The sequence below is a fragment of the Variovorax gossypii genome (assembly GCF_003965815.1).
Taxonomy (GTDB): domain Bacteria; phylum Pseudomonadota; class Gammaproteobacteria; order Burkholderiales; family Burkholderiaceae_C; genus Variovorax; species Variovorax gossypii.
On sequence record NZ_RXOE01000002.1, the window covers coordinates 1,352,126 to 1,465,009 of the forward strand.

109 protein-coding genes, 1 other RNA gene and 2 pseudogenes (2 of these 112 only partly in view) are annotated in these 112,884 nt (G+C 64.5%); 59 read left to right on the plus strand and 53 right to left on the minus strand.

Translation table 11 applies throughout. The annotated features are described in order from the left end of the window. The 4 genes from EJP69_RS13845 to EJP69_RS13860 all read left to right on the plus strand — a co-directional run. On the plus strand, positions 1-871 hold the 3' portion of the coding sequence (locus EJP69_RS13845) for a polyprenyl synthetase family protein (protein ID WP_126470672.1). The gene continues 50 nt to the left of window position 1, outside the view; the window shows 871 of its 921 coding nt (coding positions 51-921); the start codon falls outside the window, past its left edge; it ends in the stop codon at positions 869-871. Between the two features lie 21 nt (positions 872-892). Further along, complete coding sequence (gene dxs / locus EJP69_RS13850; protein WP_126470674.1) at positions 893-2,764, plus strand: 1-deoxy-D-xylulose-5-phosphate synthase; 1,872 nt, start codon at positions 893-895, stop codon at positions 2,762-2,764. A 113-nt stretch (positions 2,765-2,877) separates the two neighbouring features. After that, a complete protein-coding gene (locus EJP69_RS13855) occupies positions 2,878-3,957 on the plus strand; it encodes a TRAP transporter substrate-binding protein (RefSeq protein ID WP_093198950.1) in 1,080 nt (359 codons plus the stop codon). Between the two features lie 121 nt (positions 3,958-4,078). Further along, entirely contained in the window at positions 4,079-4,417 is a 339-nt protein-coding gene (locus tag EJP69_RS13860; RefSeq protein WP_240652139.1) for a hypothetical protein, read from the plus strand. 10 nt (positions 4,418-4,427) lie between these two features. Here EJP69_RS13860 and EJP69_RS13865 read toward each other — a convergent pair whose 3' ends face one another. The 3 genes from EJP69_RS13865 to EJP69_RS13875 form a co-directional block, all read right to left on the minus strand. Next, complete coding sequence (locus tag EJP69_RS13865; protein WP_093301147.1) at positions 4,428-4,949, minus strand: hypothetical protein; 522 nt, start codon at positions 4,947-4,949, stop codon at positions 4,428-4,430. Next, positions 4,946-6,496, minus strand: coding sequence for a TRAP transporter large permease (locus tag EJP69_RS13870; protein ID WP_093198960.1), 1,551 nt, complete (start codon positions 6,494-6,496; stop codon positions 4,946-4,948). The genes EJP69_RS13865 and EJP69_RS13870 overlap by 4 nt, the downstream gene beginning before the upstream one ends. Positions 6,497-6,558: 62 nt before the next feature. Then, positions 6,559-7,098: a TRAP transporter small permease subunit gene (locus tag EJP69_RS13875; RefSeq protein ID WP_093198965.1), complete on the minus strand. Its 540-nt coding sequence runs from the start codon at positions 7,096-7,098 to the stop codon at positions 6,559-6,561. 174 nt (positions 7,099-7,272) lie between these two features. Between EJP69_RS13875 and EJP69_RS13880 the strand changes: the two genes are divergently transcribed. Then, positions 7,273-8,574 carry an SUMF1/EgtB/PvdO family nonheme iron enzyme gene (locus EJP69_RS13880; protein WP_093198968.1) on the plus strand — a complete coding sequence of 434 codons (1,302 nt, stop codon included), beginning with the start codon at positions 7,273-7,275 and terminating at the stop codon, positions 8,572-8,574. Between the two features lie 15 nt (positions 8,575-8,589). Here the strand turns inward: EJP69_RS13880 and EJP69_RS13885 are convergent, their stop codons facing one another. Both EJP69_RS13885 and aptA read right to left on the minus strand, forming a co-directional pair. Continuing rightward, on the minus strand, positions 8,590-10,032 hold the full coding sequence (locus EJP69_RS13885; RefSeq protein WP_126470678.1) for an MFS transporter: 1,443 nt from the start codon (positions 10,030-10,032) through the stop codon (positions 8,590-8,592). A gap of 109 nt (positions 10,033-10,141) precedes the next feature. After that, on the minus strand, positions 10,142-11,497 hold the full coding sequence (gene aptA, locus EJP69_RS13890) for an omega-aminotransferase AptA (RefSeq protein WP_093301141.1): 1,356 nt from the start codon (positions 11,495-11,497) through the stop codon (positions 10,142-10,144). Positions 11,498-11,602: 105 nt separating this feature from the next. Here aptA and EJP69_RS13895 point away from each other — a divergent pair, with 105 nt between their 5' ends. Next, the gene (locus tag EJP69_RS13895) at positions 11,603-12,577 is read left to right on the plus strand and encodes a LysR family transcriptional regulator (protein WP_126470680.1); all 975 of its coding nucleotides are present in this window, start codon (positions 11,603-11,605) and stop codon (positions 12,575-12,577) included. 11 nt (positions 12,578-12,588) lie between these two features. Here the strand turns inward: EJP69_RS13895 and EJP69_RS13900 are convergent, their stop codons facing one another. Next, on the minus strand, positions 12,589-13,353 hold the full coding sequence (locus EJP69_RS13900; protein ID WP_093198978.1) for a FadR/GntR family transcriptional regulator: 765 nt from the start codon (positions 13,351-13,353) through the stop codon (positions 12,589-12,591). A 311-nt stretch (positions 13,354-13,664) separates the two neighbouring features. Here EJP69_RS13900 and EJP69_RS13910 point away from each other — a divergent pair, with 311 nt between their 5' ends. The 10 genes from EJP69_RS13910 (at position 13,665) to EJP69_RS13955 (ending at position 23,063) form a co-directional block, all read left to right on the plus strand. After that, the gene (locus EJP69_RS13910; RefSeq protein WP_126470684.1) at positions 13,665-14,870 is read left to right on the plus strand and encodes an ABC transporter substrate-binding protein; all 1,206 of its coding nucleotides are present in this window, start codon (positions 13,665-13,667) and stop codon (positions 14,868-14,870) included. Positions 14,871-14,963: 93 nt separating this feature from the next. Further along, a complete protein-coding gene (locus EJP69_RS13915) occupies positions 14,964-15,824 on the plus strand; it encodes a branched-chain amino acid ABC transporter permease (RefSeq protein WP_093198984.1) in 861 nt (286 codons plus the stop codon). 11 nt (positions 15,825-15,835) lie between these two features. Further along, on the plus strand, positions 15,836-16,813 hold the full coding sequence (locus EJP69_RS13920) for a branched-chain amino acid ABC transporter permease (RefSeq protein WP_126470686.1): 978 nt from the start codon (positions 15,836-15,838) through the stop codon (positions 16,811-16,813). Beyond that, positions 16,810-17,577 carry an ABC transporter ATP-binding protein gene (locus EJP69_RS13925; protein WP_093198990.1) on the plus strand — a complete coding sequence of 256 codons (768 nt, stop codon included), beginning with the start codon at positions 16,810-16,812 and terminating at the stop codon, positions 17,575-17,577. The genes EJP69_RS13920 and EJP69_RS13925 overlap by 4 nt, the downstream gene beginning before the upstream one ends. After that, positions 17,574-18,281, plus strand: coding sequence for an ABC transporter ATP-binding protein (locus tag EJP69_RS13930; RefSeq protein ID WP_093301133.1), 708 nt, complete (start codon positions 17,574-17,576; stop codon positions 18,279-18,281). Before EJP69_RS13925 ends, EJP69_RS13930 begins: the two co-directional genes overlap by 4 nt. A gap of 37 nt (positions 18,282-18,318) precedes the next feature. Further along, positions 18,319-19,575, plus strand: a complete 1,257-nt coding sequence (locus EJP69_RS13935) for a Zn-dependent hydrolase (protein ID WP_126470688.1) — start codon at positions 18,319-18,321, stop codon at positions 19,573-19,575. Continuing rightward, positions 19,572-20,687, plus strand: coding sequence for an ABC transporter substrate-binding protein (locus EJP69_RS13940; RefSeq protein ID WP_170217103.1), 1,116 nt, complete (start codon positions 19,572-19,574; stop codon positions 20,685-20,687). Before EJP69_RS13935 ends, EJP69_RS13940 begins: the two co-directional genes overlap by 4 nt. Continuing rightward, complete coding sequence (locus EJP69_RS13945; protein ID WP_126470692.1) at positions 20,684-22,156, plus strand: M81 family metallopeptidase; 1,473 nt, start codon at positions 20,684-20,686, stop codon at positions 22,154-22,156. Before EJP69_RS13940 ends, EJP69_RS13945 begins: the two co-directional genes overlap by 4 nt. 69 nt (positions 22,157-22,225) lie before the next feature. After that, a complete protein-coding gene (locus EJP69_RS13950) occupies positions 22,226-22,594 on the plus strand; it encodes a DUF2845 domain-containing protein (protein ID WP_170217104.1) in 369 nt (122 codons plus the stop codon). A 91-nt stretch (positions 22,595-22,685) separates the two neighbouring features. Then, positions 22,686-23,063, plus strand: a complete 378-nt coding sequence (locus tag EJP69_RS13955; protein ID WP_126470697.1) for a nuclear transport factor 2 family protein — start codon at positions 22,686-22,688, stop codon at positions 23,061-23,063. Between the two features lie 49 nt (positions 23,064-23,112). On the opposite strand, the gene EJP69_RS13960 is transcribed toward EJP69_RS13955, so the two are convergent. Continuing rightward, the gene (locus EJP69_RS13960) at positions 23,113-24,258 is read right to left on the minus strand and encodes a helix-turn-helix domain-containing protein (RefSeq protein ID WP_093199013.1); all 1,146 of its coding nucleotides are present in this window, start codon (positions 24,256-24,258) and stop codon (positions 23,113-23,115) included. A 178-nt stretch (positions 24,259-24,436) separates the two neighbouring features. Between EJP69_RS13960 and EJP69_RS13965 the strand changes: the two genes are divergently transcribed. The 7 genes from EJP69_RS13965 to EJP69_RS13995 all read left to right on the plus strand — a co-directional run bounded on the left by EJP69_RS13965 (position 24,437) and on the right by EJP69_RS13995 (position 32,088). Then, complete coding sequence (locus tag EJP69_RS13965; RefSeq protein ID WP_093199016.1) at positions 24,437-24,934, plus strand: (2Fe-2S)-binding protein; 498 nt, start codon at positions 24,437-24,439, stop codon at positions 24,932-24,934. A 13-nt stretch (positions 24,935-24,947) separates the two neighbouring features. Then, on the plus strand, positions 24,948-27,335 hold the full coding sequence (locus tag EJP69_RS13970; RefSeq protein WP_126470699.1) for a xanthine dehydrogenase family protein molybdopterin-binding subunit: 2,388 nt from the start codon (positions 24,948-24,950) through the stop codon (positions 27,333-27,335). 24 nt (positions 27,336-27,359) lie between these two features. Beyond that, a complete protein-coding gene (locus EJP69_RS13975) occupies positions 27,360-28,151 on the plus strand; it encodes an FAD binding domain-containing protein (RefSeq protein WP_126470701.1) in 792 nt (263 codons plus the stop codon). A 70-nt stretch (positions 28,152-28,221) separates the two neighbouring features. Next, positions 28,222-29,112, plus strand: a complete 891-nt coding sequence (locus EJP69_RS13980) for an AAA family ATPase (RefSeq protein ID WP_126470703.1) — start codon at positions 28,222-28,224, stop codon at positions 29,110-29,112. A 7-nt stretch (positions 29,113-29,119) separates the two neighbouring features. After that, positions 29,120-30,340, plus strand: a complete 1,221-nt coding sequence (locus EJP69_RS13985) for a vWA domain-containing protein (RefSeq protein WP_126470705.1) — start codon at positions 29,120-29,122, stop codon at positions 30,338-30,340. 34 nt (positions 30,341-30,374) lie between these two features. Next, positions 30,375-31,052: an SRPBCC family protein gene (locus tag EJP69_RS13990; protein WP_126470707.1), complete on the plus strand. Its 678-nt coding sequence runs from the start codon at positions 30,375-30,377 to the stop codon at positions 31,050-31,052. A gap of 19 nt (positions 31,053-31,071) precedes the next feature. Continuing rightward, positions 31,072-32,088: an XdhC family protein gene (locus tag EJP69_RS13995; protein ID WP_093301117.1), complete on the plus strand. Its 1,017-nt coding sequence runs from the start codon at positions 31,072-31,074 to the stop codon at positions 32,086-32,088. Between the two features lie 22 nt (positions 32,089-32,110). On the opposite strand, the gene mnhG is transcribed toward EJP69_RS13995, so the two are convergent. The 21 genes from mnhG to gyrA all read right to left on the minus strand — a co-directional run bounded on the left by mnhG (position 32,111) and on the right by gyrA (position 54,737). Continuing rightward, on the minus strand, positions 32,111-32,494 hold the full coding sequence (gene mnhG / locus EJP69_RS14000; RefSeq protein WP_093199037.1) for a monovalent cation/H(+) antiporter subunit G: 384 nt from the start codon (positions 32,492-32,494) through the stop codon (positions 32,111-32,113). After that, positions 32,491-32,769, minus strand: coding sequence for a K+/H+ antiporter subunit F (locus EJP69_RS14005; protein WP_019654754.1), 279 nt, complete (start codon positions 32,767-32,769; stop codon positions 32,491-32,493). Before EJP69_RS14005 ends, mnhG begins: the two co-directional genes overlap by 4 nt. Then, positions 32,766-33,257, minus strand: a complete 492-nt coding sequence (locus EJP69_RS14010) for a Na+/H+ antiporter subunit E (protein WP_126470709.1) — start codon at positions 33,255-33,257, stop codon at positions 32,766-32,768. The genes EJP69_RS14005 and EJP69_RS14010 overlap by 4 nt, the downstream gene beginning before the upstream one ends. Continuing rightward, complete coding sequence (locus EJP69_RS14015; protein WP_126471103.1) at positions 33,254-34,927, minus strand: monovalent cation/H+ antiporter subunit D; 1,674 nt, start codon at positions 34,925-34,927, stop codon at positions 33,254-33,256. Before EJP69_RS14015 ends, EJP69_RS14010 begins: the two co-directional genes overlap by 4 nt. A 41-nt stretch (positions 34,928-34,968) precedes the next feature. Further along, the gene (locus tag EJP69_RS14020) at positions 34,969-35,319 is read right to left on the minus strand and encodes a Na+/H+ antiporter subunit C (RefSeq protein ID WP_093199043.1); all 351 of its coding nucleotides are present in this window, start codon (positions 35,317-35,319) and stop codon (positions 34,969-34,971) included. Then, positions 35,319-38,264, minus strand: a complete 2,946-nt coding sequence (locus tag EJP69_RS14025; RefSeq protein WP_126470711.1) for a monovalent cation/H+ antiporter subunit A — start codon at positions 38,262-38,264, stop codon at positions 35,319-35,321. The genes EJP69_RS14020 and EJP69_RS14025 overlap by 1 nt, the downstream gene beginning before the upstream one ends. An 88-nt stretch (positions 38,265-38,352) precedes the next feature. Then, entirely contained in the window at positions 38,353-38,730 is a 378-nt protein-coding gene (gene crcB, locus EJP69_RS14030; protein ID WP_093301113.1) for a fluoride efflux transporter CrcB, read from the minus strand. A 40-nt stretch (positions 38,731-38,770) separates the two neighbouring features. Then, a complete protein-coding gene (locus EJP69_RS14035; protein WP_176947441.1) occupies positions 38,771-40,084 on the minus strand; it encodes a TRAP transporter large permease in 1,314 nt (437 codons plus the stop codon). Positions 40,085-40,123: 39 nt separating this feature from the next. Beyond that, the gene (locus EJP69_RS14040) at positions 40,124-40,657 is read right to left on the minus strand and encodes a TRAP transporter small permease (RefSeq protein ID WP_093199050.1); all 534 of its coding nucleotides are present in this window, start codon (positions 40,655-40,657) and stop codon (positions 40,124-40,126) included. Between the two features lie 89 nt (positions 40,658-40,746). Continuing rightward, positions 40,747-41,715, minus strand: a complete 969-nt coding sequence (locus EJP69_RS14045; RefSeq protein WP_093199053.1) for a TRAP transporter substrate-binding protein — start codon at positions 41,713-41,715, stop codon at positions 40,747-40,749. A 155-nt stretch (positions 41,716-41,870) separates the two neighbouring features. Then, positions 41,871-42,200 (minus strand): ComEA family DNA-binding protein, encoded by a 330-nt coding sequence (locus EJP69_RS14050; RefSeq protein WP_093301110.1) that lies wholly within the window; start codon positions 42,198-42,200, stop codon positions 41,871-41,873. A 139-nt stretch (positions 42,201-42,339) separates the two neighbouring features. Continuing rightward, positions 42,340-43,509, minus strand: coding sequence for a lipopolysaccharide assembly protein LapB (gene lapB, locus EJP69_RS14055; RefSeq protein WP_093301108.1), 1,170 nt, complete (start codon positions 43,507-43,509; stop codon positions 42,340-42,342). Next, positions 43,499-43,837 carry a LapA family protein gene (locus EJP69_RS14060; protein ID WP_093199060.1) on the minus strand — a complete coding sequence of 113 codons (339 nt, stop codon included), beginning with the start codon at positions 43,835-43,837 and terminating at the stop codon, positions 43,499-43,501. The genes lapB and EJP69_RS14060 overlap by 11 nt, the downstream gene beginning before the upstream one ends. A 141-nt stretch (positions 43,838-43,978) precedes the next feature. Beyond that, positions 43,979-44,302, minus strand: a complete 324-nt coding sequence (locus EJP69_RS14065; protein ID WP_093301107.1) for an integration host factor subunit beta — start codon at positions 44,300-44,302, stop codon at positions 43,979-43,981. Between the two features lie 78 nt (positions 44,303-44,380). Next, positions 44,381-46,069 (minus strand): 30S ribosomal protein S1, encoded by a 1,689-nt coding sequence (rpsA, locus tag EJP69_RS14070; RefSeq protein WP_019654767.1) that lies wholly within the window; start codon positions 46,067-46,069, stop codon positions 44,381-44,383. A gap of 229 nt (positions 46,070-46,298) precedes the next feature. Continuing rightward, the gene (locus EJP69_RS14075) at positions 46,299-48,311 is read right to left on the minus strand and encodes a bifunctional 3-phosphoshikimate 1-carboxyvinyltransferase/cytidylate kinase (protein WP_126470714.1); all 2,013 of its coding nucleotides are present in this window, start codon (positions 48,309-48,311) and stop codon (positions 46,299-46,301) included. A gap of 1 nt (position 48,312) precedes the next feature. After that, positions 48,313-49,203, minus strand: coding sequence for a prephenate dehydrogenase (locus EJP69_RS14080; protein WP_093199067.1), 891 nt, complete (start codon positions 49,201-49,203; stop codon positions 48,313-48,315). A 26-nt stretch (positions 49,204-49,229) separates the two neighbouring features. Beyond that, positions 49,230-50,354, minus strand: a complete 1,125-nt coding sequence (gene pheA / locus EJP69_RS14085) for a prephenate dehydratase (RefSeq protein WP_093199070.1) — start codon at positions 50,352-50,354, stop codon at positions 49,230-49,232. Positions 50,355-50,378: 24 nt separating this feature from the next. Then, positions 50,379-51,509, minus strand: a complete 1,131-nt coding sequence (gene serC, locus EJP69_RS14090; protein ID WP_126470716.1) for a 3-phosphoserine/phosphohydroxythreonine transaminase — start codon at positions 51,507-51,509, stop codon at positions 50,379-50,381. Positions 51,510-51,516: 7 nt separating this feature from the next. Next, complete coding sequence (locus tag EJP69_RS14095; protein WP_093199075.1) at positions 51,517-52,095, minus strand: DUF2059 domain-containing protein; 579 nt, start codon at positions 52,093-52,095, stop codon at positions 51,517-51,519. Further along, positions 52,092-54,737: a DNA gyrase subunit A gene (gyrA, locus tag EJP69_RS14100; RefSeq protein WP_093199077.1), complete on the minus strand. Its 2,646-nt coding sequence runs from the start codon at positions 54,735-54,737 to the stop codon at positions 52,092-52,094. Before gyrA ends, EJP69_RS14095 begins: the two co-directional genes overlap by 4 nt. Positions 54,738-54,961: 224 nt before the next feature. On the opposite strand from gyrA, the gene ompA reads away from it, so the two are divergent. The 5 genes from ompA (at position 54,962) to EJP69_RS14125 (ending at position 58,944) form a co-directional block, all read left to right on the plus strand. Then, complete coding sequence (ompA, locus tag EJP69_RS14105) at positions 54,962-55,612, plus strand: outer membrane protein OmpA (protein ID WP_093199080.1); 651 nt, start codon at positions 54,962-54,964, stop codon at positions 55,610-55,612. A 127-nt stretch (positions 55,613-55,739) separates the two neighbouring features. Continuing rightward, positions 55,740-56,459: a bifunctional 2-polyprenyl-6-hydroxyphenol methylase/3-demethylubiquinol 3-O-methyltransferase UbiG gene (gene ubiG, locus EJP69_RS14110; protein WP_126471105.1), complete on the plus strand. Its 720-nt coding sequence runs from the start codon at positions 55,740-55,742 to the stop codon at positions 56,457-56,459. Further along, positions 56,456-57,124 (plus strand): HAD family hydrolase, encoded by a 669-nt coding sequence (locus tag EJP69_RS14115; RefSeq protein ID WP_177213629.1) that lies wholly within the window; start codon positions 56,456-56,458, stop codon positions 57,122-57,124. Before ubiG ends, EJP69_RS14115 begins: the two co-directional genes overlap by 4 nt. A gap of 14 nt (positions 57,125-57,138) precedes the next feature. Continuing rightward, positions 57,139-57,523, plus strand: a transfer-messenger RNA (tmRNA) gene (gene ssrA / locus EJP69_RS14120). A gap of 203 nt (positions 57,524-57,726) precedes the next feature. Continuing rightward, complete coding sequence (locus EJP69_RS14125) at positions 57,727-58,944, plus strand: tyrosine-type recombinase/integrase (protein WP_126470718.1); 1,218 nt, start codon at positions 57,727-57,729, stop codon at positions 58,942-58,944. Between the two features lie 214 nt (positions 58,945-59,158). Here the strand turns inward: EJP69_RS14125 and EJP69_RS29840 are convergent, their stop codons facing one another. From EJP69_RS29840 to EJP69_RS14140, 5 genes and pseudogenes are all read right to left on the minus strand, one after another. Further along, positions 59,159-59,431, minus strand: a complete 273-nt coding sequence (locus EJP69_RS29840; protein WP_240652140.1) for a hypothetical protein — start codon at positions 59,429-59,431, stop codon at positions 59,159-59,161. Between the two features lie 31 nt (positions 59,432-59,462). Then, positions 59,463-59,555, minus strand: a pseudogene (locus EJP69_RS30050) (hypothetical protein); the annotation flags it as partial. Positions 59,556-59,590: 35 nt separating this feature from the next. Next, complete coding sequence (locus tag EJP69_RS29985; protein WP_276318381.1) at positions 59,591-59,725, minus strand: hypothetical protein; 135 nt, start codon at positions 59,723-59,725, stop codon at positions 59,591-59,593. Positions 59,726-59,735: 10 nt separating this feature from the next. Then, positions 59,736-59,960, minus strand: a complete 225-nt coding sequence (locus EJP69_RS14135; RefSeq protein ID WP_126470720.1) for a transposase — start codon at positions 59,958-59,960, stop codon at positions 59,736-59,738. 300 nt (positions 59,961-60,260) lie between these two features. Further along, a complete protein-coding gene (locus EJP69_RS14140; protein WP_126470722.1) occupies positions 60,261-61,217 on the minus strand; it encodes an AraC family transcriptional regulator in 957 nt (318 codons plus the stop codon). Positions 61,218-61,283: 66 nt separating this feature from the next. On the opposite strand from EJP69_RS14140, the gene EJP69_RS14145 reads away from it, so the two are divergent. Beyond that, the gene (locus EJP69_RS14145) at positions 61,284-62,015 is read left to right on the plus strand and encodes an SDR family oxidoreductase (RefSeq protein WP_126470724.1); all 732 of its coding nucleotides are present in this window, start codon (positions 61,284-61,286) and stop codon (positions 62,013-62,015) included. A gap of 54 nt (positions 62,016-62,069) precedes the next feature. Further along, on the plus strand, positions 62,070-62,816 hold the full coding sequence (locus EJP69_RS14150) for an SDR family NAD(P)-dependent oxidoreductase (RefSeq protein ID WP_126470726.1): 747 nt from the start codon (positions 62,070-62,072) through the stop codon (positions 62,814-62,816). Between the two features lie 134 nt (positions 62,817-62,950). Here the strand turns inward: EJP69_RS14150 and tnpC are convergent, their stop codons facing one another. From tnpC to EJP69_RS14190, 8 genes are all read right to left on the minus strand, one after another. Next, complete coding sequence (tnpC, locus tag EJP69_RS14155; protein ID WP_240652165.1) at positions 62,951-64,456, minus strand: IS66 family transposase; 1,506 nt, start codon at positions 64,454-64,456, stop codon at positions 62,951-62,953. A gap of 126 nt (positions 64,457-64,582) precedes the next feature. Continuing rightward, positions 64,583-64,915 (minus strand): IS66 family insertion sequence element accessory protein TnpB, encoded by a 333-nt coding sequence (gene tnpB, locus EJP69_RS14160; protein WP_148112189.1) that lies wholly within the window; start codon positions 64,913-64,915, stop codon positions 64,583-64,585. After that, positions 64,912-65,322 (minus strand): transposase, encoded by a 411-nt coding sequence (locus EJP69_RS14165; protein ID WP_240652141.1) that lies wholly within the window; start codon positions 65,320-65,322, stop codon positions 64,912-64,914. The genes tnpB and EJP69_RS14165 overlap by 4 nt, the downstream gene beginning before the upstream one ends. Before the next feature lie 271 nt (positions 65,323-65,593). Next, complete coding sequence (locus EJP69_RS14170) at positions 65,594-66,253, minus strand: DUF4145 domain-containing protein (protein WP_170217105.1); 660 nt, start codon at positions 66,251-66,253, stop codon at positions 65,594-65,596. Positions 66,254-66,397: 144 nt separating this feature from the next. Further along, the gene (locus EJP69_RS14175) at positions 66,398-66,637 is read right to left on the minus strand and encodes a hypothetical protein (protein ID WP_126470732.1); all 240 of its coding nucleotides are present in this window, start codon (positions 66,635-66,637) and stop codon (positions 66,398-66,400) included. A gap of 189 nt (positions 66,638-66,826) precedes the next feature. Further along, a complete protein-coding gene (locus tag EJP69_RS14180) occupies positions 66,827-68,881 on the minus strand; it encodes an ATP-binding protein (protein ID WP_170217106.1) in 2,055 nt (684 codons plus the stop codon). Further along, positions 68,878-69,348 carry a hypothetical protein gene (locus EJP69_RS14185; protein ID WP_126470736.1) on the minus strand — a complete coding sequence of 157 codons (471 nt, stop codon included), beginning with the start codon at positions 69,346-69,348 and terminating at the stop codon, positions 68,878-68,880. The genes EJP69_RS14180 and EJP69_RS14185 overlap by 4 nt, the downstream gene beginning before the upstream one ends. Then, a complete protein-coding gene (locus EJP69_RS14190; RefSeq protein ID WP_126470738.1) occupies positions 69,341-70,267 on the minus strand; it encodes a hypothetical protein in 927 nt (308 codons plus the stop codon). The genes EJP69_RS14185 and EJP69_RS14190 overlap by 8 nt, the downstream gene beginning before the upstream one ends. 688 nt (positions 70,268-70,955) lie before the next feature. Here EJP69_RS14190 and EJP69_RS14195 point away from each other — a divergent pair. From EJP69_RS14195 to EJP69_RS14210, 4 genes are all read left to right on the plus strand, one after another. Further along, positions 70,956-72,569 (plus strand): hypothetical protein, encoded by a 1,614-nt coding sequence (locus EJP69_RS14195; RefSeq protein WP_126470740.1) that lies wholly within the window; start codon positions 70,956-70,958, stop codon positions 72,567-72,569. Positions 72,570-72,581: 12 nt separating this feature from the next. Then, on the plus strand, positions 72,582-72,728 hold the full coding sequence (locus tag EJP69_RS30055; protein ID WP_206169320.1) for an ATP-binding protein: 147 nt from the start codon (positions 72,582-72,584) through the stop codon (positions 72,726-72,728). Between the two features lie 48 nt (positions 72,729-72,776). Beyond that, positions 72,777-73,898 (plus strand): ATP-binding protein, encoded by a 1,122-nt coding sequence (locus tag EJP69_RS14205; protein ID WP_170217107.1) that lies wholly within the window; start codon positions 72,777-72,779, stop codon positions 73,896-73,898. Between the two features lie 148 nt (positions 73,899-74,046). Continuing rightward, the gene (locus EJP69_RS14210) at positions 74,047-74,568 is read left to right on the plus strand and encodes a hypothetical protein (RefSeq protein WP_126470746.1); all 522 of its coding nucleotides are present in this window, start codon (positions 74,047-74,049) and stop codon (positions 74,566-74,568) included. Here the strand turns inward: EJP69_RS14210 and EJP69_RS14215 are convergent. Beyond that, positions 74,559-75,215, minus strand: coding sequence for a hypothetical protein (locus tag EJP69_RS14215; RefSeq protein ID WP_126470748.1), 657 nt, complete (start codon positions 75,213-75,215; stop codon positions 74,559-74,561). The two genes, EJP69_RS14210 and EJP69_RS14215, sit on opposite strands and share 10 nt — an antisense overlap. Positions 75,216-75,327: 112 nt before the next feature. Then, a complete protein-coding gene (locus EJP69_RS14220) occupies positions 75,328-75,588 on the minus strand; it encodes a hypothetical protein (protein ID WP_126470750.1) in 261 nt (86 codons plus the stop codon). Between the two features lie 332 nt (positions 75,589-75,920). On the opposite strand from EJP69_RS14220, the gene EJP69_RS14225 reads away from it, so the two are divergent. The 6 genes from EJP69_RS14225 to EJP69_RS14250 all read left to right on the plus strand — a co-directional run bounded on the left by EJP69_RS14225 (position 75,921) and on the right by EJP69_RS14250 (position 89,999). Further along, positions 75,921-85,904 carry a two-partner secretion domain-containing protein gene (locus EJP69_RS14225; protein ID WP_126470752.1) on the plus strand — a complete coding sequence of 3,328 codons (9,984 nt, stop codon included), beginning with the start codon at positions 75,921-75,923 and terminating at the stop codon, positions 85,902-85,904. Positions 85,905-85,909: 5 nt separating this feature from the next. Beyond that, positions 85,910-86,458: a hypothetical protein gene (locus tag EJP69_RS14230; RefSeq protein ID WP_126470754.1), complete on the plus strand. Its 549-nt coding sequence runs from the start codon at positions 85,910-85,912 to the stop codon at positions 86,456-86,458. 72 nt (positions 86,459-86,530) lie between these two features. Continuing rightward, positions 86,531-87,151 carry a hypothetical protein gene (locus EJP69_RS14235; RefSeq protein ID WP_126470756.1) on the plus strand — a complete coding sequence of 207 codons (621 nt, stop codon included), beginning with the start codon at positions 86,531-86,533 and terminating at the stop codon, positions 87,149-87,151. A gap of 11 nt (positions 87,152-87,162) precedes the next feature. Beyond that, on the plus strand, positions 87,163-88,893 hold the full coding sequence (locus tag EJP69_RS14240) for a ShlB/FhaC/HecB family hemolysin secretion/activation protein (protein WP_126470758.1): 1,731 nt from the start codon (positions 87,163-87,165) through the stop codon (positions 88,891-88,893). Between the two features lie 245 nt (positions 88,894-89,138). After that, the gene (locus EJP69_RS14245; RefSeq protein WP_126470760.1) at positions 89,139-89,438 is read left to right on the plus strand and encodes a hypothetical protein; all 300 of its coding nucleotides are present in this window, start codon (positions 89,139-89,141) and stop codon (positions 89,436-89,438) included. A gap of 120 nt (positions 89,439-89,558) precedes the next feature. Further along, complete coding sequence (locus EJP69_RS14250; protein WP_126470762.1) at positions 89,559-89,999, plus strand: hypothetical protein; 441 nt, start codon at positions 89,559-89,561, stop codon at positions 89,997-89,999. 48 nt (positions 90,000-90,047) lie between these two features. Here EJP69_RS14250 and EJP69_RS14255 read toward each other — a convergent pair whose 3' ends face one another. Next, positions 90,048-90,533, minus strand: coding sequence for a hypothetical protein (locus EJP69_RS14255; RefSeq protein ID WP_126470764.1), 486 nt, complete (start codon positions 90,531-90,533; stop codon positions 90,048-90,050). Between the two features lie 238 nt (positions 90,534-90,771). Between EJP69_RS14255 and EJP69_RS14260 the strand changes: the two genes are divergently transcribed. Next, positions 90,772-91,038 (plus strand): hypothetical protein, encoded by a 267-nt coding sequence (locus EJP69_RS14260; protein ID WP_126470766.1) that lies wholly within the window; start codon positions 90,772-90,774, stop codon positions 91,036-91,038. A 128-nt stretch (positions 91,039-91,166) separates the two neighbouring features. Here EJP69_RS14260 and EJP69_RS14265 read toward each other — a convergent pair whose 3' ends face one another. Then, the gene (locus EJP69_RS14265; RefSeq protein ID WP_126470768.1) at positions 91,167-93,143 is read right to left on the minus strand and encodes an SMI1/KNR4 family protein; all 1,977 of its coding nucleotides are present in this window, start codon (positions 93,141-93,143) and stop codon (positions 91,167-91,169) included. Between the two features lie 112 nt (positions 93,144-93,255). On the opposite strand from EJP69_RS14265, the gene EJP69_RS14270 reads away from it, so the two are divergent. Next, positions 93,256-93,861 (plus strand): hypothetical protein, encoded by a 606-nt coding sequence (locus EJP69_RS14270; RefSeq protein WP_126470771.1) that lies wholly within the window; start codon positions 93,256-93,258, stop codon positions 93,859-93,861. 137 nt (positions 93,862-93,998) lie between these two features. Here the strand turns inward: EJP69_RS14270 and EJP69_RS14275 are convergent, their stop codons facing one another. From EJP69_RS14275 to EJP69_RS14295, 4 genes and pseudogenes are all read right to left on the minus strand, one after another. Then, entirely contained in the window at positions 93,999-94,958 is a 960-nt protein-coding gene (locus EJP69_RS14275) for a WD40/YVTN/BNR-like repeat-containing protein (RefSeq protein WP_126470773.1), read from the minus strand. Positions 94,959-95,073: 115 nt separating this feature from the next. Next, positions 95,074-95,526, minus strand: coding sequence for a hypothetical protein (locus EJP69_RS14280; protein WP_126470775.1), 453 nt, complete (start codon positions 95,524-95,526; stop codon positions 95,074-95,076). Between the two features lie 173 nt (positions 95,527-95,699). Beyond that, positions 95,700-95,959: pseudogene (locus EJP69_RS14290) on the minus strand (Mu transposase domain-containing protein); the annotation flags it as partial. Positions 95,960-96,116: 157 nt separating this feature from the next. Next, complete coding sequence (locus tag EJP69_RS14295; RefSeq protein ID WP_126470778.1) at positions 96,117-96,410, minus strand: helix-turn-helix domain-containing protein; 294 nt, start codon at positions 96,408-96,410, stop codon at positions 96,117-96,119. A 373-nt stretch (positions 96,411-96,783) separates the two neighbouring features. Here EJP69_RS14295 and EJP69_RS29630 point away from each other — a divergent pair, with 373 nt between their 5' ends. The 6 genes from EJP69_RS29630 to EJP69_RS14330 all read left to right on the plus strand — a co-directional run bounded on the left by EJP69_RS29630 (position 96,784) and on the right by EJP69_RS14330 (position 101,509). Then, positions 96,784-97,197: a zinc ribbon domain-containing protein gene (locus EJP69_RS29630; protein WP_186475849.1), complete on the plus strand. Its 414-nt coding sequence runs from the start codon at positions 96,784-96,786 to the stop codon at positions 97,195-97,197. 36 nt (positions 97,198-97,233) lie between these two features. Continuing rightward, entirely contained in the window at positions 97,234-98,463 is a 1,230-nt protein-coding gene (locus EJP69_RS29845; RefSeq protein WP_240652142.1) for a toxin-antitoxin system YwqK family antitoxin, read from the plus strand. 185 nt (positions 98,464-98,648) lie between these two features. Beyond that, the gene (locus EJP69_RS14310; protein WP_186475848.1) at positions 98,649-98,996 is read left to right on the plus strand and encodes a DUF2958 domain-containing protein; all 348 of its coding nucleotides are present in this window, start codon (positions 98,649-98,651) and stop codon (positions 98,994-98,996) included. Between the two features lie 145 nt (positions 98,997-99,141). Then, positions 99,142-99,597: a hypothetical protein gene (locus tag EJP69_RS29480; protein ID WP_170217064.1), complete on the plus strand. Its 456-nt coding sequence runs from the start codon at positions 99,142-99,144 to the stop codon at positions 99,595-99,597. 62 nt (positions 99,598-99,659) lie between these two features. Beyond that, the gene (locus EJP69_RS14325) at positions 99,660-100,700 is read left to right on the plus strand and encodes a DUF932 domain-containing protein (protein ID WP_126470787.1); all 1,041 of its coding nucleotides are present in this window, start codon (positions 99,660-99,662) and stop codon (positions 100,698-100,700) included. Between the two features lie 140 nt (positions 100,701-100,840). Then, a complete protein-coding gene (locus EJP69_RS14330) occupies positions 100,841-101,509 on the plus strand; it encodes a YqaJ viral recombinase family nuclease (RefSeq protein ID WP_126470789.1) in 669 nt (222 codons plus the stop codon). 13 nt (positions 101,510-101,522) lie between these two features. On the opposite strand, the gene EJP69_RS14335 is transcribed toward EJP69_RS14330, so the two are convergent. Continuing rightward, positions 101,523-101,747 (minus strand): hypothetical protein, encoded by a 225-nt coding sequence (locus EJP69_RS14335; RefSeq protein ID WP_126470791.1) that lies wholly within the window; start codon positions 101,745-101,747, stop codon positions 101,523-101,525. Positions 101,748-101,854: 107 nt separating this feature from the next. On the opposite strand from EJP69_RS14335, the gene EJP69_RS14340 reads away from it, so the two are divergent. The 5 genes from EJP69_RS14340 (at position 101,855) to EJP69_RS14360 (ending at position 104,233) form a co-directional block, all read left to right on the plus strand. Continuing rightward, on the plus strand, positions 101,855-102,277 hold the full coding sequence (locus EJP69_RS14340) for a hypothetical protein (RefSeq protein WP_126470793.1): 423 nt from the start codon (positions 101,855-101,857) through the stop codon (positions 102,275-102,277). 33 nt (positions 102,278-102,310) lie between these two features. After that, on the plus strand, positions 102,311-102,868 hold the full coding sequence (locus EJP69_RS14345; RefSeq protein WP_126470795.1) for a hypothetical protein: 558 nt from the start codon (positions 102,311-102,313) through the stop codon (positions 102,866-102,868). Continuing rightward, on the plus strand, positions 102,865-103,095 hold the full coding sequence (locus EJP69_RS14350; protein WP_126470797.1) for a hypothetical protein: 231 nt from the start codon (positions 102,865-102,867) through the stop codon (positions 103,093-103,095). The genes EJP69_RS14345 and EJP69_RS14350 overlap by 4 nt, the downstream gene beginning before the upstream one ends. A 158-nt stretch (positions 103,096-103,253) precedes the next feature. Further along, positions 103,254-104,000, plus strand: a complete 747-nt coding sequence (locus EJP69_RS14355; protein ID WP_126470799.1) for a DUF7227 family protein — start codon at positions 103,254-103,256, stop codon at positions 103,998-104,000. Beyond that, the gene (locus tag EJP69_RS14360) at positions 103,997-104,233 is read left to right on the plus strand and encodes a hypothetical protein (RefSeq protein WP_126470802.1); all 237 of its coding nucleotides are present in this window, start codon (positions 103,997-103,999) and stop codon (positions 104,231-104,233) included. The genes EJP69_RS14355 and EJP69_RS14360 overlap by 4 nt, the downstream gene beginning before the upstream one ends. Before the next feature lie 480 nt (positions 104,234-104,713). On the opposite strand, the gene EJP69_RS14365 is transcribed toward EJP69_RS14360, so the two are convergent. From EJP69_RS14365 to EJP69_RS14375, 3 genes are all read right to left on the minus strand, one after another. Then, positions 104,714-105,160 (minus strand): helix-turn-helix domain-containing protein, encoded by a 447-nt coding sequence (locus tag EJP69_RS14365; protein WP_126470804.1) that lies wholly within the window; start codon positions 105,158-105,160, stop codon positions 104,714-104,716. A 201-nt stretch (positions 105,161-105,361) separates the two neighbouring features. After that, positions 105,362-105,637 carry a hypothetical protein gene (locus EJP69_RS14370; protein ID WP_126470806.1) on the minus strand — a complete coding sequence of 92 codons (276 nt, stop codon included), beginning with the start codon at positions 105,635-105,637 and terminating at the stop codon, positions 105,362-105,364. 315 nt (positions 105,638-105,952) lie between these two features. Next, positions 105,953-106,642, minus strand: coding sequence for a GntR family transcriptional regulator (locus EJP69_RS14375; RefSeq protein WP_126470808.1), 690 nt, complete (start codon positions 106,640-106,642; stop codon positions 105,953-105,955). 135 nt (positions 106,643-106,777) lie between these two features. Here EJP69_RS14375 and EJP69_RS14380 point away from each other — a divergent pair, with 135 nt between their 5' ends. The 6 genes in view from EJP69_RS14380 to EJP69_RS14405 are tightly spaced (at most 42 nt apart) and all read left to right on the plus strand, a layout consistent with a single transcriptional unit that may run on beyond the window. Beyond that, positions 106,778-107,755, plus strand: coding sequence for a VOC family protein (locus EJP69_RS14380; protein ID WP_126470810.1), 978 nt, complete (start codon positions 106,778-106,780; stop codon positions 107,753-107,755). Between the two features lie 35 nt (positions 107,756-107,790). Then, positions 107,791-108,645 carry a fumarylacetoacetate hydrolase family protein gene (locus EJP69_RS14385; protein WP_126470812.1) on the plus strand — a complete coding sequence of 285 codons (855 nt, stop codon included), beginning with the start codon at positions 107,791-107,793 and terminating at the stop codon, positions 108,643-108,645. 42 nt (positions 108,646-108,687) lie between these two features. After that, positions 108,688-109,920, plus strand: a complete 1,233-nt coding sequence (locus EJP69_RS14390) for an amino acid ABC transporter substrate-binding protein (RefSeq protein ID WP_126470814.1) — start codon at positions 108,688-108,690, stop codon at positions 109,918-109,920. Continuing rightward, positions 109,920-110,780, plus strand: a complete 861-nt coding sequence (locus tag EJP69_RS14395) for a branched-chain amino acid ABC transporter permease (RefSeq protein ID WP_170217109.1) — start codon at positions 109,920-109,922, stop codon at positions 110,778-110,780. Before EJP69_RS14390 ends, EJP69_RS14395 begins: the two co-directional genes overlap by 1 nt. 14 nt (positions 110,781-110,794) lie before the next feature. Further along, positions 110,795-112,588 (plus strand): branched-chain amino acid ABC transporter ATP-binding protein/permease, encoded by a 1,794-nt coding sequence (locus EJP69_RS14400; protein ID WP_240652143.1) that lies wholly within the window; start codon positions 110,795-110,797, stop codon positions 112,586-112,588. Further along, positions 112,581-112,884 carry the start of an ABC transporter ATP-binding protein gene (locus EJP69_RS14405; RefSeq protein WP_126470817.1) on the plus strand. 437 nt of this gene lie beyond the right edge of the window, so 304 of the gene's 741 nt are visible here — the first part of the coding sequence; its start codon is at positions 112,581-112,583; its stop codon lies off the right edge, out of view. Before EJP69_RS14400 ends, EJP69_RS14405 begins: the two co-directional genes overlap by 8 nt.

Consider the following 112,884-nt stretch of genomic DNA (forward strand, 5'->3'; position numbering starts at 1 on the left):
CGGCTGGAGCGAGCCCCACCTGGCGAACGTCGAATCGGCGCTGTCGCGCTGGGTCGGCGTCGATGCCCCGGTGCTCCTGGGCGACGCCATGCGCTATGCCGTGCTCGACGGCGGCAAGCGACTGCGGCCCCTGCTGGTGCTGGCTGCCAGCGAGGCCGTCGGCGGCAACCAGGCTGCCGCCCTGCGCGCGGCCTGCGCCACCGAGCTGATCCACGCCTATTCGCTGGTGCACGACGACCTGCCGTGCATGGACAACGACGTGCTGCGCCGCGGCAAGCCCACGGTGCACGTGAAGTTCGGCGAGGCCGACGCCCTGCTGGCCGGCGACGCGCTGCAGGCCCTGGCCTTCGAGCTGCTGACACCCGAGGGCGACGAGATTCCCACCGCCACCCAGGCCCAGCTGTGCCGCCTGCTCGCGCGCGCCGCCGGCAGCCAGGGCATGGCCGGCGGCCAGGCCATCGATCTGGCCAGCGTCGGCGTCGCGTTGAACGAAGCGCAGTTGCGCGAAATGCACCGCCTGAAGACCGGCGCGCTGCTGCAGGGCAGCGTCGAGATGGGCGCCGCCTGCGGCACGGTGAGTGCTACGGCGCTGGCCGCGCTGCGCGACTACGGCGCGGCCATCGGCCTCGCGTTCCAGGTGGTCGACGACATCCTCGACGTCACGGCCGATTCGCAGACCCTGGGCAAGACCGCCGGCAAGGACGCCGCGGCCGACAAGCCCACCTACGTGTCGCTGCTCGGCCTCGACGGCGCCCGCGCCCAGGCCCGCCAGCTGCTGGCCGACGCGCTCGCCGCGCTCGAACGTAGCGGCCTGGCTGACACCGCCGCGTTGCGCGCGTTGGCCCACATGGTGGTCGACCGCGACCGCTGAGCAAAGAACAAACCTTCCCCCATGGCTGCACCGCTGCTTCCCACACTCCACGACCCTTCGCCCATCCGCAAATACGACCGGGCCCAGCTGCGCCAGCTGTCCGACGAGGTGCGCGCCTGCGTGCTCGACAACGTCTCCCGCACCGGCGGCCACCTGAGTTCCAACCTGGGCACCGTCGAGCTGACGGTCGCGCTGCACCACGTCTTCAACACGCCGCACGACCGGCTGGTGTGGGACGTGGGCCACCAGACCTATCCGCACAAGATCCTCACGGGCCGGCGCGAGCGCATGCCCACGCTGCGCCAGATCGGCGGCATCTCGGGCTTTCCGCAGCGCACCGAGAGCGAGTACGACACCTTCGGCACCGCCCACTCGTCGACCAGCATCTCGGCGGCGCTGGGCATGGCCATGGCCGCCAAGCAGAAGGGCGAGGACCGCTACACCGTGGCCATCATCGGCGACGGCGCGCTCACGGCCGGCATGGCCTTCGAGGCGCTGAACAACGCGGGCGTGTGCGACTGCAAGCTGCTCGTGATCCTGAACGACAACGACATGTCGATCAGCCCGCCGGTGGGCGCGCTCAACCGCTATCTCGCGCAGCTGATGAGCGGCAACTTCTACGCCGCCGCCAAGAACGTCGGCAAGAGCGTGCTGCGCAACGCGCCGCCACTGTTCGAGCTGGCCAAGCGGCTGGAGCAGCATGCCAAGGGCATGGTCGTGCCGGCCACGCTGTTCGAGCAGTTCGGCTTCAACTACGTCGGCCCGATCGACGGCCACGACCTCGACTCGCTGGTGCCCACGCTCGAGAACCTCAAGCACCTCGACGGCCCGCAGTTCCTGCATGTGGTCACGAAGAAGGGGCAGGGCTACAAGCTGGCCGAGGCCGATCCGGTGGCCTACCACGGCCCGGGCAAGTTCGATCCGCAGGTGGGGCTGGTCAAGCCGGCCTCGGCGCCCAAGCAGACCTTCACGCAGGTGTTCGGCCAGTGGCTGTGCGACACCGCCGCCGCAGACGGCCGTCTCGTCGGCATCACGCCCGCGATGCGCGAGGGCTCGGGCCTCGTCGAGTTCGAGAAGCGCTTCCCCGATCGCTACTACGACGTCGGCATCGCCGAGCAGCATGCCGTGACCTTCGCCGCCGGCCTGGCCTGCGAGGGGCTGAAACCGGTGGTCGCGATCTATTCGACCTTCCTGCAGCGCGCCTACGACCAGCTGATCCACGACGTCGCCATCCAGAACCTGCCGGTGGTGTTCGCGCTCGATCGCGCGGGCCTCGTGGGTGCCGATGGCGCGACGCACGCGGGCGCTTACGACATCCCGTTCCTGCGCTGCATCCCGAACATGAGCATCGCGTGTCCCGCCGACGAGCGCGAAACCCGCCAGTTGCTGACCAGCGCCTACGAGCAGAACCATCCCGTGGCCGTGCGCTATCCGCGCGGCTCGGGCGCCGGCGTCGCGCCGCACCTCACGCTCGACGCGCTGCCGTTCGGCAAGGGCGAGATCCGCCGCGAGGGCCAGCGCATCGCCATCCTGGCCTTCGGCACGCTGCTGTACCCGGCTCTCACGGCAGCGGAGTCGCTAGACGCCACGGTGGTGAACATGCGCTGGGCCAAGCCGCTCGACGTCGAGCTGCTGCTGAAGGTGGCGGGCACGCACGATGCCATCGTCACGCTGGAAGAGGGCGCGCTCATGGGCGGCGCGGGCAGCGCGGTGCTCGAGGCGCTGCAGGCGGCCGGCGTGCAGAAGCCGGTGCTGCAGCTGGGCCTGCCCGACCGCTTCATCGAGCATGGCGATCCGGCGAAGCTGCTCTCATCGATCGGGCTGGACGCGATCGGCATCGAGGCGTCGATCCGTGAGCGCTTCGTTCGCGGCAGCAGCAACAGCGCAGGGTAAACCCGCCCCGGGGCGTGTAAGCGCGTTTTTACAATCCCCGGGACTTACACAAAAGTCCCCAACGCGGTCACAAGCCGCGTTTCGTTTTTTCAAAGAACTCGGAGAGCTATCTAATGGATCGTCGTTCCCTCATCAAAAACGCCGGCATCGCGGGCGTTCTGGCTGCCGGCATCGCCCCCGCGGTTCACGCGCAAGCCACCGTTCGCTGGCGCCTGGCGTCGAGTTTTCCCAAGTCGCTGGACACCATCTTCGGCACCGCGGAGGTGTTCTCGAAGAGCGTCAGCGACATGACGGGCGGCAAGTTCCAGATTTCCGTGCATGCCGGTGGCGAGCTGATGCCCGCGTTCGGCGTGGTCGACGGCGTGCAGAACGCCTCGGTCGAAATGGCCCACACGGCTCCGTACTACTTCTACGGCAAGGACCCGACCTTCTGCCTGGGCTGCGCGGTGCCCTTCGGCATGAACACCCGCCAGCAGAACGCCTGGATGTACGAAGGCAACGGCCTGAAGCTGATGCGCGCCTTCTACGCCAAGTACAACATCATCAACCTGCCGGGCGGCAACACCGGCGCCCAGATGGGCGGCTGGTTCCGCAAGGAAATCAAGTCGGTCGCCGACCTGAAGGGCCTGAAGTTCCGCACCAACCCGTTCGCCGGCAAGGTGCTCGAGCCCTTCGGCGTGATCCCGCAATCCATTCCCGGCGCCGACCTGTACCCCGCGCTCGAGAAGGGCACGCTGGACGGCCTGGAATGGGTCGGCCCGTACGACGACCAGAAGCTGGGCTTCAACAAGATCGCCCCGTTCTACTACTACCCCGGCTGGTGGGAAGGCGGCCCCGAGCTGGACTTCTACATCAACACCAAGGCATGGGAAGGCCTGTCGGCCGAGTACAAGGCCATCGTCGAGGCGGCTGCCTCGCACGCCAACATCACGATGACGGCCAAGTACGACTCCAAGAACCCGATCGCGCTGAAGCAGCTCGTCGGCTCGGGCACCAAGCTGCGCCCGTTCTCGCAGGACGTGATGAACGCCGCCTTCAAGTCGGCCCAGCAGATCTACTCGGACCTGAACAACACCAACCCCGAGTGGAAGAAGATCTACGGCGACTGGTCGAAATTCCTGGCCGACCAGAACGCCTGGTTCCGCTACACCGAAGGTACCTTCGACCGCTTCATGCAGCAGCAGAAGCTGTAGGAGGCAGCGGCGCCTTCACGGAGCCTCGTCTTGAACAGGATGGAAGCCCTGCCGGTATCGGCGGGGCTTTTTTTCGTCGATGCTTCGCTCTCCAATCTCCAGAACTCTCCCGATGCCCCGAATGCCGTCTTTCGCCGCGATGCTGTTCATGGCCATGCTCGCTTCGGGCGCCCAGGCCGCCGGCGGCACGGGTAGCTACACGCTGCCGTGGAACACGCCGGGCGAGGTGCTCGAATACCGCTCGTGCGGCTGCGGCGATTCGTGCTGGGTGGCCGAGCTGCGCAATGCGCGCACCAAGGCTTTGAAGGGGCGGCTGCGCTGCGACTGCGAGCGGCTCCACGCCACGGTGGGGCCGAAGGGCAAGGAGAGGGCGCAGGCGGCCAGTTGCCCGGCTGTCGGCGACGGTGTCGAAAAGCCGCGGGCCATCCGCGAAGCGATGGAGCGGCTGCTCCACCGATAAGGCGCTGCTGCTACGTCTGCGGCGGCGATGGCGGTATCGAGCGCTTCGCCACCTGCTCGCCGAAGGCGACGAGCACGCTTGCGTCGGCCGAGTGGAACCACGTCATGCCGCCGAAGCGCCGGCGCACCAGCAGGCGCGGCGCGATCACGCGCTCCAGCATTCGGATGTGCACCAGCTTGAGCTGCGCCACTTCCTGCGCGCTCACGCGCTTGTCCCAGAGCCACGTCTGCACCAGCACGTCGCCTTCGAGCCGGGTGCGGCTGTAGACGATCCAGTAGCCGACCCACACCACGCACAGCGCCGCGATGCCCATCACCACCAGCGCACTGGCTGACCAGTCGGCCGTGCGCAGCGAGGGCAGGCTCCAGGCGGCGAAGACGAAGAGATCGATCACCAGCACCACCGCCAGCGTGCGCAGCAGCGGCGGGAAGGCGGGGCTTTCGATGATGGCCCCGGCTGCTTCGTCGCCGGGGCTGTTGTCGTTGTCTTGTTGTTTTGGTTTTTCAGCGGGGCCGCGGGCTTGGTCGCTCACGGCTTGGTGGCTTCACCGGAAGCCGGCGGCGCATCGGTGGACGGCGGCGGAGTGGAGGACTCGTCCTTCTTCTCGTTGCCGAACGGGTCTTCCATGTTCACGCCGTTGTTGTCGGGCGAGCTGGGCTGCTCTTCCACCGGCATGTCGAGGTTGACCTTGTCGATGTCGACGACCTTTTCCTTCTCGAGGAACACGGTGACCGTCTGCGGGAAGAAGATCACGATGGCCACCAGCAGCAGCTGCATCGCCACCCACGGCACGGCGCCCAGGTAGATGTCGCGCGACTCCACCTTCTTGGGTAGCGCCCCGTTCTTGAAGAGCGTGTCCGCTATGCCTCGCAAATAGAACAGCGCGAAGCCGAAGGGCGGGTGCATGAACGAGGTCTGCATGTTCACGCACAGCAGCACGCCGAACCACACCATGTCGATGCCCAGCTTGTGGGCCACGGGGCCCAGCAGCGGCAGGATGATGAAGGCGATCTCGAAGAAGTCGAGGAAGAACGCGAGGAAGAACACGAAGATGTTCACCGCGATCAGGAAGCCGACCTGGCCGCCGGGCAGGCCCGACAGCATGTGCTCGATCCACTTGGCGCCGTCCACGCCCTGGAACACCAGCGAGAACACGCGCGAGCCGATCAGGATGAACACCACCATGGCCGTCAGGCGCATGGTGCCTTCCATGGCATCCTTCAGCAGCTGCCAGTTCAGGCGGCGGTGGATCAGCGCGAGGACCAGCGAGCCCACCGCGCCCATGGCGCCGGCTTCGGTCGGGGTGGCGATGGCCTTGTCCATGAAGGGCAGGCCGCCCATCGAGCCGAGCACCGCGAAGATCAGGATGGCCGAGGGGATGATGCCGCGCAGGCACTTGCCCCACAGCGCCCAGCCGTTGAGCGTGCGCGCGCTGGCCGGCAGGCCCGGCACGAAGTGCGGGCGGATGCGCCCGACCATGAAGGTGTAGATCGCGAAGATCAGCACCTGCAGGATCGACGGACCCCAGGCGCCCTTGTACATCTGGCCGACGTCGGTGCCGAGCTGGTCGGCCATGACGATCAGCACCAGCGAGGGCGGCACCAGCTGCGTGATGGTGCCCGACGCGGCGAGCACGCCGGTCGAGTAGCGCATGTCGTAGCCGTAGCGCATCATGATCGGCAGCGAGATCATCGCCATCGCGATCACCTGGCCGGCCACCGTACCGGTGATGGCGCCGAGGATGAAGCCCACGATGATCACCGAGTAGCCGAGGCCGCCGCGCACCGGGCCGAAGAGCTGGCCCATGGAGTCGAGCATGTCCTCGGCCAGCCCGCATTTCTCCAGTACGGCTCCCATCAATGTGAAGAACGGAATCGCGAGCAGCGTCTCGTTCGACAGGATGCCGAAGACGTTCAGCGGCAGGTTGGCCATGAAGCCGGCCGGGAACCAGCCCATCTCGATGGCGAAGAAACCGCAGATCAGGCCGAGGGCCGAGAGCGAAAACGCGACCGGGAAGCCGATCAGCATGATCACCACGAGCCCCGCGAACATGATCGGGGCGAAATTTTCCATGTGCATTTCTACTTATCCTGCGGTGCGGGAGAGGGCGATGGCGGAAGGCGCGCGAAGAACTGCGCCCGTCACTGCACCGGCTTCTCGTAGTGCGTGTCCATCTCGATCAGGCCGCGCAGGTAGGCGATGCGCTTGATGATTTCCGAGACGCCCTGCAGGAACATCGCCGCGAAGCCCACGGGCATCAGCAGCGCAGCGGGCCAGCGGATGAGGCCGCCGATGTTGCCCGACATCTCTCCTGTGACCCACATGTTCCAGAAGAAGGGCCAGGTGAGGTAGGTGAAGAGGCCCATCACCGGCAGCAGGAAGAAGATGAGGCCGAAGAGGTCGACGTAGACCGGCCCGTAGCCCTTGAGCTTGCCGTAGATGATGTCCACGCGCACGTGCTCGTTGAAGCGCAGCACCACGGGGGCGCCCAGCATCACGGTGGCGGCGAACAGGTACCACTGGATCTCCAGCCAGGAGTTGCTGCTGAAGTCGAGCCCGTAGCGGATGAGTGCGTTGCCGGCCGAGATGAGCGATGCCGCGAGGACGGCGTAGCCGGCGATCTTGCCGAGTTTTTCGCTGATCCAGTCCATGCCGGTCGCGAACTTGAGGAATGCAGACAAGGGGGTGTCTCCCACGAATCCCGATGATGGAGCGCCGGCCCCTGGTGGGGGCTGCGCAAAGCCCGCGATGTTACCCCGGTGAACCTTTGTATTGCCTTGCAACCTGGGGAGGGGTTTACCCGGAATGCGGGCCGGGCGGCCGGCGGGGCGGGTGGCCGGTCGCCATAATCTTCCATGTCTTCGCGTCTTCCGCCTTCCACGCCTTCGGGCGCAGCTGGCCAGCCCCATTCGATCGATTCGCCCGACATGTGCCGGGCCGGCAAGGAGCTGCTGTCGCTGGCGCTGATCGACGCGCGCAACCATACGCTGCACCTGCTGTCGCTCTACGAACAGGCGCTGGGCTCCGAGGCGCTCTCCCGGCCGCCGGAGCCCGAGGAAGACGGCGTGGTGCCCGCGGCCTGGCTGGCCGGCCACATCGGCTGGTTCGCCGAATGGTGGATCGGGCGCAACACCCAGCGGGCGTTCGGCGCCGACTGCCCGATGCGGCCCACGCGGCTGGCCGCCATCGACCCGGGGGCCGACGACTGGTGGAATCCGGCCCACTCAGGCCCGGGGCGCCGCTGGCCGCCCGACCTGCCGGACCTCTCGCAGACCAAGGCCTACCTGCTCGAAACCCTGGAGAGCACGCTCGAGCTGCTCGACAACGCCGCAGAAACCGACGCCGGCCTGTATTTCTACCGCCTCGCCCTGTTCCACGAGGACATGCGCGGCGAGCAGTTCGTGGTGATGGCGCAGACCATGGGGCTGCCGCTGGGCGTCGAGCAGGCGCCCATCGCCGTCACGCGCGAGCCGCTGCTGCTGCCGGCCACGCGCTGGGAGCTGGGCATGCCCGAAAGCGGCTTCGCCTTCGCGCAGGAACGCGCGGCGCACCGGGTGGACGTGCCCGAGTTCGAGATCGACGCCCAGCCCGTCACCTGGAACCAGTACATCGAGTTCGTCGAGGACGGCGGCTACGACCGCGAGGAACTCTGGCACGGCGAAGGCTGGCGCTGGCTCTCGGCGCAGATCGAGGGGCGGCGCGGGCCGCGCCATGTCGAGCAGATCGGCGCGGCGCGCAACGGCACCGGCGGCTCGGTGCTGCAGCAGCGCTTCGGCGCAACCGTGCGCGCAGCCGGCCACCACAGCGCGGTGCACCTGAGCTGGTGGGAGGCCGACGCCTGGGCGCGCTGGGCCGGGCGGCGCGTGGCGACCGAGGTCGAATGGGAGATCGCCGCGCACACGGCGGCGCGCCGCGGCTTCCGCTGGGCCGACGTGCACGAGTGGACCGCGGGCACCCTGCAGCCCTGGCCCGGCTACCGGGCCGACCCGTGGAGCGCCGGCACCGAGTTCGATCCGGCCGCCGCCTTCGGACGGGCACGCGTGCTGCGCGGGGCTTCGTTCGCGACGCGTGCGCGCCTGCGGTCGCCGCGCCGCCGCGACTTCGCCTTGCCCGGGCGCGACGACGGCTTCATCGGCTTCAGGACCTGCGCGCTCTAGAGGCAGCGGAGCAGCTCAGCGCTCGCCGCCGGCCTCCGAGGACAGCGGCGGCGCCACTTCCTCCAGCGGCTTGCGTTCCGCGTCCGCCGCATGGCGCAACGCCAGCAGCCCTGCCACGATGACCAGCCCGGCGCCGATGCAGTAGCCCACCATCACCGCGCCGCGGCTGCCTGTCTCTATCAGCAGGCCGAACAGCAGCGGCGCCGCGAAGCCGCCCGCGCCCATGCCCACCGCGTAGAAGATCGCGATGGCGATCGCCCGCATCTCCAGCGGAAACACCTCGCTCACCGTGAGATAGGCCGAGCTCGCCGCGGCCGATGCCAGGAAGAACACCGCCGACCAGCACAGCGCCTGCCCGCGCGCATCGAGCCAGCCCTGCATGAAGGCCCAGCCCGTGAGCGCGAGGCCGACGCCCGCGAGCACATAGGTCAGCGCGATCATCCGGCGCCGGCCCACGCTGTCGAACAGCGGGCCCAGCAGCAGCGGCCCCAGCACGTTGCCCAGCGCGAAGGGAAAGATGTAGAGCGCCACGCTGCCTTCGGGCACGCCGTAGAAGCGCGTGAGCACCAGCGCGTAGGTGAAGAAGATCGCGTTGTAGAAGAAGGCCTGCGAAATCATCAGCGCCAGCGCGACCACGCTGCGCTGCGGGTAGCGCTTGAACAGCACGCGCGCCACCTGGCGCATCGGCGGGCTCTCGGGCCGCGCGGCGGTGTAGTTGACGACGAAGCCCTGCGGCGCCGGCAGCGGCCCGTGCTGCGCCTCGACCTCCGCCTCGATGCGCTCGACGATGCGCTTCGCCTCCTCGGCCCGCCCATGCGCGACGAGCCATCGCGGGCTCTCGGGCACGTGGCGCCGCACCAGCAGGATGGCCACCGCCAATACCGCGCCCAGCGCGAAGCCGGCGCGCCAGCCCCACACGGGCCCGATCACGCGCGCGTCGAGCAGCACCAGGCTGAGCGCCGCGCCCAGCGCCGCGCCGATCCAGAAGCTGCCATTGATCGCGAGGTTGACGCGCCCGCGCACGCGCGCCGGAATCAGCTCGTCGATGGCCGAGTTGATGGCCGCGTACTCGCCGCCGATGCCAAGCCCGGTGACGAAGCGGCACAGCGCGAAGAATGCGAAGTCGGGAGAAAAGGCCGTGGCCAGCGTGCCGACCGTGTAGACCGTCAGCGTGATCAGGAAGAGCTTCTTGCGCCCGAGCCGGTCGGTCATCCGGCCGAAGAGTAGGGCGCCGAGCACCGCCCCCGCGACGTACACCGAGCCCGACAGCCCGATCTCGCCGGCCGTGAGCCCCAGCGTGTCGGGCCGCTCCAGCACCGCGCCGATGGAGCCCACCAGCGTGACCTCGAGCCCGTCGAGCACCCAGGCCACGCCCAGCGCGATCACCACGCGCCAGTGCCAGCGCGACCAGGGCAGGCGGTCGAGGCGGGCGGGGATGTCTGTTTGCAGCGTTGTCATCGGCAGCCCGGCAGATTCTGGGAACCTGCGGGCCGCGGGGGTGTAGGACCGCGCCGCTCACGGGCCGTCGCCTGGTCGGCGGTGCGGCGGCCCCTGTAGCGCTAAAGGATCAGGCCGTTTCGGCCAGCGCGTCGGCCAGTGCGTTCACCAGCCGGTCGATCTCGGCCTTCTCTGCGATGAAGGGCGGGGCGAGCTGGATGGTGTCGCCGCCGTAGCGCACGTAGAAGCCCTTCTTCCAGCAGTTCATCGCGATCTCGTAGGGGCGGCGCGCGGGCTCGCCCGGCAGTGCTGCGATCGTGAGGCCGGCGGCGAGGCCGTAGTTGCGGATGTCGGTCACGTGCTTGCTGCCCTTGAGGCTGTGCACCGCGTTCTCGAAGTGCGGTGCCAGTGCCTGCACGCGGCCGATCATGTCTTCCTTCTGCAGCACGTCGAGCGCCGCGATGCCGGCGGCGCAGGCCACCGGGTGCGCGCTGTAGGTGTAGCCGTGCGGGAACTCGAGCATGTAGTCGGGGCCGCCCGCCGCCATGAAGGTGTCGTAGATGTCCTTGCTCGCGACCACGGCGCCCATGGGCTGCGCGCCGTTGGTGATCTGCTTGGCGATGTTCATGATGTCGGGCGTCACGCCGAAGGCCTCGGCGCCGGTGAGCGCGCCGCAGCGGCCGAAGCCGGTGATGACCTCGTCGAAGATCAGCAGGATGTTGTTGGCGGTGCAGATGTCGCGCAGGCGTTTCAGGTAGCCCTTGGGCGGGATCACCACGCCGGCCGAGCCCGCGAAGGGCTCGACGATCACGGCCGCGATGTTCGATGCGTCGTGCAGCGCGATGATGTCGAGCAGGCGGTCGGCCAGCTCGGCGCCGTTGTCGGCCATGCCGCGCGTGAAGGCATTCGAGGCGAGCTGCGTGTGCGGCAGGTGGTCGGCCTCCACGCCCTGGCCGAAGAGCTTGCGGTTGGCCGCGATGCCGCCGACCGAGATGCCGCCGTAGTTGACGCCGTGGTAGCCCTTCTCGCGACCGATCAGGCGGGTCTTGCTCGCCTGGCCCTTGGTGCGCCAGTAGGCGCGCGCCAGCTTCAGCGAGGTGTCGGCGGCCTCCGAACCCGAGCCGGTGAAGAACACGTAGTCGAGGCCGGCGGGCGTCATGTCCTTGATCCTGTTGGCCAGCTCGAAGGAGAGCGGGTGGCCGAACTGGAAGGCGGGCGAGTAGTCGAGCTTGGCGATCTGGCGGCTCACCGCCTCGGTGATCTCGGGGCGACCATGGCCCAGGCCCGAGCACCACAGGCCCGAGAGGCCGTCGAAGATCTTGCGGCCGTCGGAGTCGGTGAAGTAGGCGCCCTTGGCCTCCACGACGATCCGCGGATCGGCCTTGAAGTTGCGGTTGCCGGTGTAGGGCATCCAGTGCGCGTCGAGCCAGGCGGCGTCGGTGCGCACGGCGGGCGTCGATTCGGTGACGGGCGTTGCGATGGTCATGGCGTTTCCCGCGCTGGCGGGCTCCGGGGGTGATGGGATGCGCCGATTGTTCGCAGAGCCTTCAGTGTGGAGAATGGCGCAATATCAATGTTCACTTGACGTTTCATGCAAGTAAAGGCCAAAGCCCGAACCGCCACCGAAGCCGGTACCCAAAGCGGTGCCCGCAACCGCGCCGTCCTGGGGCAGCTCAGCGACATGGACCTGCGCCTGCTCAAGGTGTTCAAGAGCGTGGTCGACTGCGGCGGCATGGCTGCCGCCGAGCTGGAGCTGAACATCGGCACCTCCACCGTGAGCCGCCACGTGAAGGACCTGGAAACGCGCCTCGGACTGGTGCTGTGCCGCCGGGGCAGGGCGGGTTTCGCGCTCACGGCCGAGGGGCAGCGCGTGTACGACGAGACGCTGCGCCTGCTGGCCTCGGTCGACGCCTTCCGCGGCAGCATCGACGACATCCACAACCGCATGGGCGGGCAGCTCGACGTGGCGCTGTTCGACAAGACCGCGACCAACCCGCAGGCCCGCATCGGCGAGGCGATCGCGCGCTTCACCGAGATCGCGCCCGAGGTGCGGCTTGCCGTGCACGTGGGCTCGATCAACGCCATCGAGCAGGGGGTGCTGGAGGGCAATTTCCAGATCGGCATCATTCCGGCGCACCGCGCCTCCAAGAGCCTCGTCTATGCCGACCTGTTCGACGAGACCATGCTGCTGTACTGCGGCGCGGGGCATCCGCTCTTCGGCGTGAGCCACGACAAGCTCACCTGGGCCCGGCTGCGCGAACATCATTTCGCGGGGCTGGGCTACCACTCGCCCAACATGGAGCTGAGCCACCGCGCGAAGCTCTCGCGCATGGCCACTGGCTTCGACCAGGAGGCGATCGCGACGCTGATTCTCTCGGGGCGCTTCCTGGGCTTCCTGCCCGACCACTACGCGCAGGTGTTCGAAGAGCGCGGGCTCATGAAGGCGGTGCTGCCGGCGCGCTTCAACTATGCGTGCCGCTTCGTCAGCCTGCTGCGGCGCTCGCCGAAGCCGTCACGGGCGGTGCTGGCGTTCCAGGAGTGCCTGGAGCAGGCGCACCGGAAGTAGCGGTCAGCGGGTCAGCGCTGCCCGCTCGGCAGCAGCAGGTGCTTGGCGCCGATGTGCGCCTCCATCTCGTGCATGTGCTGCTCCGCGTCGACCATGTGCTCGGTCATCAGCCGGCGCACCTCGTCGGCGTCTTCCCTGCGGTAGGCGGCCAGCAGCTGCGTGTGGTAGTCGACGTTCGCTTCGCCGAAGTGATGATGGTCGAGCGCCTTCTTGTAGACGACGAGGTCGCGCAGCAGGTCGTTGAGAAAGCGGCACATGAATGAGAGCACCGGATTGGGGCAGCTCTCCGCCAGCATGGTGTGGAAGGCCAGCTCGGCTTCGCGCTGGGCGCGCAGTTCGTCCTCGCCGGTCGGCTCGACCGTGCACAGCCGCACGTTCTCTTCCAGCTTCTCGAACTGCTCCGGCGTGAGCTTGCCCACCACGCTCACGGCGAGCTCGGGCTCCAGCGCCTTGCGCAGCTGGTAGATGTGATGGCCGTCGAGATGGTGGAAGTGCAGGAAGTTGCGCAGCGGCTCCGAGGCGTGCTCGACCGACACCTGCTGCAGGTAGGCCCCGCCGCCGGGGCCGGTGCGGATGGAGATCAGGCCGCGCACCTCCAGCGCCTTCAGCGCCTCGCGCACGGTGCTCTTCGAATAGCCGAAAAGCTCGATCAGTTCCTTCTCGTTCGGTAGCCGGTCGCCGGGCTGCTTGCGCTCCGCCACGATCCAGCGCTTGACGTCTTCGACGATGACGTCCGAGAGCTTTTGCCGCTTGGGACGGTTCTGCCCCACTTTCATTCGCTCACCCCCAGGCTCCGCGCACTTCGTGTCGTTTCGCCCATCCCCTCGCCGGGGGCAATGCCAGCGGCCCGGCAAAGCCGGTTCCGCGGCATTTCACGATCAGATGGAGACGAATTCATGCGTTCGGAGCGATGGAAAAACAGAAGGTGACCTGTAAGCAGGTATTGGGCCCCAAGGGGAGCGCCGCAGATTTTGGCACGGCTGTTGCTAGCGGGTTTTTACCAACATATTAATCCAATTTATCCGCTTAAATTCGCCGCGATCGCTGGCGTCCCTTTTCCTTACTTCCCACCACGACCGGAGAACTCATGCAACGCAGACAACTTCTTCAGCTGGCCGCCCTGTCGGCTGCCCCCGCCTCGCTGCTCGCGGGCCGCGCCGCCTTCGCACAATCGGCCGAGGCGATCCGCTTCGGCTGCCCGGTCCCGATGTCGGGAGCCTTCGCCGCCAACGGCAAGTTCGCCGACCTGGGCATGAAGCTGGCCATCGAGCAGTACGGCAGCGTGCTGAAGCGTCCGCTGGCCTACACGGTGCTCGACACCGAGGGCAAGCCGGCCACGGCGGTGCGCAAGGTGCAGGAAGCCTCGCAGCAGCAGGGCGCGAAGTTCTTCGCCGGCGGCATCCTGTCGTCGGAAGCGCTGGCCATGGGCAAGGAGGCCGAGAAGGCCGGCGGCCTCTTCATCACCACCGCCGGCGCCGACGAGATCACCGGCAAGGACTGCAACCCCGCCACCTTCCGCTGGTCGGTGCCCACCTTCGGCGCGATCGAACAGACGGTGCGCCCGCTGATCGCCTCCATGCCGAAGGCCAAGCGCTGGTACACGATCACGCCGCAGTACGTGTTCGGCGACGGCCTGCTGAGCGCCGCCAAGAACATCTTCCAGGAGAAGGGCATCGAGCACGTGGGCAACAGCTACCACTCGCTCACCGAGAAGGAGTTCAGCGGCTACCTCACCAACGCCATGGCCGCCAAGCCCGACGTGCTGCTGCTGCTGAACTTCGGCGCGCAGTCGTCGGCCGCGCTGCGCCAGGCGGTGAGCTTCGGCATGCACAAGAACATGACGATCCTGATGGCGTGGGCTTCGGGGCTCGAGCAGTTCGACGAGCTGGGCGCCGACCTGTGCGACGGCGTCTACTTCGGCGCGCAGTACTGGCACACCGCCGACACGCCGCTCAACAAGGACCTTGTGAAGCGCACCGCCGACAAGCTCAAGATCGTGCCCAACTACAGCCTCGCCGGCTCGTACATCTGCACCAAGATCCTGATCGACGGCATCGTGAAGGCCGGCTCGGTCGACCAGAAGGCGGTCATCGCCGCGCTCGAAGGCATGAAGTTCGACGGGCTCACGGGCAGCGAGGAAATCCGCAGGGCCGACCATCAGGTGGTGAAGGACTACTACCTGCTCAAGGGCAAGGCCAAGTCGAAGATGAAGGACGCGGCGGACTACGTCGACGTGGTCAGCTCGGGCAAGTCCTTCCTCCCGGTAGACAAGACGGGCTGCAAGCTGGCCTGACGCCGCCCGGACCGATGCCTTCGCCCGCACCCGCTCGGTGTGCGGCGGGGCCCCGGTCCGCCCGCACGTACCTGCGCGTACCCCTCGACTCCCATGTCCGTCTACCTGCTACAGACCATCAACGGAATCGGCATCGGCATGCTGTATTTCCTGCTGGCGGTCGGCCTGTCCATCGTGTTCGGCCTGCTGCGCTTCGTGAACTTCGCGCACGGGGCCTTCTACCTGCTGGGCGCCTATCTCTGCTTCCAGGCCCTTCAATGGGGCATGAACTTCTGGCTCGCGCTGGTGCTGGTGCCGCTCTTCGTGGGCGCGCTGGGCTGGCTGGCCGAGAAACTGCTGCTGCGCCGCGTGTACGCCAAGGCGCATGAGTTCCACATCCTCGTCACGGTGGGCCTGGCGCTCGCGGTGCAGGAGATCGTGATCGTGTTCTGGGGCCCGCTGGGCAACAGCGTCGCCACGCCCGACCTGCTGCAGGGCGTGGTCATGTGGGGCTCGTTCGTCTATCCCAAGTACCGGCTCTTCGTGATCGGCTTCACCGCCGTGCTCGCGGTGCTGCTGTGGTGGGTGCTCGAAGGCACGCGCCTGGGCAGCGCGGTGCGCGCGGGCAGCGAGTCGACCGAGATGGTGTCGCTGCTCGGCATCAACGTGTTCCGCGTGTTCAGCCTGGTGTTCGCGCTCGGCGCGGCCACGGCGGCGCTGGCCGGCGTGCTGGCCGCGCCCATCCGCGGCGCCGAGCCCTTCATGGGCGTGGAAGCGCTGGCCGTGGCCTTCGTGGTCGTGGTGATCGGCGGGCTCGGCAGCTTCGGCGGCGCGCTCGTGGGCGGGCTGCTGATCGGCATCGTGCAAAGCCTCATGAGCACCATCTGGCCGCCGGGTGCGAGCCTGATGGTCTACATCGCGATGGCGGCCGTGCTGCTCTTGCGCCCCCATGGCCTCCTCGGCCGGAAAGCATGAACGGACACGCCATGCCGAGAAAAATCACTTTCCTCCTGGCACTCATCGCCGTGCTGGGCCTGCCGCTGGTGCTGAGCTCGGGTTCGCTCGCGAGCGAGGTGCTCATCTACGCGCTGGCCGCGCTGGGCTGCAACCTGCTGCTGGGCTACACCGGGCTGCTCTCTTTCGGGCAGGGCATCTTCTTCGGGCTGGGCAGCTACACCATCGCCATATTGCTCACGCGGCTGCAGCTGCCGATGCCGCTCGCGCTGGCCGCTGCCGTGGCCATGGGCGCGTTCGGCGCGGCTGTGGTGGGCTGGGTTGCCATCCGCCAGCGTGGCACCTACTTCGTGATGCTCACGCTGGCCTTCGCGCAGATGTTCTATTTCATTGCCTACACCGCCACCGGCCTGACCGGCGGCGACAACGGCCTGCTCGACGTGCCGCGCCCCGGCTTCATGGACACGCCCTGGAAGTACTACGCCTTCGTCGCCGTGGTGTTCCTCGTCGCCTTCGGCCTGCTGCTGCGCGTGACCGATTCGGTCTTCGGCCGCACGCTGCTGGCCATCCGCGACAACGAGGACCGCGCCGCCGCGGTGGGCTACGACCTCAAGCGCTTCAAGCTGCTGGCCTTCGTGATCTCGGGGGCCGTCACCGGCCTCGCGGGCGGGCTGCACGCGATGATGACCGGCATCGCGCCGCTGTCGAACGCCGAGTACCACACGAGCGAGATGATCCTGGTCATCACCGTGATCGGCGGCACCGGTAACCTGTTCGCCTCCGTGCTGGGCTCGGCGTTCTACGTGCTGCTGGCCGACTGGCTCTCCACGCTGTGGCCGCGCTGGCTGCTGCTGCTGGGGCTGCTGCTGATCGGCGTGAGCATCGGCATGCAGCGCGGGCTCTGGGGGCTGGGCGAGGGCGCCTGGAAACGCATCTTCCGCAAGACGCCGGCGGCTCCGGCCGCGCCTGTTGCTCCTGTCTCGCCTGCCGCGCAAGGAGAAAAAGCATGAGCGACGTTCTCATCGAAGCCGTCGGCGTCACCAAGCACTACGGCAAGTTCGCCGCGCTCGGCGGGGTCGACCTGAAGATCCGGCGCAACACCGTGCACTCGGTGATCGGCCCCAACGGCGCGGGCAAGACCACGCTGTTCCACATGCTCACCGGCACCGGCATGACCACCGGCGGGCGCATTTTGTTCGACGGCCACGACGTCACGCGCGAGCCCGATCACAAGCGCGTGCAGCGTGGCATGGCGCGCTCGTTCCAGGTCACGGCGCTGTTCGCGAGCCTGCCGGTGCGCGAGAACCTGCGCGTGGCGGCGCAGGGCATTTCGCCGCGCCAGGCCATGAACTGCTGGCGCGCGCCGGTCGGCGAACTGGCCCGCACGCAGGTCGTGGACGAGGTGCTGCAGCGCATCGGCCTGGAGCGCCTGGCGAACACGCCGGCCGGCGAGCTCTCGCACGGCCAGCAGCGCCGCCTCGAAGTCGGCATGGCGCTGGCCGCAAGGCCGAAGGCGATCTTCCTCGACGAGCCGACCTCGGGCATGGGCATCGACGACCTCGACGACATGAAGCAGCTGATCCGCGGCCTGCGCGACGCGCACACCGTGGTTCTCATCGAGCACAACATGAACATCGTGATGGACATCTCCGACACCGTGACCGTGATGCAGCTGGGCCGCGTGCTCGCCGAGGGGCTTCCGGGCGACATCCGTGCCGATGCGCGCGTGCGCACCGCCTACCTGGGCAACATGATCACCGGAGGCAAGGCATGAGCAACATCCTTGAAGTCGAGGGCCTGCACGCGCACTACGGCAAGAGCCACGTGCTGCAGGGCGTGTCGATGACCGTGGGCGAGGCCGAGCTGGTCACGCTGCTGGGGCGCAACGGCGCGGGCAAGTCGACCACGCTCAAGAGCATCGCGGGCGCGGTCGCGCCCACCGGCGGGCGCGTGCGCTTCCAGGGCGCCGACATAGCCGGCATGCCGGCCCACCGCATCGCCACGCGCGGCGTGTGCCTGGTGCCGGAGCATCGGGGCATCTTCAAGCTGCTGACGGTGGAAGAGAACCTGCTGCTCGGCCTGCGGCGCCAGTCGCCCTGGCAGCTGGCCGACATCTACCGCATCTTTCCGCGCCTGAAGGAGCGGCGGCGCAACGGCGGCGGGCAGCTCTCGGGCGGCGAGCAGCAGATGCTGGCCATCGGCCGCGCGCTCATGAACCACCCGCGCCTGCTGATCCTCGACGAGCCGGTCGAAGGCCTGGCGCCGGTGATCGTCGAGGAGATCGTGGCGCAGCTCAAGACCATCAAGGCCGCGGGCGTGGCGATCCTGCTGGTCGAGCAGAACCTCGAAGTCTGCGTGCAGCTGGCCGACCGCCACTACATCGTGGAGCAGGGCGTGATCGTGCACGAGGCCGGCAACGAAGCCTTCATGGCCGACCATGAAGTGAAAGACCGCTACCTGGGCGTGGGCCTTGCTTGAGGCTTCCCGCAGTCCCTTCCTTCTTCCTGGAAAAGCCATGAAAAACTCACACGACGAACTCCGCATCGACGGCCAGCGGCTCTGGAACTCGCTGATGGAACTGGCGCAGCTCGGCGCCACCGAGAAAGGCGGCGTCTGCCGCATCGCACTGACCGACCTCGACCGCCAGGGCCGCGACCTGTTCTCGCGCTGGGCCCGCGAGGCAGGCTGCGAGGTGCGCGTGGACGCCATCGGCAACATCTTCGCGCGCCGCGCCGGCCGCAACAACGCGCTGCCGTCCGTCACCACCGGCAGCCACATCGACACGCAGCCCACGGGAGGCAAGTTCGACGGCAACTACGGCGTGCTCGCCGGGCTCGAAGTGATCCGCACCTTGAACGACGCCAAGGTCGAGACCGAGGCGCCGCTCGAAGTGGCAGTGTGGACCAACGAGGAAGGCTCGCGCTTCGTGCCCGTGATGATGGGCTCGGGCGTGTTCGCCGGCGCCTTCACGCTCGAGCATGCGCTGTCGCAGCGCGACAACGACGGCGTGAGCGTGTCCGAGGCACTGGCCTCCATCGGCTACGCGGGCAGCACGCCGGCCTCGGCAACGGCATCGCCCGTGGGCGCGTACTTCGAGGCGCACATCGAGCAGGGCCCGGTGCTCGAAGCCAACGAGCGCGTGATCGGCGTGGTCGAGGGCGCGCTGGGCCAGCGCTGGTACGACGTGGTGGTGCAAGGCATGGAAGCCCATGCCGGCCCCACGCCGATGGAGCTGCGCAAGGATGCGCTGCTCGCAGCCTCCGAGCTCGTGATCGAGGTCAACCGCATCGCGCTTGCCCATGCGCCGCATGGGCGCGGCACGGTCGGCTGGATCGACGCGTATCCGAACTCGCGCAACGTGATCCCGGGCCGCGTGAAGCTCAGCGTCGACCTGCGCGCGGCCGACGACGTGGTGCTGTCGGCCCTCGACGCCGCCCTGAAGGAAACCGTGCAGCGCATCGCGGCGAAGGCCAAGGTCGAGATCTCGGTGGAGCAGGTCGTGTACTTCCCGCCGCAGCCCTTCACGCCGAAGCTGGTGTCGGCCGTGCGCGATGCGGCGCAGGCGCAGGGCATGACATGGATGAACGTGATCAGCGGTGCGGGCCACGACGCTGTGTACCTCGCGCGCGTGTGCCCTGCGGCCATGATCTTCGTGCCCTGCCTCGACGGCATCAGCCACAACGAGATCGAGGACGCGCAGCCCGACCATCTCGAAGCCGGCTGCAACGTGCTGCTGCAGGCGATGCTGCAGAGCGCGGGAGTCGCCTCGTGAAGACCTGGCGTATTGCCCTTGCTGCGCTGACCCTGGCGTGGGCTGCGGCGGCGCCGGCCGCCGAGCCCATCCTCGTCGGCCAGTCCGCCGTGCTGACCGGACCGCTGGCGCCCAACAGCCTGGCGTTCATGGAAGGCCAGAAGCTGCTGTTCGACCAGCTGAACAAGGCCGGCGGCGTCGGCGGGCGGCCCGTCAAGCTGATCACCTACGACGACGTCTACGCGCCGGACAAGGCGGCGGCCAACGCCGAGAAGCTGCTCGGCACCGACCGCGTGGTCTGCCTCTTCGGCACCATGGGCACGGGCATCGGCGCGGCCATGGTGCCGGTCGCGGCGAAGTACGACAGCTTCATCTTCGGCGGGCTGACCGGCGCGGCCGTGCTGCGCGGGCCGAAGGTGCCGATCTACCACGTGCGCGAGTCGTACGCCGACGAGGTGCATCGCGTGATGAACCACCTGAAGACGGTGGGCGTGGTGCGCATCGCCGTCGTGTCGAGCGACGACGCCTACGGCAAGGGCATCGAGAAGGACGCGCTGGAGGCGCTGCAGAAGAACGGGCTGTCCCCGGTGCTGTCGCTGCGCTTCGATCCGCAGGAGAAAGAACCGGCGCGCACCGCGCAGCAGGTCATCGCCAGCGGCGCGCAGGCTGTGTACGTCATCGCGGCGGGCATGCCGGCCATCAACGTCATCCGCGCGCTGGTCGCGGCGCCGGTGCATCCGCAGATCTACACGAACTCGGTGGCCAGCTCCTTCCTGCTCTACAAGGAGCTGGGGGACAAGAGCCGCGGCATCGTGCTGTCGCAGGTGATGCCGCCTTTCTGGAAGACCCGCTTCCCCATCGTCGACGAATACCAGCGCGCGCGCAGGAGCGCGGGCAGCGAGGGTGAGGGCTCCTACCTGGGCCTGGAGGGCTACATCACGGCCAAGGCATTCGCGGAAGCGCTGCAGCGCGTGAAGGGGCCGGTGACCACCGAGTCGCTGCGGCGCAGCATCGAGACTTCGCCTCCCATGGACCTGGGCGGATACACGCTCGCCTTCAGGCCTGACAACCGCAACGGCTCCAGCTTCGGCGACATCACCATGCTGGCCAGCGGTGGAAAGTTTGCGCAATGAAAGTACTGATCGCACGTCTCAACCACGAAACCAACACCTTCTCGCCAGTGCCCACGCCGCTCGCGGCCTTCGGGCCTGACGGCCCGACCTTCGGCGAGCAGGCCTACAAGGACAACAAGGGCATGCGCACCGCGATGTCGGCCTTCATCGACCTGGCCGAGGCGGCGGGCGCTGAAGTGGTCACGCCGGTATCGGCCTCCGCCAACCCGAGCGGGCCGGTCGATGCACGGGCCTACGATCTGCTGACGCAACGCATCGTCGACGCGGCCCCGGGCTGCGACGCCATCCTGCTCGACCTGCACGGCGCGATGGTGGCGCAGAACAGCGCCGACGGCGAAGGCGACCTGCTGCTGCGCCTGCGTGCGGCGGCGCCGGGCGTGCCCATCGGCGTGGCGCTCGACCTGCATGCCAACGTCACGCCGGCGATGGTGGAGAACGCCGATGTCATCGTCGGCTTCAAGACCTATCCGCACGTCGACATGTACGAGACCGGCGAGCACGCCGGCCGCCTGCTGCTCGACCTGCTGGCCGGCCGCAGCAGGCCGGCGATGCGCTGGCACCGGCTGCCGCTGATGGCCCACACGCTGCGCAGCGCCTCCTTCACCGGCGCGATGAAGCGCGCGATCGAAGCGGCTTGCGAGGCCGAGAAATCGGAATCGTTGGCGGTGTCGATCCTGGCCGGCTTCTCGCTGTCGGACATCGAGGCGCCGTGCATGAGCGTGATCGTCGTCGACGCGCATTCGCCCGAGCGCGCGCAGGCCACGGCCGACCGCATCGCCTCGCAGATGTGGGCGGAGCGCGAAGCCTTCGTCTACCGCAGCGAGCCGCTGGCGGAGTCGGTCGCACGCGCCAAGCTGATCGCCGAAGGCGCGACGCGCCCGGTGCTGCTGCTCGACCACGGCGACAACTGCATGTCGGGCGGCAGCTGCGACACCATGGACGTGCTGCAGGAAGCGCTCGCGCAGGGCCTGCACGGCATCGGCGTGGGGCCGCTGTGCGACCCCGAGGCCGTGGCGCAACTCATCGCGGCGGGCGAGGGTGCGCAGGCGACGGTGGCACTCGGCAACAAGGTCTCGCTCGCGGGCATCGGCCTCGAGAAGACGCCGGTGCGCCTGACGGGCACGGTGCGCGCCATCTCCGACGGCGAGTACGTGATCACCGGCCCCACCTACACCGGCCAGCGCAGCAGCATGGGGCGCACGGTGCTCTTCGACACGGGCGCGGCGCGAATCGTGGTGACCGAGCGCACGCAGGAGCCGTGGGACATCGGCGTTTTCGAGTGCGCGGGGCTCGATCCGCGGAATGAACGCTTTCTGCTGCTCAAGTCGCGCATGTACTGCCGGCCCGTGTTCGAGCCGCTGTCGGCCGCGCTGGTGGAGTGCGACAGCCCCGGTGTCACCAGTTCGGATTACAGCCTGTTCCCGTTCAGCAAGGTAAGGAGGCCGGTGTTCCCGCTCGACGCGGTCTGACGGGGTCTTGGCTTCAGGTTCGGCGCCGGAATGTCACTACCATCGCTCGCACAAGACACAGGAAACACCGTGAAGCGATCTCCGTTCATTCCCGCCGCCTTGCTGGCCGCACTGTCGTTCGTCGCGCCGACACAGGCGCAGACGCTCAACTGCAATCGCGACTTCGCGCAGAAGGGTGATTCCAAGTTCACCATCCTGCAGAAGTGCGGCGAGCCGGTGTTCAAGGACAACTTCTGCGCCAAGCCCGACCCGAACCCGCAGGTGATCGTGCCGCCGGCTTCCTCGACCGGCAGCAAGACCGTCATCGTCAACAACAACAGCAATTGCGACCAGAGCGAGGAGTGGACCTACCGGCCTGGCTCGGGGCAGTTCGAGACGATGCTGCTGTTCCAGAACGGCGTGCTCAAGAGCATCCGCTACGGTAGCCGGATCCCATGACCTGAGAGGTCATCGACGCGAATCGCGTGCGACGCGACCATTCCTTCACCCCGCGATGTTGCGGGTCTGGACACCGAAAGGAATGGTCATCATGAACACCGCCGCACACGACGCCACCGCCATTGCCCAACGCTACATCGCCGTCTGGAACGAAACCGACGCGGCGCGCCGCGCGGCGCTCATCGAAGCCGGATGGACCACCGACGCGCACTACGTCGACCCGATCGCGCAGGCCAGCGGGCACGAGCAGATCAGCGCGCTGGTCGGCGCGGTGCACCAGCGCTATCCGGGCTTCCGCTTCAACCTGCTCGGCAAGGCCGACGCGCACGGCGACCACCTGCGCTTCTCGTGGACGCTGGGGCCGAGCGGTGCGGAAGACCTGATCCAGGGCACCGACTTCGCGCAGGTCGACTCGGGCAAGCTGCGTTCGGTGACGGGCTTCCTGGACAAGGTGCCGGTCGGCGCCTGAGCGAAGAAAACTGAACGAGAAATGAACGGCCTGGCCTTCAGCCGCGAGCTCAGTCCGGCGCGCCGGCAGGCCGTCCGCGCCACAGCTTGCGGTAGACCGTCGCCCGGCTGATGCCCAGGGCCCGCGCGGCCTCGGCCACGTTGCCGCGCGCATCGGCCACCGCCTTGCGGATCAGCGCGGTTTCCACGTCGCGCAGCCGCGGCCGGTTGTCGGAAACGTTTGCGGGCGCCGTGCTGCCGTTGCCGCCGCGCTGGGGCCGTACCTGCACCCGCAGGCCCGACCAGAGCGGCACCTCGAGCACGGCGTCGCCGCGGCGGGCCGCGTCGAACATCATGTGAAGCGGCAGCGCGAAGAGATCGTTGAAGTTCAGCGCATGCTCGCTGCGCGGCAACGGCTGGTGCAGCATCTGCCGCGCCGCCGCGTTGGCGCCCGTCACGTTGCCCACGGCGTCGATGCACAGCAGGCCCTCGGTGGCCTCGCTGCCGGAGTTGCCCGGCCAGGCCAGGCGCAGCAGCAGCTCGCAGGGCTCGCGCATCACCAGCATGTTCTCGATGCTGCGCGCGGAAAGGGTCGCCAGGTGGCGCAGCTCGGGCCGCTCGACCACCTGCACGCCGGTCAGGTCGAGCATGCCGATGCAGTCGCCTCGAGGACCGAAGAGCGGAGCGCCGGCACAGCTGTAGACGCTGGTGTCGTCGAAGAAATGCTCGCCGCGGTGCAGCCAGACCGATTCCTGCTCGGCCAGCGCGGTACCGATGGCGCTGGTGCCGATGGCGCGCTCCGACAGGTCGACGCCGATGCGCGCGAGGTCGCGCGCATAGCGGGTGGCGGCGTCGGTACCGTCGGGTAGCCTGCCCACGTCGACCACGATGCCGTCGGCATCGGTCAGCACGGCGAAGTAGCGGGTGTCGGCGATGGCTCGGGAGAGCTGGTCGATCACCGGTCGGGCCGCCGAGACCAGCGCCCGGTTGCGCTCGGCGATGTCGATGCTCGCCGACCGGCTCACCGGATCGAAGCTGACGCGCTGCCGCGGGCTGTGCCCGGCCTCGATGCAGCGCTGCCAGGAGCGGGTGATCCACGAATCGATGCAGTCGGCCCCGCGAGCCCGTACGGGCGACTCGCCTTCGATCAGTTCGCGGCGGGCTTGGGCGATGGCCAGGGAACGCTCAGGAGGCGGCGAAACGATTGATACAGACATCGTGGTTTTTCGCGCATGTATGCAGGCTTTTCCTGGCCCGCCGGATGGCAAGCTGTTTCATTTTGAGAATTTCGCGCGGTCTGTGCAAGTGTCAAGGGTTTTGCCTAGGATAGTGCGAAAGGTCGGCATCCAAGATGCTTTCGCTGAAACAGCCATCACCTTTTACGGAGACAGCCAAATGCAGGTCGCTTTCAAGGTCAACGGCCGTCAGGTCACGGTCGACGCTCCTCCCAACACCTTCCTGGTCCACGCTCTCCGAGAGCACCTCCACCTCACCGGAACCCACGTCGGCTGCGACACCGCCCAGTGCGGCGCCTGCACCGTCCACGTGAACGGCCGTGCAGTCAAGTCGTGCAACGTGCTGGTGGCCCAGGCGGCCGGCGCAGAAATCACCACCATCGAGGGCATCGCCGAGGCCGACGGCACCATGCACCCCATGCAGGCGGCCTTCAAGGAATGCCACGGCCTGCAGTGCGGTTTCTGCACGCCCGGCATGGTCATGAGCGCCATCGACCTGTGCACCCACCACCCCAAGTCGAGCGAGTCGGAAATCCGCGAGCTGCTCGACGGCAACCTGTGCCGCTGCACGGGCTACCAGAACATCGTGAAGGCAGTGAAGATGGGCGGCGAGGCGATGGCCTCGGGCACCCCCGTCAAGACAACCGCAATGGCTTGAAGGGAGTGACATCATGGGCGCTTCCGACTTCTCGAACCTGCCGCACATCGGCGAGGCTCTGCGGCGCAAGGAGGACTACCGCTTCCTGACCGGTGCCGGCAACTACACCGACGACATCACGCTGGCCAACCAGAGCCATGCGGTCTTCGTGCGCTCGCCGCACGCCCACGCCGCCATCAAGTCGGTCGACACGGCCGAGGCGCTGAAGATGCCCGGCGTGATCGGCATCTTCAGCGGCAAGGACATCGAGGGAAAGATGGGCGGGCTGCCCTGCGGCTGGCTCATCAACAACCCCGACGGCACCCCCATGAAGGAGCCGATGCACCCGATCCTGGCGATCAACAAGGTGCGCTACGTGGGCGACCACGTGGCCATGGTGGTGGCGGAGACCGTCGAGCAGGCGAAGAACGCGGCCGAGGCGGTGGTGGTCGACTACGAGGTGCTGCCCGCGCTCGTGAGCGTGGCCGACGCGGCGAAGAAGGCCGGCGGCGTCACCCTGCACGACGAGGCACCCGACAACCAGTGCTACAAGTGGGCGCTGGGCGACAAGGCCGCGGTCGACGCGGTGTTTGCCGGCGCGGCGCATGTGACCAAGCTCGACCTGGTCAACAACCGGCTGGTGCCCAACCCCATCGAGCCGCGCGTGGCCATCGGCAGCTACAGCCGGGCGAGCGACGACTACACGCTGTACGTGTCCAACCAGAACCCGCACGTCGAGCGCCTGCTCATGACGGCCTTCGTGCTGGGCCTGCCCGAGCACAAGGTGCGCGTGATCGCCCCCGACGTGGGCGGCGGCTTCGGCTCCAAGATCTTCTTGTATGCAGAGGACGTGTGCCTGACCTGGGCCGCCAGGCAGCTCAACCGCAACATCAAGTGGACGGCCGAGCGCTCGGAATGCTTCCTGTCCGACGCGCACGGCCGCGACCACGTGAGCCACGCCGAGATGGCGATGGACAAGGACGGCAAGTTCCTCGCGCTGCGCGTGCATACCGACGCCAACCTGGGCGCCTACCTGTCGACCTTCTCGACCGCGGTGCCCACCATCCTCTACGCCACGCTGCTGGCGGGCCAGTACACCACGCCGCAGATCTACGTCGAGGTGGATGCCTGGTTCACCAACACCGCCCCGGTCGATGCCTATCGCGGGGCAGGGCGGCCCGAGGCCACCTACCTGCTGGAGCGCCTGGTGTCGCGCTGCGCCTGGGAAATGAACCTGGGGCAGGACGAGATCCGCAAGCGCAACTTCATCAGCAGCTTCCCGTACCAGACGCCGGTGGCGCTGCAGTACGACACCGGCGACTTCCACGCCTGCATGGACAAGGCCCGGGTGCTGGCCGAGGTCGACGGCTACGCCGCGCGCAAGACGGCGAGCGAGGGCAAGGGCAAGCTGCGCGGCATCGGGTATTCGAGCTACATCGAGGCCTGCGGCATCGCGCCGTCGAACATCGCGGGTGCGCTCGGCGCACGCGCGGGCCTGTTCGAATGCGGCGAGATCCGCGTACACCCGACCGGCAGCGTGACGGTGTTCACCGGCTCGCACAGCCATGGCCAGGGCCATGAAACAACCTTCGCGCAGGTGGTGGCGGCGCGGCTGGGCATTCCGGTCGAGAACGTCGACGTGGTGCACGGCGACACCGGCCGCGTGCCCTTCGGCATGGGCACCTACGGCTCGCGCTCCATCTCGGTGGGCGGCGCGGCCATCATGAAGGCGCTCGACAAGATCGAGACCAAGGCCAAGAAGATCGCCGCGCACCTGATGGAGGCGAGCGACGCCGACATCGAGTTCGCCAACGGCGAGTTCACGGTCAAGGGCACCGACAAGAAGATCCCGTTCGGCCAGGTGGCGCTCACGGCCTACGTGCCGCACAACTACCCGCTCGACAAGCTCGAGCCGGGCCTGAACGAAACCGCCTTCTACGACCCGACCAACTTCACCTTCCCGGGCGGCACCTACATCTGCGAGGTCGAGGTCGACAAGCAGACCGGCGAGGTCAGGGTCGACCGCTTCACCGCGGTGGACGACTTCGGCACCATCATCAATCCGATGATCGTCGAGGGCCAGGTGCACGGCGGGCTGGTGCAGGGCATCGGGCAGGCGCTGCTCGAGAACTGCGTCTACGACAAGGAGACCGGCCAGCTGCTCACCGGCAGCTTCATGGACTACGCCATGCCGCGCGCGGGAGACTTCCCGCAGTTCAAGCTCGACACCGTGTGCACCCCGTGCACGCACAACCCGCTGGGCACCAAGGGCTGCGGCGAGGCGGGGGCCATCGGCTCGCCGCCGGCCGTGATCAATGCCGTGCTCGACGCGCTGGCGCCGCTGGGCGTCAAGGATTTCGACATGCCTGCCTCACCCAGCCGCGTCTGGGAAGCGATGCAGGCCGCAGCCGCCAACCCTTAAGTACAACAAAGAAGGAATCACGCCATGTACGCCTTCACACTCGAACGGCCCGCTTCCGTGGCCGACGCGGCCAAGCTCATCGGCGCCGGCGGAAAGCCGCTGGCCGGCGGACAGACCCTGCTGGCTTCCATGAAGCTGCGCCTCTCGGCCCCCGAACAGCTCGTGGACCTGAGCGGCATCAAGGAACTCACCGGCATCGCGAAGAACGGCAATGCCATCACCATCGGAGCCATGTCGCGCCACCTTGACGTGGCGAACAACGCCGACGTGAAAGCCTCCTATCCGGCGCTGGCCGACCTGGCCTCGCGCATCGGCGACCGGCAGGTGCGCGCGATGGGCACCATCGGCGGCTCGGTGGCCAACAACGACCCGGCCGCGTGCTACCCCAGCGCGGTGCTGGCCTCGGGCGCGACCATCGTCACCTCGAAGCGCGAGATCGCCGCCGACGACTTCTTCCTCGGCCTCTTCACCACGGCACTGGAAGACGACGAGCTGATCACCGCGATCCGCTTCCCTGTTCCGAAGCGCGCCGTCTACGAGAAGCTGCGCCAGAAGGCGTCGAATTTCCCGCTGGTCGGCGTGTTCCTCGCACAGTACGACAGCGGCGTGCGCGTGGCGATCACCGGCGCGGGCAACGGCGTGTTCCGCCATGCCGGGCTGGAAGACGCACTGAACAAGAGCTTCACCGCCGCGGCCGCCGCCGCCGTGAAGATCGACGCGAGCGACCTGAACAGCGACCTGCATGCGTCGGCCGCGTATCGGGCCAACCTGATCAGCGTGCTGACCCAACGCGCAGTCACCAAGGCCCTGGGCTGAAGAACCCCGGGGGCGCTCTGTTCGCTTGCTGGAAGACGCGACAGCCTCGCGTCTTCCGCTACGCTTCGCCATGATCTTCCCGAGCATCGATTCCCTCTCCGCCGGACTCGTGCAGGCCGGCTACTTCGCCGACCGGCGGCTGGCCACGGCCGTGTTCCTCGCGCTGAAGCTGCAGCGCCCGCTGCTGCTCGAAGGCGAGCCCGGCGTCGGCAAGACCGAGCTGGCGAAGGCGCTGTCGACGGCGCTGGGCCGCGAGTTGCTGCGCCTGCAGTGCTACGACGGCCTGGAGCAGCGCGAGGCGCTCTACGAATGGAACTACGCAGCGCAGCTACTGCACATGCGCGCCGCCGAGGCCACGGGCGCAGCGCGCGACGTGGAGGCCGAGGTCTACCAGCCGCACTACCTGATCCGCCGGCCGCTGCTGCAGGCGCTGCAGACGCCGCTGCCCGGTGCCGTGCTGCTGATCGACGAGGTGGACCGCGCCGACGAGCCCTTCGAGGCCTTCCTGCTCGAGTACCTGGGCGAATACCAGGTGAGCATTCCCGAACTGGGCACGGTGCGCGCGGTGGCGCCGCCCGTCACCATCCTCACGAGCAACCGCACGCGCGAGCTCAACGATGCGGTCAAGCGCCGCTGCCTCTATCACTGGCTCGACTACCCGGAGCGTGAACGCGAATTGGCCATCGTGCGCGCGCAGGTGCCCGAGGCCGGCGAGAAGCTGTCGGCCCAGGTGGCGGCCTTCGTCGCGCGGCTGCGCGAGGCGCCGTTCGCCAACGCCTTCCAGCGCGCGCCCGGCATTGCCGAGAGCGTCGAATGGGCGAGGGCGCTGATCGCGCTCGACACCGTCGAGCTCGACCCCGAAGTGGTGGTCGACACCGCAGGCATCCTGTTCAAGCAGCGCGACGACGTGGCCGCGCTGACGCAGGAGCTGGCGTCGGATCTGCTCAAGCCCGAGGCGTGAGCTGTCGATGGCCACCACCGGCGTGCAGCAACTCGGCGACGTCCGCAGCGGCAAGCTCGCGGGCAACATCGCCGCCTTCGGCCGGGCGCTGCGCCGCGCGGGCGTTCGCACCGACGCCATGCGCATCGCGCTGGCCGCCGAGGCCGCCACGCTGGTGGGCGTGGAAGACAGGCTCGACCTGAGCGCAGCCATGGAGGCGGTGATGGTCAGCCGCGAGCAGGACCGCATGGTGTTCCGCGAACTCTTCGATGCCTGGTTCCGCGACCCGGAGCTGGCCAACAAGCTGCTCGCCCAGATGCTGCCGAGCGCAGAAGGCAAGGCCGAGCCCTCGAAGCGCCGCCCGCGCGTGCGCGAGGCGCTCAGTGCGCCACGCACCCTCGCCAAGCCGGTGGAGCCGGCAAAGCCCGACCGCGAGATCGAGTTCGATGCCGCCATGACCTCGAGCGACAGGCAGCGCCTGCAGCATGCCGATTTCAATGCGCTCGGCGCCGCCGAATACCGGCTGGTGGAGCGGCTCGCGCGCGACATCCGCCTGCCCATTCCCGAGCTGCCGTCGCGCCGCCTGCGTGTGGCCGGCGACGCGGGCCGGCAGCATGCGCGCATGCACTGGCCGGGCGTGCTGCACGAGGCGGCGCGCACCGGCGGCGAGATCATGCGGCTGCCCCGGCTCGCCCGGCGCGATCAGCCGTTGCCGCTGCTGGTGCTGGTCGACGTCTCCGGCTCGATGGAGCGCTACGCGCGCCTGCTGCTGGCCTTTCTTCATGCCTCGACCCGGCGGGCCGGCCGGCGCGACGTGTTCGCCTTCGGCACCCGGCTGACCGACCTGACGCCTGCTTTCCGGCTGGCCGACACCGACGCGATGCTGGGCGCCGCCAGCCTCGCCATCGACGACTTCGCGGGCGGCACCCGGCTCGGCGCCTCGCTGGCCGAGTTGCGCCGCGCGCATGCCCGCCGCCTGACCGGCCGCCGCACGCTGGTGCTGGTGATCAGCGACGGCCTCGACACCGGCGAGCCCTCGCTGCTGGAGCAGGAGCTGCTGTGGCTCAAGCGCCATTCGCGCCGCCTGCTGTGGCTCAACCCGCTGCTGCGTTTCGAGGGCTACGCCCCTCTGGCGCGTGGGGCTGCCGTATTGCACCGGCAAGCGGACGCGATGCTGGCGGTTCACAATCTCAGCGCACTCGAACAGCTCGCAGCGAGCCTGGCCGCCCTGATGCGGTCCGGCCGCTAGCGGCGCACGGGAAGGAAGACAAAGGAAACCCACCATGGAAATGCTCGGAAACCGCCGCCTCGGCGTCACCCAACAACAGGCCTGGGAAGCGCTCAACGACCCGGAAACACTGAAGAAGTGCATTCCCGGTTGCGACAAGTTCGAGCTCACGGGCGACAACCAGTACAGCGTCGCGCTGGCGGTGAAGATCGGCCCGGTCTCGGCCAAGTTCAACGGCAAGGTGCTGCTGTCGGACATAGTGGCGCCCGATGGCTACAAGCTCACCTTCGAGGGGCAGGGCGGCGTGGCCGGGTTCGCCAAGGGCTCCTCGAGCGTCACGCTCAAGCCCGTGGCGGCTGAAGCGCCTGTTGCTGTTGCTGTTGCTGCATCGGCGGACGCTGGCATCGCGCACGAGGCGGATGCCGCCACACCGCCTGCCCCCACCGCTGGCTGCGAGCTCGACTACACCGTGCAGGCCCAGGTCGGCGGCAAGATCGCCCAGCTCGGCCAGCGCCTGATCGATGGCGCCGCCAAGTCCACCGCCGACGATTTCTTCAAGCGCTTCGAGGCCGAGATGCAGAGCCGCTACGGCCCGCCGCCCGCGCCCGCGGCGGAAGCCGCCGAGGCGCCTGCCGAGAAGGCCGGGATGATGTCGGGCCTCATGAAGAAGATCGGCCTCGGCAAGAAGGACGACAAGGACGCGCCCGCCGCACCGGGCGGCGACGCTGCCTGAAACTGCGGGGCTTGCCGTCATGGAAAACCTCGACGTCATGGTGCTTCGCACGCTGCGCGACTGGCGGCGTGCCGGCAAGCGCGCGCTGCTGGCGACGGTGGTGCGAACCTGGGGCTCGTCGCCCCGGCCGGTGGGCTCGATCATGGCCCTGGCCGAAGAAGGCGCGGTGGTCGGTTCGGTCTCGGGCGGCTGCATCGAGGACGACCTGATCGCGCGCTACAGCCACGCCCACGGAAAGGCCGAGAACGTGCCGCTGGGCGCGCCGCCCTCGCTCGTGAAGTACGGCATCACCGCCGACGAGGCGCACCGCTTCGGGCTGCCCTGCGGCGGCACGCTGGAGCTGCTGCTCGAGTACGCGCCCGATGCCGGCTCGCTCGAGCTGCTGGTGGCGCAGCTGGAGCAGGGCAGGCTCATGCAGCGCACGGTGACGCTCGCCACCGGCGCGGTGAGGCTTGCCGAGGCGACGGCGCCCGACGAGCTCACGGTGAACGACACCGAGCTGACCAACACCTTCGGCCCCGAGTACCGCATGCTGCTGATCGGCGCCGGCCAGCTCGCCGAGTACCTGGCCACCATGGCCAAGTTCAGCGGCTTCGCGGTCACGCTGTGCGACCCGCGCGCCGAGTACCGCACCGCGTGGTCGCTGCCCGGCGTGCAGATCACGACCGAGATGCCCGACGACGCGGTGACCGCCTTCAGGCCCGACCGCCGCAGCTGCGTGGTCGCTCTCACGCACGACCCCAAGCTCGACGACCTCGCGCTGCTCGAAGCGCTGCAGAGCGATGCCTTCTACGTCGGCGCCATCGGCTCGCGCCGCAATGCCGATGCGCGGCGCGACCGCATGATCGAGCACTTCGACCAGACCGAGGAATCGCTCGCGCGGCTGCGCGGGCCCATCGGCATCTACATCGGCAGCAAGACGCCGCCGGAGATCGCGGTGAGCGTGATGGCGGAGATTCTCGCGGTGAAGAACGCGGTGACGCTGCCGCGCGAGATGGAAGTGGCGCAGGCCAAGGAGCGGCTGCTGGCCGCGTGACCTCGCCGCAACCTTCTTTCGATCAGCCCTCGTAGGGCGGGATCGGCCCCTGGTCCGAAGGCGAGGGCGGCGGCACGTCGCCGTTCTTCTGGCGTTCGCGGAACAAGGCGGCGCGCATCAGGAAGATGGTGGTGACCGGCGTGGTGAGCGCCACGAAGAGCACGATCAGCACGCCGTGCAGCGAGAGGCTGTGGCCCTGCACCGAGAAATACACGATGGTGGCGACCGTCATCGACCACACGCCTCCGGTGGCGCCCAGCGTGGGTGCATGGATGCGGCGGAAGAAGGTCGGCAGCCGAACCAGGCCGAAGGAGCCGATGGCGGCGAAGGCCGCGCCCAGCACCGCGAAGACGGCGGTGACGATCTCGGCCCACAGCGGCAGCGGGCCCAAGATGAAATCGTTCATTCGATCACCTCCCCGCGCAGCAAGAACTTGGCCATCGCCGTCGAGCTCACGAAGCCGAACAGCGCGATCAGCATCGCGGCGGCGAAGTACACGTCGCTCGCGTAGACGATGCCCAGCACCAGCATCATCAGCATGCCGTTGATGTAGAGGCAGTCCAGCGCCATCACGCGGTCTTGCGCGGAAGGGCCGATCAGCAGGCGCGCCACGGCGCAGAGCATCGCCACAGCCAGCAGGAACAGCGCGAACTTGAGCGACCAGAAAAGGATGGGCGTCATGATTCGAAGATCTCCATCAGCGGACGTTCGTAGCGGCTCTTGATCTGTTCGATGAAGGCAGCCTCGTCCTCGAGGTCGAACACGTGGATCAGCAGGGTGCTGCGGTCGAAGGCCACCTCGCCCCAGGCGGTGCCGGGCGTGAGGCACATGATCATCGAGAGCACCGCGAGCCCGTTGGGATCGCGCATGTCGAGCGGGATGCGCAGGAAGCTCGCCTGGATGTGCTCGCTGCGGCGCGTGAGCAGCGCGCGCGACACCGCGAACACCGACACCGACATGTCGTAGAGCACGATGCAGCACAGCCGCAGCGCCACGCCGGGCCGGCGCATGCGCACCGTGGCGGGCCGCAGGCCCTTGGTCAGCAGCGGCACGGCAATGGCGAGCAGCGCTCCCGACAGCAGCGTGCTCGCCTCGAGCGACTGGTTGAGCAGCAGCCAGATGACGAGCAGCGCCAGCGAAAGCGGCGGGGAGGGAATCAGGCGTTTCATGGCGTGGCGCCCTTTCCTTCGGCCTTGGCAGACGGCGCCGGATTCGGAACCTGCCGCGCCTCCATCACTGCCGCGCGGTAGGCCGTTGGCGTGCGCAGGCCCTCGGCGGTAGCCATCGCGTGGCGCAGCACCGGCTCGGCCCAGACCGTGAGCGCGATGCAGGCGACGATGAGCCCGGCCACCGGCAGCACCTCGAGCGCCGGCAGCGAGGGCAGGTTGCCGTGCGGCTGGGTCCAGAAATGGCGGATGCCGGTGCGGCTCAGCGCGATCAATGCGAGGAAGCCGGAGGCGATCAGCAGCACCAGGAAAGTCCAGCCGGTCGCGCCGATCGCGCCGCTGCCGCCCATGAGCCCCGAAAGCATCGCGAACTTGCCGACGAAGCCCGACAGCGGCGGCAGGCCGGTCAGAAGCAGCGTGCAGATCATGAAGCTCAGGCCGAGGAAGGCGACGCCGGCCGGAATCGCCCGGCCGTAGAGCGCCTGCGCGTCGTCGTCGAGGTTCACGTCGCTCAGCGCGCTCAGGTCCTCGGCCAGGAAGGGCGCGGTGCCCGCGGCCTCGTGCGGCGCCACGCTCATGCCGGCATTGCGCCAGCGTTCGATCATGTCGATCAGCAGGAAGAAGGCACTCACCGCGAGGGTGGAGCTCAGCATGTAGAAGAGCGCGCCGGCCCACACGGCCGGCTGCCCCAGCCCCACCGCGGCGAGCAGCGTGCCGGCCGACATCAGCACGCTGAAGCCCGCAAGGTTCGACAGCCGCTGCGTGCCGAGGATGCCGAAGGCCGCCACGAACAGCGTGGCGATGCCCGCGCCCACCAGCACCGGCTGGCCGAAGGCGGCCGACGCGCCGGTGTCGGGCGCGAAGAGCACAGTCCACAGCCGCAGCACGGTGTAGATGCCCAATTTGGTGAGCAGCGCGAACACCGCGCCCACTGGCGAGACCGCGGAGCTGTAGGCCGGCACCAGCCAGAAATTGAGTGGCCACGCGCCGGCCTTGGCGAAGAATGCGGTGAAGAGGATCGCCGTGGCCGCGTGCACCAGGCCGCGGTCGCCCGGCGCGAGCTCGGCGATGCGCATGCCCAGGTCGGCCATGTTGAGCGTGCCGGTCACGCCGTAGAGGATGGCCGCGCCGATCAGGAACAGCGAGGACGCAGCAAGATTGATCGCGATGTAGTGCAGCCCAGCCTGCACGCGCAGCCGGCCCGAGCCGTGCAGCAGCAGGCCGTAGGAGGCCGCGAGCATCACCTCGAAGAACACGAACAGGTTGAACAGGTCGCCCGTGAGGAAGGCGCCGTTCAGGCCCATGAGCTGCAGTTGCAGCAGCGGGTGGAAGTGCACGCCCGCGCGGTCCCAGCGCGAGGTGGAATAGATGGACGCGGCGAAGGCGATCACGCCGGTGAGCGCCACCATCATGGTCGAGAGCCGGTCCGCCACCAGCACGATGCCGAAGGGTGCGCGCCAGTTGCCCGGCAGGTAGACACCGATGGAGCCCGGCCCGCCGCCGGTATCGGGTGCGTTCACCCAGCGCAGCAGCGCGAGCGCGGCCAGCAGGCCGACAAGGCCCGAGACCACGCTCAGGGCCGACTTGGTGCGCCGGCGGTTCTCGCCCAGCAGCAGCATGAGCGCGGCCGTGAGCATGGGCACGAGGATCGGCACCGCCACCAGGTGCGGCATGCTGAACTCGAGCAGCCGGTCGAGCAGATGGAAGAGTTCCGTCACTCCGCCTCCTGCCGTTCTTCACCGTCCACGTGGTCGGTGCCGGTGATGCCGCGCGAGGCGAGCATCACGACGAGGAAGAGTGCCGTCATCGCGAAGCCGATCACGATGGCGGTGAGCACCAGCGCCTGCGGCATCGGGTCGGCCGTGTTGGCCAGCGTGGCGGTGAGGCCCTTGATGAGCACCGGCTCGCTGTCGACCTTGAGCCGCCCCATGCTGAAGATGAAGAGATTGACCGCGTACGAGATCAGCGTCAGGCCCATGATGACCTGGAAGGTGCGCGGGCGCAGCAGCATGTAGACGCCCGAGCCGGTGAGCACGCCGATGGCGAGTGCGAGCACGATTTCCATCAGCTGGCTCCTCCCTCGGCGGTAGCGGCGGCAGCCTCGGCTTCTTTTTCGGTTTGCTCGTCGGCCCAGCGGTGGCTTCGTATCGACTGGTGGGCCAGCGCGGTCAGGATCAGCATGGTGGCGCCGAGCACCAGCGCGAACACGCCGATGTCGAAGAAGAGGGCGCTGGGCACGTGCACTTCGCCCAGCAGCGGCAGGTGCAGGTGCGCGGTGTGCGTGGTGAGGAACGGGTAGCCGAAGAACACGGCACCGCCGCCGGTGGCCAGCGCCAGCAGCAGGCCGATGGCGATCCAGCGGCGCGGGTAGATGCGCAGGTGCTCTTCCACCCATTCGGTGCCCGACACGATGAACTGCAGCACCAGCGCGACCGACATCACCAGGCCCGCGACGAAGCCGCCGCCCGGCGCGTTGTGGCCGCGCATGAAGAAGTAGACCGACACCAGCACCGAGACGGGCAGCAGCAGCCGCACCAGCACGGCCGGCACCATCAGGTAGCCCACGGCGGTGTCCTTGGCGCGGCGCGGGTTCAGCAGGTCGCTGCTGCCGTCGTCGGCCTGCAGCCGCTGCTGGATCGGCAGCGCCATCGATTCGATGGCGGGGCGGAAGCGCCGCAGCAGCGCATACACGGTGAGCGCCACGATGCCCAGCACGGTGATCTCGCCGAAGGTGTCGAAGCCGCGGAAGTCGACCAGCATCACGTTGACCACGTTGGTGCCGCCGCCCTCGGTGAGCGCGCGCTCGAGGAAGAAGGGCGAGATGCTCTGCGGGAAGGTGCGCGTCATCATGGCCCAGGCCAGCGCGGCCATGCCGCTGCCCGCGATGGCGGCGATCAGCAGGTCGCGGCCGCGGCGGCCCCAGGGCTTGAGCCGTGCGCGCGCGGGCTGCACCACGTCCTTGCTGCGCATCGGCAGCCAGCGCAGGCCCAGCAGGATCAGCACGGTGGTGACGGCCTCGACCACCAGTTGCGTCAGCGCGAGGTCGGGGGCCGAGAACCAGATGTAGGTGACGCACGAGACCAGGCCCGCGCCCGCAGCCAGCATCAGCGCCGCCAGCCGGTGGAACTTGGCCTGCCACGCGGCAGCCACCGCGCAGGTGCCGCCGATGAGCCAGGTCATGGCGAACATCGGCGAGAAGGGCAGCAGCTCGCGCGTGCCGGGCGCGGCGGGCGTGAGCCACAGCGAAGCGCTTGCGCCCGCGACGGCCACCACCACCAGCAGCAGCAACTGCCACTGCATGCGCTTCGTGCCGAAGAGGCGGCGGCTGCGGCGGCCGGCTTCGCTCAGCAGCGCGATGAGGTGCTCGAAGATGACCTGGCCGTCGAAGCGGTGCAGCAGCGGCGTGTTCTCGAGGCCGCCGCGCGCGCGCTGGCGGCGCTGCAGCAGGTACAGCGCGGCGCCGCCCGCCAGCGCCACGAAGCTCATCAGCAGCGGCAGGTTGAAGCCGTGCCACACGGCCAGGCTGTATTCGGGCAGCGTGCCGCCGACGACAGGCGTGGCGGCCGCCGCGAGCATCGGCCCGACGGACCACGCCGGCGCCACCCCCACTACCAGGCACACCAGCACCAGAAGCTCGACCGGCACGCGCATCCAGTGCGGAGGCTCGTGCGGATGCTTGGGCACCTCGTCGCCGCAGGGCGGGCCGAAGAACACGTCGAACACGAAGCGCGCCGAGTAGGCCACGCTGAAGATGCCGGCGAGCGTGGCGATCAGCGGCAGGCTGGAGTCGACCCACGGCGTGGCCTGGATGAACACCGTCTCGGCGAAGAACATTTCCTTCGAGAGAAAGCCGTTGAGCAGCGGCACGCCGGCCATAGAGGCGCTGGCGATGATGGCCAGCGTGCCGGTGATGGGCATGAGCCGCATCAGGCCGCTGAGCTTGCGGATGTCGCGCGTGCCGGTCTCGTGGTCGATGATGCCGGCCGCCATGAAGAGCGACGCCTTGAAGGTGGCGTGATTCATCACGTGGAAGACCGCCGCCACCGCCGCGAGCGGGCTGTTCAGGCCCAGCAGCAGCGTGATGAGTCCGAGGTGCGAGATGGTGGAGTAGGCCAGCAGCGCCTTCAGGTCGCGCTGGAACATCGCGATGAAGCCGCCGAGCAGCAGCGTGATGGCACCGGCGCCGCCCACCATCCAGAACCACTGCTCGGTGCCCGAGAGCACGGGCCACAGCCGCGCCATCAGGAACACGCCCAGCTTCACCATGGTGGCCGAGTGCAGGTAGGCCGACACCGGCGTGGGCGCGGCCATGGCGCGCGGCAGCCAGAAATGGAACGGGAACTGCGCGCTCTTGGTGAAGGCGCCGAGCAATATCAGCGTGAGCGCGGCCGGGTAGAGCTCGTGTGCGCGGATGAGATCGCCCGAGGCCAGCACCTTGTCGAGCTCGTAGCTGCCGGTGATGCGGCCCAGCACCAGCACGCCGGCCAGCAGGCACAGCCCGCCCGCGCCGGTGACGGTGAGCGCCATGCGCGCGCCGCGCCGTGCGTCGCGGCGATGGTGCCAGTAGCCGATCAGCAGGAACGAGAACAGGCTGGTGAGCTCCCAGAACAGCACCATCTGGATGAGGTTGCCCGAGAGCACCACGCCCATCATCGCGCCCATGAACGCGAGGAAGAAGGAGAAGAAGCGCGGCACCGGGTCGGAGGCCGACATGTAGTAGCGCGCATACAGCACCACCAGCGCGCCGATGCCCAGTACCAGCATGCAGAACAGCCATGCGAAGCCGTCCATGCGGAACACGAGATTGAGGCCCAGGGCCGGCAGCCATTCGATCTGCTGCCGCAGCACTCCGCCGTTGGCGATCTGCGGGAAGAACCATGCGGCCTGGATGGCGCAGCCCAGCGCGACCAGCCCTGCGAGGGTTGACTCCCTGTTGCGCGCGTTGGACGGCATCAACGCGGCCAGCACGCTGGCGATGAAGGGGAGTGCGACGAGAAAGACCAGGGGCATTGGGGTCGATTCTATCGGCCGACCCTATGGAAAGCCTTATCTATAACCGCAAGACATAAGGCAGTTTTTCACCTGGTTTTCATGCGATTCAGGAGGAGAACGCCTGAACCGTGCGCAGCCCGAGCCACGTCATGCACAGCGAGCCGCCCAGGTGCAGCGCGATGGTGCCCATTGCGAGTCCGACGCGGCCGCCGGTCAGCATGCCCACGACTTCCGCCGAGAAGCTCGAGAAGGTGGTGAGCGTGCCGAGGAAGCCGGTGATCACCATCAGCCGCCATGCGGGGTTGATGTCGGGCAGGCCGCTGAACACGCCGATGGCCACGCCGATGAGATAGCCGCCGATCAGGTTCACGGCCAGCGTGCCCCAGGGCAGGATGCCGCCGGGGTTGAGCCAGAGGGCGAAGCCCCAGCGCATGAGGGCGCCGACGCATGCGGCGAGACAGATGACGATGACGTTCAGCAGCATGGCCGCGATTATCCGCAAGCCGCGCGGCGGCCCGGCCGGGCTACTTCTCGCGGCCCATCACGACGTCCGGCAGGATCGTCACGATGCTCGGGAACAGCGTGATCAGCACGATGCACAGCACCAGGCAGAAGAAGAACGGGATCGCCGCCTTCGCGATCACGTTGCTGTCCTTGCCCGTCATGTTCTGCAGCACGAAGAGGTTGAAGCCCACCGGCGGCGTGACCTCGGCGATCTCGACCAGCAGCACGATGAAGATGCCGAACCAGATCAGGTCGAAGCCCGCCTTCTGGATCATGGGCAGCACCACCGCGCTGGTGAGCACGATCATCGAGATGCCGTCGAGCGCGGTGCCCAGCACCAGGTACACCAGCACCAGCGCGCCGATCAGCGCGTAGGGCGACAGGTGCATGCTGTCGACCCATTCCGCCAGCTCGCGCGGGATGCCGGTGAAGGCCATGGTCTTGGTGAGGAAGGCGGCGCCGGCCAGGATGAACATGATCATGCAGCTGGTGCGCGTGGCGCCCATGATGCCGTCCTTGAAGTTCTTCCAGGTGAGGCTGCGGCCCCAGGCCGCGATGGCCAGCGAGCCCAGCACGCCGAAAGCCGCGCACTCGGTGGCGGTGGCCCAGCCGGCCACCAGCACCCAGACGATGAAGACGATCAGCAGCGCGCAGGGAATGAGGTTGCCCGACAGCCGGATCTTCTCCATGAAGGTCGTCGGCGGATCCGCAGGCGGCACCTGGCCCGGGTTGCGCAGGCTCCACCAGCCGATGTAGCCCGAGAACAGCACCATCAGCAGCAGTCCCGGCAGGAAGCCGGCCAGGAAGATGCGGATGATCGAGGCATCGGCCGCCACCGCGTACACCACCATGGTGATCGACGGCGGGATCAGGATGCCCAGCGTGCCGGCGGTGGCCAGCGAGCCGATGGCCAGCTTCTCGTTGTAGCCGCGGCGCTTGAGCTCGGGCAGCGCCACCTTGGCGATGGTCGCGCAGGTGGCGGCCGACGAGCCCGAGACCGAGCCGAACACGCCGCAGCCGAGGATGGTGGTGTGCATCAGCCGGCCGGGCACGCGGTTGAGCCAGGGGCGCAGGCCCTCGAACATCTCCTCGCTGAGCTTGGTACGGAACAGGATCTCGCCCATCCATATGAAGAGCGGCAGCGCCGCCAGCTCCCAGCTTGCATTGCTCTCCCAGAAGGCCGAGAACAGGTTCTTGCCCGGCAGCGTGTTGGTGAAGAAGGCCTGGCCGACCCAGCCGACGATGGCCAGTGTCATCGCGATCCATACGCCGCCCGCCAGGAGCAGCAGCATGATCGCGAGCAGCAGCGCGCCCATCCAGAGGTTTTCGAACATCGGGTGTCTTTGCTGTTGTTGTCGTTGTGTCGTGTGCGCTCAGACGTCGGAGGAGAAGTCGCCCGCCGCGTGGCGCTCCTCGATGGCGCGCTGGTAGCTGGGCTTCTCGCCGCGCACCACGCCGACCAGCTCGTCGATCATGGCGATCAGCAGCAGCCAGCAGCCGATCACGAAGGTCGATTGCGGAATCCAGATCGGAATGACGACCAGGCCTGTCGCCATCTCGGCGAACTCGTAGCTTTCATAAGTGAAGCTGGTGGCCCAGTAGGTGAGGTAAGCCACCGACACCGCGGCGATCAGCAGGCAGGTCACGTCGAGCGCGCGGCGCACCTTGGGCGACACCGCTTCCAGCAGCAGCGTCACGCGCACGAAGTCGCCGTGGCGGAACGCATGCGCCATCGCGAAGAACGCGGCGGCGGCGCACAGCCAGGCCACCACGTCGTTGAGGCCGCTCACATGCCAGTTCATCTGCCGGCCCACGCCGGCCAGGATCATCAGCACGAAGATCAGGAACACGCAGAGCGCGCCCAGCGCGCCTGCACCGTCGTACAGGCGGTCGAGGAATCGGCGCATGGCTCAGGTCTCCCGCCGGGCCGCCCCAAGGGAGGCCTGCGCCCCCTCGGGGGGCAGCGATACGCGAAGCGATGAGCGTGGGGGAGTCATCATTTCTTCTTGTAGGTGTCGACGATGGCGGCGCCATCGGCACCGGCCACCTTCAGCCAGTCGGCCTGCATGATCCCGCCGACCTGGCGCATGTCGGCGTCGAGCTTGGGCGAGGGCTTGTGGATCTTCATGCCGCGCTCGGCGAGCAGGCGCTTGTATTCCTCGTTCTTCTCCTGGGCCACCTTCCAGCCGCGTGCCTCGGCATCGGCTGCGGCCTTGGTGACGGCGGCCTTGGTGGTCGCGTCGAGCGCGTCGAAGGCCTTGGCATTCACGAGGATCGCGTTCTTGGGGATCCAGGCCTGCGTGTCGTAGAAGTTCTTGATGTGCTCGTAGGTCTTGGTGTCGTAGCCGGTGGAGCCGGAGCTCATGTAGCTCTCGATCACGCCCGTGGCCATGGCCGCGCTGAGTTCGGCCTGCTGGATCTGCACCGGCTGCGCGCCGATGAGTTCGGCGATCTTGGCTGTGGCCGGGCTGTAGGCACGCCACTTGATGCCGCGCAGATCGGCCACCGAGCCGATTTCCTTTTTGGTGTAGATGCCCTGCGGCGCCCACGGCACCACGAAGAGCACCTTGATGCCCTGGGCCGCGAGCAGCTTCTCCATGGCGGGCTTCGATGCGTCGTAGAGCTTCCTGGCGTCGGGGTAGGTGGTGGCGAGGAAGGGAACGCCGTCGAGCGCGTAGATCGGGTTCTCGTTGGCGAAGTTGGCCAGCAGGATCTCGCCGGCCTGCGCCTGGCCGCTCTGCACCGCGCGCTTGATCTCGGGCGCCTTGAACAGCGAAGCGTTGGCATGCACCGTGATCTTCACCTTGCCGCCCGTGGCCGCGTCGACGTCCTTCGCGAACTGCGTGATGTTTTCCGTGTGGTAGTTGGTTGCCGGGTAGGCGGTGGGGAGGTCCCACTTGGTCTGGGCGAAGGCCGCGGCGCCGAGGGTGAGGCCCGCGAGGGCAATGCCGAACTTGTGATTCATTGACTCGCTCCGGAATGTAGTGAAAGCAAAACGAAAGGAAGCTTACGTGCAAATTCCGGGCCACTTCCTGAGGCTTTTCCCTGCCATCGCGTGCATGCTCGCGCGCATGAAAAAGCCGCCCGAAGGCGGCTTTGCATATTTCTACCTAAGCGGAATCAGGGCTTGGCGGCCTTCGCTTCCTTCGTTCCCTTCTCTCCCTTCGATGGGGCGGGCGCCGCGTCGCCGAAGCTCTTGCCGTTGACGGTCAGGCCTTCTGCCGAGAGCTTGGCCGCCTTCTTCTCCTTCACGCCCTTCACGCGCTGCATGAAGTCGGGCCAGTCCTTGAACTCGCCCGTCTTGCGTGCATCGAGGATGCGCTTGGACATCGACGGGCCGACGCCCTTGATGCCGTCGAGATCGGCTTCCGTGCCCTTGTTGACGTCGACGGCGGCGAACGATGCGACCGCGAACAGCATGGCCGTGGTAGCCAGGATCTTCTTGAACATGGTAATTAAAACTCCCTGAATCTTGTTGATGAGTGACAGCCGACGGAAATGTCGGCCCGCGCTCAACGAGACACGAAAGCAGGGCGTTGACGCATGAAGGCCGTGCCGGCCTCCACGTGACCATTGTTCAGAAAAGTGATCAGAGTTCTTCGACGCGGCGCGGCGGATAGCTGTCCCAGGCCTGGCAGCCGGGGCAGTGCCAGAAGTACTGGTGTGCCTCGAAACCGCAGGCCGCGCAGCGGTAGCGCATGAGCGGACGCGTGGCCTGGTCGAGCGCGCGCTGCACCTGCGGATGGAACTGCTCGTGCTCGAACTTTTCGCCCGCGAGCCAGCGCGACGCGGCGACCAGCGAGGGCTGCTGCGCGAGATGTGCAATGTAGCCGTCGCGCGGCGTGGGGTTCGGTTCTTCCGTGGTCGCGGACGGCTTGCCGCCGAGCGCCATCAGCGCCTCGAGCACGTCGATGGAAGGCGACTCGACATAGCGCCGCTGCAGCAGTTCGAGCGCATCGGCCTCGCGATGCGCGGCCACGGCGGCCTGCTGCAGCGTGGCGGCATAGAGCGGCAGCGCCAGCGGCGCGGTGTCGCTCAGGGCCACGAGCGTGTCGAAGGCCGCGTTCGCGTCGCCCTTGCGCATCTGCAGGCTGGCGGTGTCGATGGCCGGGCGTGGAGCTTGGGGCGCCAGCTCGACGGCCTGCGCCAGCAGCTTTTCGGCGCCGGGCAGGTCGCCTGCGGCGACGCGTTCCGTCGCCTGCTCGCAGAGGTGGTGCGCGCGGCGCGTGCTGTAGCTGGCCTGGTCGGACTCGTCGAGCTTCTGCGCCACGTCGGCGGCCTGCGCCCATTCGCGCGAGCGCTCGTAGATGGCGAGCAGCGCGAGCCGTGCCTCGTTCTCGTAGCGCGTGCCTTCGAGCTTCTGCAGCGCGGCCTCGGCGCGGTCGAGCAGGCCGGCGCGAAGGAAGTCTTGCGCGAGTGCGTGCTGCGCGCGCTCGCGGTCGCTGCGGCTCAGGTCGCCACGTCCCAACAGGTGCTCGTGCACGCGCACGGCGCGCTGGTACTCGCCGCGGCGGCGGAACAGGTTGCCGAGCGCGAAGTGCAGTTCCTGCGTGTCGGGGTCGTTCTGCACGGCCTCGATGAAGGCGTCGATGGCCTGGTCCTGCTGTTCGTTGAGCAGGAAGTTGAGACCGCGGAAGTAGGCCTTGGGCGCCTGCCGGTTCTCCAGCTTGAGCTGGCGGATGTCGAAGCGCGATGCGAGCCAGCCCAGCACGAAGGCGACGGGCAGGCTGATCAGCAGCCAGCTGGGATCAAAGTCCATGTTGACGTACGGCGGGGAGATCGGTGGCGGAGATGGTCGGTGCTGCCGGGGTTGCGGCTGCCGCGGTGGCCGCCGGTGCGGGCGGCTGGGCTTCGGTGCTGGCCGGTGCCTGCGCTGCCGCGGCGCGATGCTTCCACCAGCCCGGCAGCATGCCCAGCGCTCCCACCACGAGCCCGCCCGCAAAGGCCGCGAGCACCACGAGCACCAGTGGCGCGCGCCAGTAGGTGCCGAAGAAGAAGTAGACGGTCGCGTCGTGCTGGTTGTTCAGCGCGAAGGCGAAGAGCGTAAAAAAAATGGCTGCCTTGAGCAGCCACAGGAGGTATTTCATGCACGTTCCCGTTGGCGGTGAATTATTGCTCGCCCCCAGGCTGCGCGCACTTCGTGTCGCTTCGCCAACCCCCTACCGGGGGCGTGCCGGCCGCTTCGGGCGGCCGCGCGCAGCGGCCCCCTGAAAGGAGCTGTGCGATTGTCACTTGAGTTTGCTCTTGGCGTCCTTGGCGTCGAGCTCGACAGTCTTTGCGTCGACGGCTTCGCGCAGTGCCTTGCCAGGCTTGAAGTGCGGCACCCGCTTCTCGGGGATCTGCACGCTCTCGCCCGAGCGCGGGTTGCGGCCGATGCGCGGCGGGCGTCGGTTGACCGAGAAGCTGCCGAAGCCGCGGATCTCGATGCGGTGCCCGCGTACCAGCGCGTCGCTCATCGCGTCGAGGATGGTCTTGACGGCGTATTCGGCATCGCGGTGCGTGAGCTGTGCAAAGCGGGCTGCGAGTTCTTCGACGAGGTCCGAGCGTGTCATAGGCCAAACATAAACGAAAAACGTGGACGAAAAAAAAGACAGAGCGGCCCCAGGGCCTGCTCTGTCTTCCGGCTCAGCTTACTTGCTGTCGTTGTTGTCCAGCTTGGCGCGCAGCAGGGCGCCCAGGCTGGTCGTGCCCGCGTTCTCGCGTGCCGACTGCTGGCTCAGGCTGGCCATGGCGCCTTGCTCGTCGACCATGTCCTTCTGCTTGATCGACAGCTGGATGTTGCGGGTCTTGCGATCCACGTTCACGACGATGGCCGTGACTTCGTCGCCTTCCTTCAGCACGTTGCGGGCATCTTCGACGCGGTCGCGCGAGATTTCCGAAGCACGCAGGTAGCCGACGATGTCCTCACCCAGGTCGATCTCGGCGCCGCGGGCGTCGACCGTCTTGACCTTGCCGGTCACGATCTGGCCCTTGTCGTTCACCGTGGTGAACGTGGTGAACGGGTCGCTGTCGAGCTGCTTGATGCCCAGCGAGATGCGCTCGCGGTCGACGTCGACTGCCAGCACGATCGCTTCGACTTCCTGGCCCTTCTTGTAGTTGCGAACGGCGGTTTCGCCGGCTTCGTTCCACGAGAGGTCGGACAGGTGAACCAGGCCGTCGATGCCGGCAGCCAGACCCACGAACACGCCGAAGTCGGTGATCGACTTGATCGGGCCCTTGACGCGGTCGCCGCGCTTGGTGTTCTGAGCGAACTCTTGCCACGGGTTGGCCTTGCACTGCTTCATGCCCAGGCTGATGCGGCGCTTGTCTTCGTCGATTTCCAGGACCATGACTTCGACTTCGTCGCCCAGCGAGACGATCTTGTTCGGAGCGATGTTCTTGTTGGTCCAGTCCATTTCGGAGACGTGCACCAGGCCTTCGATGCCGGGCTCGAGCTCGACGAACGCGCCGTAGTCGGCGATGTTCGTGACCTTGCCGAACAGGCGGGTGCCTTGCGGGTAGCGGCGCGAAACGCCCATCCACGGGTCGTCGCCCATCTGCTTCAGACCCAGCGACACGCGGTTCTTCTCGGTGTCGAACTTGAGGATCTTGGCGGTGATTTCCTGGCCGGCCTGAACGACTTCGCTCGGGTGGCGCACGCGACGCCATGCCATGTCGGTGATGTGCAGCAGGCCGTCGATGCCGCCGAGGTCCACGAACGCACCGTATTCGGTGATGTTCTTGACCACGCCGCGCACGACTGCGCCTTCCTTCAGCGTTTCCATCAGCTTGGCGCGTTCTTCGCCCATGCTGGCCTCGACCACGGCGCGGCGCGACAGCACGACGTTGTTGCGCTTGCGGTCCAGCTTGATGACCTTGAATTCGAGGGTCTTGTTCTCGTAGGGGGTCAGGTCCTTGATCGGACGCGTGTCGATCAGCGAGCCCGGCAGGAACGCGCGGATGCCGTTGACCAGGACGGTCAGGCCGCCCTTGACCTTGCCGCTGGTGGTGCCGGTGACGAAGTCGCCCGATTCCAGCGCCTTCTCGAGGGCGAGCCACGAAGCCAGACGCTTGGCGGTGTCGCGCGAGAGGATGGTGTCGCCGTAGCCGTTTTCAACGCTGCCGATGGCAACGGAAACGAAGTCGCCGGCCTGCACTTCGAGTTCGCCCTTGTCGTTCTTGAACTCTTCGATCGGCACGTACGCTTCGGACTTCAGACCGGCGTTGACGACGACGTGGTTGTGTTCCACACGCACGACTTCGGCGGTGATGACCTCGCCCGTGCGCATTTCGGAACGCTTCAGGGACTCTTCGAACAGATCGGCAAAAGATTCAGACATTTATGTTTCCTTCCGTCAGGCAGGGTTGGCAGGCGCTCTTGCGAAATTGCGTGCGGCTGCTGTGGGTCTGTAGACGGCGGTTTTGTGGGCGTGAGCCCGGTTGGTTGAACAACCAGCAGGCCGGTGCGCTGTCGCGCGGAAGGAGCCTGCTGGAGCGGTATGCGCCTCTGGATATTCCGTCTGGCGCCAGCTTTTCAAGCGGACTTGAAAGGCTGTCACTTCAAACCGCTCAAGCGGGCTTGAACGGCTGAATTTCCTGCCACCAGTCCAACACCGTATCGATCGATTGCTCGATGGACAACTGGGAGTTGTCGAGATGGCGGGCGTCCTGCGCCGGCTTCAGGGGGGCGACGCTGCGGGAAGAATCCCTGGCGTCGCGTGCCTCCAAGTCGGAGCGAAGACTGTCGAGTGTAGTCGAAATTCCCTTTGAAATCAACTGCTTATGCCGCCGTTCGGCACGCTGGGCGGCGCTGGCGGTGAGGAAGACCTTGAGCGTGGCGTCGGGGAATATCACGGTGCCCATGTCGCGGCCGTCGGCCACCAGGCCCGGCAGCTGGCGAAAACGCTGCTGCAGGGTCAGCAGCGCCTCGCGCACGGCCGGCAGCGTGGATACGCGGGAGGCGTCCATGCCGGCAGCCTCGGTGCGAATCTCGTCGCTGACGTCTTCCCCGTCCAGCAGCACCTTGCCCTCGGTGAACTGCAGGGGCAGGGCGGCGGCGAGGGCGGCTATCTGAGCCTCGTGCTGCGAATCGGCGCTCAGGCCGGCGCGGCGCATGGCCAGGCCGGTCACGCGGTAGAGCGAGCCCGAATCGAGGTAGTGGTAGCCCAGCAGGCGCGCCACTTCGGCCGCCAGCGTGCCCTTGCCCGAGGCGGTCGGGCCGTCTATGCAGATCACCGGCACCTCGGCGGTCTCGGCCACCGAGAAGAGCGTCTCGAAATAGTCGGGGAAGGTCTTGGCGACGCAGTGCGGATCGAGGATGCGCACCGGTACGCCGGCCGGGTTGAACGCCGCCAGCGAGAAGCACATGGCCACGCGGTGGTCGTCATAGGTGCGGATGCTCGCGGCGCGCCAGCCGGCCTGCGCCAGCGGATGCACCCGGATGAAATCGGGCCCGGCCTCGACCGTGGCGCCGAGCTTCTGCAGCTCGTTGGCCATGGCGTCGATGCGGTCGGTTTCCTTCACGCGCCAGCTCGCGATGTTGCGCAGCGTGGTGGGGCCGTCGGCGTACAGCGCCATCACGGCCAGCGTCATCGCGGCGTCCGGAATGTGGTTCGCGTCGAGGTCGATGGCCTTGAGCGGCCAGGCGCCGCGGCGGATCTCGAGCCAGTTCGGCCCGCTGTCGACCATCGCGCCCATCTGGCGGGCGGCATCGATGAAGCGGATGTCGCCCTGGATCGAGTCCGCGCCCACGCCCTCGATGCGGATGCCGTCCTTGCCGGAAATGCCCGTGGCGATGGCGCCGAGCGCGATGAAATAGCTGGCGGACGAGGCGTCGGCCTCGACGTGGATGTCGCCGGGCGAGCTGTAGCGGCTGCCGGCGGGGATGGTGAAGCGCTCCCAGCCTTCGCGCTGCACCTGGATGCCGAATCGCGCCAGCAGGTTCAGCGTGATCTCGATGTACGGCTTGGAGATCAGCTCGCCGACCACCTCGATCACGATGTCACCGGCCGCCGCGATCGGCAGCGCCAGCAGCAGCGCGGTGAGGAACTGGCTCGACACGTCGCCGCGCACGCGGATCGGGGCGTCGAGCGCCAGTTCGCCATGCGGCACCGGGCGGATGCGCAGCGGCGGGTAGCCGGGGTTGCCGAGGTAGTCGATGCGGCAGCCGAGCTGCGTCAGCGCGTCGACGAGGTCGCCGATGGGGCGCTCGTGCATGCGCGGCACGCCACTGAGCTCGAATTCGCCGCCCAGCAGCGACAGCGCCGCGGTGAGCGGGCGCATGGCCGTGCCGGCATTGCCGAGGAAGAGGGGGAGCAGCGCCTTATTGGGCTTCAACTGCCCGCCGAGGCCGGTGATGCGCAGCGTGCTGCCGTCGGGATCGACGCCGCAGCCCAGGGCGCGCAGCGCGTCGAGCATCACGCGTGTGTCGTCGGAGTCGAGCAGGTCGTGGATGGTCGTGGTGCCGCTGGCGAGCGCCGCCAGCAGGAGCACGCGGTTCGAGATGCTCTTGGAACCCGGCAGCCGTACCGTGCCGGCCGCGCCCGTCAGGGGCGGGAGGTCGAGGAAGGTCGTCGAGAACATCTCAGTTGTCCTGCTGCTGCGACGCGGTGTCGGCGGCCGGCTTCCAGGCCGCCCGCGTCTTGCTGGCCGCGGCGATGGAGAGCTCGAGGCCCTGCAGGTCGCTTGCGGACATCATCGCCTCGAAGTCGTCCAGGGCCTTGCGGAAGGCGCGCGACTGCTCCAGCACGTGCTCGCGGTTGGCCAGCAGCACGTCGCGCCACATGACCGGATCGCTCGCGGCTATGCGCGAGAAGTCGCGGAAGCCCGGCCCCGCCAGGCTCAGGAAGCGCTCGCCCTGCGGCTGCGCGGCCAGGCCGTTGATGTACGCGAAGGCCAGCAGGTGCGGCAAATGGCTCACGGCGGCGAAGGCACCGTCGTGCTCCTCGTGCGTCATGGTGACGACGTTGGCGCCGATGCCGCTCCAGACCTGCGTGGCACGCTGCACGTTCGAGCGCAGCGTGGTCTTCACGGGAGTCAGCACGACCTGGCGGCCGGTGAAGAGCGAGGCCTCGGCATGCTCGATGCCCGAGAGCTCCTTGCCGGCAATGGGGTGCGCTGGAACGAAGCTCGCGAACTGGCGCTGCAGGCCGTTGCGTGCGGCCTCGATCACGTCGCCCTTGGTCGAGCCCACGTCCATGACCAGCGTCTCGCTCGAGATGCCGTGGCGGATGGCCTTGAAAGTGGCCTCCGACGCGGCCACCGGCACCGCCAGCAGCACGATGTCGGCGCCCGACACCGCCAGCAGCGCCGAAGGCGCCGCCACGTCGATCACGCCGAGCTGGCGCGCCCGTTCGGTGGTGGAGGGCGACTTGCTGTAGCCCACCACGCGTTTCACCAGCTTCGCGCGCTTGAGTGCGAGCGCGAAGGAGCCGCCCATCAGGCCGCAGCCGATCAGTCCCAGTTGTTCGAACATGCTGTCTCTGTGTGTCTGCCTGCCGTTCAGGCCTTGACGGGGTATGCGCCGAGCACCTTGTAGAAGGCGCAGAGTCCGCGCAGTTCGGCCAGCGCGGCAGCCACGTTGGGCTGCGAGGGGTGGCCGTCGAGGTCGATGTAGAAGTAGTACTCCCACTGGCCGGTGCGCGCGGGGCGCGACTCGAAGCGCGTCATCGAGACGTTGTTGACCTTCAGCGGCACCAGCAGGTCGTGCACCGCGCCGGGGCGGTTCGGCACCGAGACGATCAGGCTCGTGCAGTCGCGGCCCGATGCCGGCGGCATGGCCAGCGTCTGCGGCAGGCAGATCACCGAGAAGCGGGTACGGTTGTAGGAGTCGTCCTGGATCGCATGCGCCACGATGTGCAGGCCGAAGCGCGTGGCGGCGCGTTCGCCGGCCAGCGCGGCCCAGTTCGGATTGGTGGCGGCGAGGCGGGCGCCCTCGGCGTTGCTCGACACGGCGCGCCGCTCGGCGTTGGGCAGGTGCTTGGACAGCCAGGTCTGGCATTGCGCCAGCGCCTGGGGATGGGCCAGCACGGCCTCGATGCCTTCGAGCGAGTTGCTGCTGCGCAGCAGGTGATGGCGAACCAGCAGGCTGACTTCGCCGACGACGTGCGTGGGCGAGTGCAGGAAGAGGTCGAGCGAACGCGTGACCACGCCTTCGGTCGAGTTCTCGACGCCGACAACGCCGTACTGGGCGCTGCCCGCGGCGGTGGCGTGGAACACCTCGTCGAAGCTGGCGCAGTAGATCAGGTCGGCGGCGCCGCCGAAGTACTCGATGGCGGCCTGCTCGCAGAAAGTGCCTTCGGGGCCGAGCACGGCCACGCGCTGCGGCGACTCGAGCGCCAGGCAGGCCGACATGATCTCGCGCCAGATGGCGGCCACGTGGATGTCCTTGAGCGGGCCGCCATTGCTCTTCTGCATCTTGTCGATGACCTGCGCCACGCGATCGGGGCGGAAGTACGGCGTGCCCTCGCGCTTCTTGACCTCGCCGACCAGCTCGGCCACGTGGGCCCGCTCGTTGAGCAGGCTGAGCAGTCGCTGGTCGAGCGAGTCGATCTGCACGCGCAGATCGGCCAGGCTTTCGGAATTGTCGGGAGAGGAGGAGGGCGGTGTGGGTGCGGAGGCGGTCATCGGTGCGAGCGGCTGGGCATGCGCCTAGGCATGCGATCGCTCGAATTCTCGCATGTAGGCCACGAGAGCCTGCACCCCTGCTAGCGGCATGGCGTTGTAAATGCTCGCGCGCATGCCTCCGACCGACTTGTGGCCCTTGAGCTGCAGCAGCCCGGCTTCGCGTGCGCCGGCCAGGAAGGCCTCGTTGCGGCCCTCGTCGGCCAGGAAGAACGGCACGTTCATCCGCGAGCGGCAGCCCGGGTCGATGCGGTTGGCGTAGAAATCGGAGCCGTCGATGAAGTCGTACAGCAGCTTCGCCTTGGCGATGTTGCGCTGCTCCATGGCGGCGACGCCGGTATGCGAGTCCTCGGTCTGCTCCAGCAGCCACTTGAACGTGAGCCCCGCCATGTAGATGCCCCAGGTCGGCGGGGTGTTGTACATGGAGTGGTTGTCGGCCACGGTCTTGTAGTTGAACGCGCTCGGGCAGATCTCGAGCGCATGCCCGAGCAGGTCGTCGCGCACGACCACGATGGTCAGGCCGGCGGGGCCGAGGTTCTTCTGGGCGCCGCCGAACGCGAGGCTCACGCGGCTCCAGTCGACGCTGCGCGAGGCGACGTGCGACGAGAAGTCGATGACCAGCGGCGCACTGCTGCCGAGCGCGGCCAGGTCGGGCAACTGCTGGAACTCGATGCCGTTGATGGTCTCGTTCGAGCACACGTGCACGTACGAGGCATCCTTCGAGAGCTGCCAGGTCGCGGGATCGGGCAGTTTCGTGTGCTGGTCGTCGGCATTGCTGGCGGCCACGCGCGCGGCGCAGTAGCGCTGCGCTTCCTTGTGCGACTTGCTGCTCCAGCTGCCTGTGATGACGAAGTCGGCGGTCTTGCCGCGCGACAGGTTCAGCGGAACGATGGCGTTCTCGCCGAGCCCGCCGCCCTGCATGAACAGGATGTGGAAGTTCGAGGGAATCGCCAGCAGCATGCGGAGGTCGGCTTCGGCCTGCGTGCAGATCGAACCGAACTCCTTGCCGCGATGGCTCATCTCCATCACGCTCATGCCGCTGCCTTGCCAGTCGAGCATTTCGGCGGCGGCGCGTTGCAGCACCGCCTCCGGCATGGCGGCCGGACCGGCCGAGAAGTTGTAGGGACGCTTGCCGGTCGGGGTCTGCTGCTGGGTCACGTTGCCCTTACTTCTTGGCTGGAGCCTTGGCAGGTGCCTTGGCGGGAGCGGCACCGTCGGTCGGAGCGCCGAGGGCCTTGGCGACGGCGGTGTCGAGTGCCTGCATCTTGGGCTCGACCGTTGCACGCGTTTCGGACACGAGCTTTTCCGTCAGGGCGGTCTGCATCTTGGGGTTCAGTTCCTGGTACTTCTTGCTCAGGGGCGAGTTGATCCAGGCCAGCAGCTGCTTGAGCTCGTCTTCGTTGAAGTTCTGCTCCATCAGCGGGGTGAGGGCGCCGGGCGCCAGCTGCACTGCCTTGTCGCGCACGATGGGGTAGGTCTCGTCGAAGTACTTCTTCAGCTCAGCGTCGGCTGCCTTGGCGGCGGCTTCGCGCTTGGCTTCGGGCACTTGGGTCTGCAGGTATTGCGAACCCGCCTGTGCGATTGGGGCGCTCGACTGCTCGACCAGGCCGCGTGCCAGCGATTCGATGCCGGGACGCTGGATGTCGATGAACTGCTTGATGAGCGTGGCCTTGTCCTGGGCCATCGCCGCCATCGAGCTGCTTGCCAGGGCGACCGTCAGAAGTGCGAGTTTGATTGTTTTCACTGAGGATTCTCCGTTGAAGATGAGGAAGTATCGTCCGCGTCCGGCTCGGTTTCGCCGTTCGCGTCGTTTTCGACGATACGTTGTAGCCCGCTGAGTTTGGCGCCTTCGTCGAGCCCGATCAGCGTAACGCCTTGCGTCGCGCGACCTAGTTCACGAATTTCGGCAACCCGGGTGCGCACCAGCACACCCTTGTCGGTGATGAGCATGATCTCATCATCGGCGTGCACGAGAGTCGCAGCAACGACCTTGCCGTTGCGCTCACTCTGTTGAATCGCGATCATGCCCTTGGTTCCCCGTCCGTGACGGGTGTATTCGGTAATGCTTGTTCGCTTTCCGTAACCATTTTCCGTGGCGGTGAGCACGCTCTGCTGCTCGTCCTCGGCCACCAGCATGGCGATCACACCCTGTCCGGCTTCGAGAGACATGCCGCGCACGCCGCGCGCATTGCGGCCCAGCGGGCGGACGTCTTCCTCGTCGAAGCGCACGGCCTTGCCGCCGTCGCTGAAGAGCATCACGTCGTGCTTGCCGTCGGTGAGCGCCGCGCCGATCAGGTAGTCGCCCTCGTCGAGGTTCACGGCGATGATGCCGCCCTTGCGCGGGTTGCTGAACTCGTCGAGCGCGGTCTTCTTGACCGTGCCCATCGAGGTCGCCATGAACACGTACTGGTCCGCCGGGAAGTTGCGCTTTTCACCCGTCAGCGCGAGCGCGACGTTGATCTTCTCGCCTTCCTGCAGCGGGAACATGTTGACGATGGGGCGCCCGCGCGAGCCGCGCGAACCCGCCGGCACTTCCCACACCTTGAGCCAGTAGAGCCGGCCGCGGTTGGAGAAGCACAGGATGTAGTCGTGCGTGTTGGCGATGAAGAGCTGGTCGATCCAGTCGTCGTCCTTGGTAGTGGTGGCCTGCTTGCCGCGGCCGCCGCGCTTCTGCGCGCGATATTCGCCCAGCGGCTGGCTCTTGATGTAGCCGCTGTGCGAGAGCGTGACCACCATGTCGGTCGGCGTGATCAGGTCTTCGGTCGATAGGTCGTAGGCGCTGTGCTCCACCTGGCTGCGGCGCGCGCCGATCTTCGACTGGCCGAACTCCTGCTTGAGGGTGCCGAGCTCTTCGCCGATGATGGTCGAGACGCGCTCGGGCCGGGCCAGGATGTCGAGCAGGTCGTCGATCTCGGCCATGACTTCCTTGTACTCGGCCACGATCTTGTCCTGCTCGAGGCCGGTCAGGCGTTGCAGGCGCATCTGCAGGATTTCCTGGGCCTGCGTTTCCGACAGGCGGTAGAGGCCGTCGTTGCCCATGCCGAATTCGCGCTCGAGGCCCTCGGGGCGATAGTCGTCGGCGTTGATCACACCGCCGTCAGCGCGCGTGCGGGTGAGCATCTCGCGCACCAGCTTGCTGTCCCAGCTGCGCGTCATGAGCTCGGCCTTGGCCACCGGAGGCGTCGGCGATTCGCGGATGATGCGGATGAACTCGTCGATGTTCGCCAGCGCCACCGCCAGGCCTTCGAGCACGTGGCCGCGCTCGCGGGCTTTGCGCAGGTTGAAGACCGTGCGGCGGGTGACCACCTCGCGGCGGTGCTGCAGGAAGACCTCGATCAGGTCCTTCAGGTTGCACAGCTTCGGCTGGCCGTCGACCAGCGCCACCATGTTGATGCCGAAGGTGTCCTGCAGCTGGGTCTGCTTGTAGAGGTTGTTGAGCACCACCTCGGGCACTTCGCCGCGCTTGAGCTCGATGACCAGGCGCATGCCCGACTTGTCGGACTCGTCCTGGATGTGGCTGATGCCTTCGATCTTCTTCTCGTGCACCAGCTCGGCCATGCGCTCCTGCAGCGTCTTCTTGTTGACCTGGTAGGGGAGCTCGTCGACGATGATCGCCTGGCGCTGGCCGCGGTCGATGTCCTCGAAGTGGCACTTGGCGCGCATCACGACCTTGCCGCGGCCGGTGCGGTAGCCGTCCTTCACGCCGTTGATGCCGTAGATGATGCCGGCCGTGGGGAAGTCGGGCGCGGGCACGATCTCCATCAGCTCGTCGATGCTGGCTTCGGGGTTGCGCAGCAGGTGCAGGCAGGCGTCGACAACCTCGTTCAGGTTGTGCGGCGGGATATTCGTGGCCATGCCGACCGCAATACCGCCGGAGCCATTGACCAGCAAATTCGGCAGCTGGCTCGGCAGCACCTTGGGCTCTTTTTCGGAGCCGTCGTAATTGTCCTGAAAGTCGACTGTTTCCTTGTCGATATCGGCCAGCATTTCGTGCGCAATTTTGGCCAGCCGGATTTCCGTATACCGCATTGCGGCCGCGTTGTCTCCATCGACCGACCCGAAGTTGCCCTGGCCGTCGACCAGCATGTGACGCATCGAGAAGTCCTGGGCCAGACGGACGATGGTGTCGTAGACCGACTGGTCGCCGTGCGGGTGGTACTTACCGATGACGTCGCCGACGATACGGGCCGACTTCTTGTATGGCCGGTTCCAGTCGTTGTTGAGCTCGTGCATCGCGTAGAGCACGCGGCGGTGCACCGGCTTGAGGCCGTCGCGGGCATCGGGGAGCGCTCGGCCCACGATCACGCTCATGGCGTAATCGAGATAGCTGCTGCGCATTTCCTCTTCGAGACTGATGGGCAGGGTTTCTTTTGCGAAGGAGGTCATGAGCAAGGGGCTGGCGGCAGGAAGGCGAAATTTTACGCTGTGAGGGGTGTCGCACCGCCGCAACACAAGGCGCCTATTCCGCCTCCGTCCTACGCTTCCGGGCTGTCCAGCGGCCTGTTTGCCAAAGACCCTATGGCACAATCGCCTCAACGTTTTGGGTGGTGGTCACTTAAAGCGTCCTTGATTCGCAGCGCGGCTGCGGCTTTTTCCCCAAGAGGAGAACCATGAAGAAACTGAATAAAGTGGCGATGATGTTTGCAGTCGCTGCGCTCGCCACTGCCGCCGGCGCGCAGACCCGTGTCACCGCTGCGGACGGCGGTCCTACGATCGACAACTGGCAAAACGGCACCGGCGAACTGGTTTGGAAGAACGGCACGAACGAACTGTGCTGGCGCGATGCCAACTGGACGCCCGCAACGGCTGCTGCTGGTTGCGACGGCGCTCTGGTTCCTCCCGCTCCGGCTGCCGTGGCTCCGACCCCCGGTACCCCGACTCCCCCGCCCGCTGCTCAAGTCGCTGCTTCGAAGGTGACCTTCGCTGCTGACGCCTTCTTCGACTTCGACAAGTCGGTTCTGAAGCCCGAAGGCCGCGCCAAGCTGACCGATCTGGTCGAGAAGATCCGTGGCGTCAACCTGGAAGTCATCATTGCCGTGGGCCACACCGACTCGATCGGTACGGACGCCTACAACCAGCGTCTGTCGGTGCGTCGCGCCGAAGCCGTCAAGGCCTTCCTGGTCTCGAAGGGCATCGAACGCAACCGCGTCTACACCGAAGGCAAGGGCAAGAAGCAGCCTGTGGCTGACAACCGCACCAAGGAAGGCCGCGCCAAGAACCGTCGCGTGGAAATCGAAGTGGTCGGCACCCGCGCCAACTAATCGATCGATTCCATCGACAATGAAACCCCGCTTCGGCGGGGTTTTTTTATGGCTGCCGAATTCGCGATTGATCTTCGGTAAAGACTACTCGGTGTTTATCGGACATCGCTCGTTTCATAATCGCTTCATGACAGAAAACCTGAATGCGGATCCGGCCGAACTGGCCAAGTTTTCAGAGCTCGCGCATCGCTGGTGGGATTTGGAAAGCGAATTTCGCCCGCTGCATGAAATCAATCCATTGCGGCTGGAATGGATTGACGGTATTGCGCCAATTTCGCAACGTCGTGTGTTGGATATCGGCTGCGGCGGCGGCATCCTGGCTGATTCGATGGCCCGCAAGGGGGCCGAAGTCCTGGGGATCGACCTCGCGGGCAAGGCGCTCAAGGTTGCGCAACTGCATGCGCTCGAGGCTGGCACAAAGGGCGTGAAGTACCGCGAGATAAGCGCTGAAGCGCTGGCCGCGGAGCAGCCCGGGAGCTTCGACGTCGTCACCTGCATGGAGATGCTCGAGCATGTGCCGCAGCCGGCCTCAGTGATCCAGGCCTGCGCCTCGCTTGTGAAGCCGGGCGGATGGGTGTTCTTCTCGACGATCAACCGGAACCTGAAAGCCTTCATGCTGGCGATCGTGGGCGCGGAGTACGTGCTCGGCATGCTGCCGCGCGGCACCCATGAATATGCGAAGCTGATCCGGCCCAGCGAACTGGCCGGCTACTGCCGTGCGGCTGGCCTCGATCTGAGGCATACCCGTGGGCTGGAGCACAACCCATTGACCCGTCGCTACTGGCTGAGCAACGACACCAGCGTCAACTACATGTTCGCGACGCAAAAACCGGGATCGCAAGGATGATGGGCGTCGAGACAAAGGCCGTGCTGTTCGACCTCGACGGCACGTTGATCGACAGCGCCCCCGACCTGGGCGCTGCGGCAGACAAGATGCGTACAGACCGCGGCCTCGACTCGCTCCCGCTGGAGCGCTACCGCCCCATGGCCGGAGCGGGCGCACGCGGCATGCTCGGCGTTGCGTTCGGCATCACGCCGGAGTCGCCCGAGTTTCCCGAACTGCGCGAGGAATTCTTCGTGACCTACGAGCGCCGCATGCTGCTCAACACCCAGGTGTTCGACGGTATCCAGGCTCTGATCGAGGCGCTGCGCGAGCGTGGGCTCCTGTGGGGTGTCGTCACCAACAAGTCGATGCGCTTCACCGATCCGCTCACGCGGGCCATCCCGCTGTTCGGGAGTGCAGGTGCGGTGGTGAGCGGCGACACCACGCCGTTTGCCAAGCCGCATCCCGAACCTCTGCATGAGGCTGCGCGTCGGCTCGGCGTGCCGTCCGAGGCATGCATCTACGTGGGCGACGACGAGCGCGACATCATCGCGGGCCGCGCGGCAGGCATGCGCACCGTCGCGGCGACATACGGCTACATGGGAAATCAGGCCGATTCGACGCTCTGGGAAGCAGATGCTTCGATAACTTCACCCCTCGAGCTCTTGAAGTTGCTCGATAGCGCCTAAAATACTCTTCCCTTGGGGCTGCACTGGTTTCGACGTGGGTTCGGAGTCGCAGCGGGGCATGTCGAGCTGAATGCGCTCGTAAAACAGATTCAAACAAACTAACTGCAAACGACGAACGTTTCGCACTCGCTGCTTAATTGCCAGTGAGCCTTGCAACAGTTGGCCGATGGGCTGGGCAAGGGGGTCTGGAGCAATCCTGACCTCCCGGCTGCAAGGATAACTACATGGGCTGGCTCCGATCCGGGTACCTTGGGTCGGGGCGAGAAAATAGGGTGCTGGCGTCCGGTTTAGCGTGTGACTGCGCGACTCCGGAAGCGAGACTCAAAACAGATCACTAAACATGTAGAACTGCGCGATGAAGGCTTGCGGACGGGGGTTCAAATCCCCCCAGCTCCACCAACATAACGTCCGAGGGCGTTCACTAAAGTCCGGTGAACGCCCTTTTTCATTGGGAAATCACCTGTTGGCGGTCCGATGAAATCCGACGACGTCCATTGGCAGCCAAGCCAAAAGCGGGGAACAAACCGGGGAACATAGGGCAGAATTTGAGACTTTCGGGGTATTTGTTCCCCGGTTGCCCTGATCTTCGGACTGCCTCCCCCATGTTGACCGACAAACACTGCAAGAACGCCGCCTGTCCGCCAGACAAGAAGCGTGCGCGATTCACCGACTCCTCTGGCTTGTATTTGGAGGTGAGTCCTGCCGGCTCGAAGCGGTGGTTCTGGAAGACCTATGCGAATGGGAAAGAGGGGCGGATGGCTCTGGGCAGCTATCCGACGATGAGCTTGGCGGAGGCGCGAAAGGCCCGAGACACCGCCAAGCTTCAGAAGGCGGACGGTATCGATCCGATCCAGGCGCGTAAGGTGCAGAAGCTCAAGGCGACCAACCCCGCCGGTGACACTTTCAGCGTGGTTGCCATGGAGTGGTACGGGAAGCAGAAGGATCAGTGGAGCGCTGGCCATGCGGAGCGTGCGCTGCGCCAATTCGAGCGTGACCTGTTCCCTTGGCTGGGCGAGCGTCGATTGGCTGAGATCGATCCTGTGGAGCTTCTGGCCACTCTCCGCAAAGTGGAGGAGCGCGGTGCGATCGAAACCGCAGATCGAGGCCTGATGCTGGCGCGTCAGGTATGGCGGTATGGGGTTGCTACCGGTAGGGCGAGTCGAGACATAACAGGCGACCTGAAGGGCGCGCTGCAGCCCTACAGAGGCCGACATTTCGCCGCGATAACGGATCCGACGGAGCTTGGCAAGTTGTTGCGCGCGATTCGTGCCTACAAGGGCGGTCCGATCGTCCGGGCGGCGCTGCAACTTGCTCCCATGCTCTTCCAGCGGCCGGGTGAGTTGCGAGCTGCTGCCTGGGCGGAGGTGGACCTTGATGCGGCGCTTTGGACCATTCCTGCTGCAAGGATGAAGCGGGAGAAGGCTGGCAAGGAGCATGGCAGTCCGCACCTGGTTCCGCTTCCGACGCAGGCGGTGAGATTGCTACGTGACCTGCATCCTTTGACGGGGCGTGGCGCTCTCGTTTTTCCTGGGGAGCGTAGTCATGAGCGACCAATCTCCGAAAATTCTGTTCGTACAGCGCTTATCTCCATGGGCTACACTGCGGAGGTCCAGACTTGGCACGGCTTTCGGGCAACAGCTCGGACCATGTTGGCGGAGCGGCTGGACTGCGATCCGCTGGTCATTGAGGCTCAACTCGCCCATGCGGTGAAGGATGCTAACGGTCGGGCTTACAACCGCACGCAGTACATGCAACATCGCACCCGTATGATGCAGCAGTGGGCGGACTACCTGGACCGGCTTCACGGAGGAGTGTACTGATTCGATTCCTGGCGGCGGGACCAGATACCAGGCCGGACACTTCCAAAGGTGTCCGGCCTTTTTGTTTTCTCCTCTGGGGAGGGCTATTCCGTTGTCTGATTGAGTCCGATGCAGTATGCCTCAATCCGGCGCATCTTGGGGGTATCTCGAGGGGTATCGAAATGCCAGATCGGGGGTACGTGAAAGCCAGCCCTGTACCCCAATGGTCGGCACGTCAGGTATAGCGCACTTTCAAGTCAAGGTGTCCCGCTGACTCTCCGCCGCGGCGCGTATCGGAGGACTGCCGCGCGCATCGGCGGAGGCTCTTGCGGGCGCTTTGCTTGCGGCACAGCGTCGTGATGATCCCGGCTTCTCCCAGTGTCTTCCACGGCAGGCCGAGGACCAGTGCGTTGAACTGCGCCTGCGTCAGAGCCTCGTTCATCAGCGAGGCTCGAACGAAGCCGCCTTGATGCAGGCGGCGCGCACAACCAGATGCCGATGCCGTCATGCACGAGCACCTTGAGCCGGTCCCTGCGGCGATTGGCGAAGACGTAGGCGTGGTGCGGATGGGAAGCGCCGAACACCGCCACGACCCGGCCCAATGCAGTGTTGGTTCCGGCTCGCATGTCCATCGGCTCCACCGACAGCCACAGTGCATCGACTCGGATCACCGCAGCACCGCGCGCACCCAAATCGCGCAGTCCGCTGAGGCGCTGACCGGCCAGCTCACCGAGACACTGACGCCGCCGAGTTGAAGTTCGATGCGGATGTCGGTCTGTGATTGCGGTGCAGGCAACTTCAAGGGGACGAACTCAGGGGGGCGGCGGCAGCGGCCTGGCAGGTGCAGCGGCAGACTCAGGCTGCTCGGCGCAGTTGACCCACCGGCGAAGCATGTTGGCGTTGAGCCCGTTGGCCAGCGTGATCGCCGCGCTCGATACGCCAGGCTGCTGGCAGGCCCTGATGAGTTCGGCCTTGAACTCGGCGCTGTACTTGCGCCTGCGGCGCCGGCCGGCTGGCTCCAGAACAGAAGTGTCCACGTGTCCACGAAGAAGTTAAGGAGTAGAGCCTCCTATGGAGCGAAGACAGGATCAAGATGACTTTGCCGGACGCGTACGTAAGCGGATGGGTGTCCCATCTTGACGAGGAGCCGATGCGCGCGCGGTCTCTGCCAGTTCACAGCGACGAGCGCACCGCGTGGCTGCCTGACTGACTTCTTGGCCCACCAGAACGCTCGCTGACCTAGCTCCGCTTTGACCCACCCACCTCCAACAAGCAGGCCGGAGGGAACAGCTTATTGCATAGAACGACTAAGACTGAGCCACGTCCCGCTATATGCGTCATGGCCCGGTCTGTGCTCCGTGAGAGTGACTGATGCCTTTCCGAGTCGACATCGGGGAACGGCCGAACGTGCGTCTGAACGCTTGACCAAATGCGCTCTGAGAGGAATACCCGACGTGTGCGGCCACCAAGCCGACGTCCGCGGCCCCGTCCTGCAGCATCTGCTGGGCGAGCGCCATGCGAAGTGCGCGTAGGTGGTCCATGGGGGGGCGGCCCACGAGATTGGTAAAACGATCCGAAAAGGCCGACCGCGACATCCCGACACGCTTCGCGAGCGTGGACACGGTCCAGGCGATGGCTATCTCACCGTGCATCAGCCGAAGCGCTTCGCCGATCTGCCTGTCCCCGAGCGCCGAGACCCATCCTACAAACGCGCGGCCCTTCTCTGCCGAATAGACGCGCAGTGCTTCCACCAGCAGAACTTCGGCGAGCTTGACCGCGACGAGTGTTCCACCCATCGCTGCTATCTCGGTTTGCACTTCCAGCAAGCCCAGGGTGCGCGCCACGGCCGTCGCGGAAGGTGATGAACTGCCGATGTGGAGGAATGGCGGCAGCGCGTCGAGGGCGAACGCCATTCCCGCCTTGGACAAGCTGACGCTTCCTCCGATGAGGACGCTCTCGTCGCCACCCAGGCGGACGACCTCTCGATCGGGATTCGTAAAAAGAGGGAGGCCGTCCATCGCCGGCGTCTTGGGATCGCTTGCGACGACATAGGGGGTGCGCCCCACCAGGCACACGTCGCCCTGTGCCAGGTCATGTACTTCCCCTCGCGGCAGGACCACACAGCAGCGACCACGAAGCACTGCCACGAATTTGATCCGGTCGACAACGGGAAACGACAGGCTCCAGTGGCCGGAAGCTTCAAGGCGAGTGCGTCGTGCGCTGCCAGCGCCGAGGGCCGTGATCACGTTCCACAGCGGATCAGCTGCTGGTTTGGACGATCGCGAGAAAACCATGGCGTTTCGCAAGAGACGGTGGCAGTTCCGGAGGCTACCTTAGAACCATCGCAATTGGAGGTTCCCATGAGCTTAGATCAGGTTGTTGTCATCACCGGCGCAAGCAGCGGCATCGGCCGCGCGACCGCGCTGCACCTGGCGTCCCGCGGCGCCAAAGTGGTTCTCGGGGCGCGGCGCGAGACACAGCTTCGCGCACTGGCCCAGGAGATCGAAGCGGCAGGCGGGCAGGCCGTGTACCGGCCCACAGACGTGACGCGCCGGCAGGATTTGCAGATGCTTGTCGACACCGGAGTGGCCCGCTTCGGCCGCGTGGACGTGGTCGTCAATAACGCGGGCATCGGGCCGCTGTCGCGATTCGATGAGCTGCGCGTCGAGGACTGGGACGCAATGATCGATGTCAACATCCGCGGGGTGCTCTACGGGATCGCCGCGGCGCTTCCGGTGTTTCGACTCCAGGGGAGCGGCCACGTCATCAACATCGTGTCGACTGCAGGGCTTCGGATCGTTCCCGCACAGGGCGTGTACGCCGCGACCAAGAACGCCGTGCGAACTCTCACCGAAGCCCTGCGGCAAGAGGCCGGCCCCACGCTGCGCGTCACGGAGGTTTCGCCCGGGTTCGTTGCGACCGAGTTCGCTTCATCCAACACCGACGCGTCCGCGAGAGCGGCCGTGGAAAAGCAGATGGGCGAGATGGCCATCGGCCCAGACGCGATCGCGCGTTGCATCGCTTTCGCCATCGAGCAACCCAAGGAGGTCGACGTCGGCACCATCGTTGTCCGGCCGACCGCCCAAGGCTAGTCCAAGAGGAGCCTTCCGGCCCGTCCGCATTCCTATGTGATATGGAGAATTCACATGCAAATTTCACTCGACTCAAAGGTAGCCGTCGTCACTGGCGCAAGCTCCGGGATCGGAACCGCCATCGCGCGGCAGTTTGTCGAATGCGGCGCCCGCGTCGTCATTACGGGCCGCAAGCAAGACACGATCGAGCAAGCTGCTGAACGTATCGGACCGAACTGCCTGGGGCTCGCCGCGGACGTGTCGAACCGCGCCGACATGGAGCGGCTGGCCGCGATCATCCGCGAGCGGTTCGGCCGGCTGGATGTCGTGGTAGCCAATGCGGCCGTTGGCGCCAATGCCCGCCTCGGCGAGATCACCGAGGAGAAATTTTCCAAGGTCATCGGCACGAACCTGCTAGGCGTAGTGCACACCGTGCAGGTTGCGCTGCCGCTCATGAAGCCCGGCGGCTCAGTCATCCTGATCGGGTCCACTGCCTCCCACGAAGCGCCGGTCTCCATGAGCGTCTATGGCGCAGCAAAGGCGGGCCTGGGCGCTTTCACGAAGACCTGGATCAAAGACCTGCAGGGCAGTGGCATCCGAATCAACACGATCAGCCCCGGCGCAATCGATACGCCCTCACTGCGGGAGGCGCTCGGCGCAGTGAGCGACGAGAGTCGAATCCAGACACTGGCTGCCAAGAGCCCGCTTGGACGGATCGGCTCGATCGACGAAGTCGCCAACGTGGTGACCTTCTTTGCGAGTGACTTCACCAGCTATATCAATGGCACCGAGCTGTACGTCGACGGTGGGTTGAAGGTCTGAAGCTCTTGCAAGTCCGAGGCCACTCGCCTGTCGCACGCGGGGGATTGCGGCGCTCGTGGTTAGCTCGCCTGTTTCGAGTTCGCAAGCTGACCCGGTGTGAGCGCGCGATCGACCCCTCTTAACGACGGCATGGATCAGAAAGCTGACGTTGGCAACCAGCGATGCGGCAGCAGCTCTGCAATGCGGCTGGCCGGGTGCGTAGGCAGCCGCTCGAGGACATCCTTCAGGTACGCATGCGGCTCATGGCCGTTCAGACGCGCCGAGTGCACCAGGCTCATGACGGCCGCAGCTCGCTGGCCGGCGCGCAAGCTGCCGGCGAACAGCCAGTTCTGTCTTCCAAGGGCGATCGGCCGGATCTGGTTCTCCACCCGGTTGTTGTCGGCCGGCAGATCCGCATCGTCGATGTAGCGCGTGAGCGCCAGCCAGCGCTTCAGGCTGTAGTCGATGGCCTTGGCGGTCGCCGAGCCCTCGGGCACCTTCTGTCGCTGCGCGGTGAGCCATTGATGGAGTGCATCGGCCACCTTCCGTGAGCGCTCCTGGCGCACGCGCCGGCGGTCTTCTGGTTCCAGCTCGGCCACGACCCGTTCAACCTCGTAGAGCTCGCCGAAGAACTTCAAGGCCTGCTCACCGATCGGGCTGCCGTGGTTGGCCCACAGCTCATGGAACTTGCGCCTGGCATGCGCCAGGCAGCCGGCCTCGGTAACGCCCAGCTCGAAGCACGCCTTGTAGCCGGAGAAGTCATCGCACACCAGGGTGCCGCGCCAGCCGCTCTCGCCGCCAAGCCCAAGGAAGGCCCGGGCGTGCTGCCCGCCGCGGCTGTCGGCGAAGTCGAACACCACTGCGGATAGTGCGTCGTAGGCCGTCGTGCAGTAGCTCCAGAGGTACGCCCGATGCGTCTTGCCGTGGCCGGGCTTGAGCATGGCCACGGGGGTCTCGTCCGCATGGAGCACCTGACTGCGAAGCATCTCGCTCCTGAGTGCATCCACCAGCGGCTGCAGGTGAACGCCGCACTGGCCAACCCAGGCGGCCAGCGTCGAACGAGGGATCGCGAGGCCCGCTCGGCCGAAGATGGCTTCCTGCCTGTACAGCGGCAGGTGATCAAGGTACTTCGCCACCAGCACCTGCGCGAGCAGCCCGGCTGTCGGGATGCCCTTGTCGATGATGTGGGGCGCCACCGGCGCCTGGATCAGTGTCTCGCATCGGGCACACACCCATTTGCCGCGGACGTGGCGCTCCACCGTGAACACGCCGGGCTGGTAGTCGAGCTTCTCGGCGACGTCCTCACCGATGCGTTTGAGCACGCAGCCACACACGCAGGCTACGTTGCGAGGCTCGTGGTGGATCTCGCGACGCGGTAGATGGGAAGGAAGTGCCTGGCGCTTGGGCTGCTGCTTGCCCTGAGGTGCAGCCTTGGCCGGTGTGAGCTGCTCCAACTCCAGCTCCATCGCCGCAAGGTCCGCGTCGAGAGTGTCCTCCAGCAGATTCCTCTGCTCAGTGGAGAAGGATTCCGACTTCGAGGCGAACTTCAACCGCTTGAGCACGGCCATCTCGTGCGTGAGCTTGTCGATGGTGGCCTGCTTGAACGCGATCTCGCGGTCGCGCCGATCGATCTCCAGTTCACCGGCCTCCACCCGGCCCATGAGCGACTGCACCAGCTCACGCAGTTGCTGCGCGTCCAGGTGGTCGAGGTTGGTGGCCGTGTCGCTCACGGAAGGTGATGATGCCCCAGGACACCCGGGAGAGCATCAGCAACTTCGGCAATTGCGCTAGATCACGCGGATCAAGCCGGCCTCGCCGACTCGCTGCCACGGCAGGCCCAGCACCAGGGCGTCGAACTGGGAACGGCTCAGGCTGAGCGTGGGAGCGGCGTCATGAGGCCAGAGGAACTTGCCCTGGTGCAGCCGTCTGGCTGCCAGCCAGATCCCGATGCCGTCGTGCACCAGCACCTTCATCCGGTTGGCGCGGCGGTTGGCGAACAGATAGGCGTGGTGCGGTCTGGCGGCGCCGAAGACGTGCACGACCCGCGCCAGCGCAGCTTCGGTGCCCGATCGCATGTCCAGCGGCTCGACGGCCAACCAGACGGCCTCGACCTTGATCACCGCAGCAGATCTCGCAGCCAGCCACCGCACTCGCTGGCCAGCGCGGCTGGCCAGGTCACCACGACGTGCACTGCGCCGCGGCGCACCTCCATGCGGATGTCTCCGGCAGGCGCAGGCGCCTCAGCCGGCGCGGGCAACTGCACAGGCACGAATCCGCTGACTGCCGGGCTTGGGGTGGCACCAGGCAATGCCTTCGGTACATCAATTGGCTCGGTCCTACGCGGCTGGATCTCCGCGTCACGCACCCAGCGACGCAACAGGTTCGCATTGATACCGAGAGACATCGCCACAGCCGCCATCGACATACCGGGTTGTGCAGCCAACGCAACGGCGTTGGCCTTGAACTCGTCGCTGTGCAGGCGGCGCCGTCGCCGATCGCCTGTGTGCTGAGGAGAGATAGTGTTCACGTGTCCACCAAGTTTTAGTGGATACGAGCATCCTTTGCTCCTAACGCCGATTCAAGATGGGTTCACGAGACGCTTACACGCGTACGCCTTCGTGAGCAATCTCGCCGGCATCCAGTTCCACAACAAGGGCCCAAATATCGCGGGCTGCACGTGGCGCCGCCCGAGGTGAGCGGGACGCTCGCGCGCCGGGCTGTTGAGGAGTGCATGTGTGTCCAGGCCTACCAGACGATGATTGAGATCTCGCTTGACCCGGAGCGGGTGTACCGCTGACTTAGGGCTTTTTCACGCGCGTCTGGTTGATTGCGCGGGCCTTGGCAAGGACCGTGTCCTTCTTCTTGTCATAGGCTTCGTGCAGCGCGACTTCCAAGATGTCGTAGAGCGTATTGACGTCGTCCTTGGTCAGGTTTCCCCCATGACTGCCGTCGTTGCCGAGCCACTTTACAGCCAGCAGTAACTCTTCGAGACCAGAGTACGCCGGGGGCAGTCGCTGCAGGCGTTGGTGGAGCGTGAGCGTTTTCCCGTTGTCATCCTTCGGGACTCCCCATTCGTCCATCAGAACTTCGAGGGCAATGCGGGCGGCATTGGCGCTCGCGCCAGGATTACAGAAGTACATCGAGAACGAGGTTTGGAGATGGCTTGCAACTCCCTCGGGGCAGTCTTCTGGGATGTCCATAAGCACGAGTGGAGGGGCGAAATACCGTGGGGTGAACCGATCCTCCCAATCGCGTTGGATGTCTCCATATTCATCGTCGCCGTAGATCTCATCGACCCATCCGTCCGCGGCGCATGCGACTGACTCACCGCAATGACTGCAAACGAACATGGCGGCCACCTTGGTCTTGATCCATTCAAACTCAGAGAAGTCTTGTCTCTGCTCAGCTGCGCTGGCAGCTGTTTGACGCCTCAGCAAGTTTTCCTTGGAGAGTTTCAATAGCCCGCTGTGACACGACGGGCACTTCCAGGCGGGAGTAGAGTCCTCTGTGAAGTAGCGTGAGTACGGTTTTCGTTCCATGGCTTCTGGACGGCGCGCGAGTGACGTTCGCCGGCGGGAAGACTCGCGCGGCGTTGGGACAGGCTAGGAGCCGCCGGCCACGGAGATGTCGGCGGCGTGGAGGGCATAGCCCTGGCGCGCAATCTGCTCCTTGATCTCGTCTGTGTCGAGGGCCAGCGGCTTCCGCGCGCCGTCGAGGTCTATTCCCTGCCTGAAAGGACGCAATTCCATGTCGAGCGGCACCGCGACGGTCACATCCGCCCCTGCCGGAACACTGACAAAGCTCATCGGTTTCGAGGTGATCTCGTAGATGTCGATCTTCACGCTGATTCCTTTCGTTGATTGGGCGGAGATTCTAGGGCGGGCATATCGATTACGATTCCGATCCGGATGGCTGCTCGGCGCATAGCCCGGACGACCAAGCGCAATGAGGTTTTCAAGCTGGTACTTGGCCCGGCGGGCTGAGCGTCGCCAAGTGTCTGCGAGGCCTCTTCGAATCTTCTGTTTTCGAGGTCATTGGAGTGGCTGGATGACCTTGCCTTCCCACTCGATCAGCTTGAACTTAAGGCCGGCGGTCGCCTCCTTGAACACGGACTCGTTCTCGTCAAACGAGGCCGCGACGATGGATTGCAGCTTCCCCTCGCCGCTCAGCAACTGCAGCAGCGCGTGCTGGCTGCTTGAGCGCATGGAGTGTTGACCAGGTTCATCCATGAGCAAGACACCTGGATGATTCCCTTCAAAGCCTCGCGTGGCTGATGTCTGATACAGCGCCAGCAGGTAGCTCCAGATTAGGCGGACAAAGTCGCTGGCGCTTGAATCTGCGATGAGACTGGCCTTCGGCTTGGTAATAATTTCCCGAAGCTCGAGATCTGAGAGTGTCGGGGTCAGTGTGTCCGTGCTGATCCGAATGTCTCGAATCTCGGCGCTCTCATAGCCGAAGGAGCTTGCATTACTGCGGAAGTTTTTTTCGAAAAGGCCGATCCTCAACAGGTCCTGCTCGCTGTAGGCATCTTTGGGCAAGGCCCTCCGAGCAGCCTGGTTGACTGCCAGTCTGGCGGCAGCGCCTTCGAGATTGATAAGCAAAGTTGCGGCCTGCGTCTCGAACCCTGCAAGGTTGGACAGTTCGAGTTCGATCTGGATCTGGCGGCGCACGATGGCACGTGACTCTGCTGCGCCAGTACTGACGTCGCCTCGCAGCGAGTTTCGATAGTCATGTTTCGCTGCGAGCCTTGCGGCCACGTCAGCTACCGCGATCTCGGACTGCCGAATCTCTTCCTGCGACCCATTAATTTGGCGCTGCAACATCCTGCGCTGGCTCTCGAGGTACTCGATGTTGGTGCGCAGATCCATTTGGGGGCCGGACACAATGCCGAAAAGCAACGTGTCATCGACCGGCTGATGGCACGTCGGACAGTGGTCGGTCGCAACGTCTATTTCCATCTGCGCGCCAAGGTCGCGGAGCTTGAGGGCGGTCTTGTTGCGGTCCAGATCCTCATTTGCCTCGGCCAATAGGGTGCACAACTCTTCTTGCGAGGCCTTTTGGAGCGCCAGGTTTGCAGTGGCGCGCTCGTGAAGCACGCTTAGGCGTTGCAGCTCCTCGGAGGCCGAATCGAGCTCTTGTAGCGCCTCGGCACCAGAGGCTTTGCCATATGCTTCGGCTTTCGCGCCGAGTGCCGCATGCTCGGCCCTCAGTTGGCCAACATGCTCTGCAAGGGAGATCTTTGTCTGCCCGTTCGACTTCACGAACTGGACAGACGAAGCGTCGAGCAACGCGGTCGGAGTCACTGACAGGCCTTCGATAACCACGCCGTTGACTGCCGCAGCTTGGCACAAGTTGTCGTAGGCCCTGCGCCAATTTGTGTCGATGGCCATCGAATCCGCATCCAACTCGGCGCGCTTCGCCTGCCGCTCGAATACGCTCAGACCCAGCAGGAATTCGGTGACCCGGGTACGCGCGTCTCGTATACCGTAGAAGGGAATGTTGGCGATGTAGTCGGTCCAGCCTCGCTTCTGTTCGACAGCCAAGGCGGCAAAAACTGCCTGCAGGTAGAGCTTCGTCATGCCGCCGGATGTCGTGGCGACCGACGGAAGCTGATATCCGATGAAGGTCTCAAGAAAATGGTGGAAGCCTTCTTGCTTCTTGGCGCTTCCTGGATCGAAGAGGAAGGTCGGCTTCGGGGAGCCAAGGCCGGCCGAAGGGACCGTCAGGTGACCACCTTCGAATATCTCGACAAGCTTGGTGTCTCGAGCGGTGTCGCGAATTGCCCTGCGCAACGTAATGCTGGCGCCACTCGAATTCTCCAGCTCGACGAAGACCTCCGATGCCGCAACTTCCACACGTTCTTCGCCGTGGTTGAAAAATTCCTTGACCGCGTACGGTAGAACCTTCTCGCCTCGGCCGCCTACCAGTTCGTCCATGCCCAAACCGTACATGAGGCAGTTGAACAACGTGCTCTTGCCGCTCGAATTGCTTCCGCGAATCACGGTCAACCCTCGGCCGAATTCAAACTTGAAACCAAAGTCTCCCTTGACCGTCGCAAGTCTAACCTTTATGGCTCGAATATTCATGCCGATTCCCATCCCTTTGCAACACTCTCAACCATGTTCTCGGTGATCTCCTTGCCGATTTCCTTCAGAAGAGCCCGCTCTTGGGAGAAGGTGGCCTCATCCTCGAGAACCTCGTCGATCAAAGCCTGCCCCTTTCCAGTTATTTGATAGCCGGTGGAGGTCGTCTTTATCAAATCCTCGGCAACGGCATAGCGAATTGCGATGGCAACAGCCGGATCGAAACCCCACGCGGTGATATGTAGAGCCTTCGCCTTCGCGGCATCGACCAGTTTCTGCATGCGGCCGGTGCGCTTAAGCGCCCAATTAAAGAGGTGCAGCCGCGGCAGCGTGGATTTGCCGCCGCGAGATGACAAGCGCAGCACAAGCAATAGCTGACAAATCTTGTACAGCGGTCGATGCTCCACCAACACAGGAGCAGGACGACGTTCGAAAACGAGGTGGCGTCGTTCCTCGATGAGCTCATTCATAGTCGAGCTCGCAAACAGCAATCCATCGTGCGACCATCAATCGCGCGATAAGCGCCGCCTCTGTTTCGTCGATATGCGGCGCGAGCTCTTTCGAGATGCGTTCGGCCAAGCCTTCTCGAATTTTGTCGGTGAGCTGCTGCGGAGTTCCCTCCCACGTTGCGCGTGTCTCTAGGACGTGGGCCTCGTATCCATTGATGAGCCTCATCAGGCGCGAATGAACGGTGGGGGCTTGCTCGTTAATCCGACGGAAGTGACTATCGTGTTCCAAAAACTCCCGCCTCGTACGCTGGTTGAGCTCCGCCTCCTTCACCGCAATCTTGTCGGCGGTGAAGCGGCCTTGCAGTCTGGCCTTGGTTTTTCGGACAATGTTGTTCTCGTACACTTCCGGCGCGCTGCCGAGCGGGGGAAGTACCGTTGGCAGACCTCCGAAATCCAGCGCCTTGCCAAAAGCGAACTGCAGCTCTTGGATTTCGGAGGCGTAGTGATCGCCATCCTGGATCAGTACCTCAAAGTCTGGTGCCAGGATCGAGAGGTTCCACGCCCTCGCTTCGGCTTCCTTGGTGCGTGCGTGCTTGATCAGCTCATTGCGCGCGACGGTGGGCGTCACCAAGTACCAGCGGCGCAACTTCGTGGTGCCCAGCAGCTTCTTCAGGTCCTGCTCGTAGGTCTTAAGCTTCTTGAGGTCTGTAGTGATCTTGTCGCGCTGCTTTTCGTGAAGCTCTTTGCCGGGGTAGAGCGCGTCAGGGCAGTAGCACTGGAAACCACAACCCGTGGTGGTAGTGAACCCCTCGAGTCCAAAATCACCGGGCGTGGCAGGAATGTGCTGGTATCCGTCAGCGGCAAACTTCTTCTTGAATACTTGCTGGCAGAGACGCTCCCAGCTGTCTCCATCGAACGGCCCGAAAGGGGTCTTGAACACGGCGTTATCGAAGCTCGCGCCTAAGCCAATGTGCCAGGCGAAAAAGCAAGTAGCGCCCGATTCGCGCGCAGCGGATGCGACACATGCAGATGGATACCTTGAAAGGCGTGCTTTCCAATGCGCAAGCGTCACTCCCCCTCTTTTTCTGCTGCAGGTGCCATAGTCGAGCCCGCAGTGGTTGCTATACGGGTATTGTTCGATACATTTGCTAACTTGTAAAGCCGATGTATGCAGGTGGCTTGGAGCTATGTCGACGCAACGGCATCGTGGAAACAGCCGTCCAAGGTGCTGGAACGACCAGACAGGCGTCAATTGAGCATGGACGACAGGAGCCATCGGGTACTGTACATGCATACAGTTAAACCCGCTTGGGAGCTTGGGAGTCTCCGGCGCATCTCGGACCGCTTGCAGCGCTTTCAGCACTGAGGTCGGCGTGGTGGGCAGCCCCAGTGCGAGTCCTTGCAATGCGCCCGCGCTAGACCGTTGGCTGAGTACCCGATTCACTGTCGCACAGCTGTGCGACAGTGGCAAGTAGAATTCAGCAATTGTGACAGCGAATGCTCGGGAGCGGTTGTTCATGGTCTGAAAAACCGCGTGGAACTGTGCGTCCATCCTCCGTGCAAATGGGGAGCCAGGTACCACGTATTAACGTGTTATAAATAGCGTAGTGTGACAACACTACCGTACTATGCCCGACCTGGTCGAAACCACCTTGAAGAACATTGGTCCCTGTGTCAGCACCACCCTCGTGGCAGCGCTGATCAAGGAGCATGGTTTGTCCGCCGTCAATGCGCGGCAGAAGGTTTCGCGCGCTACCTCGATCAAGAAGCTGGCGCACATCCTGTTTCCGCACCGTGCGCGGTTCGTGTACCTCCAATCCGACTACGGCTCCCCCGAGTTCTGGCATGCGTTGACGCATGAGTTGCTTGCCAACTCTGTGTCATATGGAGGCGGATTGGCTGCGCTGATGGCACGTGGCGGCGCCATGCCGGTCGGGCATTTCACGATCGCGTGCGGCGCTCCTGTTGCGCAGCGCGGCCACCTGTCCCCGGCGGGCATTCTGGAGCGGCTGAAGGCTGCCCAGCTTGTGCGCACCGTCGACGAACCGGGTATCGGCGAATGTGTGGAGCTGTCGCACCAGAGTGCATCCGATGCCTTTGAGCTCGCGCGGATGCGTGCTCGGCTCTACACGGAACAAGTCCTGCTGGGCGCTGTGAAGGACTGGGCGCGAAATCTGGGGATGGTCAGCTACAACAAAGTAGAGCTTCGCGACGAGAACGACCGCCAGCCCAAGGTGGGGACCTTCCATTGGGATCTGGCTGGACCTTCCTACCTTGGGCCGCTGGCAAAGCGTGTCCCAAGAGCAAAGCCCAAGCCAGGCTTCCTGGTCTGCGACGTGCTATTGGGCGTCAACGTGTCGGCGGACGAACTACGGCCATTCATCAACAAGTGCACAACGTTGCGGAGCCTGACCAAAGTCGGCGCCTGTCTACAGGTGTTCGTCGCGGACGGGTATACCCCCGAGGCCTACGCGCTTGCCAGGGAACAGGGAGTCATGTCCGCCACTACAGCGTCGCTGTTTGGCCTGGAGGTGGCCAAGGCGCTGCGGGAGCTGGCGGAACTGCTGCGCGAGGTCTTCCCGCGCGCCGGCACCTTCGAAAAGATCGACGCGGTGTTCGCACAGCTCAGTCACATAGAGGGCGCGGCGAACAATCTACGCGGAGCCTTGTTTGAATACTTGGTTGCTGAGATCGTGCGGACCACCAGCCCCCACACGTCCATTCAGGTGAATGAAGTGTTCCGCGCGGACGGAAGCTCCGCCGAAGTCGACGTCCTGGTTGAACATCGGGACCACGCGATCCGGTTCATCGAGTGCAAAGGCTACCGGCCCGGCGGCACCGTGCCCGACGAAATGATCGAACGTTGGCTGAGAGATCGGATTCCCCTCCTGCGCAAAGCCGCAGCCGCCAACACTTTCTGGCACAAGTGCAGGTTCGAATTTGAATTCTGGACCTCGGGCACACTCACCCCCGAGGCAGAGGCGCTGATTGCCGCGGCCGCCGAAAGGACGAAGAAGTACGGCATCAAACTGGTGTCGGCTCGCGACCTCGTCGAGATCGGCCAAGCCACAAACAACTCCCCTTTGAAGAACACCCTTCAGGAGCACTTCCTCGGGCATCCCCTGGAAAAGGCTGAACGCACGGCGCAATCAAAGCAGCGGCGCCTGGCAATCCCGCCAAGTTCGAAGCTGGCGAAGCGCTCCGGTGAGGTGGCCGCGAACGAGTTCTTCGCTGAAGACTGAGTGGCAGCCACCGTGCACTTCATCCGCCTTGCCCTCTCGAACTTCGGCTCGTTCCGAAACATCGCCGTCGAGTTCCCGCCTTCGGGCGTTTCCGTCATTTCGGGGGCCAACGCGTCCGGCAAGAGTCAACGGTCGGCGCGGCGCTGGCTGCAATCATAGGAAAACGGGCCGTGACCATGGATCCCAAGGGCGAAGGACCCGCAAGGGTTGCCCTGGTGCTTTGGCGACGGCGGGACCGAGGAGGTCGCATCGCTGTGCGTGACGGCCGATGCCGGCGGGCTGGCGCGATGCGAGTTCATCCACAACAGCACTTCCATGAGTCAGGAGTTGTTGGCGGCTGTGCGGCGAAAGTCTGGACCTAGGCTGCTTCTTGATGAGCGCATCGGAAATGGACCATTCACGAAACGCGATATCGCAGCATTTGAGAGCACCGCACCACCGGAGATTTTGCGAAATGAGTTTTGGGATGAAATGCACCGCAGCGGCTGGCTTGAGTCTGGCGCCCACTCCGCAAGCGTGGGGATCATGAGCGGTGTCGTTCGTGAATTCATGGCGAGGGTCCCTGCGGCACCCCTCCCGCTCCTGGTAGACGGAATCATCGGTCAGTTGGACTCGCGCGCTGCCCGGTTCTGTGCGGACTTGCTTCAGCTGATTGGTCGTACCTCGCAAGTGATCGTGGTGACTTCTTCCTATGCCGGGCAATCGTTCGGCAAAGAACTGATCCGGCTACCGCGGCATGCGTCCCCGTTGCGGGCCATGGCGTACTACGCGAAGACCGCGTCGTTCACGTCGCTTCGCCTGCAGACTCGGAAGCGTTCGAGGGAGCGCATGAAAACATTCAAGCTAGGCGAGACGTTTCCAACACAGGAAAGCCGGGCTTGCGAGCTCAAGGAAGTGAAAGGCCAAAACCCCGTCGGGTCGATTGGCCAGGTTGCCGACCAATACGTGGTCGCTTTCCTGAATGCTGGCGTCGAGCAGACGGGAAGCATTCTCTGGGGAGTCACCGATGCTCGCACCGTGGTGGGCGTGCCACTGACCGACGCGCAATGCGATGAGATTCGTCGAGTTGTAGTCGGACGGGTCGGCAACATCAAACCGCCCCTTGCGCTGACCACCCTGAGTATCAAATTCCATCCGGTGGCGAGCGATGGTCCATCACCGTTGTACGTGGCGGAAGTGAAGGTGCCGGCGGTCCAGGGGACCTATCTCTACGCGACCGGATCGGAGGAGGGCTACGTGAAGACGGACGCCGGCAAGAAGAAGCTCACCATCATGCAGATCCAGCAAGAGCTGCTGCAGCGCAGGGGCGTTGGCATCCCGGCCGCGTAGCGCCACGCGCGAACGGGACGACTGGCGGTTTCCCAATATCGCGAAAGTCCTGCTGTTGGTTGTCTGCCGTCGGAGCGTGCCTGCATAGTGCTCTTTCCGCGTTGAGCCTACACTGGAAGTCCCCGCACATCTCACTGATCACTGCGCCATGAACAGCATCTTGCTGCCTACTACCCCGGATGATGAGGATGGGTATCGCACCACCGCGATGGGGTTGGCACGATTCGCCTATGAATATATCGATGCAGCGTTGCTGGTTGATGAGCGACATGGCCAGCGAAAGGGCTTCGAGCATGTCTCACCTGTGCCAGCGTATTTTCTCGCGATGCATGGCATTGAATTGACGCTCAAAGCATTTCTTCGGTACAAAGGCGTTGAACCAAGGGCTCTTCGCTCGCGCGAACTTGGGCACGACATCCGAGCTTGCTATCGAAAGGCTAAAGAACTCGGATTGCGGGACGTTTTTCGGATGCGCGCTGATGATTTACGCGCGATGATCTTGTTGCTTGCGCTCAACGACTTTCAGGGTTTGCGGTACATCCGAACGGGTTACAAGCGCTTCCCATCATGGGCCATTGTCGAGCCGTTCGCGGTAAGGTTGCACCAAGCAGTCGCCCCGCTGGTTGGCTATCGGTCATTTAGCAAGATCTATCAGGCTTATCAAGGGTAGAGACGCACGAGCAGCTTGCCAGTTCGCTCGTAGTTGTTGGCGAGCTGCACGGCTGCGCGCAGCTCTTCGATCGAAAGCTTCTCTTCAGAGTCGAGTTCACCCGTCTTCAGCAGTGCGAGGATTTCATCGGCCTTCTTGCCAGTCAGAAACTGTGCCGCGGAAAAGACCGTGAGGCGGTGGGCTTGTTGGAGTAGCCGGCCCTCGTCTTTGAGTACCTGCATTCTTTCCGCATCTGCAGCGCGATGTACGCGCAACACCGCACCGGCACAGTCGATGGTTCTCACGCGCAATTCCTCCAGTTTCCTGGCTGCTGCCGTGGCGTAGGGAAGATAGCCAAGCAGCGCCTCGGCATGACGCTCACTGAAAGCCGCGAACTGCTCCGCGACCAAGCTGTCCCCGCCCAGTGACGACACCTTGAACACTCGATCTCGCGCTTTGCTGGCGATGGCTGCGGCTGCCTCCACTTCCTGGCGATCCGTCCATGCCAACAAGGGGACCGCCCGCGTGCCTTTGGCTGACCAGTGTCCCGTCACCTTCAGGAACCTGTAGTGCTGGCCTCCACGGTGTTGTTCCTCGAGCGCAGCTGAACCATGCTCTGCGTGCTCGATCACGAAGAAGGATAGATAAGGTCGATTCGAGGTGCTCATTTCGCCGATTGTGTCCGCCTTGATTGACGACCTCCGAATGTCCATGGGCGCAGAGGTCCGTGGCGAGTCTCACGCACGTACTGCGCAGTCCCTCGCAAGCACTTCCTGCCGATCAGTGCATCCATACCTCGACAGCACCCTTTTCGACGAGTTGAAAGGCGTATTCAAGCGCCGCCTTGAGTGAGCGTGCTTTGGTCGCGAACACACCCGGAACGCGATGACGAAAAGCTGGGATCTTCGTAAAGCCATCCCCGAATTCCAAATCCTGCTCGAACTGCACCCACGACCACCAGCCATCTCTCTGCTGGGCTGCACAGAGTGCGACGAAGTAGCCGTCCAGTTCGATGAAGCCCTCAAGTTTCACAGTCGGCATTTCTGTGCTCCCAGGTCCGCCGGTTGAGTCGAGATCGTTCGAGCGTGATCTTCGGACGCCTTCCGGAGCGCCCGCATCTGTCAAAAGAGACAGGGCATCAGGGCCACGAAGTCGGCTGCTGCAGATGCCTGCACATTTGCCGCCTGCAAACATGAATACCTAAGAATTAAATTTAAAGAATTCTTGAGATTTGCCGATGTCTTATTCGTGACCTTATCCGCAGGTTGACATGCGGCAGCCCTTCTTTTAGGTCTTTCGCACCCGATAATCGAAATTGACGCTTTTTGATACAAAAGCGCCAAAAGCACTCAAAAATTTCAGGGAGTCAGGGCATGAATCGCCAGTTTCATCGTGTCGTCTTCAATGCCGCCAGAAGCATGCGGATGGTGGTTCAGGAAACTGCCACGAGCACGGGCAAAGGGGCGAACAAGGCGACGAAAGCATCTGGAAGCGCGCCGGCCAGCGCCGCGGCCCTCGCCCCCGTGCTGATTGGGGCTGCGTTGGCGGCCATGCTGACGACATCCGCATACGCCCAGATCGTCGGCGCCCCGAATGTTCCCGGCAATCTTCGTCCCACTGTCTTGGTCGCACCCAACGGCGTCCCGCTCATCAACGTGCAGACCCCGAGCGCAGCAGGTGTCTCGCGCAACGTCTACAACGCCTTCAACGTCGGGACCAACGGTGCAATCCTGAACAACAGCAGAACCGCGGTACAGACGCAGCTCGGCGGCTTTGTCCAGGGCAACCCCAACCTCGCAACGGGTCCTGCGCGCATCATCCTCAACGAAGTCAACGGCGGCTCTCCCAGCCAGCTTCGTGGCTACATCGAGGTCGGCGGCCAGCGCGCGGAAGTGGTGATCGCCAATCCGGCAGGGATCAGCGTGGACGGAGGCGGTTTCATCAACGCTTCACGGGCGACACTTACCACCGGCACGCCGCAGTTCAATGCGATCGGCGGCCTCGACAGCTTCCTCGTTCGTGGTGGAACCATCACCATCGAAGGGGCCGGCCTCGATGCCAGCAAGACCGACTACGCGGCCATTCTCGCGCGCGCCGTGCAGGCCAATGCGAGCATCTGGGCGAGCGAGCTCAAGGTTGTGACTGGCGCAAATCAGATCAGCGCCGATCACACGCAAATCACTCCGACTGCCGGCACAGGCTCCACCCCCACCTTTGCTCTGGACGTGGCCGCACTGGGCGGCATGTACGCCAACAAGATCGTCCTGATCGGGAGCGAAGCCGGCCTCGGCGTGCGCAATGCGGGCAGCATCGGTGCTGGTGCTGGCGGTCTTGTCGTCACGGCGTCAGGCCGTCTTGAGAACACCGGCACGCTGGAAGGCCAGCGCGTCGAACTGACCACGCCCGGTGATATCTCCAACCGCGGCGGCACGATCCGCCAAGCCAGTTCGGCAGGCCTGACCATTGCCTCGCCGGTCTTGAGTAATACCAATGGCGGTGTGATTGGTGCCGAGCCCGTGAGCGTCAGTGCAAGCAGCGGTGGTACGAGCAGCGGAGGTTCGAATGGCGGCGGAACAACGAGTCCGACCAGCGGCGGTACGACCACGCCATCGACCACGGGAGGCAGCGACACGGGTTCTAGCGGTACATCCACGCCAACCACCTACACCCCGCCCGCACCGGGCGCCATCACCGCTGGCGGGACCATCTCCAATGATGGCGGCAAGATCTACGCGGGTGGTCTCATCACGCTCAACACGCCGCAGATCAACAACGCAGGCGGTTCGCTCAATGTCGCGACGATGGCCGTTGCAGGCCCGAGTTTCAGCAATGCGGGCGGCACGCTCAATGTCAGCCAGAGCTTCGGTGCGAACGTCGGCTCCTTCGACAACACGGGTGGCAAGCTCAATGCGGGCAGTCTGAGCATCACCACCACTGGTGATCTGCTCAACGTAGATGGCACGCTCACGAGCGCTTCCGATGTCAATCTGACGGTGGGGGGCAATGGCGACAACACGCGCGGCACCATCTCGGCTACCGGTGCGCTGACTGCGAGCTTTGCCGGCGCAGTTCAGAACACCTCTGGCACGCTGGCCTCGAACCAGAATCTCAATGTCGCTGCCCAGTCCCTGAACAACAGCCATGGCAACATCTCATCGGCAGGCAGCAGTGTTCAGCTCGCCATTGGCCAGCAACTCTTGAACACCGCGGGGCACATTGCCAGCGGCGCGAATCTCTCGGTCCAGACTGGCAGCCTCGATGGCAGCGGCGGCAATCTGCAGAGCACGGGCGATATGACCGTTGCGGCCAGCCAGGCGCTGACTTCCACGGGCACCAACATCGCAGGTGGCAACGCCACGTTCAAGGGCGCTTCTGTCGACCTCTCCGGTAGCCAGACTGGCGCCGCCAATATCGCAGTCACGGCTGACCAAGGCAACGTAACCACCAGCGGTGCCACCGTCGCAACGCCGGGCACGCTCGCCATCACGGCCAACGCGCAGCCTGCTCAGGCATTGGTGAACAACGCGGGCCAGCTCAATGCCGCCCAGTTGCAGATCAACGCCTCGAACATCGCCAACACCAACAGCGGCCAGATCGTCCAGACGGGCACTGGTGCGACCGTTCTTGCCGTCAGCGGCAGCATCGACAACTCGAATTCGCATATCGCGACCAATGGCCAGGACCTGAAGCTTCAGGCAGCGTCCATCACGAACACGGCCGGCAAGATCGACCATGCCGGCACCGGTACGCTGACCATCGCGGGAGGCAGCTTCAACGGAGCAAGTGGCGCGATCACAGGTAACGGCGCATTGAACGTCAGCCTGACCGGCGCCTTCAACCAGGATGCGGGCACCGCCTACGCGAAGCAGATCGATATCACAGCCGGCTCGCTGAGTAACCAGAGCGGCGGCAGCATCGTGCAGGCGGGCACAGGCACCACGACGCTCAACGTTGGCGGCTCTCTTTCCAACAACGCGGGAACCATCGCAAGCAATGGCGCGATCGTCGCCAACGCAGGATCGATGACCAACCAGGGCGGCAAGCTGCAGGCAGCAGGAACGTCAGACCTGAACCTCACCGTTGTCGGTCAGCTCGACAACTCCGCGGCAGGCAAGATTTCCTCAGGCGCGAATACGAGTGTCTCGGCCGGGAGCCTCAAGAACGACACTGGCAGTCTGACCGCTGTCGGCAACCTGGATGCAACTGTCTCGGGTGTCGCGACGAATGTGGGCGGCACGCTTGCGGCCAATGGCAACACGACGCTGACAGCAGCCAGCCTGGACAATAGTGCAGGTACGACGGCAGCCGTCAGCGGCGACCTAAAAGTCACGACCGCAGGCACCACCACCAACACCGGCGGCACTTTGCAGGCTGGCGGCTCGACCACGCTGAGCAACGGTGGCTTGAGCAGCGCGGGCGGCAAGATCTTCGGCAACAGCCTGAGCATCGACGCTCACGGGGGAGCGTTGGACAACAGCGCCAAGGGAACCATCGCTGCGACCACCACCGTCGATATCAAGTCTGGAGCGCTCAACAACGACACCGGTCTTGTCCAATCGGGCGGGGCGATGACCATCGACACCAACGGCCTGGCGCTCACCAACACCAACGCAGCCGGCTACACGAATGGCCAGGGCGGTATCACGAGCGCTGACACTCTGACGCTCAGAGCAGGTTCCGTGAACAACAACTCAGGCTTTATCGGTGCCAAGGGAGCTCTTACTGCCACGACACAAGGTTCGCAGGGCTTTTCCAACACCGTCGGCGGAAAGCTCATCGGACAGGCAGCGGTCACGATCAACACCAACGGTGCGAGCTTCGAGAACAGCGGTGGTGAGACTCAGGCGGTCGGGACCCTGACGGTCAATGCTGGTGCAGTCAAGAACGTTGGCGGCCTGCTGCGCTCCAGCGATACCACTACGCTGAATGCAGCGAGTGTCGACAACGCCAACACCAGCGGCACGAACCAGGGCATCGAGGGCACGAACGTTAAGATCAATGCCGCTGGCCTGGGGAACAAGACCGGAGCTATTCGCGCCGCACAGAATCTCACGCTGACCAGCGGCGGCACCGTGGACAACTCCACGGGTGGTCTGCTGTCTGCGGGCGATACCCTCAAGATCGTCGATCCGAACGCAGGGAATCCGGGTGCAAAGACGCTCAACCTGGTCAACAGCAGCGGCACCTTGACGGCGACGAACAGTCTCCAGATCGACGCCGCCAAATTCAGCAACGACGGGAGCTTCGCGACTGGCAAGGACTTATCCGTCGCGCTCACGCAGGACATCGTCAACAACCGCGATATCAGCGTGAGCGGCAATCTCAGCTATGGCACCACCGGCCACCTGACCAACAATGCCAAGCTGCTCGCAGGTCAGACGCTCGCGGTCAACGGAAATGTGATCGACAACACCGCCACGGGCGAGATGTCGGGCACGAACACCGTCGTCAACGTGGGCACCCTCAACAACAGAGGATTGATCGACAGCCAAGGCAGCACGCAGGTCAACGCGGGAACGCTGAATAACATCGGAACAGGGCGCATCTATGGCAACGCCATTTCGATCAGCGCCGGTACGCTGGTGAATGAGGTCGAGATCGCCGGGGGCACGACAACGGCCGCGACTATTGCCTCGCGCGGCGACCTCGATATCGGCGCGGGCAATCTCACGAACCGTGAGCATGCCTTGATCTTCAGCAGCAACAACATGGCCATCGGTGGGGCTCTCGATGCGAACCGCAAGGCCACGGGCCAGGGCGGCACGCTCGACAACCTGAGCGCAGACATCCAGTCGCTGGGCAACATGTCCATCTCGATGGCCAACGTCAACAACCGCGATGTGCACATCCAGTTGGGCACGCCCACCTCGGTCTCGAGCGTCGCGGTCGGTATAGCACCCGTCACGCCGATGGGCAGTGGTGTGGGGCGGACTACGCAGTACACGATGGACGAGGTCAACCTCGATCCTGCCAACGGGTTCGTCTACCGAAAGGACACGGGCGAGTTGGTAGGCATGGGGGGATATGGCGTCTGGACCAACAACATCACCACTGTCACTGACACGGCCGTCAACGCCGATCCCGCGCATCTGATCGCAGGCGGCAACATGACGGTCAATGGTCGCCTGTACAACCAGGACAGCCAAGTGCTTGCGGGCGGGACCATCACTGCCAACGACTACCAGTCCAGCCAGCTCACCGGTTCGGTGAACGTGTCGGGTCTGGCGAGCGTGATCGACAACAAGGGCCAGGTGCAGGCCGTCAATATTCCCATTGTGGCCGCCCCGCAGAGCATCGCATTGGGCGCCTACAAGTACCAGCAGAACCTCAATGCGACCACGGGCTACAACGCCGGCAGCGCCGTCAAAGGGTCTGGCAGTGCGGCCGGTGGCGGGGCTGGTGGCGCAAGCGGCGGTCCTGGCGCGGGAGTCATCGTGGAGGTGGCCGCCGATGTGGGGACGGTAGTAAGTGCGGGTGGCTCTGGGGCTAGCGCATCCGGGGGAGCCAGTACCGGCAGCACCCAAACTGTACCTGCGGTGGTGCGCACCAGTACACCAAATCTGAACGTGCCTCAGGCTAGCCTGTTTCGTACGCAGGCGGGCGGCAACTACTTGATCGAGACGGACCCAAGGTTTGCGAACTACCGCAATTGGCTCAGCAGCGACTATCTGCTCAACAGCTTTGGACTCGACCCGAACAACATCCTAAAGCGTCTGGGCGATGGCTTCTACGAGCAGCAACTTATCCGCGAGCAGGTTGCTCGCCTGACTGGGTATCGATATTTGGGCGGCTTTAACAACGACGAGGACCAGTATGCGGCGTTGATGAATGCCGGCGTGACCTTTGCGAAACAGTACGGGCTTCGTCCGGGCGTGGCGTTGACTGCCGCTCAGATGGCCCAGCTCACGAGCGACATCGTCTGGTTGGTCGAGCAAACCGTCACCTTACCCGATGGCTCCGCGCAGAGGGTGCTTGTGCCGCAGGTCTATGTGCGGGTGCAGCCAGGCGACATTGACGGATCGGGGGCGCTGTTAAGCGCGGACGCAGTAAAAATCAAGAGTTCGGGCGATGTAACGAATAAAGGCACCATCGCCGGCCGCTCACTGGTGTCGATCACTGCCGATAACGTCAACAACCTTGATGGGGGCCGAATTGCGGGAGGCAGCGTGGATATCGACGCGCGCACCAACATCAACAATATCGGTTCTGCGATCACCGCCAGAAAAACTGCTGTACTGACAGCAGGCGGAGATATCAACGTGCAGACCACGACGCGATCCCTTGGCGCAAGCACAGCCATCGATCGTGTAGCAGGAGTCTATGTCACCAATCCGGGGGGCATCTTGCTCGCGTCCGCAGGCCATGATGTAAATCTGGTGGGGGCCGCCATGATCAGTGCCGGCTCATTGGGCGTTGGTGCCGGACACGATATCAATCTCGGCACCGTCACCGAAGGCCATACGCTTGTATTCAGCGCACCAGGTGCAGCGGGGATTTCTTCGGAAAGTCGCGAAGTAGGCTCCGTCATACAGGGGCAGGACAACGTGCGCTTGGCCGCTGGCAACGATGTCAACGTGCGAGCGGGTGCTGTGCAAAGTGTGAATGGTGGATTGGTTGTCACCGCCACCAACGATATCAACGTCACTTCGGGGCAAGCAACGACAAATACCGCATCGGCCACTCAGAAGTCCTCCAAGAGCCTCTTCAAGAAGAGCAGTTCTAGCACCATGGACACTAGTGCCACCACCGAGGTGCTTTCTAGCAGCCTGAGCGGCAGCAGTGTCATGCTGGTGGCCGGCAACGACATCAAGCTGCAGGCGGCACAACTCCATGCGGACGATGCGATGAGCCTGTCTGCAGGCCGTGATATCAACCTCACGACTGCCAATCAGACCGACCTGGAATTGCATGCAGCGCAAAGCAAGACCAGCGGCACTGCATTTGGCATGGGCCTAGCCGCCGCAACGTTCATGGGCGACGTCACAGCAGTCGCGATCGCGGGCAACAAGAAATCTTCCAATCATGCCGATGCAAGTATCTCAACCCAGGCTATAGGCACCACCATTTCGGCTGGAAGCCTGCAAACGGTGAGCGGACGAGACACGACGCTGCAGGCGGCGACCGTCGTGGTGGACAAAGACATCACGATGGTGGCTGGACGGAACCTGACCGTGGAGAGCGCTCAGAACCAGCGGATTTCGAGCAGTTACGACGCCAACAGCAAGTCAGGGATGATCGGCCAGTGGTACAACCCCGCGATCGGCAACGTCAAGGGCTCGCAGGCCAATGCCGAAATCAGTACGACACAGCAGGCCAGCCAAGTCGCCAGCCTCCAAGGCAATGTGACTCTGGTGGCTGGCAATGAGTACCGCCAGACGGCCAGCAGCGTCTTGGCTGCAGGGCAGGCCGGCCCGCTGGTGGGGGGCGATGTCAACATCCTAGCCAAGAACGTCGTGATCAACGAGGCGTACAACACCACGCAGTCGATCACTCTCGACAAGAGTTCCAGCACCATCGTAGGCGGCAGCGCGAACTTCATGGGGGTGGGCACCGACACTCTCAAGGGGGGATCCAGCACGATCAAGGCCATGGGCGACATCGGCGGCGACGGCCGCATGCAGGCCCTTGGTGCCATCAATCTGGCTATGAGCGGCAAGCAGGCCTATGACGCCGTGCAAGCAATTGGCGGGACAGGTCCGCTGAGCTATGGCGTCAGCGTCAACGTGAGTCGCAACAGCAGCCAGAGCACAAGCTTCACCAACACCAGTGAGGCGGTAGGTTCCAGCGTTGTAGGTGCGAACAACGTCAACATCGTGGCCACGGGCGGCGACAAGGATTCGAATATTCGCGCCGTGGGCTCCACTATCGCTGCTGGCAATACCGTCAACATGGTGGCGGACAATGACATTACCTTGGAGGCCAGCAAGAACACGAGCGTGACGGTAGGCCAGAACTCCAGCCGTGGCGCCAATGTGGGCGTGACTTTCGGTGCAGGTGCTCAAAACGGCTTCAGCATCCAGTTGGGCGTGCAGAGCGGCAAGGGCAGCAACAATCAGAACGACACCACGTACAACTCCACCCAGGTTTCCGGTGGCAAGGCGGTGAACGTCTCCACAGGTCGCAACCTCACGCTCGACGGGGCGACGATCGAAGGCAACCGCGTGACGGCGGATGTCGGAGGTGACCTGAAGATCACCACCTTGCAGGATGTGAGCGTGGGTCAGAGCCGGCAGTCCAGCGGCGGCTTTGGAGTGAGTTTGTGCATTCCGCCGATCTGCTACGGCGCGGTGGCCTCCGTCAGCGGCAGCGCGGCAGGCGCGAAAGCTGAGGGTATCTTCGTCAGCCCGGCCGTGCAATCGGGTATCAAAGCCAGAGATGGCGGCTTTGATGTGAAGGTCGCGGGCAACACTGACCTGAAGGGTGCGGTGATTGAGAGCACGCAGGCAGCGATCGACGGCAAGAAGAACAACTTCAGCACGGGTGGTGCGCTCACCATGACTGACTTGCAGAACGTGAGCCAGTCAAGCGGCAGCAGCTACTCGGTCAGTGGAGGACTGAGTGTGGGCTACACCACGGCGCCGACCGCCGCCACGGAGACGGCGCCTGCCAGGGACATGACGGCATCGTGGACTGGGCCGAGCAATCGCCCCAGCGGGGCTGCGGGCGTGGGTAGTTACAGCGGCAACAACCAAGCCAGCGTCACGAAATCCGGCATCTCGGGCATTGCGGGCGATCAGAGTGTGCGAACGGGGGACAACAGCAGCGCCGGCACGTTGATCAAGGACTGGAACACCCAGGCCATCGTCAAGAACGTCCAGGCACAGGCTCAGATCACCCAGCAGTTCAATCAGAACGCGGCGCGCGAGATCGGAACCTATTCGGACAAGCAGCGAGATGCTGCCTTGGCGCGTGGAGATAAGGCCGAGGCCGCGAAGTGGGACGAAGGTGGGGAATACCGAGTGGCTGCACATACGGCGGCAGGTGCCTTGGGCGGTGGCGTTGCTGGGGCGCTGGGGGCTGGTGCCAGCGCAACCCTGATGCCGAGGGTGGGGCAAGCTATTGCCGACCTGGATCTTCCAGCGCCGGTGGCGCAGGCTGTTGGGGCGGCGACCGCTGCAGCGATTGGAGGCTTGGTCGGTGGAGCACCAGGCGCAGCGAGTGCCTACAGCATCGATATCAATAATCGACAGCTGCACCCGACACAGGGAGATGCGATTCGAAGTCGTGCTCGATCACTTGCAGGCACTGAGGGGCTGACCGCTGAGCAATGGGAGTCTAGGCTAACTCAGGAGGCGTTGCGCCTGAATGACTCGACCTTTGCCGATCGCTATTCGGAGGATGCTGGTGCAAGAAATATTCTTGCGGTGATCCAGAATTCCGGCGGCCCACGAATGGATTACTCGGGGACTGCGGAATATTACGATCCAGCGATAAATTCTCAATACTTAGGGCAATTGGCGACTCTTTATGGCAATGCCGGAAAGATGCAAGGCACAAGCCCGAATCTGAATGCATTGACATATGCATTCGCCAACGCTACAAGTAGTCCGACCTTTTCCAATTTGTCAAAGACCGAGCAAGTCAGCGTGCTCGGCCAATTGATGATGTACTCCGACCTGCTCGCTGCTATGCCACAGGCAAGTGCCGCCGACAGAGCGGTCGCTGATGCCGCAACACGAACAGCTGCGGCATGGGCCAAGCAATCGGGTGCAATTCCTGAGAATTTCAAAACTGCGGCGGATTCACGTCAAGGACAGCAAATCACAATGAGTTTGCTGATCAATGGTCGCTATGAAAAAGACTCAACGCCTACAAACCAGCGCCCATTTTCGGAGTGGACAACGGCGGAGCGGCAGGCAGCAATTGACCAAATTCAAGGGGCATTGCCAGAAGGCATCGCGCGTCGCCAAAATCCATCAACCTTGACGATGGAGAGAGATGGAACTTTGATTCTAAGTCGTGTCGGGGGTATGCCCACGCCAGCGCAGCGGGAGCTCGCAAATCAGATTTTTGGGGAAGGCAATGTCAAATTTGTTGCCGGAGGAAAATCTGCAAATGCTGATGGAGAGGCGGGACATCATTCAGAGGCCCGCGGCATAAATGCAGCTGAAAATCCGGCAGGCGCAATTCAAGTTACCAGTCACTATGCTTGCGATAGCTGCGCTGCTCGTCAAGCGCTGGCGAACGTGATCAATCTTACTGGCACCGCAGCGGCCAATGGAGGCGTTATTGGACGGCCTTTGGATTTGACGACAAAATTGCCAGGTGCGGGGACTACAATTGGTGTGTCCATTAACCCCGTGATTACCCTTCCTGTTATCCCGGCCGCAATAGAACAAATGCGAGGTGGTAAGTGAGAAAGATGTTGAAGCACCTAGCGCATGTACAGGAGAGAGCATCCAAGCTTTCATTTGAGCAGGCACGGGTGTTTTGCCTGCTATGCGCCGAGCGACAAAAATTTGCTTATGACAAATCGACAACAGTGGTGCGCCCTGAAGACTCTGATCGCGCACGTGAGTACTTAGATGCTCTTTGGCAGCAAAGAGTGCCACTCGAGCGAGTTCCCCTTATCGAGGCGACATTTGATGCGGAGGATGCGGCGGCCAACTTTGTTTATGCATTGGATGCCATCACTGAAATAAATTTGGTTAACTATCCTTTGTCTTGCAAGGTAATTGCTGAATTCTCTATGAATATCTTGGATTCGCTGGCTTATTCGGTGTTGCGACTTCCGGTTGGAAGTGCCGGTGATGAGGCGGTTGATTCGAGTTTATTTGTTGCAACCGAGATCGCTCGTCAAAGCCAGGACTTGGATGAATTGGCGCATGCGGTATTGCCTATAGATCTTGAGGCATTTAAGGCAAAATCGCAGATCGATCTGACGCTAGGTGCGTGGTTCTTAGAAGATTAATTAACTTGATGTGCGTCTGTCGCGAGTCAAGGAATGCGCCCGCGCGAGAGCGGTTGCCATTAGAGGGAGTACATGAAGAAATCGACAAAGCGGGCTTGTTATTTCGTAGTGGCGCTAGGTTCTGCCACGATCGCAATGACCGGTTGCACATACTCGCAGATCAACCCCGAAGCTGCAGCGGCAGACTTGCGTGCCGACACCGGCTACAACGAATTGAAGGAGATCGAGCCAGGCACCGCCAAGCTGGTTATGCGCACCTTCGGCGCTGCAGGCACGACGTCCAATGCCCAGTTCGCCGTCAGCATCGCCGAAGCGCCGTGCAAAGACTTTCAACATCTGGGCGCCGCTGCCTATACGGGCAGCGGCATCGTCTACCCATGGATCGCACGCGCGACACGCGTTGGCACGCGCGCCAGCCCCTACCTTGCGCATGACGCGACACCGGGGCAGCCCATCCAGGTGCGGGGCATAGGCAACTGGAGCACAGGCGGAGCGAACGTGGCCTACCGCGCTGGCAGTTGCGGTCCGGTGACCGTGAGCTTCACTCCTGCAGAGAACCGTGCCTATACGGTCGAGTTCGTTTGGGGAGAAAAGATGTCTTGCCGTCTCGCTGTCATGGATGCGACCAATCCCGAAGCACCTCAACCCGCTGAGGCTCGGGACATCGCAGGCTGTCCCGCATCTTCGCGCTGAACACCGTCGAGATGAAGAGTCATGTACTGGCGGTGACAGCTGTCGCGGTGCCGTTTCTCGCGGCTGCCCAGCAATCCCCATCAACGCCGCAACCCTTCGTTGAACAGCAACGTCAACAAGAGCGAGAGCGTGCCCTTCGTGAGCAGAACGAACGCACTATCGACCAGCGTCCACAGGCTGCGCCGCCCGCTCCGGCCCAGCGCATTCCTGAATCCGAGTCGCCGTGCTTTCGCATCGATCGCGTGCTGCTGGTTGGTGAGCAGTCCGAGTCTTTCCGATGGGCCGTCGCAGATCTCTCAGGCCCTGAGGGCAATGATTCACCCGTGGGCCGCTGCCTCGGCACGGCGGGTGTCAACGTAGTCCTCGCACGAGCGCAGCAAACCGTCATCGCCCGCGGCTTTGTCACCACCCGAGTCCTCGCCGCGCCGCAGGATCTGTCCACTGGCACGTTGACACTCTCTCTGGTGCCTGGTCGCATCGCATCCATTCGGACGACACCCGATTCTTCGTCTACGCTGCTCGGCAGTTCTGCCTTGCTGGCCACAGCTATCCCCGCGCGCCCCGGCGACCTGCTGAACCTGCGCGACATCGAACAAGGCCTCGAAAACCTCAAGCGCACCCCCACAGCCGAAGCCGACATCCAGATCGAGCCTTCAACCGCCCCCAACGCCAAGCCCGGCGACAGCGACCTCGTCGTCAAATACGTCCAGGCCAAGAAATGGCGCGTCACCCTGAGCCTGGACGACAGCGGAACCGAAGCCACCGGCCGCTACCAGGCCGGCGCCACTCTGTCCCTGGACAATCCGTTCGGCCTGAACGACCTGTTCTACGTCAGCGCCAACCACAACATCAACAACCATGTCTTCGGCGACCCGGCCAAGGGCACCGAAGGCCAGACCGTTCACTACTCGTTGCCTTACGGCTACTGGCTGCTGGGCCTCACGGCCTCCAACAGCCAGTACCACCAGAGCGTCGCCGGCCTGAACCAGGACTACGTCTACGCCGGCAAGACCAACAACGCCGAGGTCAAGCTCTCGCGTCTCGTCTACCGCGACCAGAGCCGCAAGACGAGCATCGCGATCAAGGGCTGGCGCCGCGAGTCGCGCAACTTCGTGGACGACACCGAGGTCGAGGTGCAGCACCGCGTGGTCGGCGGCTGGGAGCTCAGCCTCAATCACAAGGAGTACCTCGGCGAGGCGACGCTGGAAGGCACGCTGGCCTACAAGCGCGGCACTGGCGGCTTCGGTTCACGCGTCGCGCCGGAAGAAGAGTTCGGCGAGGGCACCTCGCGCCTGAAGCTCTACACCGCCGACATCAGCCTGAACGCACCGTTCAAGCTGGGCGAACAGAAGCTGCGTTACTCCGGCCTGATCCGCGCTCAGTGGAACCGCACGCCGCTGACGCCGCAGGACCGCTTCGCCATCGGCGGCCGCTACACGGTGCGCGGTTTCGACGGCGAGACGAGCCTGATGGGCGAGCGCGGCTGGCTCATCCGCAACGACATCGGATGGGCCGTGGGTCAAAGCGGGGCAGAGCTGTACGTCGGTGCCGACTATGGCCACGTCGGCGGCCGCTCGACGGTCGATCTGCTCGGCCGCAGCTTGGCCGGGGCCGTCATCGGCGTGCGCGGCCAGTGGAGCAAGCTGAGCTACGACTTCTTCGTCGGTGCGCCGATCAGCAAGCCGGAGGGCTACCGTACCGCGAAGGTCACGCTGGGCTTCAATCTCAACGCAAGCTTCTGATGGGGCTTGGTCCAAGATTCACTTGTACGCCGAGCCCGGGGTCTTGCGTGCTCGCTTGGCGCGTCGGTGGCTGGCTGGCTGGCCTAGGGCTTGTCATGGTTGTCTCGGCCTGCGCTGGTCCGACGAAGCTGTCTTCTCCAATCACGGCCGCGGAACAGCGTGCCTCTCAAGAGCTGGTGGCCCGTTGCCTTAAATCGAGCAAGCGGGACGAGGCTGCAAAATCTGCGTGCATGTTTCTGCGAGACATGTTCGGCACCGACGGCGTTCGGTGGGCCGCATCTCATCTGAACCCCGATGGCTCTCTACGTGAGAGCCGCGCAGTGTTCGATGAGGTCTTGCGCAAACGGGCCGGTTTGGAGCAGCGCAGATGCATGAACTCGTGGCTGGCCAGAGAGCAGGAAAAAGGGCCACTCAATCTAGATCCTGCGTTGCTGGCACCAACCCAAGCTGTTTGCTTCCTTGCCGGCAAGCAATTCTTAGAAGGCGCTAGTGCCTTGGCAGACGAAGCAATCTCGAAGCCGCAGCTTGAGAGGACGACCAAGTGATGGTCGCGCGCAGAAGCGGTCGGAGCGCTGTTGCATCAGTTCAGTGAAATGTCTGCCGGCAGTCGAGGAGCAATAGCTTCGATCGAGAACGATGAGGCACGAGGAAGGAAAAGAATCGGTATGAATAGAAAATTCAATGTCGCCATGGGGCTCGCGTTGGCCGCGGCAATGCTCGCGGGCTGCACTGGCTCGCCTTATCGCGTCCCTGGCACTGAGGCGCAACCATTGTCCAACCTCGCCATCATCAAGTCCGGGCCGCGAGGAGCCACCTATTTCTTTTCGGTCGATGGCGAAAGGGTCCCGCACGTTCTTCGACCTGTGGACCGCTGGGAACTGCCACCTGGCGAGCATGCCGTCGTGGTCGGACTCAGAACGATTCCGCAATTCCAAGCGGACACGATTCCGATGAGATTCGTAGCGCTACCAGGAAAGACCTATGTGATCCAGTACGAAGTCAAGACTTCGTGGGGCCGTGGCACCTGGCGCGGATGGATCGAAGACGAAAGCGGTGCGACTGTTTCCTTCTCTGACAGCGCCCAGTCAGTCCCCAAAAGCAAGTAGAACAACGGCTCCTCATCGAATTCGGCTGTGCTCGGATTCAGTCTCAACTCAAGCTTCTGATCTTCCATGCCCCTGGGTGTGCCGAATCCTCTGGCCATGTACGGTATCCGGCGTGCCAAAGACCGCTGGGAGGTCTGCGTCATGCGCGACGGACGGCGACACCGCAAGGTCTTCATGTTCAGCACGTACGGTGAGAAAGCTGGACTCGCAGCCGCCCAGGCTTGGAGAGACCAAGTCGTAGTGATGTATCCAGCCCTGACTCGGCGTGAGCAGGCACAGCGCGCTCGTATCGATACGAAGGACAACCTTCCTGGGATCTTCTGCCGCCGCGACGCTGACGGTCGTCCCTTGCTGTGGACCGCGCACACGCAGTGCGCGCCAGGGAAGAAGTTGCAGAAATCGTTCAGCGTCAGCCGCTATGGCGACGATGCGAAGGAAATGGCTATTCGAGAGCGCGAGCGACAGCTGATGCAAATGAACGGGGTTGTCTTCGGACTGCTGGACGCCGAAGGGCGCCGACTTCTGGAACAGCATGTGGCCAAACCGGATCCCGTCTTGATCGAGCCAACGAAACCCGGTAGGCGATAACCTATTCTGGAAAAGTCGCAGCAAACGCTTACAGGGCCACGCAGGAAGCTCTCATAAAAACGGGGAAGGCGAGCTTCATGCAGGCGGTCATGATGGACATCGCCGATGTGAGATCCCAGTTCGGAAACAAGTACGATGCCGTCATTGCCCAGTACCTAGCCTGGGCGAAATGCAAGGGCTTCCTATGACCGTCAACACGGCTCCAGCTTGGCATCTCCGCCTTGCCAATCTTCGCGATCAACGCCCTTCCCGGTCCCGTGACATCGCCCTGAGTGCGCTTGTTGACGAAGACTTCGATGCCGCTGATGAACAGAATATCGAAGAGCTCTTGCTCTCGTTTGTCGCGGATGTCGATACTTCGGTTCTGCAGTCATTCGAGAATGACGGCACAGTCCCGGATCCCCGTGCCTTGGAAGCGCTTCGCGTAATCTTCGGCGGACAACAAATCTAACAATTGGGTCATACGTTACTCACTCTTCCACCTTCGGTGTCGCACCCTTCCCGGATGCAGCCTTGAGGGGCTTTCCCGAACATTTGTAATGCGCATCAAGTTGGGCCTGTAAGTGGCGACCCGGGCCCCTATTGCGTCCGCAAAGCGCCAGCCGAAATCCGGTACTTCTTCTTGAGCAGGTCCCGCGGTGTCTTTCCTATATGGTTGCGAACCTCCCACGAGGCCCCCATATCGATCAGCTGTTGCACGCTGGGCAAGTCGTGCTCGCTGTCGACATATCCGACCATGAGGTGCAGCGCCGTGTTGCCGTGGGCATCCTGCGCGTCAATCTCCAACCCCCAGCGGACCAGCTGGGGCCACAGTGCGCGGGAATGGGCATAGAGGCGCTGCCCCTGCTCCACCGCGAAATGCAGGCAGGTCTGGCCCCGAGCATTGCGCCAAGCCGGATCGAAGGGCAGATGTTCAGCCAGCAGCTGGGCGCATGTGAGATGCCTGCAGTATGCCCAGGCGTTATTCCCCAGTGAGTCCGCCAGGGCCGGATCGGCCCCGGCCGACAGGAAGGCCTGCACGGCCTCGGCGGGTGCTGCCTCCGACCATTCACCCAGCACATCCTGCAAAGGGGTGGTGACCGTGTCACCGGGCGGAGGGCGGGAAAAGTCGTTCACATCCAGGCCGTGATCGGTCAGTACCTTGATCTGCTCCGGCGAGCGCGCATGGTGCATGGCCGTGCGACCTTGCAGGTCCCGCAAATGTGGATCGGCGCCGGCAGCCAGCAGACGGGCCTGGCTCATGGGGCCTGTGCGCATCAGCATCGTGGTCGACGCCCCTCTGGATGCGGCGTCCCACCCTACGTTGGGATTGGCTCCCGCAGCCAGCATGGCGTCGAGTACAGCGAAGTACTCGTCGTCGGACAGCTGTTCAGCATCCAGCAGCCGGTGCAGGGCCGCGAAGCGCTCTTCGGGCCAGGGGTCGATGCGGGCGCCGGTGCGGATCAGCCACAGCAGCGTCGGGGCGCGCGCCGTGGTCATGGCGGCCACGAGCGGTAGCTTGTGGGACGCGAGCGAGGCACCATGGCGCAACAGGTACTCCAGCATCGCGAGGTCGTCTCGCTTAGCGGCAAGGACCACGGCCGTGTTCTCGTCGTTGTATTGATCGTCCAGGTCCGCGCAGTCCAGCCGGGCACCCGCGGCGATCGCCGCTTCGGCCGCCTTGATGTCTCCGTTGATCGCGGCCTCGAGCAATGCGAAATCGGCCGACGTGCTCGCACGTACGGGCTGGGGGCGCATCGCGCCCTCCTCGGGGCCGTACGCTGGGTCGTCGGCCAGCCACATGCGCCAGCGCTCGGCGGCAGGGCCTGCAGTATCCAGGCGCACGCGCTCGGGTCCTTCGTCGGCCGTGAACAGATCCCAGCAATGCCAGGTCGAGCCCACACAGCCCAGTGCCATCCAGCCACCGAGGAATTCGAACAGGTCGGCAGCGAGCACATGACCGTGCAGACCGTCCCGTTCATGGCTGAAATAGCGCACGGGCTGGCGAGCAGGGTCGTCGCTGCTCAGGTCCAGCACCAGCAGATCGCCGTTGGGCAGGTGCAGGAATGGCAGGTGCCGATCCCAGAGCACCCGCATCGCGGTGGCCTCGGCATCCTCTTCGTTTTCCCGCAGGTCCTCCACCCAGCTCTCAACCCAACTGGACAAGGCTTGGCCGGTGGGGTCGATCTGCTCCACGTCCCAGAGTGCTCCTGCGCCGCCTGCGTAACAGGCAGCGAACTTGCCATCCGGCTCGTCTTCGGCCGAGGCGCGCCAGCCGAAGGTGCAGGCCGAGGCGCGGGTCAGCAGCCAGCGCAGTTGCGCGGGCAACAGGCGTCCCGTGCGCCGCATCAGTTTGGCATCGAGTGCTTTCAGCGTCTTTTCGGAAACCGGTGCACCGAATGCCAGCGGCTCGATCTGCCAGCCGCGGCTGCTGGCCACTGACTCCATGGACGACAGCTGGTCATTCCAGGTCTTCCACAAGCGCTCGAGCCCGGGTGCGTCGTCCAGCGATGCTGAGCCGGCAGAGCGCCAGGAGAGAACAACGGGAAAGCGTGCGGCGCTCTTGGGTGTCGGCATCGGAGGAGTGTCGCATTATGGCGGCCTGCCCGATACTCGGGTCGAGACGTCACCATGAACGGACCTGCGGCATACCGCGGGCGCTGTCGATCTGAACGAGTCGAGAAATTGAATGCGCCTGGAACTATCTCCAACCCGTACCAGCGGATTGGCGGCCATCACAAAGGTATTGCTGGCCGCAGGCATCCTGCTGGGCACACCTGCATGGTCTGAGCTTGCATCCGCGAAGGGTGCCGGAAAGCCGGTTGGCGCCTGGCGGAAGTTGCAGCCTGGGTCTTGCACGCTGCTGGAAGCGAAGGACCGAGACCGCTTACCAGCCGCGTGGAGGCCTTACCTGGCGGCAACCCGCCGTTGCGGACTGGCGGCGCCCGATGCACGGCCGCAGGTGGCACTGGTCACCATCTTTGCATCCGTCTACTACGAAGGCAGGCCGGCCAACGCGCCGTGGGAGAGCTTCCCGACACCGTTGCTGGTGGACAGCGAGTTCCGCTGTGTCGGCGGCATCGATCAGCTCTTTCCGTGGGACCAGCCGGCCATGCTCGAGCTCAGGCACGGGCGTTGGTTGGACGGCATTCCGCAGGAGATTCGCGTCCATGTCGACACGCCGGGCGTCGGTGGGTCGTATGACCTTCCCACGCTGAGCTGGAATGCCGAACAGCGCCGATACCAAGCGGTCGGCAAGGCCGATCGCAAGGCGAACCCATGTCAACAGTCATGACCTCGGCCTGGGGCCGGCTCAAGACTTCAATGCGCGTGCTGGGAAGGTAGCTCGTCAATCAAAGTCCAAGCAAAGATGAATCCGGAGATTCGTCGGACGGCAGGCTTCGGAAGCCAGCGCCTTTCCGGCGGCCTGATTCAGAACTTGCTGCGAGTCCAGGGCGTTGCCTGCTTGGCCGGGTCATGCACGATGTACTGCATGCGGGGCGCGGCGGGCTCGGTGAAGAACACACGGCCTCGACCTTCGAACGCACCCGCCGTCTTGAAGTTGTCCTTGACGATGCGGACCTCGCGTCCGAAAAGCTCCGCCACGCCGTCCCAAGCTGCGAACAACAGGCGATCGCCCAGTGCCGCCACGTTGTTGAGTTGCATGGGATAGCGACCAAACTCCGTGAAGCCCGCGGCATTGCCATGCAAGAGCCGTCCGTGGATGCCGGATGCGCAAACCATCACTGTCCGGTCAGGCAGCAAAGCGATTCCGCCAAGCGATTCCCCTTCCGTCGGTGTCCCGGGAATGGGCAGATTGCGCCACCGCTTTCCGTCGTAGTGCAGCAGCGTGCCGACAGCACCCACCGCGTAGACATCATCGGCTGCATGCCCACGGATGGTCCGGATCGTCTGGTCGGCCGTGCCGTCGCCGTCTCGCGTCTGGGTCCATTGCTTGCCATTCCAGTGGTACAGGTGGCCGCCATGCACGCCAACATGAACGTCGTCGTCCGCGCTGCCCCACATGGCGGTGACATTGGGGGGCAAGCCTTTGACACGGTCGCGTGGCAGGGTCGAGACCGTCCAGGCCGGCCCTCCGTTCAATGCTTCGTACGCCAGGTCTCCCTCGGCCGCAGCCCACCCCGTCGATGCGGTGGTGCCCACACGCCCGTCGGCGCTGCCTACCCAGAGGCTGTCGGCAGGAGACACCCACAGCACACGAAGCGCATCGTTGGTCGAGAGGATGTGGAGGGCCTGATCGCCGGCCTTGCTGCCGGGGGCGAGCCGATAGAGGCTTCCGACCGCCGCACCGACGTCCCCTGCAGGGTACGCCAGGCCCATGAACACGATGCCTTCGGTGGTCTCCGCGACCTGATTGATTTCCCTTTGCAAGCCCGACTCCTTCAAGCAACCCTGGTGCTTCGTATCGTCTCGTCGTGGACATCGACGCGCAGGACAACGGGAGCGTCGCCCGCACACCTGCCCCCCAAATCGTTGAAACGCCGCCTCAATCCTTCATGGGGAACGAGACCAGAACCGTCTTCACGGCCAATTCGTCGTTGTAGTCGACCTTGACCTGCCGGCCGTCCTTCATCCAGATATCCCAATAGACATCGCCATTCTCTTCCTCGGTTTCGTGCGGCTCACCGAAGGCTGCGAGCGCCTCGCTGCGGTTTCCGACCGGGCCGGACGAGAACGGAACGGATCCCAGATAGGCGGAAACCTTTGCCGCCCCATTGGGGTAGTAGAAAACGCCACTCATCGCGTACGGGCCGGTGCCGATCGGATCGCGATAGTTTCGGAAGAAGAATTCCCTTGGCGTGAACGCGAGCGCGACACCCAGCTTGTTCAGCTGGATGAAATCGATCGTCAACTCCGCCAGCTTCTTCTCGGAGAGCGCTCTGATCGATCCACCATGAGCCTGGACCGCGTCGATCACGTCGTTGTCGGTATTGGTCATTCCGACTAGTGCAAACAGTCGTTCCGCATTCATCTGCTTTCTCAATTGTTCCGAATCGATCCCGGATAGCTTAGTCCACGCAACGGCCAGTTCACCCGGACCTCGGCACCTGCAGCGCGAGTTCGTCGCGTACAGGCTGCGCCAGGCAGAGCAGCGACGGTCCGAGGTCCTGCGCGATCGTGTCGATCGACTCCTGCGTTATCGGCGACGAACACGACGATGCTTGGATACAGCCGCGTGCTAACCATCTGTCCGGCCAACTCGCACGGCACCGAGTAACGGTTGCGCGCCACCGAGACCAGGCAGGTGCCCGACACTCGCGCCGGTCCTCCACGTAGCCATCGAAGGGCTCGGACATCGGCATCAGGTGAGGCCGCTCGTGCTCGAGCACCTCGGCCACGCTGAACTGGCTGTGCTTGGGATGTCCCACCTCGGATCCTTTGAGCAGCGTACGAGGCGAGATATACGCCGCGCCGTCTTGATGACCGAGTCGGCCGCCTCTGTACAACCTACTACGGGGGAGTTGTCTGCGCTATTCGAGCATGTCCGAAGCTTGAGTGCTGCACGGTGCCCAAAAGCAGGCTCAGAATTCAAACGCTAGAACTAGCTAAAGCGCTTTCTGTCGCGGCCATCAGGTCAGCGCTGCTCACGCCCAACGCTCTTGCAATCTTGAGTATCAACCACAGCGAAGGCTGATTGGTTCCGCGCTCAATGCTGCTGAAGTGAGTTCGCTCGATGTCGGCCATATGTGCCAATGCCTCTTGGGACAGACCGACTTGCTTGCGGAATCCGCGTACCACTATCCCGAAAGCCTTCGCACTTTCCTGATTGAAGGACACCCTGCCTCGAGGCCGGCCGCCGCGAGAGAGCATTGGTGTGGACATGCCCCAAGGGTTTCAAAGTGTATGCCTATAATCCACGGGTTAATAACCACATTTGCAATTTGATCTGTCTCATTCCCTACAGGTCGAGTGGTTCAAGGGCTTGTTGGGCAAGAGAACGCAGACGACTGATCGCCGACAGTGGTCCGAAGAGGAGTTTGCGGTGTATGGGTGCGCTTTGCCTTGTTCCTTCCGTCTGCGGCAGTGGTTTTGACGTGTAGATCTGCAAAAAAAGCGATTCAAAAAATCTTGAGTCACATATGACTTCTGTGACCTCGAAGGCGGCTGCGTCTTCTGTTCGGTCGTCATAGCGCGTGCGTTGGCAATCTATCCAGCGCCGGCCGCCTTTCAAGAAACAACCAGAGGAGAAATCAGCATGACCAACTTCGTCCACTGCCGCGGCTGCGGCCACGAGATCCACGAAACCGCCCCGACATGCCCCAAATGCGGCGCACCCCAAGCCGTCACGGCACAGGCACCGCTGGCGACGCAAGCTTCAGCAGGCTCGTCACCCGGCCCCTATGGCTCGATCCCCTGGTTCCGCCAGCGCTGGGCGCTCGTCTGCATGTTCCTGGTGTTCCCGCCGGCTGCGGTAGTCATCGCCTGGAGCGGGGAGATCTACTACCTCGTCGGCACGACCATCAAGACCTTTCCGAAGAGCGCCAAGATCGTCATGACCATCATGACCGCGCTGCTTCTGATCGCTCTCGCCTCCGACGAGGAAGCTTTCCAGGGCTTCGCGGGGCTGGTGCTTGTCGGCGGCGCCATCGGCTTGTCGCTCCGCAAGTGAGCCAGGCGGCCAACCACTTCCTTCCTTTCGCACACCATGAAAACCCACATCCAGGCGCTTCTCGCGCCGTGCATGTCCGTGGCCGCCGCACTCCTGCTGGCCGCCTGTGGTCCCTCGACCTTGGAGTTTCGCAATGCGGAGATCGTCCAGGGCAAGTTTTATCGTCAAGGCGCCGATAAGCCTTTCAGCGGCAAGATCGACAACGTGCCCAGTCACACGATCCTCATACGCAAGGAGTTCGACACCATCAGCACGCTCCCCACCAACGTGCTGGACAAGGCGGCCCCGGGCGTTCAGCACAACGCCCTGGGCCAAGTCTGCGAAGTGCGCGTCGACGAAGGCGTCCTGGACGGAGCCACGACCTGCACCACGGGCGCAGGGAAATTCAAGGCCTATGAAATGACGTTCGATCAAGGTGTGCTCACCGGCGAATTCAAGTTCTACTTCCCGGGCACGAACAAACCCGAGGCAGTGGTCCGCACTGACCACGGCGTCCTTGATGGACGGTCCGTCGTCTATGGCCCGGAGAGCGGTCGAGAGGTCTACAACGCGACTTTCAAGCAAGGAAAGCTTGCGCGGACCGAGGAAATCTTCGACGACCAGACCGGCAAGCTCGTGCGCCGCACCCCAGTCGAAGACGGCGCCATCACGGGCGAGATCGTCGAGTACACCAAGCATGGCGCCCAACTGAGTTACCGAGCGAACGTGCAGATGGGGCTGAAGCACGGCGTCGAGGAGAAGTTCATTGAGGAGTCAGGAATTCTCGAATATCGCCAGAACTGGGTGATGGGCAAGCTCGATGGCGAGGTCGTGCGCTCGAAGCGCGATCCCAAGACCGAGCGAACCGTGAACGAGCAGTACGTCGCTGCGCGCTACGAGAACGGCAAGCTGGTCTACGAGGCAAATGCCCGAGAGCAATATATCCCTGACCAGGAGCAGATCGCAGAAGACGCTCGCCAGGAAAAGATCCGGGCTTGCGTCAAGGAGCGCCGCGACAAACTGACCCAAGAGGGGCGAGGCTTCTACGCTGACTCAGCCATCGGACAACTCACCGCCGAGTGCTATCACGCGGTGGTCGCCGCCACTTCGAACACATCAGGCACGGCACTCTCATCGGGCACGGAGCCCACCCCAGCCAAGCTCCGGAGCTGCGTGGATACGCGGATCGTCGCTTTCCGCGTCCAGCACGGCGAGGATGAAGTGATTACCGCTGACCAGCTCGGTGAATGGGAGGCCGAGTGCCGCAGTGGCAAACGCCCGGGCTGAGCCGCGGTCTCGATCTTTCAACCCTTCTCAAGCCGCCTTCGGGCGGCTTTTTCGTTTCCGCACCACCCCTTCGCCCGGCCGTCTGGCTGGGCGCTATGCCGCCTGCCCATCCGTACGGCGCGCATTGACTCTTTCCCAAACACCAAAGTGCCCGGTTCATCTGGGCAAGTCTTACGGAGATCCCCATGGAACTTATCACCCCCGAGTTGCGCCAGCTGCTGCTCGCCAACGGCGCAGCTTCGCGCGACAACCCGCACTTCGATCCGCACCCGGTGGTCAAGTGGTTCAACCCCTGCGGGGCTGCCACCTGGCTCATCACAGAACTGGATCCCGGCGACGAAGACCTGGCCTACGGCCTGTGTGATCTTGGTCTGGGCACTCCCGAGATTGGAGTGGTGTCCGTGCGCGAGCTGTACTCGATCCGCCTGATGGGCGGTGCTCTTGGTGTAGAGCGCGACCTGCACTGGAAAGCCAACAAACCGCTGAGCGAGTACGCACGCCTGGCTCGTTTGGCAGGGCGCATCGTCGATTGAGCTTCTCTGTCTTCCTTTCCCCACTCCATCCAAGCAATCCCTTCGGCGAAGCAGCCCGGCACGACCCGCGTGGTCGGCCGGGCTTTTTGCTGTTGGGCCATCCACCTCCATTCATCGATCCACCACAAGCAAAGGAACTCACTTCTTGACCTATCTCCAATGTCCCAACTGCGGCTCCGATCGCATCGAAGCGAGAGACATCGGCCAGCGAACAGGTGGCACCTTGGGCGGCCTGGCCGGCGCGGCCGGCGGCGTTGCCGGTGCGCTGCGTGGTGCCCGCGCCGGCTTCACCGCCGGCATCGCCTTCGGTCCAGCCGGCGGCACCCTGGGCACCGTCATCGGTGTCGTGCTCGGCGGGCTGGGCGGTGGCGCGCTCGGCACCGAGATCGGCGCGATCTTCGGCCGTGTGATCGACGACCGCGTGCTCAACAACTGTCGATGCGCCGCATGCGGGCACACCTTCAGCGGCCGGCGCGGCGCCGAGCCGCCGTGGCCCGCGTCCGACTCGTTGTCTCCGTCGCCGTCCCCTTACCGACCCGAAGGGTCTGGGCCGGGCATGGATCCGTACGACGCGGATCCCGACGATCCCTATGCCCAGTGACGTGCACCCATCGGCTTTGCGCGTCCTTCAACTCTTCTTCGCTCATTCAAGAAAGACTCCCCATGGCTCACCAAATCGAACAGATGGCCTACGTCGGCGACACCCCCTGGCACCGCCTGGGTCATCACCTTCCCTTCAGACAACCCCTCGAGGTCTGGGCCCAGCAAGCCGGCATGGACTGGACCATCCAGGAAACCCCAGTCCGTTTCATGACCGACGGAGTTCCCGCTGGCGACGAGCCCGGCAGCGGTGACTCCCTCCAGACCCTCGAATCCTTCGCCGAGCAGAAAGTGCTCTACCGCAGCGACACCCGCGCTGCGCTGTCGGTCGTCTCCAGCCGCTACCAGGTCGTGCAACCCCGTGAAGTCCTGGAGTTCTACCGCGACCTCACCGAGATCGGTGGCTACGAGATGGAGACTGCCGGTGTTCTCAAGGGCGGTCGCAAGGTCTGGGCCTTGGCGCGCACCGGCAAGCAGGCCGTGCTCAAAGGCAACGACATCGTCAACGGCTATCTCCTGCTGGCGACATCCTGCGACGGCACCTTGGCCACCAGCGTGACGCCCACGACCGTGCGGGTCGTGTGCAGTAACACCCTGACCGTGGCGCTGGACAGCACCAGCAACGTCATCCGCGTGCCACACAGCACGAGCTTCGATGCCGACGCCGTCAAACGCCAGCTCGGCATCGCCGTCGGCCAATGGGACGACTTCATGTACCGCATGAAGCTGCTGTCCGAACGCAAGGTCAAGAGCGGCGAGGCCATGCAGTACATCGAGCGTGTGCTCTACGGGCCCATGGAGTCGGGTCGACTCGATGGAGTGGACGTACATGCCGCACCCAGTGTCGACCAGCCTCCCGCACCTCCTGTCCCGCGGGGGTGGGCTGCAAGAAAGATTCTGGAGCTGTACGAAGGCAAGGGGCGTGGCGCCGAGCTCTCCGCGGCCAAGGGAACGACCTGGGGCTTGCTGAGCGCGATGACAGAGTTCGTCGACCACGAGCGCCGTGCCCGCAGTCACGAGTACCGCCTCGACAGCGCCTGGTTCGGACAAGGCGCTGCGTTGAAGCAGCGAGCTTTGGAGCAGGCGCTTGAGCTCGTCAAGTGAAGCGCCCGGCGGCCGATCTCGATCCTCCCTCCGGTCCCGACTACCTCAGTCCCAACCTCAACCGCATCGAGCCCTGCTTTCCACTTGTGTGGAGTGCGGGGCTCTTTGCTTTGGAAGCCATCTCAATCAGGAGAGAACCCATGCGTCATCTACACACCAACACCAAGTGTTCCCCGGCAGCGCATCTGTGTGCGCGAGAGCCTGTGTCAGAGCGCTGGCCGAACATGCCCGAAGCCGGCATTGCAAGCCTGGAGGCGGCCGCAGCCGTGGGTTGCGACCCCTTCAAGTCGCCCGTCCGGCTCTGGATGGAGAAGACCGGACGCCAGGATCTGCTTCAGCCGCCCCCGAATTTGCAAACAAAGTCTGATGGTGCGGTCTATTGGAGTCGCCTGCTCGAACCTATCGTGGCAGCGCACTACACGCTGCGCTGCGGCCATCGGGTTCGCCGCGTGGCTGGCCTGCTGCGACATTTCGAGCACTCCTGGATGTTCGCGTACCTCGGCCGCGAAGTCGTGGGGCACCAGGATGTCCAGTTGCTGGAATGCAGGTGCATCGGCCTGTGGGAGGCGGATCACTGGAAGCAGGGCCTCCCTGGCTACGTGCGAATCCAGATGCTGCATCAACTGGGCGTCACCGGCGCCAACGCTGTCGACGTCGCTGCCTTGATCGGCGGAGAGGACCTGCGCATCTACCGGGTCGAACGCGACGAGGTAGAGATCGCCCGCCTTATCGAGGCTGAGCGCGAGTTCTGGCGTTGTGTCGAGCTCGACCAGGCTCCGCTCATGAAACAGCAAGCCTTGCAGGCCTGACAAGTCCAGCCCTTCAGCTGGCCTGCCAGAACCTCCACCAGCGGCGTTGGGTGGCGGCCCGTAGTTCGAGCGAGCGCAAGTCGAGGCTGTCGTAGTTGGACGCTGGCGCACCTGTACGTCGGCGCATCTCCGATTCGAACTCGTGGGCAATGCCGCGTGCATGCCATTCGCCTTGTAGGGCTCTGCGCCGCCATTCGAGCGCCTGCGCTCCCAGTTCCTCGTCCGACAGTGTTTGCATCTGCCTTGTTGTCATGGCGGTGATTGTGCCGCGTTCGCGCGCGCCCGCGCGGACCTCATCCCAAGCCCCTTCAAGTCTTCATCTCAACGAATCACGTCCGTTTCATCATGACCCATACTTTTCCCCAGATCGGGGCATCCAGCCGCAAGGTCGATCCGATTCTGGACCCTCACATCGGCCGAACGCTGCGCATCACCTCCCGCCATCTGCCCTGGGTGGTGGCGCGCCAGATCCACGCGCAGCACCAGGACATCGTTCCTCTTTCTGTGTTTCCTTGTTTTCCTGCGTCTGCTTCTGGCACGGGAATGTCACAACCAGAAGCGTCGCTCGCGAGCATCGAACTCGATGCGTTCTGCTGGCGTCTGGACGTCACCGATGCCAATGTCGTCGCAGCTCAAACACTGGGTTGGGGCGTGATGCGCGACCTCCTGATCCTGGCCGACCGGCAAGCCTGCGAGGCACTCGAACTGTGTCCGGACCATGCGGCGCTCCCGCGTGAACTGGGCTTCGAGGTCTTCGAATGGCCTTGAATGCATTTGCCCACATCGATCGGAGAACTTGACATGGGATACATCGTCTACCGGGCGACGAAGGATCAGGCTGTCTACGATGAGTTGAGCAGCATCGGCACTTCTTCGATGGTGCTGGCTCACCGCGCCGTCGGCAATCGGCTGTGGTTCCTGGCGCAGACGCGTGCCGGCGAACATGCTGGGCGTAAATGGATCGGGCTGACCCTCATCGACAGCCGCCGCGGCGAGGTTGCCGTCAAGAGCATGGACGAGACCGTCGGCCCGTATTACTTCGATTGTCCGTTGTCTTTCCTCGACCGTGCCGACGCTCCCGTTGGGCCCCATGCGGGCCCGTGGCGGGAGAAGGTGAGGGAGTTCCACGCGAACCGCGCGGCCAGGCGCGCCGCCATCCGTGAGGGACTGAGCGTCATGTACGACGGGCAGGTCTACGAGTTGCGCAGAAGCCTGGGACGCCGGGGCTGGGAGGTCCTGCGTGAGGACGGCGTGATCCTGCGCATGAAGGCGAGGCAGCTCTGGCAGGCGACAGTGTTGCCGGCACGCGCCTCAGTTCCGACTCTTGTGCAGGCGATAGAGGCGAGGGCGCAAGCATGAGCCGATCACAGCCTCAGACCAATGTCGAGTTTGTGGCGGAACTGATGGAGTTCAGTGCTCATGGCGCGCTGATCCAGGCTTTCGTGCTTCAGGCGCTGACCTACTACGCCTATCGGGTGGCCGCAGCCGATCCCGACGCGTTGGACACCGGCCTGGTCAACGGCCACGCCTGGCACGGCTGCGCTCTCGAGGTGCAGCAAAGGCTCAAGCGCCACCTCCAGGAGTAAGCCTCACGGCACTGCTGCGGCTTCCAAAGTCGATCCATTCCCAACTCCGCGTTCCCGATCTCTTGCCCCCTTGAGCCGATGAGGTAGGGCAGGGAAGGGCTCGCACGCCTCATGTCCGTGACCGAAATCACGGCACCCATTCCTCGAAGGAGAACACCTTGGTCACCACGACTTCTCGCGGTGGTCCGATGCTGCGTGCCTCATCGACAGCATTCGCCGGACCATTCATATATCACTTCACCCGTGTCAGCCGCAACGCCAAGACAGGGCCCATGGCCGTCACCACGACAAGTGCGAACACCTGCCTTCCAGGTTGTAGCTTTCGGCAAAGCGGCTGCTATGCCGAGAACGGTCTCTTGGCGCTGCATTGGCGAGCTGTTTCCGCAGGAGCCCGAGGGGGCTCCTTTGACGAACTGTTGGCGCAGATCCGGACGTTGCCGCGCCGCGCACTGTGGCGACACAACCAGGCGGGTGATCTGACGCCGAGCGCGCCGGGGACGATTGACGTGCACTTGCTCTCGAGGTTGGCCATGGCCAACCGGGGGCGGCGTGGATTCACCTATACGCACTATCCGCCAACGCGGGCGAATCGTGCGGCGATTCGTCAGGCCAACCAACTCGGCTTTGCTGTGAACCTGAGCGCTGAGACGCTGGCGCAGGCGGATGGCTATGCGGTGCTTGAAGTCGCGCCCGTGGTGGTGGTCTTGCCTGTGGGCACCACCAAGCCGACTCGCACGCCAAGTGGACGCCCGGTCATCGTGTGTCCGTCCAGCGTCGGCAACACCGACTGCCTGAGCTGCGGCATCTGTCAGCAGCGCGATCGGTCCGTCATCGTGGGGTTTCCCGCGCATGGAGCGAGGGCCAGGCATGTGGAGAGGATTCTTCTTGAGGGGAGACCCTCATGAGAGACACAGAAGCAGAGCTAGCGTCAGGAGCGCAATCCAAGCTGGAGATGGTTGCTTTCGATGAGGAGTTTCTCAAACGGGTGGATCGTGCAATGCTCGAACGCAAGCAAGCAGATCCCTACTGTCTGCAAGAAGTAGGGCGAGCTGCGGAAGAAGAGAGCCGGCTGGCCGGCTTGACCAATGCACACTGCATTGATCGGCCAATTGATCGACGTGGCCTGAAAACACTTTGAGAACCGAATATGAGCGCTTCTCCTCGGATTCAGTCTGAGGAGGAGCGCTCGGTTCGCTTAAGCAATTTTTTCGTCTAGGCGGGTGCAGCTTAGAAAACTCTGACTGCGCCCGCGATGATCCAATCGGGCCCTCTGAGACCTAGCGGGATCTTGGGCTTGCGCTTTTCTTTCAAGGCTGTCAGCTAGTACAAGCTGCTCGAGCAAGGCGCGAACGAAAAGCGCTTCCTAGATGAGTGGAGGGGATTGAGAGAATCCTCACGCCTCAAGGCGAGCATTCGGCTGCATGGCTTCCCGGAGTCTGAGCGCCATCAGCGACCAAACCCGCTTTGACAATCCAGGTAGTACTGCATGTTTCGATGCAATCCGCCAGAGAAGCCGAGGATTTGCTTATGCGTATGTCAAGAGAATGGAGAGGCTCTAATAAATCGATCTGCAAGATCGCAGCCAGAGGAGGTATGCCGCTCCTTCCAAGCAGAGTGACTATAGGCCAGCTGCAACTAAGCGCTCTTCTGCCTCTCGCTTGCCGATTCCACGCACGGCAGCAATCGCTTCCAACTGCGCCGCCCGAGGACGTGCTTTGCCTTGCTCCCAATGAAAAATGGTTTGACCGGATACGCCGACCAATTGGCCGTAGTGCGCAGCGGATAGACCTAGCTTAGTCCGATGACTGGCGAGGCGCGTGGGACTGAAGCGTCGCGCCACGCGCTGATCGGCACCATCTTCTGCTCCCTCTTGACTAGGTGGTTTGCCTGCGGCCTTGTTAAGTCGACCAAGTTGCCTTTGAAGCTCAGCTACTTCACGTCGCAGAGCAGCAATGGCACCACGATGCTGGGCTGAGGCTTTACGAAGTCCTTCGATCTCTTGGCGTACCTCTTTGCGTGCTACACGACTGATCTCGGATTTGAAAATTTGGCTGATATTGGTCATGCACACATTCTCATTCGAACTTTCAGTTATCTGTTGCAAGCAGAATTCTAGTCGGCGTCATTTCCTTTTCCGATCTTGGACGGATCAAGTAGTCCAAGTTAGGACGAGGCCCAAGAGTCGACGCGTTCACACGACTTTTTCTCGTAAATGGAAAAACGGACCTCGACGGGGCCGTTTTTGAGTTGCCAGCGCGGGGGGAAGCTACTCGACAGCTTCACCGTCCTCTTCGTCTTCCACCTCGGCTTCTTCGGCGCGGCGGATCGTCACGAAGTTGGTGGCGTCTTCCACAAATCCCATGAGCTTTTCATCGGGCGCCATGCCACGCACTTCGGTCTGGACGCCATCGCCATTCTTGTAGTCGACTTGCACCAGCGCAAAGCAAGCCAGCGGCTCCTCCATTTCTCCTTCATCGCCGCCGTCGTAGACTGCGACCCACCCTTCGGCGGGCATGATCTGAAGGATTTTCACATCTTCCATCGATTTACTCCAAGTTCAAAAAGCCGCGCAGCATATCGCACGCAGAAGCGTAGCCCAGAAGTTCCGGCCGGAGTTCGCAACTCCGGCTTGCTGAACGCGTCTTCGGATCGCGGCGCTGCTGCGTTGAACTGTGCCGCTACGTCATAAGCGCCGCGCGGCACCCATGCGGGTCGATGGCTGACCAGCAGCTGAGAAGGAGGCTAGGATCGTCGATGAGTATGCGCCGAGGTCCGGGGCCGGCCCGCATGCCTCTGCGGGATGTTCACCGGCCGGCGTTCGCATGGACCCGGGGACCCTTGCCACGCACCGTAGCTTCTATTTCTCCGCGCGCGGGTTCTTCTTCAGTGCCGTGAGTAGCAGGCGTCCCGTTGTCTGCAGGTGCTCAGCGATCAGCGCCTGCGCTGTCTGGATGTCGCGATTGAGCACGGCTTCGAGCAGAGCGCGATGCTCGGCGCCGACGTCCCGTGCCTCCTTGGACAGGGGGGCCGACAGCTGCCGGTAGCGCTCGCTCTGCTGGTAGAGCGTTTGGTGCATGCGCAACAACCATGTGTTCGGGCAGCCCGACACCAGCGCGTTGTGGAATTCCGCGTGACTGGCTGTCCATTCCGCGCTCAGCATCGTTGGCATCGATGCATCGCGCTCGGCCAGACGCTGGAGGCGGTGGTGAGCGGACACCACGCTGCCCTCCCACGACAGGTCGCCGTGCCGAATGGCTTCGGCGAGGCAAAGCTTCTCGACCTCGATGCGTGCCTTCACCAAGTCTTCCAGGTCGCTCGCTGAAATGGGGCTGACCCGATAGCCACGCGCCGGCTCAGAAACGACCAAGGCTTCGGCTTCGAGCATGGCCAGGCCCTCGCGCACAGCCCCGGCGCTCACGTCCAGATCCTCGGCCAGCGCGGCGATGTTTAGCTTCGAGTCCGGCAGCAGACGTCCGCCCACGATAGCCGCGCGCAAGGTGGTGAACACCTGCCGCGTCTGGCTCATGCCCTTGGTTTTCTCGTTCATTGCGCTCCCGTTCATCGCGAAAACCGCTCGATGTTACTTGTTAACCCTAATGATCCATGGATTACTAATAAATAGACTGTATGCAAAAGAATATATTATTCATAGCACCGTGGATTTCTGATGGAGACACATGCCATGGCCGACATCCAGCTTCGCACCCATAAAAATCCCGAGCGCGCGGCGTTGCACAGCGTGCATTCGCTAGATGCCTTCGTCTTCACCGTGCCTGATCTCGACGAGGCCGCGCGCTTTTACGAGGCCTTCGGATTGCTGCCCCGCAGAGAGGGTGACAGGCTTGATCTGTTCACGGTGGGACATCCGCATCCCTGGGGTTCGCTGTACCGATCGAATGGAGTGAAGAAGCTGCAGTACTTGCGCTTCGCCTGCTTCGCGGAGGATTTCGACGCGATCGCTGCGCGCATCGAGCAGCAGGGCGTGCCGCGCTGTTCGCCGCATCCATTGGGTGATGACCGCGGCCTGTGGGTGCTGCATCCGGAGGGCTTCCCGGTGCAGGTCGTCGTGGCTCCGAAAAGCGCGCCGGATCAGGGCAGCGAACCTGTGGTCGCGCCGCGCCCGCCCGTCGGCACGGGCGCTTCGCCGAACCGAGCGCGCATTCCAAAGGTGCATCCGCGTCGGCTCTCGCACATTCTGATGTTCTCGGCCAAGGTGCCCGAGGCGGTGCACTTCTACGAAGACGCGCTGGGTTTGCGCGTCACGGACCGCTCGGGCGATCTCATCGTCTTCATGCACGGCGTCCATGGCAGCGATCACCATCTGATCGCCATGGCGCGTTCGAACGGACCGGGTTTGCATCACCTGAGCTGGGACGTCGCGAACATCGACGAGGTCGGCCGGGGTATGGAGCAGATGTATGCCGCAGGTCATGTGCGCGGTTGGGGCGTGGGGCGCCACGTGCTCGGCTCGAACTACTTCCACTACGTGCGCGACCCGTGGGGCAGCTACTCGGAGTACTCCTGTGACATGGACTTCGTGCCCGGCGACTTCGATTGGCGGGCTGTCGACCATCCACCCGAAGACTCCTTCTATGCCTGGGGCCCGAAAGTGCCCGAGGACTTCGTCACCAATTTCGAGGTCGAGGCCGACCAAGCCTGAGACCTGTTTCAGCACCCACCACCACAAGGAACCCCATGCGTCTTCTCTCCTTTCACCACAATGGCAAGCAGGCCCTCGGCCTGCGCCTGGGCGATGAGGTCGTCGACCTCACGGCAGTGGGCCTGCCCGCCACTCTCGATGAACTGCTTCGCGGCGGTCCCGATGCCATGGCCGCCGCGATGAAGGCCGGGAACACCGCCCGCACGCGTCTTTCGCTGTCGGACATCGACTGGCTGCCGCCCGTGCAGTCACCCTCCAAAGCCATCGCAGTAGGCCTCAACTACGTCGACCACGCGGCCGAGAGCAAATTCGAGGCGCCGACCTACCCGGTGCTGTTCCATCGGTTTCCCTCATCGTGGGTCGGCCACAAGCAGCCGATCGTGCGGCCGCACGTGTCGACGCAGTTCGACTACGAAGGGGAACTCCTGGTCGTCATCGGCAAGGCCGGACGCTACATCGGGAAGGACGATGCGTTGAACCATGTCGCGGGCTACTCGGTATTCAACGACGGCTCCATCCGCGACTATCAGTTCAAGTCCGCACAGTGGATGATGGGCAAGAACTTCGACCGCTCGGGCTCTTTCGGACCCGAGTTCGTCTCCGCCGACGAATTGCCTTCGGGCGCCACCGGCCTGAGGCTGCAGACACGCCTGAACGGCACCGTCCTGCAGGACGCCAATACGCGCGACATGATCTTCGACGTTGCCACCTTGGTGTCTGTGTGCTCCGAGCCGTTCGCGCTACAGCCCGGCGACATCATCATCGCCGGCACCCCCTCGGGCGTGGGGCTGGCGCGCAAGCCGCAGGTCTTCATGAAGGCGGGCGATGTATGTGAAGTCGAAATCGAAGGTGTCGGCCTTCTCTCCAATCCCGTCGTGGACGGCGACTGAACGTGGCACACCGCCGTAGCTTAAAAATCACGGAGACAAAAAATGAGCATCGATCGTCGTTCACTGGTTGCGGCCGCCGGCGCCATCGGTGCCCTCGGCACAGGCGCCTTGTTCAGCGGTGTCGCGGCTGCGCAGCAGCCCTCGGGCAAGCCCATCCGCGTGGGTGGCACGCTGGCGCTCACCGGTCCGCTCTCGGCCACAGGGCTGGTGCACAAGCTTACTGGTGAGATCTACCTGGACGCACTCAATCGGCGTGGCGGTCTGCTCGATAGGCCGGTGGAGTGGGTGCTGAAGGACGATCAGTCCAAACCCGATCTCGCGCGCACGCTCTACGAGCAGCTGGTCACGGCGGACAAAGTTGACTTGCTCATCGGCCCTTACGCCACGGGTGCCATCCTTTCGGCCATGGGCGTGGCCCAGCGCTACAACAAGACGTTGGTGCACCATACCTTCGGCATTCCGAGCTTGGCAAAGTACGACCAGCAGTTCCCGGCTTGGTCGCTTGGTCCCGATCCGGAGAAGACCATGCCAGCGATGGTGATGGACGCTCTGGCGACCTCGCCGAAACCGCCGAAGACCATCGCCATCGTGACCAGCAAGTTTCCTTCGGTGCATTTTGTGGCGCTGGGGGCGCGCGAAGTGGCGAAGCAGCGAGGCTTGAAAGAAGTGTTGTTCCTCGAGTGGGACTTCGGCAACCGGGATTTCGGTCCCATCGCAGGCCGGCTCAAGGAGGCCAACCCCGACTTCATCTGGAATGGCGCCATCGGTCTGGAAGGAAACCAGTTGCTCGATGCGATGAAGAAGATCGACTACGCGCCGCTGCATCACTTCTACCACGTGCCCGCACCTGCGCCGATGCTAAAGGCGCCAGAGGCCAACGGTGCGCTGGCCACCACCATCTTCGAAGATCACCCGCCTTTTACGGACAACCCGACGGCGGCCGAATTCGTGAAGGTCTACCGTGAGCGCGCGCTCACGGCGGGCATGCCCGATACGGCTGTAGAGACGCAGGCGGCCGCGTCGTTCTCGGCCTGGCAAATCATTGAAGCCGCCGTGGTCGCCACCAAAGGGCTCGACGACAAGGCCATGGCCACGTGGCTGCGTGCCAACAAGGTGGACACCATCCAGGGCAAGCTGCGCTTCAACGAGCGCGGCAACTTCGGTGACGACCTTGGCCGCGTCAAACAGGTGCAGAACGGCAAATGGGTGGTGGTATGGCCTAAGGAGTGGGCAGCCCCTGGCGCGAAGCTGCAAACGCGCGGGGTGGCCAGTTGATGAATCTGCCCAGTGCCACGCTGCTGGCCCAGTCGATCCTGGCGGGCCTGTTCACCGGAGCACTCTACGGCTTGCTGGGGCTCGGCCTCAGCCTGTCGTGGGGGATGCTGCGGCAGATCAACCTCGCGCACTTCGCGCTCGCCTTCCTCGGCGCATATCTCACGTACGAACTTTCCAGCCATCGCAGTGTCGATCCGTTGCTCACACTGGTGGCGATCGTGCCGCTTTTCTTTGTGCTGGGCGCGGCGTTGCACTGGGTGCTGACGCGCTTTCGCGTGAGCCCGTTCAATTCACTGCTTGTCACTTTCGGCATCACGGTGATCATCGAGGCGCTGTTGCAGTGGACTTGGACGGCGGACTATCGCAAACTCGAATCGAGCTACGCGGAGCACAGGCTGCAGATCGGGCCGCTGTACCTGCCGCTGCCGGAGCTCATCACGCTGGCGATGGGCGCCGGCATCTCGCTGGCTGTGTGGTTCGCGCTGCGTCGCACCGACCTGGGTAAGGCGATGCGTGCCGCAGCGGAAGATGCACCTATTGCCGCAGCCTTCGGGGTGAACCAGAACGCCTTGGCGCTGATGCTCTCCGGCCTCAACGCGGCGCTGGCAGGTGTTGCGGGGGTCTGCATTGCGCTTGCATACACGCTGTCGCCATCACAGATCTATGCCTGGATCGGCGTGGTGTTCGCCGCGGTGATGCTGGGCGGCTTGGGCCGCCCGCTCGGACCGTTGATTGCGGGCTGCATCATCGGTGTGACTGAGGCGGTGACCATGTCGATCACCGCGCCTTCGTGGGCACCGCTGGTGTCGTTCTCATTGCTGATGTGTGTGCTGCTGGTGCGGCCGGGGAGGGTGGCATGAGGCGCTCGCTACTCTTGATCCTTGCCGTCGGAGCGGGACTGGCCGCAGTGCCGTGGCTTGGCCTGCCGGCGTTCTACGAGTCGATCCTTTACCTGGTGCTGCACTGGATTGCGCTGGCCACGTCCTGGAACCTGCTGTCGGGTTACTCGGGCTATTTCTCCTTCGGGCATGGTGCGTTCTTCGGCATCGGCATGTACACGACCGCCACGCTCGCAACGCGCTTCGATATCCCGTTCCTTTGGACATTGCCCGCTGCGGCCGTGGCGGCAGCGCTGTTCGCAGCCATCCTGGGGGCCGTCGCGTTTCGCGTGCAGGCGGTGCGTGCCGAACTGTTCTCGCTGCTGACGCTTGCGGCCACCTTCGTCGTGGCGACCATCATCCTCAACACGCCCATCGACGGTGGCCCTGGCGTGTACATGAACGCGGTAGCGGTGCCGCAGATGGGGCCGACGGCGGCGGGTACTTTCTACTTGCTGGCTTTAGGTGTGGCGATGCTGACCGTGCTCGCGGCGTTGGTCGTCTATCACTCTCGCCTGGGCACGGGGTTGTTTGCCATTCATGACGACGAGGACGTGGCCGAGGTCATGGGCGTGCCAACGTACCGCTACAAGCTCGGCGCCTTCGCGCTGTCGTGTGCGCTGGCGGGCGTGGTTGGAGGCGTGCATGCGCTTTTCGTCTCGTACGTCACGACGGGTGATACCTTCACCATCGCGATGCCGCTCACGGTGGTCTTGATGTCGGTGCTCGGTGGCACGCGCCACTGGGCGGGACCGATCGTCGGAGCGACCGCAATCACGCTGCTGCTGTTCGCCTTCACGGGCGGAGACAGCGCGATCCTCGGCAAGGGGCTGACCGGACTGGTACTGATCGTGGTGATTCTCTTTATGCCGCAGGGACTGCTAGGACAGGCATTGACGTGGTGGAGCGCGCAGCGTGGGGCATCGCGCCGTCCGGGCGTGCCGGGACAAGTGCCCGCTGCCATCGAAGAAACGAAGGCCGCCGCCATTCCTGGTGAAGTACTACTGCGTGCGCGGGATGTGCGCAAGTCGTTCAAGGGCGTGCATGCGCTGCGCGGTGTGAGCCTGGAGGTGCGGCGCGGCGAGATTCTCGGCTTGCTTGGTCCCAACGGTTCAGGCAAATCAACCTTCATCAACGTCGCGAGCGGCCACTACGCGGTAACTGCCGGACACATCGATTTCGCAGGGCAGCGCATCTCCGGCTTGCCGGCGCACCGCATTGCGCAGGGTGGCATTGCGCGCACGTACCAGATCCCGCGCCCCTTCGCGCATCTCACGGTGCTGGAGAATGTGGCGTTGCCCGCGATGTTCGGTGCGGCCGCGCTGGACCGACGCACGGCGCAGGCCGAGGCTTGGCAGTGGTTGGCGTTCACCGGTCTCACGGAACGAGCGCATGCCCTTCCCGCGGACCTGAATCTGCATCAACGCAAGTTCCTGGAGTTCGCGCGTGCGTTGGCTTCCCGGCCGCAGGTGTTGATGCTCGATGAAGTCCTCTCGGGCCTCACGCCATCCGAGATCGATGAGGCCGTGGCGCTCATCCGTCGCATCCGTGATCAAGGTGCCACCATCGTTTTCGTCGAGCACGTGATGCGCGCCGTGATGGCCCTGTGCGACCGTATCGTGGTGTTCAACCGCGGCGAAGTGCTGGCCGAAGGGGCGCCGCAGGACGTGATGCAGCGGCCTGAGGTGGTGTCGGCCTATCTCGGGCAGACCATCGAGGTGAGGGAGACCGCCGTTGTGGGGGACGCAATGTTCAAGCCGAATGTGGCAAAGGAGTTGGCCCATGCTTGAACTTGAGTCCATCCGTGTCGCGTACGGACATGCCACTGCACTGTGGGACGTATCGCTGTCCATCGGCAAGGGCGAGTTGCTGTGCGTCGTCGGGCCGAACAGCGCCGGCAAGAGCACGCTCATCAATGCGGTGGCGGGGCTGCATCCTATTAGCAGCGGACGCATGCGCTTCGAGGGGGAGGACATTTCACGCTTGGCTCCCTACCGCTTCTGCGCACAGGGCATAGCACTGGTGCCCGAGGGCAGGCGCTTGTTCACGGAGATGACAGTGCGGGAGAACTTGGAGCTTGGCAGTT

Bases quoted from the DNA above. Each gene is read 5' to 3' on its own strand.
- EJP69_RS13965 (WP_093199016.1), top strand. From the start codon at position 24,437: ATGCAGGTCGCTTTCAAGGTCAACGGCCGTCAGGTCACGGTCGACGCT.
- ompA (WP_093199080.1), top strand. From the start codon at position 54,962: ATGAAGAAACTGAATAAAGTGGCGATGATGTTTGCAGTCGCTGCGCTC.
- EJP69_RS14015 (WP_126471103.1), bottom strand. From the start codon at position 34,927: ATGCCGCACCTGGTGGCGGTGCCGATCCTCGTGCCCATGCTCACGGCC.
- EJP69_RS14065 (WP_093301107.1), bottom strand. From the start codon at position 44,302: ATGACACGCTCGGACCTCGTCGAAGAACTCGCAGCCCGCTTTGCACAG.
- EJP69_RS13980 (WP_126470703.1), top strand. From the start codon at position 28,222: ATGATCTTCCCGAGCATCGATTCCCTCTCCGCCGGACTCGTGCAGGCC.
- EJP69_RS14340 (WP_126470793.1), top strand. From the start codon at position 101,855: ATGACCCATACTTTTCCCCAGATCGGGGCATCCAGCCGCAAGGTCGAT.
- EJP69_RS14360 (WP_126470802.1), top strand. From the start codon at position 103,997: ATGAGAGACACAGAAGCAGAGCTAGCGTCAGGAGCGCAATCCAAGCTG.
- EJP69_RS13930 (WP_093301133.1), top strand. From the start codon at position 17,574: ATGAGCAACATCCTTGAAGTCGAGGGCCTGCACGCGCACTACGGCAAG.
- EJP69_RS13855 (WP_093198950.1), top strand. From the start codon at position 2,878: ATGGATCGTCGTTCCCTCATCAAAAACGCCGGCATCGCGGGCGTTCTG.
- EJP69_RS14060 (WP_093199060.1), bottom strand. From the start codon at position 43,837: ATGAAATACCTCCTGTGGCTGCTCAAGGCAGCCATTTTTTTTACGCTC.
- EJP69_RS14210 (WP_126470746.1), top strand. From the start codon at position 74,047: ATGAACAGCATCTTGCTGCCTACTACCCCGGATGATGAGGATGGGTAT.
- EJP69_RS14115 (WP_177213629.1), top strand. From the start codon at position 56,456: ATGATGGGCGTCGAGACAAAGGCCGTGCTGTTCGACCTCGACGGCACG.
- EJP69_RS13960 (WP_093199013.1), bottom strand. From the start codon at position 24,258: ATGTCTGTATCAATCGTTTCGCCGCCTCCTGAGCGTTCCCTGGCCATC.
- EJP69_RS14385 (WP_126470812.1), top strand. From the start codon at position 107,791: ATGCGTCTTCTCTCCTTTCACCACAATGGCAAGCAGGCCCTCGGCCTG.
- EJP69_RS14040 (WP_093199050.1), bottom strand. From the start codon at position 40,657: ATGCGCCGATTCCTCGACCGCCTGTACGACGGTGCAGGCGCGCTGGGC.
- EJP69_RS13995 (WP_093301117.1), top strand. From the start codon at position 31,072: ATGGAAAACCTCGACGTCATGGTGCTTCGCACGCTGCGCGACTGGCGG.
- EJP69_RS14180 (WP_170217106.1), bottom strand. From the start codon at position 68,881: ATGAATATTCGAGCCATAAAGGTTAGACTTGCGACGGTCAAGGGAGAC.
- EJP69_RS14080 (WP_093199067.1), bottom strand. From the start codon at position 49,203: ATGTTCGAACAACTGGGACTGATCGGCTGCGGCCTGATGGGCGGCTCC.
- EJP69_RS14235 (WP_126470756.1), top strand. From the start codon at position 86,531: ATGAAGAAATCGACAAAGCGGGCTTGTTATTTCGTAGTGGCGCTAGGT.
- EJP69_RS14265 (WP_126470768.1), bottom strand. From the start codon at position 93,143: ATGCCGACACCCAAGAGCGCCGCACGCTTTCCCGTTGTTCTCTCCTGG.
- EJP69_RS14220 (WP_126470750.1), bottom strand. From the start codon at position 75,588: ATGCCGACTGTGAAACTTGAGGGCTTCATCGAACTGGACGGCTACTTC.
- lapB (WP_093301108.1), bottom strand. From the start codon at position 43,509: ATGGACTTTGATCCCAGCTGGCTGCTGATCAGCCTGCCCGTCGCCTTC.
- EJP69_RS14075 (WP_126470714.1), bottom strand. From the start codon at position 48,311: ATGTTCTCGACGACCTTCCTCGACCTCCCGCCCCTGACGGGCGCGGCC.
- EJP69_RS13990 (WP_126470707.1), top strand. From the start codon at position 30,375: ATGGAAATGCTCGGAAACCGCCGCCTCGGCGTCACCCAACAACAGGCC.
- EJP69_RS14195 (WP_126470740.1), top strand. From the start codon at position 70,956: ATGCCCGACCTGGTCGAAACCACCTTGAAGAACATTGGTCCCTGTGTC.
- EJP69_RS29840 (WP_240652140.1), bottom strand. From the start codon at position 59,431: ATGACGGCATCGGCATCTGGTTGTGCGCGCCGCCTGCATCAAGGCGGC.
- EJP69_RS14005 (WP_019654754.1), bottom strand. From the start codon at position 32,769: ATGACGCCCATCCTTTTCTGGTCGCTCAAGTTCGCGCTGTTCCTGCTG.
- EJP69_RS14330 (WP_126470789.1), top strand. From the start codon at position 100,841: ATGCGTCATCTACACACCAACACCAAGTGTTCCCCGGCAGCGCATCTG.
- EJP69_RS13885 (WP_126470678.1), bottom strand. From the start codon at position 10,032: ATGACAACGCTGCAAACAGACATCCCCGCCCGCCTCGACCGCCTGCCC.
- EJP69_RS14150 (WP_126470726.1), top strand. From the start codon at position 62,070: ATGCAAATTTCACTCGACTCAAAGGTAGCCGTCGTCACTGGCGCAAGC.
- EJP69_RS14145 (WP_126470724.1), top strand. From the start codon at position 61,284: ATGAGCTTAGATCAGGTTGTTGTCATCACCGGCGCAAGCAGCGGCATC.
- EJP69_RS14245 (WP_126470760.1), top strand. From the start codon at position 89,139: ATGTTCGGCACCGACGGCGTTCGGTGGGCCGCATCTCATCTGAACCCC.
- EJP69_RS14380 (WP_126470810.1), top strand. From the start codon at position 106,778: ATGGCCGACATCCAGCTTCGCACCCATAAAAATCCCGAGCGCGCGGCG.
- EJP69_RS13970 (WP_126470699.1), top strand. From the start codon at position 24,948: ATGGGCGCTTCCGACTTCTCGAACCTGCCGCACATCGGCGAGGCTCTG.
- EJP69_RS13900 (WP_093198978.1), bottom strand. From the start codon at position 13,353: ATGAAAGTGGGGCAGAACCGTCCCAAGCGGCAAAAGCTCTCGGACGTC.
- EJP69_RS14140 (WP_126470722.1), bottom strand. From the start codon at position 61,217: ATGGTTTTCTCGCGATCGTCCAAACCAGCAGCTGATCCGCTGTGGAAC.
- EJP69_RS13895 (WP_126470680.1), top strand. From the start codon at position 11,603: ATGCAAGTAAAGGCCAAAGCCCGAACCGCCACCGAAGCCGGTACCCAA.
- EJP69_RS14345 (WP_126470795.1), top strand. From the start codon at position 102,311: ATGGGATACATCGTCTACCGGGCGACGAAGGATCAGGCTGTCTACGAT.
- EJP69_RS13915 (WP_093198984.1), top strand. From the start codon at position 14,964: ATGTCCGTCTACCTGCTACAGACCATCAACGGAATCGGCATCGGCATG.
- EJP69_RS14335 (WP_126470791.1), bottom strand. From the start codon at position 101,747: ATGCAAACACTGTCGGACGAGGAACTGGGAGCGCAGGCGCTCGAATGG.
- EJP69_RS14395 (WP_170217109.1), top strand. From the start codon at position 109,920: ATGAATCTGCCCAGTGCCACGCTGCTGGCCCAGTCGATCCTGGCGGGC.
- EJP69_RS14010 (WP_126470709.1), bottom strand. From the start codon at position 33,257: ATGAAACGCCTGATTCCCTCCCCGCCGCTTTCGCTGGCGCTGCTCGTC.
- EJP69_RS14250 (WP_126470762.1), top strand. From the start codon at position 89,559: ATGAATAGAAAATTCAATGTCGCCATGGGGCTCGCGTTGGCCGCGGCA.
- EJP69_RS13955 (WP_126470697.1), top strand. From the start codon at position 22,686: ATGAACACCGCCGCACACGACGCCACCGCCATTGCCCAACGCTACATC.
- EJP69_RS14185 (WP_126470736.1), bottom strand. From the start codon at position 69,348: ATGAATGAGCTCATCGAGGAACGACGCCACCTCGTTTTCGAACGTCGT.
- EJP69_RS14295 (WP_126470778.1), bottom strand. From the start codon at position 96,410: ATGTCCACACCAATGCTCTCTCGCGGCGGCCGGCCTCGAGGCAGGGTG.
- EJP69_RS13870 (WP_093198960.1), bottom strand. From the start codon at position 6,496: ATGCACATGGAAAATTTCGCCCCGATCATGTTCGCGGGGCTCGTGGTG.
- crcB (WP_093301113.1), bottom strand. From the start codon at position 38,730: ATGCTGCTGAACGTCATCGTCATCTGTCTCGCCGCATGCGTCGGCGCC.
- EJP69_RS14240 (WP_126470758.1), top strand. From the start codon at position 87,163: ATGAAGAGTCATGTACTGGCGGTGACAGCTGTCGCGGTGCCGTTTCTC.
- EJP69_RS13925 (WP_093198990.1), top strand. From the start codon at position 16,810: ATGAGCGACGTTCTCATCGAAGCCGTCGGCGTCACCAAGCACTACGGC.
- EJP69_RS14370 (WP_126470806.1), bottom strand. From the start codon at position 105,637: ATGGAAGATGTGAAAATCCTTCAGATCATGCCCGCCGAAGGGTGGGTC.
- EJP69_RS14350 (WP_126470797.1), top strand. From the start codon at position 102,865: ATGAGCCGATCACAGCCTCAGACCAATGTCGAGTTTGTGGCGGAACTG.
- EJP69_RS14365 (WP_126470804.1), bottom strand. From the start codon at position 105,160: ATGACCAATATCAGCCAAATTTTCAAATCCGAGATCAGTCGTGTAGCA.
- ubiG (WP_126471105.1), top strand. From the start codon at position 55,740: ATGACAGAAAACCTGAATGCGGATCCGGCCGAACTGGCCAAGTTTTCA.
- EJP69_RS13860 (WP_240652139.1), top strand. From the start codon at position 4,079: ATGCCGTCTTTCGCCGCGATGCTGTTCATGGCCATGCTCGCTTCGGGC.
- pheA (WP_093199070.1), bottom strand. From the start codon at position 50,354: ATGACCGCCTCCGCACCCACACCGCCCTCCTCCTCTCCCGACAATTCC.
- aptA (WP_093301141.1), bottom strand. From the start codon at position 11,497: ATGACCATCGCAACGCCCGTCACCGAATCGACGCCCGCCGTGCGCACC.
- tnpC (WP_240652165.1), bottom strand. From the start codon at position 64,456: ATGGGCCGGGTGGAGGCCGGTGAACTGGAGATCGATCGGCGCGACCGC.
- EJP69_RS14230 (WP_126470754.1), top strand. From the start codon at position 85,910: ATGTTGAAGCACCTAGCGCATGTACAGGAGAGAGCATCCAAGCTTTCA.
- EJP69_RS14375 (WP_126470808.1), bottom strand. From the start codon at position 106,642: ATGAACGAGAAAACCAAGGGCATGAGCCAGACGCGGCAGGTGTTCACC.
- EJP69_RS13975 (WP_126470701.1), top strand. From the start codon at position 27,360: ATGTACGCCTTCACACTCGAACGGCCCGCTTCCGTGGCCGACGCGGCC.
- dxs (WP_126470674.1), top strand. From the start codon at position 893: ATGGCTGCACCGCTGCTTCCCACACTCCACGACCCTTCGCCCATCCGC.
- rpsA (WP_019654767.1), bottom strand. From the start codon at position 46,069: ATGTCTGAATCTTTTGCCGATCTGTTCGAAGAGTCCCTGAAGCGTTCC.
- EJP69_RS14035 (WP_176947441.1), bottom strand. From the start codon at position 40,084: ATGTTCGAAAACCTCTGGATGGGCGCGCTGCTGCTCGCGATCATGCTG.
- EJP69_RS14020 (WP_093199043.1), bottom strand. From the start codon at position 35,319: ATGGAAATCGTGCTCGCACTCGCCATCGGCGTGCTCACCGGCTCGGGC.
- EJP69_RS13935 (WP_126470688.1), top strand. From the start codon at position 18,319: ATGAAAAACTCACACGACGAACTCCGCATCGACGGCCAGCGGCTCTGG.
- EJP69_RS13920 (WP_126470686.1), top strand. From the start codon at position 15,836: ATGCCGAGAAAAATCACTTTCCTCCTGGCACTCATCGCCGTGCTGGGC.
- EJP69_RS29845 (WP_240652142.1), top strand. From the start codon at position 97,234: ATGAAAACCCACATCCAGGCGCTTCTCGCGCCGTGCATGTCCGTGGCC.
- EJP69_RS14325 (WP_126470787.1), top strand. From the start codon at position 99,660: ATGGCTCACCAAATCGAACAGATGGCCTACGTCGGCGACACCCCCTGG.
- EJP69_RS13880 (WP_093198968.1), top strand. From the start codon at position 7,273: ATGTCTTCGCGTCTTCCGCCTTCCACGCCTTCGGGCGCAGCTGGCCAG.
- EJP69_RS14225 (WP_126470752.1), top strand. From the start codon at position 75,921: ATGAATCGCCAGTTTCATCGTGTCGTCTTCAATGCCGCCAGAAGCATG.
- EJP69_RS14025 (WP_126470711.1), bottom strand. From the start codon at position 38,264: ATGCCCCTGGTCTTTCTCGTCGCACTCCCCTTCATCGCCAGCGTGCTG.
- EJP69_RS14270 (WP_126470771.1), top strand. From the start codon at position 93,256: ATGCGCCTGGAACTATCTCCAACCCGTACCAGCGGATTGGCGGCCATC.
- EJP69_RS14260 (WP_126470766.1), top strand. From the start codon at position 90,772: ATGACCGTCAACACGGCTCCAGCTTGGCATCTCCGCCTTGCCAATCTT.
- EJP69_RS14125 (WP_126470718.1), top strand. From the start codon at position 57,727: ATGTTGACCGACAAACACTGCAAGAACGCCGCCTGTCCGCCAGACAAG.
- EJP69_RS13985 (WP_126470705.1), top strand. From the start codon at position 29,120: ATGGCCACCACCGGCGTGCAGCAACTCGGCGACGTCCGCAGCGGCAAG.
- EJP69_RS14045 (WP_093199053.1), bottom strand. From the start codon at position 41,715: ATGAATCACAAGTTCGGCATTGCCCTCGCGGGCCTCACCCTCGGCGCC.
- gyrA (WP_093199077.1), bottom strand. From the start codon at position 54,737: ATGACCTCCTTCGCAAAAGAAACCCTGCCCATCAGTCTCGAAGAGGAA.
- EJP69_RS14215 (WP_126470748.1), bottom strand. From the start codon at position 75,215: ATGAGCACCTCGAATCGACCTTATCTATCCTTCTTCGTGATCGAGCAC.
- EJP69_RS29630 (WP_186475849.1), top strand. From the start codon at position 96,784: ATGACCAACTTCGTCCACTGCCGCGGCTGCGGCCACGAGATCCACGAA.
- EJP69_RS14390 (WP_126470814.1), top strand. From the start codon at position 108,688: ATGAGCATCGATCGTCGTTCACTGGTTGCGGCCGCCGGCGCCATCGGT.
- EJP69_RS14255 (WP_126470764.1), bottom strand. From the start codon at position 90,533: ATGCTGTTCCAGAAGTCGGCGCCCTTCGGCGTCCAGCAGTCCGAAGAC.
- EJP69_RS13910 (WP_126470684.1), top strand. From the start codon at position 13,665: ATGCAACGCAGACAACTTCTTCAGCTGGCCGCCCTGTCGGCTGCCCCC.
- EJP69_RS14050 (WP_093301110.1), bottom strand. From the start codon at position 42,200: ATGTTCAAGAAGATCCTGGCTACCACGGCCATGCTGTTCGCGGTCGCA.
- EJP69_RS13945 (WP_126470692.1), top strand. From the start codon at position 20,684: ATGAAAGTACTGATCGCACGTCTCAACCACGAAACCAACACCTTCTCG.
- EJP69_RS14280 (WP_126470775.1), bottom strand. From the start codon at position 95,526: ATGACCAATACCGACAACGACGTGATCGACGCGGTCCAGGCTCATGGT.
- mnhG (WP_093199037.1), bottom strand. From the start codon at position 32,494: ATGAACGATTTCATCTTGGGCCCGCTGCCGCTGTGGGCCGAGATCGTC.
- EJP69_RS14310 (WP_186475848.1), top strand. From the start codon at position 98,649: ATGGAACTTATCACCCCCGAGTTGCGCCAGCTGCTGCTCGCCAACGGC.